Origin of the sequence: Streptomyces sp. CB01580 (genome assembly GCF_001905795.1) — a bacterium.
Taxonomy (GTDB): Bacteria; Actinomycetota; Actinomycetes; order Streptomycetales; family Streptomycetaceae; genus Streptomyces.
This window is the reverse complement of the sequence record NZ_LIXJ01000030.1, coordinates 1-105,969: the sequence shown is the minus strand read 5'-3', so window position 1 is coordinate 105,969 and position 105,969 is coordinate 1. Positions and strand designations below refer to the sequence as shown.

85 protein-coding genes and 12 pseudogenes are annotated in these 105,969 nt (G+C 69.9%); 55 read left to right on the top strand and 42 right to left on the bottom strand.

All coding sequences use genetic code 11. The annotated features are described in order from the left end of the window. Nucleotides 1-257 precede the first annotated feature (257 nt). The 10 genes and pseudogenes from AMK22_RS31000 to AMK22_RS30955 all read right to left on the bottom strand — a co-directional run. Nucleotides 258-584: pseudogene (locus AMK22_RS31000) on the bottom strand (helix-turn-helix domain-containing protein); the annotation flags it as partial. Nucleotides 585-662: 78 nt separating this feature from the next. After that, the gene (locus tag AMK22_RS30995; protein ID WP_073790459.1) at nucleotides 663-2,150 is read right to left on the bottom strand and encodes a phytoene desaturase family protein; all 1,488 of its coding nucleotides are present in this window, start codon (nucleotides 2,148-2,150) and stop codon (nucleotides 663-665) included. Then, nucleotides 2,147-3,937 carry an ABC transporter ATP-binding protein gene (locus AMK22_RS30990; RefSeq protein ID WP_073790457.1) on the bottom strand — a complete coding sequence of 597 codons (1,791 nt, stop codon included), beginning with the start codon at nucleotides 3,935-3,937 and terminating at the stop codon, nucleotides 2,147-2,149. Before AMK22_RS30990 ends, AMK22_RS30995 begins: the two co-directional genes overlap by 4 nt. Beyond that, nucleotides 3,934-4,719, bottom strand: coding sequence for a class I SAM-dependent DNA methyltransferase (locus AMK22_RS30985; protein ID WP_073790455.1), 786 nt, complete (start codon nucleotides 4,717-4,719; stop codon nucleotides 3,934-3,936). The genes AMK22_RS30990 and AMK22_RS30985 overlap by 4 nt, the downstream gene beginning before the upstream one ends. Before the next feature lie 53 nt (nucleotides 4,720-4,772). Continuing rightward, nucleotides 4,773-5,633, bottom strand: a complete 861-nt coding sequence (locus AMK22_RS30980) for a hypothetical protein (protein WP_242434215.1) — start codon at nucleotides 5,631-5,633, stop codon at nucleotides 4,773-4,775. Nucleotides 5,634-5,837: 204 nt separating this feature from the next. Continuing rightward, nucleotides 5,838-6,038 (bottom strand): linaridin-like RiPP, encoded by a 201-nt coding sequence (locus tag AMK22_RS30975; RefSeq protein WP_073790453.1) that lies wholly within the window; start codon nucleotides 6,036-6,038, stop codon nucleotides 5,838-5,840. A gap of 34 nt (nucleotides 6,039-6,072) precedes the next feature. Beyond that, nucleotides 6,073-6,273 carry a linaridin-like RiPP gene (locus tag AMK22_RS30970; protein ID WP_073790451.1) on the bottom strand — a complete coding sequence of 67 codons (201 nt, stop codon included), beginning with the start codon at nucleotides 6,271-6,273 and terminating at the stop codon, nucleotides 6,073-6,075. Nucleotides 6,274-6,431: 158 nt separating this feature from the next. After that, nucleotides 6,432-7,019 (bottom strand): hypothetical protein, encoded by a 588-nt coding sequence (locus tag AMK22_RS30965; RefSeq protein ID WP_073790449.1) that lies wholly within the window; start codon nucleotides 7,017-7,019, stop codon nucleotides 6,432-6,434. After that, nucleotides 7,016-7,861, bottom strand: coding sequence for an alpha/beta hydrolase (locus tag AMK22_RS30960; RefSeq protein ID WP_073790447.1), 846 nt, complete (start codon nucleotides 7,859-7,861; stop codon nucleotides 7,016-7,018). The genes AMK22_RS30965 and AMK22_RS30960 overlap by 4 nt, the downstream gene beginning before the upstream one ends. A gap of 587 nt (nucleotides 7,862-8,448) precedes the next feature. Then, entirely contained in the window at nucleotides 8,449-9,477 is a 1,029-nt protein-coding gene (locus AMK22_RS30955; protein WP_199883356.1) for a helix-turn-helix domain-containing protein, read from the bottom strand. Nucleotides 9,478-9,855: 378 nt separating this feature from the next. Between AMK22_RS30955 and AMK22_RS30950 the strand changes: the two genes are divergently transcribed. The 3 genes and pseudogenes from AMK22_RS30950 to AMK22_RS30935 form a co-directional block, all read left to right on the top strand. After that, the gene (locus tag AMK22_RS30950) at nucleotides 9,856-10,878 is read left to right on the top strand and encodes an ArsR/SmtB family transcription factor (RefSeq protein ID WP_073790445.1); all 1,023 of its coding nucleotides are present in this window, start codon (nucleotides 9,856-9,858) and stop codon (nucleotides 10,876-10,878) included. Nucleotides 10,879-11,366: 488 nt separating this feature from the next. Beyond that, nucleotides 11,367-11,651, top strand: coding sequence for a hypothetical protein (locus tag AMK22_RS30940; protein ID WP_199883355.1), 285 nt, complete (start codon nucleotides 11,367-11,369; stop codon nucleotides 11,649-11,651). Between the two features lie 212 nt (nucleotides 11,652-11,863). Then, a pseudogene (locus AMK22_RS30935) lies at nucleotides 11,864-12,466 on the top strand (TnsA-like heteromeric transposase endonuclease subunit); the annotation flags it as partial. A gap of 51 nt (nucleotides 12,467-12,517) precedes the next feature. Here AMK22_RS30935 and AMK22_RS30930 read toward each other — a convergent pair. Beyond that, nucleotides 12,518-12,823, bottom strand: a pseudogene (locus AMK22_RS30930) (DDE-type integrase/transposase/recombinase); the annotation flags it as partial. A 125-nt stretch (nucleotides 12,824-12,948) separates the two neighbouring features. Here AMK22_RS30930 and AMK22_RS30925 point away from each other — a divergent pair. The 5 genes from AMK22_RS30925 (at nucleotide 12,949) to AMK22_RS30895 (ending at nucleotide 20,084) form a co-directional block, all read left to right on the top strand. After that, nucleotides 12,949-14,895 (top strand): Mu transposase C-terminal domain-containing protein, encoded by a 1,947-nt coding sequence (locus AMK22_RS30925; RefSeq protein ID WP_443333330.1) that lies wholly within the window; start codon nucleotides 12,949-12,951, stop codon nucleotides 14,893-14,895. After that, nucleotides 14,889-15,389: a hypothetical protein gene (locus AMK22_RS41325; RefSeq protein WP_242434212.1), complete on the top strand. Its 501-nt coding sequence runs from the start codon at nucleotides 14,889-14,891 to the stop codon at nucleotides 15,387-15,389. The genes AMK22_RS30925 and AMK22_RS41325 overlap by 7 nt, the downstream gene beginning before the upstream one ends. Nucleotides 15,390-16,101: 712 nt before the next feature. After that, nucleotides 16,102-17,118 carry a hypothetical protein gene (locus AMK22_RS30910; RefSeq protein WP_143203613.1) on the top strand — a complete coding sequence of 339 codons (1,017 nt, stop codon included), beginning with the start codon at nucleotides 16,102-16,104 and terminating at the stop codon, nucleotides 17,116-17,118. Nucleotides 17,119-17,872: 754 nt separating this feature from the next. Then, nucleotides 17,873-18,763 (top strand): DUF6424 family protein, encoded by an 891-nt coding sequence (locus AMK22_RS30900; protein ID WP_073790489.1) that lies wholly within the window; start codon nucleotides 17,873-17,875, stop codon nucleotides 18,761-18,763. A gap of 187 nt (nucleotides 18,764-18,950) precedes the next feature. Then, nucleotides 18,951-20,084 carry a DUF2235 domain-containing protein gene (locus AMK22_RS30895; RefSeq protein WP_073790437.1) on the top strand — a complete coding sequence of 378 codons (1,134 nt, stop codon included), beginning with the start codon at nucleotides 18,951-18,953 and terminating at the stop codon, nucleotides 20,082-20,084. 12 nt (nucleotides 20,085-20,096) lie between these two features. Here the strand turns inward: AMK22_RS30895 and AMK22_RS41320 are convergent. From AMK22_RS41320 to AMK22_RS30875, 4 genes and pseudogenes are all read right to left on the bottom strand, one after another. Next, nucleotides 20,097-20,381, bottom strand: a pseudogene (locus AMK22_RS41320) (M23 family metallopeptidase); the annotation flags it as partial. Nucleotides 20,382-20,489: 108 nt separating this feature from the next. Further along, a pseudogene (locus tag AMK22_RS41315) lies at nucleotides 20,490-20,732 on the bottom strand (peptidoglycan-binding protein); the annotation flags it as partial. 38 nt (nucleotides 20,733-20,770) lie between these two features. Next, nucleotides 20,771-21,463 (bottom strand): transglycosylase SLT domain-containing protein, encoded by a 693-nt coding sequence (locus AMK22_RS40245; RefSeq protein WP_073790435.1) that lies wholly within the window; start codon nucleotides 21,461-21,463, stop codon nucleotides 20,771-20,773. Nucleotides 21,464-21,973: 510 nt separating this feature from the next. Then, the gene (locus AMK22_RS30875) at nucleotides 21,974-22,897 is read right to left on the bottom strand and encodes a hypothetical protein (RefSeq protein ID WP_143203612.1); all 924 of its coding nucleotides are present in this window, start codon (nucleotides 22,895-22,897) and stop codon (nucleotides 21,974-21,976) included. A gap of 287 nt (nucleotides 22,898-23,184) precedes the next feature. On the opposite strand from AMK22_RS30875, the gene AMK22_RS30870 reads away from it, so the two are divergent. Beyond that, nucleotides 23,185-24,261, top strand: coding sequence for a M4 family metallopeptidase (locus AMK22_RS30870; RefSeq protein WP_073790431.1), 1,077 nt, complete (start codon nucleotides 23,185-23,187; stop codon nucleotides 24,259-24,261). 576 nt (nucleotides 24,262-24,837) lie between these two features. Further along, a complete protein-coding gene (locus AMK22_RS30865) occupies nucleotides 24,838-26,139 on the top strand; it encodes a hypothetical protein (protein WP_079186490.1) in 1,302 nt (433 codons plus the stop codon). Between the two features lie 205 nt (nucleotides 26,140-26,344). On the opposite strand, the gene AMK22_RS30860 is transcribed toward AMK22_RS30865, so the two are convergent. The 9 genes from AMK22_RS30860 to AMK22_RS30815 form a co-directional block, all read right to left on the bottom strand. Beyond that, a complete protein-coding gene (locus AMK22_RS30860; RefSeq protein WP_073790430.1) occupies nucleotides 26,345-28,123 on the bottom strand; it encodes an asparagine synthase-related protein in 1,779 nt (592 codons plus the stop codon). A 1-nt stretch (nucleotide 28,124) separates the two neighbouring features. Then, nucleotides 28,125-28,748 (bottom strand): lasso peptide biosynthesis B2 protein, encoded by a 624-nt coding sequence (locus tag AMK22_RS38745; RefSeq protein ID WP_242434209.1) that lies wholly within the window; start codon nucleotides 28,746-28,748, stop codon nucleotides 28,125-28,127. A 999-nt stretch (nucleotides 28,749-29,747) separates the two neighbouring features. Further along, complete coding sequence (locus AMK22_RS30850) at nucleotides 29,748-30,887, bottom strand: hypothetical protein (protein ID WP_143203611.1); 1,140 nt, start codon at nucleotides 30,885-30,887, stop codon at nucleotides 29,748-29,750. 1,588 nt (nucleotides 30,888-32,475) lie between these two features. Then, on the bottom strand, nucleotides 32,476-32,895 hold the full coding sequence (locus AMK22_RS30840; RefSeq protein WP_073790426.1) for an SRPBCC family protein: 420 nt from the start codon (nucleotides 32,893-32,895) through the stop codon (nucleotides 32,476-32,478). 50 nt (nucleotides 32,896-32,945) lie between these two features. Beyond that, nucleotides 32,946-33,956 (bottom strand): aldo/keto reductase, encoded by a 1,011-nt coding sequence (locus AMK22_RS30835; RefSeq protein WP_073790424.1) that lies wholly within the window; start codon nucleotides 33,954-33,956, stop codon nucleotides 32,946-32,948. Nucleotides 33,957-34,377: 421 nt separating this feature from the next. Next, on the bottom strand, nucleotides 34,378-35,202 hold the full coding sequence (locus tag AMK22_RS30830; RefSeq protein WP_073790422.1) for an aldo/keto reductase: 825 nt from the start codon (nucleotides 35,200-35,202) through the stop codon (nucleotides 34,378-34,380). Nucleotides 35,203-35,216: 14 nt separating this feature from the next. Further along, complete coding sequence (locus AMK22_RS30825; protein WP_073790420.1) at nucleotides 35,217-35,564, bottom strand: nuclear transport factor 2 family protein; 348 nt, start codon at nucleotides 35,562-35,564, stop codon at nucleotides 35,217-35,219. Continuing rightward, nucleotides 35,561-35,983, bottom strand: coding sequence for a GlcG/HbpS family heme-binding protein (locus tag AMK22_RS30820; protein WP_073790418.1), 423 nt, complete (start codon nucleotides 35,981-35,983; stop codon nucleotides 35,561-35,563). Before AMK22_RS30820 ends, AMK22_RS30825 begins: the two co-directional genes overlap by 4 nt. Nucleotides 35,984-36,036: 53 nt before the next feature. Further along, nucleotides 36,037-37,239, bottom strand: a complete 1,203-nt coding sequence (locus AMK22_RS30815; RefSeq protein WP_073790416.1) for an MFS transporter — start codon at nucleotides 37,237-37,239, stop codon at nucleotides 36,037-36,039. A gap of 920 nt (nucleotides 37,240-38,159) precedes the next feature. Between AMK22_RS30815 and AMK22_RS30810 the strand changes: the two genes are divergently transcribed. The 12 genes and pseudogenes from AMK22_RS30810 to AMK22_RS30755 all read left to right on the top strand — a co-directional run bounded on the left by AMK22_RS30810 (nucleotide 38,160) and on the right by AMK22_RS30755 (nucleotide 50,130). After that, nucleotides 38,160-38,633, top strand: coding sequence for a MarR family winged helix-turn-helix transcriptional regulator (locus AMK22_RS30810; RefSeq protein ID WP_073790414.1), 474 nt, complete (start codon nucleotides 38,160-38,162; stop codon nucleotides 38,631-38,633). 171 nt (nucleotides 38,634-38,804) lie between these two features. Then, a pseudogene (locus AMK22_RS39690) lies at nucleotides 38,805-39,076 on the top strand (helix-turn-helix domain-containing protein); the annotation flags it as partial. Nucleotides 39,077-40,010: 934 nt separating this feature from the next. Continuing rightward, nucleotides 40,011-40,517: a SigE family RNA polymerase sigma factor gene (locus AMK22_RS30795; RefSeq protein ID WP_073790409.1), complete on the top strand. Its 507-nt coding sequence runs from the start codon at nucleotides 40,011-40,013 to the stop codon at nucleotides 40,515-40,517. Nucleotides 40,518-40,528: 11 nt separating this feature from the next. After that, on the top strand, nucleotides 40,529-41,038 hold the full coding sequence (locus AMK22_RS30790) for a hypothetical protein (RefSeq protein ID WP_073790407.1): 510 nt from the start codon (nucleotides 40,529-40,531) through the stop codon (nucleotides 41,036-41,038). An 84-nt stretch (nucleotides 41,039-41,122) separates the two neighbouring features. Then, nucleotides 41,123-42,334, top strand: coding sequence for a glycosyltransferase (locus AMK22_RS30785; protein ID WP_443333329.1), 1,212 nt, complete (start codon nucleotides 41,123-41,125; stop codon nucleotides 42,332-42,334). Further along, a complete protein-coding gene (locus AMK22_RS30780; protein ID WP_079186488.1) occupies nucleotides 42,331-43,611 on the top strand; it encodes a glycosyltransferase family 39 protein in 1,281 nt (426 codons plus the stop codon). The genes AMK22_RS30785 and AMK22_RS30780 overlap by 4 nt, the downstream gene beginning before the upstream one ends. 443 nt (nucleotides 43,612-44,054) lie before the next feature. After that, nucleotides 44,055-44,978: an aminoglycoside phosphotransferase family protein gene (locus AMK22_RS30775; RefSeq protein WP_242434208.1), complete on the top strand. Its 924-nt coding sequence runs from the start codon at nucleotides 44,055-44,057 to the stop codon at nucleotides 44,976-44,978. Between the two features lie 310 nt (nucleotides 44,979-45,288). After that, nucleotides 45,289-45,967: pseudogene (locus AMK22_RS30770) on the top strand (vWA domain-containing protein); the annotation flags it as partial. A gap of 702 nt (nucleotides 45,968-46,669) precedes the next feature. After that, nucleotides 46,670-47,557, top strand: a complete 888-nt coding sequence (locus AMK22_RS30765) for a septum formation family protein (RefSeq protein ID WP_073790403.1) — start codon at nucleotides 46,670-46,672, stop codon at nucleotides 47,555-47,557. Between the two features lie 328 nt (nucleotides 47,558-47,885). Next, on the top strand, nucleotides 47,886-48,050 hold the full coding sequence (locus AMK22_RS39685; protein WP_158072093.1) for a hypothetical protein: 165 nt from the start codon (nucleotides 47,886-47,888) through the stop codon (nucleotides 48,048-48,050). 36 nt (nucleotides 48,051-48,086) lie between these two features. Then, nucleotides 48,087-48,944, top strand: coding sequence for a maleylpyruvate isomerase family mycothiol-dependent enzyme (locus AMK22_RS30760; RefSeq protein ID WP_073790402.1), 858 nt, complete (start codon nucleotides 48,087-48,089; stop codon nucleotides 48,942-48,944). Between the two features lie 538 nt (nucleotides 48,945-49,482). Then, a complete protein-coding gene (locus tag AMK22_RS30755; RefSeq protein ID WP_073790400.1) occupies nucleotides 49,483-50,130 on the top strand; it encodes a TetR/AcrR family transcriptional regulator in 648 nt (215 codons plus the stop codon). A gap of 449 nt (nucleotides 50,131-50,579) precedes the next feature. On the opposite strand, the gene AMK22_RS30750 is transcribed toward AMK22_RS30755, so the two are convergent. Beyond that, nucleotides 50,580-51,863: a glycosyltransferase gene (locus tag AMK22_RS30750; protein ID WP_073790398.1), complete on the bottom strand. Its 1,284-nt coding sequence runs from the start codon at nucleotides 51,861-51,863 to the stop codon at nucleotides 50,580-50,582. 69 nt (nucleotides 51,864-51,932) lie between these two features. Between AMK22_RS30750 and AMK22_RS30745 the strand changes: the two genes are divergently transcribed. The 13 genes from AMK22_RS30745 (at nucleotide 51,933) to AMK22_RS30690 (ending at nucleotide 66,838) form a co-directional block, all read left to right on the top strand. Beyond that, complete coding sequence (locus tag AMK22_RS30745; RefSeq protein WP_073790396.1) at nucleotides 51,933-52,571, top strand: TetR/AcrR family transcriptional regulator; 639 nt, start codon at nucleotides 51,933-51,935, stop codon at nucleotides 52,569-52,571. A gap of 139 nt (nucleotides 52,572-52,710) precedes the next feature. Further along, nucleotides 52,711-53,217 carry a hypothetical protein gene (locus tag AMK22_RS30740; RefSeq protein ID WP_242434207.1) on the top strand — a complete coding sequence of 169 codons (507 nt, stop codon included), beginning with the start codon at nucleotides 52,711-52,713 and terminating at the stop codon, nucleotides 53,215-53,217. Between the two features lie 45 nt (nucleotides 53,218-53,262). After that, nucleotides 53,263-53,409 carry a hypothetical protein gene (locus AMK22_RS39680; protein ID WP_158072092.1) on the top strand — a complete coding sequence of 49 codons (147 nt, stop codon included), beginning with the start codon at nucleotides 53,263-53,265 and terminating at the stop codon, nucleotides 53,407-53,409. 24 nt (nucleotides 53,410-53,433) lie between these two features. Beyond that, nucleotides 53,434-53,877: a DUF6083 domain-containing protein gene (locus AMK22_RS30735; protein WP_073790392.1), complete on the top strand. Its 444-nt coding sequence runs from the start codon at nucleotides 53,434-53,436 to the stop codon at nucleotides 53,875-53,877. 253 nt (nucleotides 53,878-54,130) lie between these two features. Further along, entirely contained in the window at nucleotides 54,131-54,751 is a 621-nt protein-coding gene (locus AMK22_RS30730; RefSeq protein WP_073790390.1) for a hypothetical protein, read from the top strand. Nucleotides 54,752-54,967: 216 nt separating this feature from the next. Continuing rightward, complete coding sequence (locus AMK22_RS30725) at nucleotides 54,968-55,699, top strand: S1 family peptidase (protein ID WP_073790388.1); 732 nt, start codon at nucleotides 54,968-54,970, stop codon at nucleotides 55,697-55,699. A 450-nt stretch (nucleotides 55,700-56,149) separates the two neighbouring features. Continuing rightward, the gene (locus tag AMK22_RS30720) at nucleotides 56,150-56,755 is read left to right on the top strand and encodes an acyl-CoA-like ligand-binding transcription factor (protein ID WP_073790386.1); all 606 of its coding nucleotides are present in this window, start codon (nucleotides 56,150-56,152) and stop codon (nucleotides 56,753-56,755) included. Nucleotides 56,756-56,812: 57 nt separating this feature from the next. After that, the gene (locus AMK22_RS30715; RefSeq protein ID WP_073790384.1) at nucleotides 56,813-58,417 is read left to right on the top strand and encodes an MDR family MFS transporter; all 1,605 of its coding nucleotides are present in this window, start codon (nucleotides 56,813-56,815) and stop codon (nucleotides 58,415-58,417) included. 341 nt (nucleotides 58,418-58,758) lie between these two features. Beyond that, nucleotides 58,759-60,648 carry a glycerophosphodiester phosphodiesterase gene (locus AMK22_RS30710; protein WP_073790382.1) on the top strand — a complete coding sequence of 630 codons (1,890 nt, stop codon included), beginning with the start codon at nucleotides 58,759-58,761 and terminating at the stop codon, nucleotides 60,646-60,648. 576 nt (nucleotides 60,649-61,224) lie between these two features. Then, nucleotides 61,225-61,821 carry a 2Fe-2S iron-sulfur cluster-binding protein gene (locus tag AMK22_RS30705; RefSeq protein ID WP_073790380.1) on the top strand — a complete coding sequence of 199 codons (597 nt, stop codon included), beginning with the start codon at nucleotides 61,225-61,227 and terminating at the stop codon, nucleotides 61,819-61,821. After that, complete coding sequence (locus tag AMK22_RS30700; RefSeq protein WP_073790378.1) at nucleotides 61,818-62,810, top strand: FAD binding domain-containing protein; 993 nt, start codon at nucleotides 61,818-61,820, stop codon at nucleotides 62,808-62,810. Before AMK22_RS30705 ends, AMK22_RS30700 begins: the two co-directional genes overlap by 4 nt. Next, nucleotides 62,807-64,927: a xanthine dehydrogenase family protein molybdopterin-binding subunit gene (locus AMK22_RS30695; RefSeq protein WP_073790376.1), complete on the top strand. Its 2,121-nt coding sequence runs from the start codon at nucleotides 62,807-62,809 to the stop codon at nucleotides 64,925-64,927. The genes AMK22_RS30700 and AMK22_RS30695 overlap by 4 nt, the downstream gene beginning before the upstream one ends. Before the next feature lie 330 nt (nucleotides 64,928-65,257). Beyond that, nucleotides 65,258-66,838, top strand: a complete 1,581-nt coding sequence (locus tag AMK22_RS30690) for an alpha/beta hydrolase (protein WP_073790374.1) — start codon at nucleotides 65,258-65,260, stop codon at nucleotides 66,836-66,838. Nucleotides 66,839-67,017: 179 nt separating this feature from the next. On the opposite strand, the gene AMK22_RS30685 is transcribed toward AMK22_RS30690, so the two are convergent. The 3 genes from AMK22_RS30685 to AMK22_RS30675 all read right to left on the bottom strand — a co-directional run bounded on the left by AMK22_RS30685 (nucleotide 67,018) and on the right by AMK22_RS30675 (nucleotide 69,425). Beyond that, entirely contained in the window at nucleotides 67,018-67,635 is a 618-nt protein-coding gene (locus AMK22_RS30685; protein ID WP_073790372.1) for a hypothetical protein, read from the bottom strand. Between the two features lie 470 nt (nucleotides 67,636-68,105). Beyond that, nucleotides 68,106-68,579, bottom strand: coding sequence for a MarR family winged helix-turn-helix transcriptional regulator (locus AMK22_RS30680; protein WP_073790478.1), 474 nt, complete (start codon nucleotides 68,577-68,579; stop codon nucleotides 68,106-68,108). A 288-nt stretch (nucleotides 68,580-68,867) separates the two neighbouring features. Beyond that, nucleotides 68,868-69,425 carry a GH25 family lysozyme gene (locus AMK22_RS30675; RefSeq protein ID WP_073790365.1) on the bottom strand — a complete coding sequence of 186 codons (558 nt, stop codon included), beginning with the start codon at nucleotides 69,423-69,425 and terminating at the stop codon, nucleotides 68,868-68,870. 136 nt (nucleotides 69,426-69,561) lie between these two features. On the opposite strand from AMK22_RS30675, the gene AMK22_RS30670 reads away from it, so the two are divergent. After that, nucleotides 69,562-70,272: an NADPH-dependent F420 reductase gene (locus AMK22_RS30670; protein WP_073790363.1), complete on the top strand. Its 711-nt coding sequence runs from the start codon at nucleotides 69,562-69,564 to the stop codon at nucleotides 70,270-70,272. A gap of 163 nt (nucleotides 70,273-70,435) precedes the next feature. On the opposite strand, the gene AMK22_RS30665 is transcribed toward AMK22_RS30670, so the two are convergent. Both AMK22_RS30665 and AMK22_RS30660 read right to left on the bottom strand, forming a co-directional pair. Beyond that, a complete protein-coding gene (locus AMK22_RS30665) occupies nucleotides 70,436-71,815 on the bottom strand; it encodes a radical SAM protein (protein WP_073790362.1) in 1,380 nt (459 codons plus the stop codon). 154 nt (nucleotides 71,816-71,969) lie between these two features. Then, complete coding sequence (locus tag AMK22_RS30660) at nucleotides 71,970-72,806, bottom strand: pentapeptide repeat-containing protein (RefSeq protein ID WP_107430670.1); 837 nt, start codon at nucleotides 72,804-72,806, stop codon at nucleotides 71,970-71,972. Between the two features lie 800 nt (nucleotides 72,807-73,606). Here AMK22_RS30660 and AMK22_RS30650 point away from each other — a divergent pair. From AMK22_RS30650 to AMK22_RS30630, 5 genes and pseudogenes are all read left to right on the top strand, one after another. Beyond that, nucleotides 73,607-74,110, top strand: a complete 504-nt coding sequence (locus AMK22_RS30650) for a hypothetical protein (RefSeq protein ID WP_073790476.1) — start codon at nucleotides 73,607-73,609, stop codon at nucleotides 74,108-74,110. Between the two features lie 144 nt (nucleotides 74,111-74,254). Further along, nucleotides 74,255-74,779 carry an SMI1/KNR4 family protein gene (locus AMK22_RS30645; protein WP_079186486.1) on the top strand — a complete coding sequence of 175 codons (525 nt, stop codon included), beginning with the start codon at nucleotides 74,255-74,257 and terminating at the stop codon, nucleotides 74,777-74,779. A gap of 316 nt (nucleotides 74,780-75,095) precedes the next feature. Continuing rightward, the gene (locus AMK22_RS30640; protein WP_073790474.1) at nucleotides 75,096-75,323 is read left to right on the top strand and encodes a hypothetical protein; all 228 of its coding nucleotides are present in this window, start codon (nucleotides 75,096-75,098) and stop codon (nucleotides 75,321-75,323) included. Between the two features lie 472 nt (nucleotides 75,324-75,795). Further along, nucleotides 75,796-76,077 (top strand): annotated as a pseudogene (locus AMK22_RS30635) (L-rhamnose isomerase); the annotation flags it as partial. A gap of 193 nt (nucleotides 76,078-76,270) precedes the next feature. Further along, the gene (locus AMK22_RS30630) at nucleotides 76,271-77,734 is read left to right on the top strand and encodes an L-fucose/L-arabinose isomerase family protein (RefSeq protein WP_073790358.1); all 1,464 of its coding nucleotides are present in this window, start codon (nucleotides 76,271-76,273) and stop codon (nucleotides 77,732-77,734) included. A 165-nt stretch (nucleotides 77,735-77,899) separates the two neighbouring features. Here the strand turns inward: AMK22_RS30630 and AMK22_RS30625 are convergent, their stop codons facing one another. Beyond that, the gene (locus tag AMK22_RS30625; protein ID WP_073790357.1) at nucleotides 77,900-78,973 is read right to left on the bottom strand and encodes an enoyl-CoA hydratase/isomerase family protein; all 1,074 of its coding nucleotides are present in this window, start codon (nucleotides 78,971-78,973) and stop codon (nucleotides 77,900-77,902) included. A 330-nt stretch (nucleotides 78,974-79,303) separates the two neighbouring features. On the opposite strand from AMK22_RS30625, the gene AMK22_RS30620 reads away from it, so the two are divergent. Next, nucleotides 79,304-81,439, top strand: coding sequence for a SpoIIE family protein phosphatase (locus AMK22_RS30620; RefSeq protein ID WP_073790356.1), 2,136 nt, complete (start codon nucleotides 79,304-79,306; stop codon nucleotides 81,437-81,439). 207 nt (nucleotides 81,440-81,646) lie between these two features. Here AMK22_RS30620 and AMK22_RS30615 read toward each other — a convergent pair whose 3' ends face one another. The 4 genes from AMK22_RS30615 to AMK22_RS30600 form a co-directional block, all read right to left on the bottom strand. Continuing rightward, nucleotides 81,647-82,135, bottom strand: a complete 489-nt coding sequence (locus tag AMK22_RS30615) for a GNAT family N-acetyltransferase (protein WP_073790355.1) — start codon at nucleotides 82,133-82,135, stop codon at nucleotides 81,647-81,649. Between the two features lie 40 nt (nucleotides 82,136-82,175). After that, nucleotides 82,176-83,288 carry a DUF6397 family protein gene (locus AMK22_RS30610; RefSeq protein WP_143203610.1) on the bottom strand — a complete coding sequence of 371 codons (1,113 nt, stop codon included), beginning with the start codon at nucleotides 83,286-83,288 and terminating at the stop codon, nucleotides 82,176-82,178. Between the two features lie 131 nt (nucleotides 83,289-83,419). Then, nucleotides 83,420-83,833, bottom strand: coding sequence for a roadblock/LC7 domain-containing protein (locus AMK22_RS30605; protein WP_073790352.1), 414 nt, complete (start codon nucleotides 83,831-83,833; stop codon nucleotides 83,420-83,422). A 165-nt stretch (nucleotides 83,834-83,998) separates the two neighbouring features. Beyond that, on the bottom strand, nucleotides 83,999-85,489 hold the full coding sequence (locus AMK22_RS30600) for an LCP family protein (protein ID WP_199883354.1): 1,491 nt from the start codon (nucleotides 85,487-85,489) through the stop codon (nucleotides 83,999-84,001). A gap of 473 nt (nucleotides 85,490-85,962) precedes the next feature. Here AMK22_RS30600 and AMK22_RS30595 point away from each other — a divergent pair, with 473 nt between their 5' ends. Together AMK22_RS30595 and AMK22_RS30590 are read left to right on the top strand one after the other, a co-directional pair. After that, the gene (locus AMK22_RS30595; protein WP_073790472.1) at nucleotides 85,963-86,538 is read left to right on the top strand and encodes a TerD family protein; all 576 of its coding nucleotides are present in this window, start codon (nucleotides 85,963-85,965) and stop codon (nucleotides 86,536-86,538) included. A 223-nt stretch (nucleotides 86,539-86,761) separates the two neighbouring features. After that, nucleotides 86,762-87,361 carry a class I SAM-dependent methyltransferase gene (locus AMK22_RS30590; RefSeq protein WP_073790348.1) on the top strand — a complete coding sequence of 200 codons (600 nt, stop codon included), beginning with the start codon at nucleotides 86,762-86,764 and terminating at the stop codon, nucleotides 87,359-87,361. A 166-nt stretch (nucleotides 87,362-87,527) separates the two neighbouring features. Here AMK22_RS30590 and AMK22_RS30585 read toward each other — a convergent pair whose 3' ends face one another. Then, a complete protein-coding gene (locus AMK22_RS30585; protein WP_242434203.1) occupies nucleotides 87,528-88,433 on the bottom strand; it encodes an oxygenase MpaB family protein in 906 nt (301 codons plus the stop codon). A gap of 222 nt (nucleotides 88,434-88,655) precedes the next feature. On the opposite strand from AMK22_RS30585, the gene AMK22_RS30580 reads away from it, so the two are divergent. Beyond that, nucleotides 88,656-89,687 carry a hypothetical protein gene (locus AMK22_RS30580; RefSeq protein WP_073790345.1) on the top strand — a complete coding sequence of 344 codons (1,032 nt, stop codon included), beginning with the start codon at nucleotides 88,656-88,658 and terminating at the stop codon, nucleotides 89,685-89,687. A gap of 171 nt (nucleotides 89,688-89,858) precedes the next feature. Here the strand turns inward: AMK22_RS30580 and AMK22_RS30575 are convergent, their stop codons facing one another. Both AMK22_RS30575 and AMK22_RS30570 read right to left on the bottom strand, forming a co-directional pair. Beyond that, complete coding sequence (locus AMK22_RS30575) at nucleotides 89,859-90,041, bottom strand: hypothetical protein (RefSeq protein WP_073790471.1); 183 nt, start codon at nucleotides 90,039-90,041, stop codon at nucleotides 89,859-89,861. Nucleotides 90,042-90,124: 83 nt separating this feature from the next. Further along, a complete protein-coding gene (locus tag AMK22_RS30570; RefSeq protein ID WP_242434202.1) occupies nucleotides 90,125-91,294 on the bottom strand; it encodes a fatty acid desaturase family protein in 1,170 nt (389 codons plus the stop codon). 329 nt (nucleotides 91,295-91,623) lie between these two features. On the opposite strand from AMK22_RS30570, the gene AMK22_RS30565 reads away from it, so the two are divergent. Next, a complete protein-coding gene (locus AMK22_RS30565; RefSeq protein ID WP_073790344.1) occupies nucleotides 91,624-94,530 on the top strand; it encodes a DEAD/DEAH box helicase in 2,907 nt (968 codons plus the stop codon). Continuing rightward, nucleotides 94,527-95,942 carry an SWIM zinc finger family protein gene (locus AMK22_RS30560; RefSeq protein WP_079186484.1) on the top strand — a complete coding sequence of 472 codons (1,416 nt, stop codon included), beginning with the start codon at nucleotides 94,527-94,529 and terminating at the stop codon, nucleotides 95,940-95,942. Before AMK22_RS30565 ends, AMK22_RS30560 begins: the two co-directional genes overlap by 4 nt. A 79-nt stretch (nucleotides 95,943-96,021) precedes the next feature. Here the strand turns inward: AMK22_RS30560 and AMK22_RS30555 are convergent. Then, nucleotides 96,022-96,323 (bottom strand): annotated as a pseudogene (locus tag AMK22_RS30555) (transposase); the annotation flags it as partial. A 384-nt stretch (nucleotides 96,324-96,707) separates the two neighbouring features. Between AMK22_RS30555 and AMK22_RS30550 the strand changes: the two are divergent. The 4 genes from AMK22_RS30550 to exaC all read left to right on the top strand — a co-directional run bounded on the left by AMK22_RS30550 (nucleotide 96,708) and on the right by exaC (nucleotide 101,058). Then, nucleotides 96,708-97,184, top strand: coding sequence for a hypothetical protein (locus tag AMK22_RS30550; RefSeq protein ID WP_073790342.1), 477 nt, complete (start codon nucleotides 96,708-96,710; stop codon nucleotides 97,182-97,184). A gap of 52 nt (nucleotides 97,185-97,236) precedes the next feature. Then, a complete protein-coding gene (locus AMK22_RS30545; RefSeq protein WP_073790340.1) occupies nucleotides 97,237-97,830 on the top strand; it encodes an N-acetylmuramoyl-L-alanine amidase in 594 nt (197 codons plus the stop codon). Between the two features lie 126 nt (nucleotides 97,831-97,956). Further along, nucleotides 97,957-99,240: a GAF domain-containing protein gene (locus AMK22_RS30540; RefSeq protein WP_073790338.1), complete on the top strand. Its 1,284-nt coding sequence runs from the start codon at nucleotides 97,957-97,959 to the stop codon at nucleotides 99,238-99,240. Nucleotides 99,241-99,534: 294 nt separating this feature from the next. Further along, a complete protein-coding gene (gene exaC / locus AMK22_RS30535) occupies nucleotides 99,535-101,058 on the top strand; it encodes an acetaldehyde dehydrogenase ExaC (protein ID WP_073790336.1) in 1,524 nt (507 codons plus the stop codon). 405 nt (nucleotides 101,059-101,463) lie between these two features. Here exaC and AMK22_RS30525 read toward each other — a convergent pair whose 3' ends face one another. Next, entirely contained in the window at nucleotides 101,464-102,837 is a 1,374-nt protein-coding gene (locus AMK22_RS30525) for a site-specific integrase (RefSeq protein ID WP_199883353.1), read from the bottom strand. 18 nt (nucleotides 102,838-102,855) lie between these two features. Between AMK22_RS30525 and AMK22_RS39675 the strand changes: the two genes are divergently transcribed. Further along, nucleotides 102,856-102,993: a hypothetical protein gene (locus AMK22_RS39675; RefSeq protein ID WP_158072091.1), complete on the top strand. Its 138-nt coding sequence runs from the start codon at nucleotides 102,856-102,858 to the stop codon at nucleotides 102,991-102,993. A gap of 296 nt (nucleotides 102,994-103,289) precedes the next feature. On the opposite strand, the gene AMK22_RS30515 is transcribed toward AMK22_RS39675, so the two are convergent. Both AMK22_RS30515 and AMK22_RS39670 read right to left on the bottom strand, forming a co-directional pair. Next, on the bottom strand, nucleotides 103,290-104,666 hold the full coding sequence (locus tag AMK22_RS30515) for a M1 family metallopeptidase (protein ID WP_242434200.1): 1,377 nt from the start codon (nucleotides 104,664-104,666) through the stop codon (nucleotides 103,290-103,292). 89 nt (nucleotides 104,667-104,755) lie between these two features. After that, entirely contained in the window at nucleotides 104,756-104,932 is a 177-nt protein-coding gene (locus AMK22_RS39670; RefSeq protein ID WP_158072090.1) for a hypothetical protein, read from the bottom strand. 120 nt (nucleotides 104,933-105,052) lie between these two features. Between AMK22_RS39670 and AMK22_RS41300 the strand changes: the two are divergent. The 3 pseudogenes from AMK22_RS41300 to AMK22_RS42140 all read left to right on the top strand — a co-directional run. Then, nucleotides 105,053-105,237, top strand: a pseudogene (locus AMK22_RS41300) (alpha/beta hydrolase); the annotation flags it as partial. Between the two features lie 445 nt (nucleotides 105,238-105,682). Continuing rightward, a pseudogene (locus tag AMK22_RS42450) lies at nucleotides 105,683-105,766 on the top strand (DUF6332 family protein); the annotation flags it as partial. 2 nt (nucleotides 105,767-105,768) lie between these two features. Beyond that, nucleotides 105,769-105,969, top strand: a pseudogene (locus AMK22_RS42140) (CinA family protein); the annotation flags it as partial.

Sequence of the window (105,969 nt, the reverse complement as noted above, 5' to 3'; positions counted from 1 at the left end):
AAAGAGTCCGAGTTCACCGGGACCGGCGGAAGAGGACACGGGCGGAGGCCGAGGGCCGAGACCGGGAATCGGATGCGGGCGAGCCGGTGTGCCGGTACGGGCACCGATGCACGGGCGCCGACGCGCGGGCAGTGCCCGTACCGACCGCACGGGCGGCCGTACCGACCGCCCACAGCACGCCCGCCCCCGGCCTGGAATCCCAGCCCAACAACAAAACACCAGGCCACAACAACCCAACCACCGCAGAACCACCACCCCGTCACAACCCTGGCCGCGGTCCACACCTGGTCCTCCACCCAGCCATGCGCGGCAGGCCCCTCCTCGAGGTATACGGCCAGCTTCTCCAGACAGCGCGGGGACAGCCGGCACCGCGATCCGCTGGGACCACGGGAGGCCAGCGCCTGCACACCACCCTCCCGCCACAACCGGTGCCACTCGTAGGCCGACTTCAGACTCACCCGTAGCCGCCGTGCCACCTCCGGCGGCTTGATCTTCTGCCCGAACAGCTCGGCCGCCTGCATTCGAACCGTCTCCCGGCGCTGACGTCCCGCAGGAGTCAGCCCGCCCCCATCCGCATACCTCACACCCCAGTGGATACAGCCAACACCCCAGGCGGATCAGGGACTTCGAAAGAGATCACCCTAACGAGCCGAAGTCAGTAATTAGGAGTGTGGGCCCAGGTACGGGGGTGCGGTCACGCCGAACTCCCCGCGCAGGGCCGACCGTGCGGCGAGGTACCCGCACATGCCGTGCACGCTGGGGCCCGGGGGCGTCGACGCCGAGCACAGGTACACGCTGGGCAGCGGTGTGCGGTACGGATTCCAGGCGGGGACCGGGCGGAACACGGACTGGGCGAGCGTGACGGCTCCCGCACCGATGTCACCGCCGGGGTAGTTCGTGTTGTACGCCTCGTACTCGGCCGCCGCTATGCCGCGCGCGGCGACGACGGTGTCGGCGAAGCCCGGGGCGTACCGTTCGATGCGGTGGGTGATCATCGGTACCGGGTCTCTGGTGTCGCCGTTCGGTACGTGCGCGTAGGCCCACACCGGTCGGCGTCCGCCCACCGCGCGGCCGGGGTCCGTCACGGCCGGGTCGACCAAGAGCACGAACGGCTCTTCACTGGCCTCGCCCCGGACGGCCGCGTTCTCCGTCGCGCGTATCACGGCGTCGCCGCCGCCCATGTGTACGGTCCCGGCCCGCCCGACCTCTGGGTCGGCCCAGGGCACGGGCCCGTCGACCAGGAAGTCCGCCTTCGCCGCGCCCGGTCCGTAGCGGAAGCGCCGCAACGCCCGTCGGTAGCGCGGCGGCAGCCGGTCACCGGCCAGCGCGAGCAGACCGCGCGGTGTGATGTCCAGCATGACCACCCGAGCGTCCAGCTCCGCGAGGTCGGTGACCCGGTGGCCGGTGTGCACCGTGCCGCCGTGCGCCCGCAGGTCCTCCACCAGGGCCTCGGCGATACGGTCGCTGCCGCCTCGGGGCAGCGGCCAGCCGGTCGAGTGGGCCAGATGCCCGAGGAGCAGTGCGACGGCGGTGGCGGACGGGCTGGGCAGCCGGCCCATCGCATGCGCCGCCACCCCGGTGAGCAGCGCCCGAGCCGCCTCGGTGCGCAGTCCGTGGGCCCGGGGGAGCAGGCCGCCGAGCATGCGCGGACCGAGGAACAGTGGTGCGGCCGGGTCGTGCGGCAGGGACCGCTGGCCGGACAGCAGGAAGTCGGTCACGCCCGTGCTGTGCCGCACCAGCGGGGCCATCAGGCGCCACCAACGGCGCCCGTCCGGGCCAAGCCGGTCGCAGGTCTCGCGGAGGTCGCGGTACGCGAACGCGGCTTCGCCGTCGTCGAGCGGGTGCGCGTAGGAGATCGGCGGCTGGAGCAGCGTGACACCGCGCGCCGCGAGGTCGAACTCCCGGAAGAAGGCCGACGCGGCGGCCGTGGGGTGCACGGCCGCGCAGACGTCGTGCCGGACCTCGGAGTCGAACAGCGCCGCACCGCGCAGACCCCCGCCGACGGTCGTGGCCTGTTCGTGGACGTGCACGGTCAGCCCGGCGCGCGCCATGGTGACGGCGGCGGCCAGACCGTTCGGGCCGCTGCCGACGACGGCGACGTCCACGCCGCGCACCCTGTTCGCCACGCCCGCTGCGTTCGCGTGTGTCATACCGGCACCTCCTGGGCCACGTCTTCGGCGGTGCTCCGCCGGCAGGCGAACTGCTGGGCGGCCAGCCGCTGGTAGACCTCGTCGGACGCCATCAGCTCCCGGTGGGTGCCGACCGCTCGCACGCGACCCTCCGCCAGCACGATGATGCGGTCGGCCCGCACGATGGTGGAAAGCCGGTGTGCAATGGCCAGCACCGCGCATTCCCGGGCGGCCTCCGTCATCGCGTCGCGCAGCGCGGCCTCGGTGTCGCTGTCCAGATGCGCGGTGACCTCGTCCAACAGCATCACCTCCGGCCGTTGCAGCAGTGTGCGGGCGATGGCGAGCCGCTGCCGCTGGCCGCCGGACAGGCCCGCGCCGCGCTCGCCGAGCTGCGTGTCGAGCCCGTCGGGCAGTGCGGTGACGAAGTCGGCCAGACCGGCGAGACGCAGTGTGCGGGCGACGTCGGCGGCGTCGGCTCCGGGGTTCGCGTACGTCATGTTCTCCCGGATCGTGCCGCGCAGCAGAGGCGTGTCCTGCTCCACATAGCCGACCCGCGAGCGGAGTTCGGCGAGCGGGAGAGCAGCGGTGTCGTGGCCCGCGACACGGATCGTGCCGGAGTCCGGCCGGTAGAAGCGCTCGATGAGCTGGAACACCGTCGTCTTGCCCGCGCCGGAGACACCGACGATCGCGGTCAGGCCGCGGCGCGGCACGGCGAAGGAGACGTCCCGCAGTACCGGGGTGTCGTCGCGGTAGGAGAAGTCGATGTGCTCGAAGCGGATCGCGTCCGCCTCGTTCTTCTTGTCGCCCTCCTTCCTGTTCCTCTCCTCCCTGCCCTCCTCCGGGAGTACTGGTTCTTCCGATTCCTCCGGCTCCGATTCCTGCGGGATCGCCGCCAGCTCCGTCACTCGTTGGATTGCGGCGCGGCCCTGCTGGACCTGGCCGATCGAGAGGAAGAGCATCACCAGCGGCGTCACCAGGTAGAAGAGGTACATCACGAACGACGTGAGATCGGCGGCCTGCAGTGAGCCGGTGGCGACCCGGGCCATGCCCCAGGAGATGACGACGGCCAGCGTCAGCTGGGTTCCGACGTTCATCGCCGGGGTGAGCAACGAACCCGCTCCCGCCACCCGGATTCCGCTGCGCCGTGCCCGGTCGGCCAGGCGCTCCAGTTCCTCGGTCTCCCGCTCCTCGGCGCGCGAGGCCTTGACCGTGGTGAGGGCACCGAGCACGCGCTGGAGACCCGAACCGAACGCACCGATGTCCGTCCGGTTCCGCAGGGCGGCGATACGCATCTGGCGGGCGAGCAGCAACGCCCCGCCGCTGGCCGCGCCGAGGCAGCCGACGGCGGTGAGTAGCAACTGCCAGTCGAGCCGGGCCATCAGCACGATGCCGCCGGTCACCATGAGGACGGAGCCGACCGTCTGAGCCATCGCCTGGGCGATGACCAGGCAGGCGATGGAGGTGTCTGACACGGTGCGGGCGAAGACGTCACCGTGTTCCAGGTGCGCGAAGTGCGGGATCCGGCTGCGGAGCAGGCGGCTGCCGAGGGTGCGCCGGGCATCGAAGACGATGTTCTCGCCGGCCCGGCCGATCGCATAGGAGTGTCCGGCGCTCAGCGCCGCGTCAGCGAGGAAGAACAGCACGATGAGCGTGACCGGCCAGGCGATGGCCTTGTCCAGGGCCACGGCTTCGATCAGCCGGCCGAGCATCCAGGGCTGGGCAAGCTTGGCCACCGTACCGGCCAGGCCCATGCCCAGGCCGGCGGCCAGCAGGGCCCAGTGGCGGCGGACCGTCTCCCGGAGGTTCATGCTGGCTCGACGGTCGGCTTGGTGTAGGACGCGATGAACACACCAGCCGTGGGAACGTAGTCGTTGCGCCGCCAGTCGCTGTGGTGGCCCTCGGGCCGCAGTCCGGCGTTCCGGGCGTAGCCGTCCACCTCGTCGGGCGTGAGCAGGCGCGCGGTCTCCGTGCCGATGCGGTGGGTGCCGTCCGGCTCGAACAGGATCGTGGACACCTGCCAGATCCGGTTCTCCCCGAGGAGCGTGGCGTGCATCTGAAGCCCGGCGTCCGGCTCCGGGAAGGGCACGAACACCGTGGTGCGGGTCAGGCCCTGGTGCAGGGCCTCGACGCCGCGACGGTTGTGCGTCTCGACCAGCAACCTGCCGCCAGGGCGCAGGAGTTCGGCCGCACGGGTGATGGCGTCCTGCTGTCCGCAGGGGTCCAGGATCAGCGAGAGCGTGGAGCAGACGCAGTAGACGAGGCCGTACCGGCGGCTGTCGCGGTAGGTCCGGATGTCGCCGAGTTCGGTGGTCACCGAGCCGTCGCCGGACTTCTTCTCCAGCACCGCCAGCATCTCCTGAGAGGAGTCCACACCGGTGACCGGACCAACACGGTGCGAGAGCGGCAGCGCGATGCGCCCTGTCCCGACGCCGAACTCCAGCGTGCCCCAGGCCGGGTCCGGGTGGCACGCGGCCAAGGCGTCGACGGTGAGCCGCGTGGCGGCGTCGCCCGGGAACATGCGGTCGTACCAGCCTTCGAACTGCTTGCCGTAGCCGATGTCGGCGACCGTGTTGGTCGTGTTGATCGTCATGAGGTCTCCGTGTACTTGGTTCTTGGATCCTGGTCCTCGTGAAGAGCCGTGGCTCATACGGCGAGGGCGGGGGCCAGCTCGCGACGGCGCTGGGACAACACGTAATGGATCGCCGGATGCGTGGCGCCGAACGCGAGGACGAACCGGTTAAGTCCCATGAACTCGCCGATACCGAGGTGGAACGCCGTCATCGTGGCGAGGTAGGCGCGCGCGGCGGGCTTGGGCAGCACGTAGATGAGCGGGAAGCCGCACTCGATGGCGATCGTGCCCCAGGACAGCGCCGTGGAGACCGCCGGGTAGCGGGTGATGAGCCGGTGGGCGCGCGGGTCCCCGTAGTTCTTCGTCCGCATCACCCCGGCGACGGCCGCGCCCCTGAGCCAGACCGGGGAGACGGCCTTCACCAGCCCGGAGGCGACGTAGGAGAGCGAGGTCTCCAGTGCCAGCGTCCGCATCGCCAGGTCGTCGGCCTGTTTGCGGTCGCGGATCAGTCCGGTGGACGCCATCGTGATGTTGATGACCTGCTGCAACTGGTCGGCGCCGTCCCGGCCGAACGGAATATAGGCAGCCTGCGCGCTTTGCAGGACGGCCAGCGTCGCGCCGCCCGCGATGCGCAGCGGCCGGTTTTCGGGCCACAGGAAGGTGGCCGCGGAGACGGCGGCCTGCGCGCCGTAGACCGTGTAGGGCAACGCCCTTGAGGCCAGCGCGCGATACACCCTGGGATGCCGCTTCGCGAGCCCTGGACGGAAGGCCTCGACCTGGCTGCCCAGCAGATCGCCGCTCGCGAACCGCTTGTGCTGGCTGAGCGTTTCAAGCGCCGCGACGAACGTTCCCGCGGAGGCAATGCGGCGCACCGTGGCCGGCGGGTGGGCCGCGGCGAGGGACGAGGCCACTCGGGTGGCCAGGCGACGGAACACGGGGTCTCCTTCTGACAGGCGATTCGGCGGGCGTTTCCGGTAGTGACTTTCGGCGAGAACGGGGTGCCGGGGACAGGACGGTGCCTGCCCCCGGCCGGGGTGGTGCTGGGCGGGTCGACGACGCGGCGCGGTTTCGCCGGAGGCCGGACTCCCCGCTGCCCTTGGTCGGCACCACATCGCGGAGATGACAGTGCGGGAGACCGCTCAGCCGGCCGCGACCACGATCAGGGCGGTCAGGGCCGTGCGGGTGTATAGGCCGTCCAGGCAGGTGTTCACCGTCAGGAAGGCGGTGGACATCGTCGGGTCGGCAGGAGCATCCGGGCACATGATGGAGTCGGTCTCCGAGAGCAGGCCCGGGGTAACGCCGGTCAAGGTCTCGTTGGCGAACTCGGCTATGAGGGACATCTCGCCTCTTTCGTCTTGATCCTCGTGCCGGACGTCAGTAGTTGACGCGGTCGACGTAGTTGGCGATGTTGTTCGCGATCCACCCCGTCGTGAGGAGGACGGTCTCCACGATGAGGGGGGTGGCCATCACCGGGTCGGCCGGGGTGTCCAGACGGGTGGCGACGTCGGTCGCCGAGAGCATTCCCGGGGCGACGTCGGTGAGGGTTTCGTTGGCGAACTCGGATACGAGGGACATCTTTTCCCTTTCGTTTGCGTGCGAATTCTCTGTCGTTCCCTCAGCTGGTGCGTGATTCCCGTTTCGGCTGAGGGGCCCGCTCTCACGCGCGAGCACGGCGACAAGTCACGAGTGCGGAGGTGCAAGGACGTAAGAGCGGAACTCCCGGCCGAAGCGGTCTATCGGGCAGCAGTGGCAGCGGACGATGACGCCGGCGGCCGGCCCAGCGGGATGTGTTCGGAGGCGAACACGGGTTCCACCTCTTGCCGTTCACCGCGCTCGGGGTGGGCCCGCAGCAGCATGAACTGCGTGTGGTCGGTACCCGGCTCGTGCGGGACACGGGTGGTCAGATAGCGCTGAAGGATCCGGTAGCCAGGACTCCTGGCGATACGGCCCAGGTCCGCGGACGATTCGTTGGCCGCCCTGATGATGACCTGAAGCGCGTCGAAGAGGACCTTGGGGGCGCGGTTGCCCGCGTTCCAGGCCAGGGCGTACCAGGGCCGGTCCGGGGTCAGCTCGATTTCCCTCCAGGGGGCCGCCTTGCCGTCGGTGATGTCCCGGTAGAGCAGATGTGAGTTCGACATACCGGGATTGGGCCCAAAGAACCGCCAGTTGGGGGCCATGAGCAGCCGCAGCGGACCCTGTACCAGCAGATGGTCGAACCTGTGGTCGGGAAGCTGGCCGGCAGCGGTGCTGACCAGCCACGCTGCAAGCCCGGTGGACACCGTCGCGTATACGGCCTGCTCTCCGGTCGTGCCATGCTTCATGCCACCCTCCCGGGGATCACCAGCTCGGCGAGGGTCTTGGCGTGCGTCTGCTCCGCGACCACTCCCATGTGGTCGGCATCGTCGAGGACGTGGTGCCAGGAGGAGTCCGACAGCTCCAGCATCGTCTCCTGCGACCTGCGGTGCTTCTCGGCGCTGCGGGTGCCCTTGAGCGCCGTCACCACATGCAACGGGAGACCGAGCCTCCCGACGGGCGGGTAGGTGCGTGCCGTCATGTACTCGCGGTACGCGGTGGCCCACACACGCGGCCGGGCGTGGTAAGCGGTGAGGCTCTCCTTGATCTCCTCGCTGTAGAGCGTGCCGGCCGGTGTCATCGGCCGCAGGATGTTGAGCCCGGTCGCCGCCCACAGGCATTCCATCAGCAGCCTTTGACGCGTCCACCAGTCGGGAAGCAGGCCGAAACTGGCCTGGAGGTCGCTGATGATCGTGGGATCCACCATGACCACGTGGGACAACGCCCCGCTTTCCCGCGACGCCGCACTCCCCCGTGACGCGGCGTACGCGGCGGCCAGATAGCCGCCGATCGAGTGTCCGACCAGGACCAGCGGCAGGTCGTCGAGGTAGCGCTCGCGCAGTTCGTCGACGATGCGGAACTGGTCCTCCAGAGTGGCCCCGCGCAGCGGACTGCTGAGCCCGTGACCGGGCCGGTTGTAGCCCACGCAGGCGGCGTTGCCGGGCAGGAACCCGCGTACCCAGGACCACTGTTCGTGCGGCAGGCCGAGGCCGTTGAAGAGGAGCACGCCGAATTCGGCGTCCGGTGGCCGTCGGTGATCGACTTCGACGACTCCCCCGTCGGGGCGCTCGAACAAGGTGTAGGCGGCCATACGTCGGCGGGTGCCGCGGTGCCGTGTCCGCACCCCCCGGACGATGTTGCCCGTGAGTAATCCAGCGACACCGATGGCGAATTGAAGTTCGACCCCCAGGGCCTTCCTCATCTCGATGACCTGCCTCTCTGGTCTCTGGTCGGTCTGGTCGGTCCGGTTTCCGGCTCGGTGAGCGGCGACAGCCCACTGAGGTGCGCCCACCCCGCATGGGCAGCGCACCTTTGGCGGCAGCGAGCCTGCTGATTGCTGCCGGGCCGGTGCAACGGCCACCGGCTGTCCCGGACGGCGACCGGCTTGTCCGGGCTGGTCGGAGACAGTCCGGATCTTGTCCGGAGGCGGCTCGGACGGGCTCGGGACGCTGGCGGACAGGACAGCCCGCTTCGTGAATGCGCGAGGCTAGTCAGCACGCATCGCGCTCAAAGATTCGGACACCGAGGGCTTTATGTTGCGAATCCCCTTCACCTCGGCCGGCATCGGCATCTCGTACACCAGCTGTTGTGCGTCCACGGAAATCTCCCTCGAGTTGATTCGCGATGCGATGGACTTGCTGCCCGAATGGGCACGGGTACGAGCTTGCCGACAGGAGCTCAGTAAGTCTTTGACTGCTCTTGCACTGTTATTGATGGTTCTCGCACATCGGCATCGAGCCGGGTCAGGTGCCGATACTCCTTGGGCGGCATCCCGTAGGCGGCGCGGAAGACGCGGCTGAAGTGGGCGCTGTCGGCGAAGCCCCAGCGAGCGGCGATGGCGTGCACCGGGCGACCGGCAAGGGCGGGGTCGGCCAAGTCGCGGCGGCAGCTCTCCAGGCGTCGCTCCCGGATCCACGCCGCTACGGTCAGCCCCTCCTCCTGGAAGAGCTTGTACAGATACCGCGTGGAAATCTGGTGCGCGTCCGCGACAGTCTGAGATGAAAGGCGGGCATCACCGAGATGTCGCTCGATGAAGCTCTGGATACGCAGCATCAGCGAATGTCGCTGCGACTCGGACGGTATGGATGCCTGGTCCTTCAGTTCATGGGCGAGCAGGGCGGTCAGCAGATCGAGGAAGATACTGCCCAGCCGGGCGGTGTCGGCCGGGTGGTAGTGATCGACGTCCCGGACCAGGCGAGCGAGAAAGCCTGCCAGCAGTGCGCCAATCCCTTCACGGTGGGACAGCGGTCTGCCGATGAGCCGGCCCACACTTTCAGCTGCCAGAGGCAGCAAGGCCTTGGGGAACTGGACCTGAATGAGCTGGGCGCAGCCCTGGGGCGGGGTCACCACTGCACTGAACGGCCGGGAACTGTCATACAGGACCAGCTCCCCCGCCCCGAGTGTGGTGTCTCGGCCGGCGTGGATGAGTCTGTAACTCCCACGTAAAGGGAGAGCCAACTGGTACAGGTCAGGGTCGGATCTGCGGATCAGTTGTGGAGTTCGCAGCACCTGGAGCGACCGGAAGGTCATGACGGCCAGGTGCGGGGCACCCAGTTCCAGTGCGTGCAGTGTCGCCTCGAAGCCGTCCGTGCAGTTGCTGGTGGTATCGGTGGGCGTGAACGTCTTGGTGGTCAGCTCCCGCGACCGGTCGAACCGCCCCTGCGCGGGTATGTCCTGACTGCGAAATGTGCCCCGTAACAGGACCATTCACCTCTTTCGCTCGGTATTTGGCAGATCACGTGGTCGGTCTGCCACGCTGCACCGGAGCCAGGAAAGCCCGGCCGGCATGAAGAGCCAGCGGCACGAGAGCCGTTCCTGACAGGCTCGTGACTGTCCACCCTGATTGGTGTGCCGTTCGGCGCACTGTCTGCTGCTGGTGTGCCGAGTGGTCTGGTGCGGCGTGGCGATGACACGGGCCCCTCGCCAGGCCGGCAAGACGATCCTCAAGTCCGCCCTGTCGGTCGGCCATTCCTTTCGGGCTCGGCCGAAGTGCCTGACGCGAAAGGATCTAGGCATGCCGTGCTCGGGGCGGTTGAGTCGGTCCTCGAAGGGTTGGCGAGCCGGGGAGAACGGGGGAGGCTGTCAGTGTTTCGTGTTCACTTCGGCCAGGAGGATCTGGCCCGGACCAGGGTGATGGACGCCTGGGGGCCGCTGGGCGAGACGTTCCTCAGCCTGACCACCTTGCAGCAGCCCGCCGGGCCAGCGGTGTTCGGCGGATGGCGTCAGCGGGTACGGCAGTCACGGGCACCCATCGCGCACCCGGCCGCGGCACTGTTCCAGGGCGGCTTCGTGGACCTGTTCACCGTGACCGGCCCGGCCACCACCTGGGAGGAAGGCCTGGAGGCATTGCGTGCCGCCGGTCCCAATCTGCTGGGGCAGGAGCTTGCAGGGGCGAGAGTACTGCGCGAGCACCACACCGGGCGCAGCGACCGGTGGCCGGGCCTGGCGTGGGGGAATCCCGCGCATGACCGTGCCGACCGGCGGGCGCTGGTGGACTTCCTCGACACGTACCACCAGGTGGCGGTGGCCCCGTACTGGTCGCGTATCCGAACTCGTTTGCAACAGGAGCAGGCCAGCCGTGCACGTGTCTATGCCGAGCAGGGAGTGGAGGCGGTGCTGGCGGGGCTGCCGCCGGGGTTCCGCTGGCGCTCTCCGGTCCTGGAGATCGGGCGCGGTAAGACGGTTGACGATCTTCACCTCGGCGGGCGGGGCCTGGTGCTGGTGCCATCGGTGTTCTACCAGAACAGGCCGACCGTCTTCTTCAGCCCCGTCGACGACCAGGCGCCGGCGGTGCTGTTCGTGCCCGTCCTACGCACCGCCGGCGATGCCGCCGGGGTACTGACCACCGCACAGGAGGACACGCTCAAAGCATTGGAGGCGCTGCTCGGCCGCACCCGCGCCCGAACACTGGACGTAGTCGGACAACGCCCGTGCACCACCAGTCAACTCGCCCAGCGCCTGGACATCTCCCTGGCCAGCGCCAGCGAACACGCCACCGTGCTACGCCGCGCGGGGCTGATCACCACCACCCGCCATGGCAGCGCCGTCCACCACACCCTCACTCCCCTTGGGACCGGCCTCCTCAACGGCACACCCGAGGTCCCGTGAGCGGCAGGCCCGGACGCCACAGAAACGGCCGCAGACACTCAACCGTGTGACGGCCGTAATACCGGGCGGATGACCGGAAAACCGTCATGTCCGGTTCGGCGGGAGGCCGCGCGGAACAGGACCTGCCACGGCAGACACCTCACCGCGCGGCCGACCCAACCGTATGGCTCCACCAGTTCAAGCGACTCCGGATCCGCTACGGGATACGGGCCGACCTCCACCCGGGACTGCTCCAACTCGCCTGCAGCATCATCTGCTTGAGACGACTCCGAAAATCATTCTGAAACAATCAGCAAAGCGCGTCACAACGGAGGTCCGACGAACACGCCACCGACTGATCCGGGATCATCACCACCGAGTCCGGGACACCACCACCAAGATCAACCAGCCGACACACCCTCTGACCAGCACAAACAAGACCACGCGTCACTGGCGAGGGAAACCGAACACTCAGAAACCCCTTCCCCGCACCTCACAGGCGGGCCGTGGTGCCCGCCGAACAGCGCTTCGTGATCAGCAATCTCCTTGGCGAGGCCGAGGAGCAGCTGCAGCAGTTGCGCGGTGCGCAGGTCGGCACTACCGCCGAGGTGGCCCGGTCCATGCTGGAAGGCTTGAGCCGTGGCACGGATCTGCTCGACCAGGTGCTGGGGCGGGTCATGGTGGCCGCGGTGAACGCCGGGGTGAGGGTGGGCGAGGTGGCCCGGTGGGCGCGGCTGTCCGAGGAGGAGGCGGTAGAAGTCCTCGGGACGTACCGGGGTGCGGGCGGCGAGTAGAGCCGGGGGCGGTCCGGTCGCTGCTTTTAGCGCATGGGGCGGCGGCCTGTGATCAGAACCCGTGAAACGTGTCCGGTGTGGTGGGGGCACCGGTGAGGTGGGATGGATGAGCGGCATGAGCGTGAGGGGCGGCCCTGAAAGGGGCGGTCGGGCAGCGAGACATTGCGGTCGGGGCGGGGTTCGAAGCCGTCTTCCTCGATCCGGTGGGGCGGATGGTGCAGCAGCGGTGGGCGGACGCGGCTGTCACGGTGGCTTTCGAGGAGCTGGATCCGGTGTCGGCGTTCCCGGTCGTGCCGGGCCGCCGGTGGGGGCCGGGCCTGTGGTGGTCGGCCACTACCGGGCGACACGTGGCCTCGGGATCGCACGCGATGCGGGTGCAGTTGATGGTCCTCGACCGTGATCCGCGGGTGGTCGGCATGGCGGGCCGGCCGGTACGGGTGCTGTGGCGGGACGGGCGGGGGCGGGTGCGCTCATGGGTACCGCAGCTCTTCGCGCGCTATGCGGACGGAACGGGCCTGCTGGCCGACTGTCCCAGCCACCCGGAAGCCGGCGGTGAACGGGCGTTGGAGGCCGCGGAGAGGGTCGCGGAGGCGTGTGCGCAGGTAGGGCTCGTCTACCAGCGTCTTGAGCCACTGGAGAAGACGCTGGTGGCGAACCTGAAGTGGCTGGCCGGCTACCGGCACCCTCGCAACCAGGGCCGTCCGGGACTTACGGCCGCCGTGCTGGAGGCGTTCGCGCGGCCACGGCCGCTGATCGAGGGCGTCGAGGCGGTCGGCGACGCGATCGAGGTCCTGCCCGTCGCCTTTCATGGCTGGTGGCACGGGCAGTTGACCGTGGCGCTGGACGTGCCACTGCACGAACGGGTCCTGGTCCGCTCCTCCATGGTCCCTGCGGGTACGGGCGGCGCGCTGATCAACGGGCCGCCGCCATCCAAGGTCGCGACGGTCGGCCCGGTTGTTGAGGCCCTTGTGGGGGCGGTGTTCGACGGAGGGCATGACCTCGCGGTGGGCCGCCCCGTAGGAACGGAGCTTGTCGGTGACCACCACCCGCGGCACCGAGCAGGTCGTCTTCAGCAGGCGGCGGAAGAAGCGCCGGGCCGCGGCCTTGTCCCGCCGATTCTGGAGAAGGATGTCGAGCACGTTGCCGTCGGCGTCGACGGCCCGCCACAGGTACAGCCAGACGGCTGCGGCGCCGACCGAGGGGACGTTCGGGCGGAGGGCGTGCTGCCGCCCGGACGGCGGGCTGCTGGGGCGTCCACGTCCGAAGCGGCCGGGGCGCGGAGCAGCCGGTTCAGGCGGTGCCGCAGTGGGGGCTGTTCGAAACGGCGCCGGCCGCGGCGCGGGAGATGGCGCTGGCCTGGCTGCGGCACATCAGGGAAGTGGAATGCGGCCTTCCCGGTGGGGTCGGCAGTGGCGGGGCGGTGCGGCCGGAGTACGACCCGGATCGGTTCACGCTGGCTCAGCGGGAGCAGGCCAAAGCGCAGGAGCTGACCGCGCTGAGGTTCGGGCGGGTGTCGCGGGCGACGGTGCAGCGCATGCGGCTCGCCTACCGTAAACAGGGGCTATGGGGGTTGGTCGACCACCGCACCACCCGCGGCCCGAAGGGCCGTGGCGGTTGGCAGGACGAGCGGGTCGTCACCGCGATCAAGGACGTGCTGCGCGGGCAGCGGGGGCGTTCCAAAGGCACCGTCAAGGCGCTGATGCCGCTGGTCGCGCGACTTCTCAAGGACCGGTATGGAGACGCGGTGCCCATGCCCGCGCAGGCCACTTTTTACCGGCTCGTCCATCAGCTCGCCCACCCGGCCGACCACCCTGCGCGGCCGGTCCGAAATCCGCCGATCACGGAAGACGGGCGCGCTATGACCCCGACTGTGGCCCTGCGGCCCGGGGAGCAGGTCCGGATCGACACGACCCGTCTGGATGTCCTCGCGCTGTTCGACGACGGGACGCTGGGGCGGCCCGAGCTCACGATCGCCGTCGATGTGGCCACGCGGGCGATCCTGGCGGCGGTGCTGTGTCCGGGCGGGACGCAGGCCGTGGACGCGGCGCTGCTGCTCGCGGAGATGGCTGTACCGCACCCGGCGAGGCCCGCGTGGCCTGAGGCCCTGCGCTTCACCCACGCCAGGCTGTTTGCGGGCGATCGGCTGCGGTCGCTGGACGAGCGGCTTCAAGGGGCGGCCGCCCGGCCGGTCGTGATGCCGGAGACGATCGTTGTGGACCGCGGGAAAGTGTTCCTGTCGCAGGTGTTCACCGCCGCCTGTGAGACGCTCGGGATCAGCGTGCAGGCGGCTCCGCCGTTCGCCCCGACCGCCAAGAGCATCGTGGAGCGCATCTTCGGGTCGATCAACTCCCTGTTCTGCCAGCATCTGCCCGGCTACACCGGTTCCGACGTCACCCGCCGCGGCAGAGATGTCGAACGCGAGGCGTGCTATACCGTCGCCCAGCTGCAGGACCTTCTCGGCGAATGGCTCGTGCACTGGCACCACCGCCCGCACGAAGGACTGCGCCACCCCGTACTTCCCCGGGCGGCGCTGACGCCGAACCAGGTGTGGGCGGCGCTGGTCTCGGTCGCCGGGTACGTGCCAATCCCTTTGAGCGGCAGTGATTATCTGGAGTTGCTGCCGGTGCGGTGGCAGGCCATCACCGAGCGCGGCATCCGTGTCCATCACCGCACCTACGACTGTGATCTGCTGGGCCCCTACCGGGGCCAGGAGTCCGAAGTAGCGGCCCGCGGCGGGAAATGGGAAGTCCGCATCAACCCGCACGATGTCCGCCAGATCTGGGTACGGCTCCCTGACGGACAACTCGCCGAGATCCCGTGGATTCACCGCGACCACGCCCACCACCCGTTCAACGACCGCACCTGGCAGTACGTCCGCACCACCGTCACCCACCACCTGGACCCCGACCGGTACGAGGCCGGCCTCGCCGACGCCCTCGACCAGCTCCTGCGCCGGGCCCGTACCGGGCATGCCACCCCCGCCGAACAGCACCTGATCACCCGCACCGCCCCTGTGCGGATGCCCCTGCCCGCGCAGCGGGCCCCAGACGGCCTGCAGCACCCGGACCAGGGTGCCGATGAGACGGTTCCCGGAACAGACGACGACAGCCTCGACGATCTCGACGACACGCCGTATGAGCCGTCGCTCCCGGGCCAGGACACCGGTGAGGACGACGGCTCGCCGGACGTGCCGTATACCGGGTACGGGCTGTACGACGCCCGTGCGGAGGCCCTGAAATGGTGAACACCAAGGCGTCCACGGCCCGGGGCAGTCGCCCTGTCGGTACCCGTGACGAACACATGGGCAGCGGGGCCGGGCAGGGGGCTGCGGGGGTTGTCCTCGAAGCGGGCAGCGCCGGCAGGCCGGTGACTACGTGGCAGGGCTGGCAGCACTTCGCCACCACACCACCGCCCGTGCCTCCCGGGCCCGGTGCCCCGCCACGCAGCACGGAAGAACGCCTGGCCTACCACTCCGCGTTCGTCACCCTCCGCACCCCGGTCATCGACACCCTCGCCACCAGCGTCCGTACCCTGATGATCCTGGGCCGCCACCAGACCGTGACTGCTCGTCCTTCTCTGATCGTCACCGGCCCGGCGGCGGCCGGGAAGACCACCGCGCTCCTCCACGTCGGACGCACCTGCCACCTCGACAGCGTCCAGCTCGACCACCTCGCCGAAACCCATCACCGCCCCACCCCGGCACCAACCCGTCCCCGTTCCCGTACACGACGGCCCTGACCCCTTCCATCACGCTGACCAGGCAGAACAGTCCTGACCAGTGAAAATACGGTCGGTGCCATTAGACGCAGGGGCTTATCCGCGACCTCCCGCGCCCTGTCTCAACGAAACTGCAACAACCCCAGGCCAGACCCCCATCCCACACCCTCAAAACCACCCCGAAACCGTTCTCAACCAATCATCAACACCCCAGCTCACAAACCACCCACCACCGCAACCAACCACCCCCAGCGTTATCGATCAACCGGCTGCCAGAGGACCGACGCGATCGCCAAGTCGACAATGGAGCCGGCCAACGCGGTCGCGCCGGCTTCCAGCAGTCGTTCGCCATAGCGGATCGACAGGTGCTGCGAACCGCGATCGCTGTGATGAATCAGACCCGAGCCACCGGCACCGTCGCACCACGCTGCCCGCAGAGCGCAGTCTGGCCGTGGTCGACCCATGGACGCTGGCGGAGACCGGTGAGCGAATCCGGCTGTAGGCGGCCGCTCATGGTGTCTGCCTGGCTCCTGGTGGGGGTCGGCTAACGGCTCTATGTGACCGACCCTTCCACCGACCAGGTGTCCGTCGTGGAGCCGTGCCCCGCCGCCGGGTTCAGCTCGGACGTCTCAAAAGGCGCAGCCGGGCGCTCGTTGCCGGGGATCCAGCGTTGTGCCACTCTGACGGCCCCATTTCAGTGGCCTCATTCCGTCTCAAAGCTTCCAATGGTGCTATGGCAAAGGGAGAACCTGACTCCGATAATGACGTGGCTGGAGAAGGAAAGTCATCCTGGGCGCAGCGCATCACCGCGCACGTAGCCCATCTCCAGGCACTGCTTAACAGGAGGGAAAGGGTATCTGATCTCTCGTCCGGCGACCGGAAGATCGCAGAGAAGATAAAAACCCATCTGGCGGTGGCGCGAAATGCGGCCGGAGGTTGGAGCAGTCCCGTTTCAATGGTGACCGGCTCTCGCATCGACCGGGCATACTCCAATGTGCACAAGGCTGAAGTGAAGCTTCTCAAGCTGGTGCCTGAGGATGAAGGCGAGCTGAAATGGGCTGGGACCGTTGTCCTCGCTCAGGCCAGGCAGCACCTCGGGCCGAACGATCCCAGGCTGGTGGCGTTGGAAGACCGTTTGAAGAACAACGGTCAGGAAATGGGGCCGGATCTGAAAGAGCTGGCCGTCGTCACCCTGCTTGCCGCACACGAAGCGGAGGAAGTGGAGAGAGCCCAGGCCCGGAGCTTCCGTAATGTCTTGCTGGCTGCTGTCATAGCCACCAGCATCGTAGCCGCGCTGTTCATCGTCTGGAATTTCAAGGGTAACTCGACGATTTCTGCTTTCCTTTGCTTCAGTCCCCCCGCCGGGCAGGTTTGCCCAACGGGTAGGGACGCAAGCAGAATCGATGCCTTGCTTGTGGAGGGGTTTGGTGCCGGCGCGGCAGCCTTGGCGAGCTCACTCGCGATCAGAAAGATTCAAGGCACGAACACTCCGTATTCGATACCCGCCATGCTCATCCTCCTGAGGCTCCCCGTCGGGGCGCTGTCGGCCCTGTTCGGGATAGTGCTTATCAATGGTCGAGTCGTTCCTGGTCTCTCGAATTTGGATTCCACCGCCCAGATTGCCGCCTGGGCGGTAATTTTTGGAATCGCGCAGGAATCTGTTACGCGAATGGTTGACACTCAAGGAAACAAGGTCTTGGGAAAAATGCGCGGCCCGGAACGGGGTTTCGAGAGTGACGAGAATTCGTAGTGGCGACATCTTTTGGTCTGTGTTCACGTCAAGAAGACTACGATCAGGTGTAATCGAAGATCGCCGGTGGTGCATCCCATGGCGCCGGCCGGCGTGCGCCGATGCCCGTCGCGGCGCCCCGTGCCGCTCCGCGCCTTCTCGCCCCGGGGGGCATGGCCGACTGGTGTACGGGCGCCGATCAGGCAGGCCGGCGGAGCGGTCGTCCTGTCTGTCGACCGGCTTCCCGAGGTACTCGATTGGTCTTCCCGGTTGAGCTCGGGCACTGCTCGTGGCGGCTGCGTGCGCGCCCTGGTTTGTCCTCGGATGCCGTCCGTTTTCCGGACGTGATCGGTTGGTCCGGGCTGGGTGGGCGCCGCACCATGCCGTCGGGGCGTGCTGCGCGGGTGGCTGCGTCCGGTTCGACGGCATCCGTGCTGTCGGATCTGTTAGGGGGCGGGGAGAAGCGGGGCCGGCGTGCTCAACCAGTTCGCCTGGCCCCGGCCCTTCGCGCCGTCCGTGGCGCAGCCGGCGTGTTTGGGTCACGTGCAACGCCGCTGGCGGGCGTGGTCGACGATGCCTCCGCGCGCGGTGCTCCAGGAAGTGATCGACACGGTCGGCAGCGGCAGGCCTCTTGATCTGTTCTGCTTGGACCGACGACCTTCTGTTCGTCGGCTGCTCGGGTTGGCGTACCTCCGAGCCCGGGCGGACGATGAAGACAGGGGCACTCGGCACCGTGGGCCGGACACGGACCGCGGTCGGCACGTGGAGGTCGGACATGGCCCGATCCGGTTCCCTTGCATCGTCCCCGATTGCCGACTCGCTCAAGCCCGGCGGGATCGAGTCGGAGAACCATCCCTGGAAGATTCGGCTGGTCGAGCACCCCGAGCGCTTCGAGTCGTCGTTCTTCCGCGCCGCGAAGAAGACGGTGCACAAGATTCTCGACGAGATGAGTGACACGGATCTGCCGTACGGGTCCCGGCCCGCCGGCTCCGAGCACTGGGAGATGCATCACGGAGGCAGCCTCTGGGTCAGGGGAGCGGGTGGCTGGCGGATGTACCGGGCGCGGGTGGGCATCGAGTGGAGCATGCAGTTCTGCGCTGAGCCGGTGAAGGTCGACCGGCTCAGGCAGGAGGCGGCCGAACTCATCGATGCTTTCCCGCTGACATTGCCGGCGCTCGCCGGGCTGGGATACGAGGAGGCCGACGCACTGCTGCGCGCCCCGATCAAGGACGCGGACGGTGTGGAGGCGTGGACCGACTCGTTGTTCAACGCGTGCGTGCCCATGAGTCACGGCAACCACCAGGGGATTCTGCCCAAGGTGCCTGGTGAGCACCACTATCCCTGGCCCGTCAAGGGGGCGGACTTCGTCCGGTACGACGACTTCCAGCTGTGGGTGACGCTGCCCGACGGTACCCATGGCGCCGTTTGTCCGGTGGACCGGCGGGGTTCCGGGGACGGACACGTCCGCCTGGTGCATGTCCCTGAGGGCAGCAGGGCGGCGGAGGCGGTGGCGGAGGCGCAGGAGCAGGGGCTGATGGCGGTGCTGCCGCCGAACAGTTCCGCCGCGCTCCAGGCGTTCGCCGGGCAGATCGGCCGTGGGCGACGCACCGCGGCGGGCCATTTGGCTGCGGGCCGGGCGCGTGGGAACGGCCGAGGATCCCGCTGAGGGCTGTCTTGTGCTCGCTGACGGGCGCTCGACGAGATCCTGTGGCACTTCGCCGCGTTGTCGGAGCGCCCATATACGTCCAGTATGCGGGCACCTCTCCGTCTTGCGATGCACTACATCTGACGCCGCGCGCTGATACGCCACGGATGACGGGGCAGCCCTTGGGTCCGTGGGACGAGGAGTCGATATGCCACGCAGGATCGTCATCTGCCTCGACGGGACGGGCGATCAGGTCGGTGCCGGCCATCCCACCAACGTGGTGCGGCTGTTCGAAATGCTGGAGGCGGACGACCCGTCGCGCCAGCTCCTGTATTACGACCCCGGTGTCGGCACCATGTCGTCGGCCGCCGCCCGCGGTCCGGTCGACCGCTGGCTGTCTCGTGTGTGCGGTCTCGCTTTCGGTACGGGGCTGAGGACCAACCTGGCAGAGGCGTACACGTGCTTGATGCGGAACTGGGAGCCCGGCGATCTTGTGTATGTCTTCGGATTCAGCCGCGGCGCTTATACCGCCCGTGCGCTGGTCGGGATGCTCAACAAGCCCGGACTCATGCGTGCTGGCTCGGAGAATCTCGTCCCTTACGCGGTGGCCAAGTATGCCTTCAACCAGGACATCGACAAGAGCGAGCGGGAGGTGGCCCGGTTCTCGCACGCCTTCTGTCGGCGCACCGACCGCGAGCCGCTGTGGGCGGCGGTCAAACGCAACGATCCGCGGCAGGTCTCCCATTACGCGCTGCCGGTCGCCTATCTCGGTGTCTGGGACACGGTGAAGGCGGCGGGTATCCTCCGCCTGGGCAATCTGCAGTGGCCCTACACCCATCAACTCCCCAATGCCGCTCGTATCCGGCACGCTGTTTCCCTCGACGAGAAGCGTCGCCCCTTCCGCGAGTTCCTGGTCAAAAGCCGGCCGGAGCCGCTGCACGACACGGCGCAGGAGGTGTGGTTCGCCGGTGTCCACTCCGATGTCGGCGGCACTTTCGCCCATGAGAAGGGCGATGCCCTGCTCTCGACGATCACGCTCAAGTGGATCACTGATGAAGTGTGCCAGGATCTGGTCTTCCGCCCCGGCGCATATGCCGAGGCATGTGCGGTGACCGAGGAGTTCGCCGACGCGGCCATCCATCACAATGGCCCGTTCTGGATCCTGGTCGGTCGGCGCTCGCGCCGCGTGCCCGAGCAGGCCGTGCTGCACGCAAGCGTCCGGCTCCGCCTGGAGCGAGACCCCAAGTACCGTAAGCGCCGTACGGACCTGCCCGATCCGGCCGAGCCACGGCGCTGGGTGGACCCGGATTGGACCAAGCCCGCCCGGCAGCAGGACGGCTGAGGACGCCGGACGTCACCAACTGGGAGTCACGTCGGACCCGAAACGACCACCGGCCGGGCGTTTTTCGAAGTGCAGGTGGGGTCCGGTGGTGTTGCCGGTCGAGCCGACTTCAGCGACCCGTTGCCCGGCCCGGACGGAACCACGGGTGACGTCCCGATGGGAGAGGTGGCAGTACCAGTAGTCGAATGCGCCTGATCTCAGCACCAGGTAGTTGCCGAAGCTGCCGTCCTGTCCGACGCGAACAAAACCGCTGCGGACGGCGACGCAGGACGTTCCCTCCGGGGCGGCGTAGTCCGCGCCCGTGTGGTAGCCCAGACTCCAGTGGGGTCCCCGCTTGTGGTAGGCGGTTGTCACTGTGTGTCCTGGTACGGGAGAGGAGACGTGCCCTCCCGTACCACTCGTCGCCGGGACGTGGAGCCGGTCCCAGGACTCCTGGCCGGGTATGCCGTCGGCGTCATCCCCCAAGAGGTGGATCTTGCGCTGCCAGGCGGCGTAGGACTGGCGGTCGGTGTCGGTCCACTCGGGGCCTGGGCCCGTCGTGTACTTCCCGCACCCTTCCGCGACGAGGCGTTTCCCCATGGCAGTGATGATCGGACTGCGTCGGCCTATGTGGAAGAAGGCAGCTCCGGGGAAAGGCTCTTGCGCAGGCATGGCTCTCTCTCCTCCTCAACAGAGCTCAATAGGGCTCAATAGGGGTGGGGCGGGAGGTGCGGATTTGCCTGCTGGACCCGTGAGATGTCTCCGTATCTCCGCCAGATATAGTTGATGGCAGCTGCGACGTTGGCAACCGGGTCATAGATCCGGTTCGTCGTACCTGCCTGGTGATTTTCGGCGAAGGTGCCAGGAATCACTTGCGCATACCCGCGGGAGCAGTTGAGTCTTGCTCCGTCCACCTGCCGCGGCCCTGTGGCGTTCATGTCTTTCTGATTCACCGCGTTGGCGTCGAAGCCCGACTCCCGCTGTATGAGGGTGAGCAGATTCGCGTCATTACCGACCCCGGTGACCCATTCCGTCGGGGCGTCTGTTCGCTCGCACGCCTCCAACGCAAACATGCGGGCGGTGCCTCTGTCCTTACTGATTCCGGAATTCTTTGTGCACAGGACGGAACTCTTGGCGATAGACCCGGCATGCCGGCAATCCACGCTGAACCCAGCTGTGGCACCGAGTTTCCTCAGGGAGGTGCAGCCGGGAAATCCGTCCGCATCCGAGCCATGGAGGCCGATCGACCGCTGCCATGCGGCATAGGCGGATTTCGTCTGCGGGCCGAACAGGCCTGTGGCTTCTGAAGGTATATTGAAACCGGCTTCGATCAGTGCGCTCTGCAAGGCCTTTACGTCGTTGTTGGTCTTGCCGAACCGCACGTTCGAAAGTGAGACCATGGTGCTCCTCCTCGGCTTGGAGGCCGGTCCCGGTCATGCTTCGCGCAGCCCCGGTCATGCAGCCGGTCAGGCTTCGCACAGCGCCGGTCGTGCAGCCGGTCTGGCTTCGCACAGCGTCCACGTACGGGGGCTCTGCGCGAGATTTTCCTTCTCCGCGATGCTGTTGCGCTCCGATTCCAGCGTGCGCCGACTGGGCCTGTCCCGCAAACGGGTCAACGCACCGAGTGCGCCGCGGGGCCCTGGTGGAGACTGCCGTCAGATGTTGGGGACGCGCAGTCTGTCCCGGCTCGCGTTGCCAGGGATGCTGTTGGCGGCGCAGCCGGAGCGGCCCGGCTTCTTCTGCCGGGCGGTGCAGGACCTTGCGTCACCCGCCCACACACACGGCGATGCTGCAACCGGTACTGGTCGCAGCCCTCGGCCACGAGCCGACGGTGCGTCGCGGCGGTGATCGGCGGTCTCTGTCCGGCTCGGAAGAGGGACGGACCGGGACGCGGCTCGGACTCCGGGCGGTCAGCGGGTCCTGCGCCCGGGTTCGCCCATCTGTTCCTGCACGAACGCGGGCCAGGATCCGGGGTCGACGTGGTTGTTCTCCGGGACATGGGCGTGCGCGTACCAGCCGCCCCGGGAACTCCAGACGTGCGGTGAGCGGTCCGAGACGAAGGCGGTCGGACGGCCCATGGGCCAGGTGTCCGGCACCCCCCAGGAGCGCACCCATGCGTTGAGTTCGCTCCATCCCTTGCAGGGGGTGTCGGTCAGTCGGGTGCACACTCGGCCGTCGGCACGGCAGTGCGGGAAGAAGAGGGCTTCGATCTGGAGAACGACTTCGCCGGCGCGGTTGGTGCGCGTACCACCGGGCGCATCTTGGAGCGCTTTGCTGCGGGAGGTGGCCGGGAAGAACTGGGCGAACGTGCCGGTGAAGGGATCCCACAGGATATGCGGCGCCATTCCCTTTCCGCCGTGGGTGAAGAAGTTTTGGAGGCGGGCGAAGGGCACGAGATCCTGTGGGGCTGCCGTGGTGGCGTTCCTGTCCGCGGTGATGTGTGCGATTGCCTTCGGTGGAAACCCCGGGTCACACGGCGCGTGATCGCCGAGGTCCGCCTTGATGGCCTGCGGCATCCATATCTCGGGCATGTCAGCAGAATGCCCGATCCGGCCTGGTCGCGCGACCGGAGAATGTCTCACGCGGTGGAGCCTTCTCCGGAATCCCAACATCGAGCTGTGCCAACGCGCCCCGGCATTGGCCTCGGTGTCGGCTCCGAGGTCAATGCCGCCCTCTCGGTGAGACCTGGCTGCAGCGACGGGCTGCGGCCCAAGCTGCTGAATGTTGAGTTGCGGGCCTCTGATGACAGGCGGAAACTGATGCCATAGCACGTGCGCGTATGGATCGCCCGTTGAAATCGGAAGCGTCTTCTCCTCCAGGGGAGAGAACTCCATGCCCGGCATAGTAATTTGGCCGACTTCGACATGAAGACGTCCTTGCGCCGCGGCGCGAGGCGGACGTGCGTTCTCTTCAGGCAGTGGATCACGTCGTTCCCCTTGACTGTATTCGTGTCCAGCACCACGGTGGCAGCGCCTTGTCCGTTGCCGGCGTCGACGGCTCGTAGCGGCGTCCGACGCCGGCAGCACAGTTTTCACCGGACCTTCTCGAGGTGCGTACACAGGCGCGAGCGTCAGGCGGATGAAGTGCGCTGCCGCCATCCGCACCGATCGGAGCACATCCCATGACCGACGACATCCGAGGCTCCTCGCTCAGGTCCGTGGCCACGACGCCGTGTGCGATCGTGCCACCGCATCTGCTCAACCGGCTGGCCCGCACCGAGGACCCGGCCGTGCACGATCCTGCCCGCCGCACCCTTGCGCTCGACGCGGCACAACGCGTCCAACGCAGGCTGACGACCGAGATCAACCCGACCGCCGCCCCGCCGGCGCACGGCCCCGACCACTCCGAGCGCACCATCTGCGATGTCGAGCACCGGCAGGAGTTGCCCGGCAGACGCATACGCGCAGAGGGCGAGGCCGACGTACCGGACGCCTCGGTCAATCACGCCTACGACGGTCTTGGAGCCACCTTCGACTTCTATCTGCAGACCCTGTCCCGCTTCTCCATCGACGGGGCCGGCCTCCCACTGGATGCCAGCGTTCACTACCGCCGGGACTACGACAATGCCTTCTGGGACGGCGAGCAGATGGTCTTCGGCGACGGGGACGGGCACATCTTCGGCGACTTCACCCAGTCCCCCGACGTCATCGGCCACGAGCTCACCCACGGCGTCACCCAGTACACCGCCAACCTGGCATACGTGGGCCAGTCCGGAGCCCTGAACGAGCATGTGTCCGACGTATTCGGGTCCCTGGTCGAGCAGTACGCCAAGGACGAATCGGCCGAGGAAGCAAACTGGCTGATCGGAGAGGAACTGCTGCGCCCCGGAGTACAGGGCGTCGCGCTGCGCTCGATGAAGGCGCCCGGCACCGCGTACAACGACGACGAGCTCGGCAAGGATCCACAGCCCGCCCACATGAACGGCTATGTGCACACCTTCGCCGACAACGGCGGCGTGCACATCAACTCGGGCATCCCCAACCACGCTTTCTACCTCGCCGCGACTCAGCTCGGCGGCCACGCTTGGGATCGCGCCGGCCGTATCTGGTACGACGTGCTCACCGGTGGCACGCTCGCCAGCGACGCCGACTTCACGTCCTTCGCACGACTGACGGCGGGCGCCGCCGATGCCTACGGGCCACAGGCGCACGATGCGGTACTCCAGGCGTGGGATGCGGTCGGCGTACCCGCGGGCTGAGTCAGCCGGTGTGCCAGGAGAACTGAGCGCCTGCACGGATCGGCACAAGGCTTTGGCACCTGCGGCTGGGCACTCGTTCCCGCCGACGAGGACCGGCGCGAGTTCCTCGTTCGCCGCAGCATCGACGACGGCGAACCTCCTGTCCGAGGCCGAAGGGGACTCGTGCGTGTAGGCCGTCCGGCGGCATCCGGATGGTGATCCGAATGATCACCAGGGACGATGGTGCTCGAGTCCCCGCAGCGCACCAGGTCTCCTGGTCCGCTGCGGGCACCGGACGCTGCGCGACGCCGCCGCCTCGAGTCCCGGCGCAGCACCAGGTCTCCTGGCCCGCTGCGGGGACCGGAGGCTGCGCGACGCCGCCGCGCGATACATGCGGCAGGAAGCCCGGCAGTCGCTCGCCGGACGGCGCTGCGCCCGTGCAGTGCCGCAGTGACGGTCGAAGGAGAACCCCGTGGGTCCAGTGGGCGTAGGCCGGTGCCTGCCGGCGAGACTCTTCGCGGTCGGCTTGGGTGTGGGTTCCGGTCGCGGTCACCGTCAGCGCCTGGTGGACGGTCTGCGGCGTCCGGAGATGATCACGTGAAAACTCCCCCCGGGGCCGGCGCCGGCTCGCACCTGCGGGCGCCACTGATCACAACGGGCACCAGGCGGTCACCGGCTGCCGTGGTATTGGTCCTGCTGGTCCTGCTCCCGACGGCGCTGCTGCTGGGTTGGTGGGGCATCGAAGACCTCAGCGGGGCCCTGACCTACTCGGGGCGCATCACCGGTGCCATCCTCATTCTCATCTCGGCCCTCTCGTTGCTGGGCGCTGCCGCGGTCGTGGACCACTGGTGCCGGAGCAGCTTCCCCTATTCCGGGATGGTCGCGCTGATCGCCACGGTCGCGGCTTTGTTGGCCAACGCCATGATCCTGCTCGAGACATTCAGGGACGGCGATTCCACGCTTTACCGGGTGCTGTACAGCCTGCTCACGGCTGGTTCCGCGTGGGCTGTCTTCACGGTGTGGCGGACATCGGTCGTAATCCCTGCTCCGAAGCGGGTTGCCGCGGCGCTGGTCGTCTCCTCGGGTCTCGCGATGGCCAATTTCGGCTACGAGCACCTCTACCAGCCGTCCCAGCACGGTGCCAGGCCCCTCGTCAGTATCGCCGTGGGAAAGCCTGTGCTGAGTAAGGACCGTACAGAATTCGCCGTACCGGTCGATATCAGGATCGAGAACCACAGCGATGTGGGCTTTTTCGTTCTCGGTACCGAATTCCATGCCATGGGTGAGCGGGTGTCGCTCAGTCAGACCGACCGGCTCCGCGAGCAGTGGCGTGCAGACGCCAAGACGTTCCGTGATTTCCAGATACAGCACCCGCTCTCCCGAAGGGAGGTCTACCAGCCCGGACAGCTGGTGTTGGCGCAGCCATGGGTGCCTGCCGGAAACTGGATCGAGGCGAACGACGCGTTCGTCACCCAGACGGTTGTGCAACTGCCCATGGATACGCCGTATGACCAGTTGGCGCTCTATGCTTCTGCGCATTTGGCGCGCAAGGACCGGCTCAGTCTGGAGCAGATCCAGGTGACGGGGTATTCCTGGGGTGGCGGCAAGGTGCCCCAGTGGGTCAAGGAGAACAAGAACCTCGACTCCGTCGTCTCCCGCGGCCGGGTGTACGAGAACAATGCCATTGACCAGCATACGATGGACCCCCGCTACGTCACTGTCTATTGGCAGTTCGGCACGCATGGTGCGGGCCTGACGGAATCCATCACGCGAAACGGTGAGGAAGACCGCATCCTGTCCGGGGCAGAAATCCGCAAGATGTTGAACCGGTACGGCCTGGTCACCGCCGAAACGGGTCCCATCGAACGGACGCTCTGGGACATCAAGAACCAGCGATGACCGGCATGATTGCACGGCGCGCGGGAGTGCTCGTCCAACCGCTAAGGGCTGTCCCGTAATCCCTGGTGGCTCAGTGCGCGGCGTCAGGTGCGGTGCATCGCAAGGCGGAGGGACGTTCGCATACTGGACGTATTCTGATATTCCGACAACGCGGCGAGGTGCCGTAGGTGTCGTCGCGCGCCCGCCGGGGATTACGGGACAGCCCTTAGTGCTGGCCCAATCGCTCCAGCCACACCACGAGAGCGAGAGAACTGTTCACGCGGTCCCAGGAATAGGAGTCCCCTATGCCGAACCGCGCCTCCCTCACTGCCCGGCACAGCATCTCGACATCGAACATCTCCGCGACCAGCGGATGCCTCGCGGAGCGGCAGAGGTCGATGAGCTCGTCGCCGTGTGTCCGCAGGCCGCGGGCGTAGAGCTGGTTGAAGGGGACCTTGACGACCCGGCCGCCGATCCGGGGCGGGAGCAGATCCGCCATCGCCTCGCGCAGCACCGCCTTCGGACGGCCCGGATCGAACGCGGCCTCGGCAGGGAGGCGGCGCATCACCGCGATGACCTCCGGGTCGAGGAAGGGGTGCGAGAGGAAGAACCCGTCCTGCCGTGCGCGGTGCCAGGACAGCGGGTCGGGAGCGGCAATGTAATTCGCGGCCTCGTAGAGGGACTGCTCGGGCTCACGCCCGAACACGAAACGGCTCTCGGCGATGCCGGCCTCGCAAAAGCCGTGAGCCCACGCGAACCCGGAACGCAGCCATCGGGGGCGGACGAAGCTGCCGAGGCCACCGAGCACCGTTCCGCGGCGACGGACAAACGCTGTCACCCGTTCCGCGGCCAGCGGAAAAGCCGGCCGCACCACGTAGGCGAAGACGACGTCCCACAAGCCCCGCTCGCTGCCCACGGCCCAGTCACGTGCCTGCCTCGTCATCAGCCGGAGCTGTCCCGTGCGGGCCAGCCTGTGCAGGTGAAGCGGGTTGGCGTCCGCAATCGGCTCGGCCCCACAGCCGGTCAGGAGGGTATCGCAGCCCAGATCCGCCGCAGCGGCATGAAGCCTGCTCCAGAACGGGGCGCGGAAGGCGTGCGCATGAGGCTCGTCCGGGTCTCCCGCGTGGTGCTGGAAGTCGTCGAAGTCGGCCACGTCGTCGACATCGACGATCACCGGGCGGGCTGCGGGCGCGTACCGGCGGATCTCTGCCATCGCCTCGTCCATATAAGGCTGTTCGGCGGCGAGTTCTCCCCTTGCGAAGCGCCCGGCGAGCAGGACGAGGTCCCGGGGACGGCCCTGTCCCGCGGCCTGCAGACGTGCCGCCAGCAGCGCGACGCTGGTGGAGTCGGTGCCGCCGGAAACATGGCATGCCGTCGCCCTGCCCAAACGGCGCCCGACAGCGTGCTCCAATGCGAGACGCAGGTCCTTCGCGGCCCCGCCGAGGCCGGGTCCGTCCGCTGTCCGTACCGACGGACCGTGGACCTGACGGACATGTCGCAGCACCCGGCCACGCATCTGCCCCGTGACCGAGAGTTCCACCACCTCGCCGCCGAGTATTCGGTGCACCCCGGCGAAGGGGGTGAGTTCCGAGTGGGGTTGCGCCATGTTCCCGGTCAGGTACCGGCAGAAGTAGCGCCGTTCCAGCTCTGCTCCCCCGCCCAGCCGGCGCGCCGAGGTACTCACCGCGGTGACACGGCCACCGGATTCCCTGAAGAACAAGGGAATGCGTGCATGCCCGTCCCGCATCAGCAGGATGCGGTCGCGGCACACCAGGACGGCCGCATAGTCGCCGGCCGGCAGACACGGTGCCGCTTGCGGCCGGCCCCAGTCCTCAAGGATGCCTCGCGCCCCCGCCACACGCTCACCAACGGAGCCGGCCCAGCCGACGACCACCGCAGTCCCGGCCCGTGAAGAAACCGTCGTCACGAGCCCCTGCCGCGCCATGTCCCCCGCTGTCCAGAGGTTCGGGACACCCCCGACCCACTCGAGGCGGAGTGCCTCCACCTCACTGCCCTCCGCCGCCGACCGAGAGAACCGGCACGAACCTGTGCCCGCGCGGATCGGCATCAGGAATGCACAGGCCTGCCGAAGACGTCCAGGCGTGCAGAGCGAACGGGTGCTCGCGTACACCGACATGAAGTACGGCCTTCAAACCACGCCGCCGCAGCAGGACGAAAGCCGTCACGGCCTCGGCCTTGCAGTCGTCGTTGACCAACCAGCTCCTGCGACCGTGTGACTGCACTGCCCGTTTCAGCCGTTCGACGTCCTCCGTGACCGCAGGGTCCGCACGGGCGTATTCCGGGGCCGCCAACGACAGGAGCCGAAGCGCGCGCCCGAACCCCATGGCCCGAATCAGCAGGTACGCACCACGCAGCCAGAGCCCGACCGCGATGTCCGACTGCTGCCTCCCACGGGACGTCGCACACCCGGCACGGATGAGACCGGTAACGATTTCAGCGCGCTCCTCAGAAACACCATCGGCGAACTTCCCGACGTCCGCCGACGGCACTCCAAGAAAACGTGTACGCCGCCAGTCCGCGATCAGCGCTCCGTCGGACATCCTGGTGACACGGCAATACGGTGACAGGATCCGCGTCATCGCCACCAGGGCATCGGTATCCTCTGCCACCGCACATCCTCCAAGGTCGGCCTGACGCCGTTCCCGCAGCAGACTCGGCCTGACGCGGGGACGATGTCAGGACTGGTACCCATGACCGTCATAAAAACCACCGCTGAAACCCCGGATCAGACGGCCGTTACCAAGGAGAACAAGCCCACACGGCACACGCCGGCGCAGCAATCGGAGAAACATCGCCTACCTCCAGAAACAGGCAGTACCGATCAACTCCAAGCTACCCTCCCCCGATTACCCCGCAACCCGAGAAGACACCCGCACCACGAGGTCGCCACCATCGGCCGCCTGCGTGCGCTCACCGCGTCCGGCGACTTCGCCTACTTCACCGACATCGCCCACTTCATGGCCCGCCTGCCCCTGCCCACCCGTCCCCCCTGGCTTGACGGCCCGGANTCTGCCACCGCACATCCTCCAAGGTCGGCCTGACGCCGTTCCCGCAGCAGACTCGGCCTGACGCGGGGACGATGTCAGGACTGGTACCCATGACCGTCATAAAAACCACCGCTGAAACCCCGGATCAGACGGCCGTTACCAAGGAGAACAAGCCCACACGGCACACGCCGGCGCAGCAATCGGAGAAACATCGCCTACCTCCAGAAACAGGCAGTACCGATCAACTCCAAGCTACCCTCCCCCGATTACCCCGCAACCCGAGAAGACACCCGCACCACGAGGTCGCCACCATCGGCCGCCTGCGTGCGCTCACCGCGTCCGGCGACTTCGCCTACTTCACCGACATCGCCCACTTCATGGCCCGCCTGCCCCTGCCCACCCGTCCCCCCTGGCTTGACGGCCCGGATACCGTCTGCGCCCGCCGGCAGCAGCTCGTCCAGGACCGGCGCGTCCTGTTGGAAGCTGCTGAGTAGGGCGTCGCAAGGAACTCGGCTGCTGCCCTCGCGGTTTGGTTCTCGGCGGCGGCTTCGGTCGTCGCGGCCTGACGGCGGCGCGGATGCGGGCCGTCTCGATCGGGGCAGTCGGTCCAACGAGAAGGCATCAGCGGATTTCCGGGTCCGGAACCGGAGGCGGGGAGTTGACGAGGCGTAGCTCGTGGTGGACGACGTCGATGATGTCGCGGGCGGTGAGCCAGCCGAGGGCGATGGCGATGGGGGTGGGCCCCATGATGAAGAGGCGTGTCTCGATGTTGCCGGAACTGCAGGTTTCCGCCCAGGAAGCTCTGGCGGTGCGCCAGACCTCGTGGATGTATTTGGTGACCGCTTCGAAGGTGCTCTGATCCGGCGGCAGGCGGTCGATCCTGGCCTCGATGGTGAAGTGAGTGCCGCAGGGGGTGCCGGGCGCCTCAGGGTCATCCGAGTCGAAGACGTAACCGGTGTGGCGGCTGGTCGTGGGCCAGCGGACGGATCCGGTCCGGGCGAATGCGCGGGCTGTGCTGGTCATTCCTTCTGCCGGGCTGAGACGCACGATCAGAGCGAGGTGGTGCTGGTGCTCGACAGGACACGCCTGAAAGGGGGGAGGGTTGGAGGGGTCGGGGACAGGATGGAGAACGGTTTCGGCATGTGCTCGCTCGTCCGCAGCGAGCGGTGCGCGGAGCTGTGGGGAGAGAACGACGCCAGGGACGGCGACACTGCCGTTCAGATACATGATCGTGAGGTCGTGGTGCTCGTAGGAGAGCCGGCGGCCGAGCAGGAATCCGTCGCGGAGGGGCACGAGGGGGTAGAGGGACACAGCACTCGAGGGGTCGTGCCCGGGAGCGAGGTTGGGGCCTCGTTGCTCGATCACACGGGCATCGATGAAGGTGGCGGTGAGGTCGAGGAGCTCCGGGAGCGGCAGAGTGCGGCCGGCGGGCCGCAACTGACGGCGGTCCAGGAGGAGGGTGCTGTCGTGTTGTGCGCGAGAGCAGTTCTTCATCAACTCCAGACGGCTCTCCTGTAGGTGGGGAAACAACTGGACGACGACACCCGCGCCTCGTTTCTGGAGCATGGTCCATCCCAGAAGGACCCCGAGGATGGCCGCGACGAAGGCGGCCAGGAAGGTCCAGACCGAGTCCTTGAGTTTCTCGATCATGTTCGGGACGACGCCCAGGGCCACGGCGGAACTGGTGGCGATGAGGAGTGTTCCCGTTCCCTCACGGCTGAGGAGATACCGGCCCAGCCTTCGGAGTGGGTGGGTACGCACAGGAGGACCTCGCTTCAGTGTGTTGTCGCGCGGACGAAGGTGGCAGGGCTGGGGCCGAGCACCTGAGCGGTTCGCACCGCAGGGCGTGGGCCGCGGACGTGAGCGGCCCGACCTGCTTGCTCTCGGGTCCCCAGGGCAATTTGAGGCGCGTCCACTCCGTCACCCGTGACAGCCTGCCACCCTGCCCCACGCCGCCCATAGACGTCCAGGAAGCTGAACGCCGTGGCGGTGATGCCTGCCGGGATACGCCTCGATGCCCTGGTCCATGCCTCTTTGGTCGGACACGACCGGCTGCGGATCACTCTGTCCGGCCGCTCTTTCATCGGTGTGCTGATCGCAATGAAAGGCATCCGGCCCAAGACTGCGGAGTACGGGAAGGACGACGGCACCCTGGGTTCTGTCCGGCGCCGCGTACGAGAGGTTGGCGCACGACCACCACCAGCCGCAACGGCACCGAGCCCCTGACCGTGATCTGCGACGACGGCACCGCTGATGTTCCCCATCGCCGGTAGCCTGACCGTGTCGACCGTCAGCACCCCCGTGACTCCCCTGGGGTAGGCGCGCCTCACGCGGCAGGTCCGGCTGCGCCGGATCGTCAGAACCTGGAAGACCTGGCGAACGAAGTTCAGCGGAACGCGGGCGTGGCACAGGTCCGGCATCGATTTGACGAGCACCACCTGCGGCGCCTTCCACTCGGCTGCTCCCCTCACGCGGTTCTCCCCGCGGCGCCGCCCGCGGGACCGGGACCGCCGTCCCGGCCTCCCTCGCCGCACGCTCCGCACGGGCCCGGCGCAGCGCGGCTGCCTCGATTCCCGCGGCCTGGCGGCGGCGCTGTGCGCGGGCCTTTGGGAGCGGACGCCCCCGGCCGCCGACTTGATGGCGGCTGAGACGACCCGGTTCTGCTCCGGCCGGACCTTCGTCTCACGGCGGCTGACGCTGCGTTGGTGGTCCAAGGAACGACGCCCCGTTTCCTGCGGGGAAATGCAGGTGCAAGGCCTGCCCGGCGCTCACTCACGAAGCCCTTCCCTGCACCGGGGGAAGGGCTTCGTCATGTTCCCCGCGCGCCCTGGAAGACCTCGACAGGGTCCTCGCCCGCGAAGCCCCTACGACAGCGATCACGAGACACCGTGAGCGGTCAGGGAGTGTCACCGGAGTGGTAAAAAGACGGCAGCTCGCACCCGGGCCCGGCGGTCGAGGTCTACGGGGCCCCGGGTCGTACAGTGACCGGCCCTCCGGGGAACTGTCCGAGTTCGGTGGGCAGGGCTGCGCCGTCGACTTCGTCGGTCCGCCCAGTCCGTGATGTCCAGCAGCAGTCCGTCCAGCGGCCCGCCGACCAGTTCAGCGTAGGTCCGGTGCGGGAGCGGGCCGGGGTTGGGGGCGTCGTGGTCGCGGGTGTACGGCGGGGTGCGGGGGCGTGCACGCGCATTCGCGCAGGGCGGACGGTCGAGGTCCTGGTGCGTGAGACGGCGCGAGGGCCTGGAGCAGCGCGACGGCCGTCATCCTGGCGACGGGGTGCCCGGCTGCCCGGCGCATCGTGATGGTCAACGACGGTGTGACCACGGCGACGCGTTGCGGCCGGCCCGGCGTCTCAGTTGGACAGTGTGTTGTGGAGTGCGTCGAGACCGTCGCGGTAGATGCCGGTGAAGAGGTCGACGACTTCGTCGTCGGTGGCGTTGTCGGGGTTGAAGCGGCCGGACCACTGGACCTCGGCGATGTCGTCGCGGCCGGGAACGGTGTGGACCCGGATGGTGGAGACGTAGCCGTTGACGGGGAAGGGGGCCTGGAGGATGGCGTAGCTGTAGTGGCGCTCGGCGTCGTTGAAGTCCACGAGGCGCTCGATGATGACCTCGCCGTTCGGGTTCTTCAGCCGACGGACCCGACCGCCTTCGAGCGGGGTGCTCTCGGGGATGTAGGGGAGCCAGTCGGGCAGGGCGTCGAAGCCGCCGATGAGGCTCCAGACCTTGTCCGGGGAGGCGGGCACGATGCGGCTGACGGAGGTGGAAGCCATGATCTTTCTCCTGGATCCTGGTGCTGTGGTGGGGTTTTCGGGGTGTGTGGTCAGGCGCCGTTGGGCAGCGGGGCGGCCGGGCTGACCAGGCCGGCGGTGCGCAGCTCGTGCCAGAACGCGGCCGGGACGGTCTCATTCAGGGCGGCGATGTCCTCCGCGATGCGGCTGGGGCGGGTGGCGCCGGGGACGACGGCGGTGGCCACCGGGTGGGCGAGGGAGAACTGGAGGGCGGCGGCCTTGATGCTGATGCCGTGCTTCTCGGTGAGTGTCTTGAGCTTGCCGACGCGTTCGGTGATGTGCGGCGGGGCCTGCTGGTACTCGAAGTGGGTTCCTCCGGCGAGGATGCCGGAGCTGTAGGGTCCGCCGACGACCATGTTGACGTTCTGTTCCTGGGCCATGGGTAGGAGGCGCTGCAGGGCGTGTGTGTGGTCGAGGAGGGTGTAGCGGCCGGCGAGGAGGAATCCGTCGGGGCGGGGTTCGTCGAGGGCAAGGGTCAGCTCGATGGGCTCGGTGCGGTTGGCGCCCAGGCCCCAGGCCTTGATGACGCCCTCGTCGCGCAGTCGGGACAGCACGCGGAAGGCTCCGGTGCGGGCCTCTTCGAACTTCTGCAGCCACAGGTCGCCGTGGAAGTCCTGGGCGATGTCGTGGACCCAGACGATGTCGAGCCGGTCGACACCGAGGCGCCCGAGGCTTCCCTCGATGGAGCGTTCGGTGGCCTCGGCGGTCCACTCGTGGAGCATCTTGTTGGGGTTGCCGTGTTCGAACAGGCCACCCTTTTCGCCGAGTTCGCGGGCTCCCTCCTCCGGCTCGTCGAGGATGACACGGCCGACCTTGGTCGACAGGACGTAGGAGTCGCGGGGCTTGGCCGAGAGCACCTCGCCGAGCCGCTCCTCCGCCAGGCCGGCCCCGTAGAAGGGGGCGGTGTCGTAGTAGCGGATGCCCTGGTCCCAGGCGGCCTCGACCGTGGCACGGGCCTCCTCGCCGGGGATCGCGCGGAACATGTTGCCGAGAGGAGCCGTGCCGAAGCCGAGCCGGCCGGGAAGAATTTCATCGAGGGACATGATGATGCCTTTTCGATCGATGCCTCGGCCCTGGGAACGCGTGGGCGTGCCCGATATGAGCGGAGGCGGGTGGGGGGTGCGAGCGACCGGACCGACTGGGAGCCGGGGCACGGAGGTGCGGTACGGAACCCGTGGGGGACGGCCCGGACGCCATCGATCAGATGCATGTGCGCCTTACATGCATACACAATAGTTGCTCACGCGGGCTAATGCAAGCCCTGCGCGGAGCGAGTGACCGCCCGCCTTCCACGGCCGACGGGGCGTCGTGCGGCTACAGCACGGCTGTGCGCGCCTCGGCGCCCACAGGGTGAGCCGTGAATTCGGTGAGGCTCGGGCGCCGAAGGGACGTCCGCCCTCCCGGGCGGCCCGAGGGCCGTTCCGGGCAACATCTCGGCCGCCCGGAACGGCGGGGCGGCGGAGATCAGTTGAACTGGTCCGGGTGGGGGCCGGTGCGCAGGTCGCGGTCGGTGGCGGCGATCGCGGCCATGTCCTCGTCGGTGAGCTCGAAGTCGAACACCTCGAGGTTCTGGCGGATCCGGGCCGGGGTGACCGACTTGGGGATGACGATGTTTCCGAGCTGGAGGTGCCAGCGCAGCACCACCTGGGCGGGCGACTTGCCGGTACGGCCGGCGACGGCGGTGACGGGGGGGTCGTTCAGGACCGCGCCCTGGGCGAGCGGGCTCCAGGCCTCGGTGGCGATGCCGTGCTGGGCGTGGAAAGCGCGCAGCTCGGTCTGCTGCAGGCCAGGGTGCAGCTCGATCTGGTTGACCGCCGGGACGAGCGTGCTGTTCTCCAGCAGGCGGGTGAGGTGGGCGGGCTGGAAGTTGGAGACGCCGGCGGCCCGGATCCGGCCGTCCCCGGCGAGGTGCTCGATGGCACGCCAGGAGTCCAGGTAGAGGTCGCGGGCAGGGGTGGGCCAGTGGATCAGGTAGAGGTCGAGGTGGTCCAGGCCGAGCTTGGCGAGGCTGGCGTCGAAGGCACGCAGGGTGGCGTCGTAGCCCTGGTCGGCGTTCCACAGCTTCGTGGTGACGAACAGCTCCTCGCGGGCGATCCCGGAGTTGGCGAGGGCGCGGCCGACACCGCTCTCGTTGCCGTAGATCGCGGCGGTGTCGATACTGCGGTAGCCGGCCTCCAGGGCCTGGGCGACGGCGGCGGTGGTCTGGTCGTCGGGGACCTGGAAGACTCCGAAGCCGAGCTGAGGGATCTCGACGCCGTTGTTCAGCTTCACGGTGGGGACTGTGGTCATGGTTCCTGCCTCTTTCAGTCGGTGCGGTCGGTGAGGGTGTAGCGGACGGTCTGGGCGCTGATCAGGCCGTCCCGGAAGACGAAGGTGTCGACGCCGTCGGCGACCTGGTGGGCGCGGGTGGACGCGCTCCACCGGAGGAACAGCACCTCGCCCGCGAACTGCGGGGTGAGCTGCCAGTCGGCGTCCGGAAGATCGGCCAGCAGGCGGCCGATGACCTGCCTGACCCCGGGCCGCCCCTGGAACGCCCCGGCGGGGGTGATCAGGACGGCGTCCTCGGTGTAGTTTCCGGCGATCAGGTCGAGGTTTCCAGTGCCGAGCCGCTTCCCGTGGTCGGCGAAGACCTCCTGCGGGGTGCGAGTCACCGGGTGAGTTCCTCGACGGCCGTGATGGCGAAGGAGTGGTCCTGCTCGGGGGCGCCGCCGCCGACGCCGATGGCGCCGATGAGGCGGCCGTCGCGGTGGACAGGGACGCCCCCGGCGATGAACAGCAGCGGCTTGTCGAGCGCGGTGGGCAACGAGTGGAACGGCCCGTCGGGCTTGACGAGGTCGACCAGGTCGGCGGTCGGCGCGTCGAGCTGCAGGGCGGTGTACGCCTTGCGGGTGCTGGTCTCACCGGAGATCAGGACCGCCCGGTCGTCCCGGCGGAAGGCCAGCAGATGCCCGCCCGCGTCCAGGACGGTGACGCTGGCCGGGACCCCGGCCTCCTCGGCGGCGGCCCGGGCAGCCGCGATCAAAGTCTCGGCGTCGGCGGTGGTGAGCGGGGGGACGGCGGTGGTGCTCATGACGGTGCTTCTCCTGAGTGAGGGGGGAGGTGAAGGAGAGAGGAAACGGGGGGTCACTGGTGGACGGGGACGGAGGCGGCTGCAGGGACACCGGCCGCGGTCTCCCGCGCGGGGGCACGGCGTTCCAGGGCTGCCGACCAGAAGGCGAGGGCAAGAGCGGCGGCAGCGAGGATGGCGCCGACCCAGTTCGGGGCGGTGTATCCGAGGCCGGAGGCGATGACCATGCCGCCGAGCCAGGCCGCGAGCGCGTTACCGAGGTTGAACGCCCCGATGTTCACGGCCGAGGCCAGGGTGGGGGCGCCGTGCGCCTGGTCGAGGACCCGCTTCTGCAACGGCGGTACGGTGGCGAAGCCGAGCGCACCCACCAGCAGGATGGTGACGGCGGCAGCGATCTTGTTGTGCGCTGTCAGGGTGAACAGGGCCAGCACGACGGCCAAGCCGCCGAGGGTGCCGTAGAGCATCGGCATCAGCTTGCGGTCGGCGAACCTGCCGCCCAGCAGGTTGCCGAGGAACATGCCGACGCCGAACAGCACCAGCAGCCAGGTGACCGCACCGTCCGAGTAGCCCGTCACACGAGTCATCATCGGTGCGATGTAGGTGATCGCGGCGAAGACACCCCCGAAACCCAGGACGGTCATCGCCATGGCGAGCAGCACCTGCGGGTTGCGGAACGCCGTCAGCTCCCGGCGCAGGTGGGTATCCTCGGGCCGGGACATGTTGGGCACCAGCCTGGCGATGCCCAACAGGCCGACCACACCGAGCGCGGCGACGATCCCGAAGGTGATCCGCCAGCCCACGGCCTGGCCGATGAAGGTGCCGGCCGGTACGCCGACGATGTTGGCGACGGTGAGCCCGGTGAACATGGCGGCGATGGCGCCGGCCTTCTTCTCCGGGGCGACCAGGTCGGCGGCGACCACCGAGCCGATGCCGAAGAACGCGCCATGGGCCAGGGAGGTCACGATACGGCCGGTGAGCATCAGCGGGAAGCTCGGCGCGAACGCGGAGAGCAGGTTGCCTGCCACGAACAGGCCCATCAGCAGCATGAGCATCCTCTTGCGGCTGACCCTGGTGCCGAGCACGGTCATCAGCGGGGCGCCGATGACGACACCGAGCGCGTAGCCGGTGACCAGCAGGCCCGCGGTGGGGATGGAAACGCCGTAGTCTCCGGCGATCTCGGGCAGCAGGCCCATGATCACGAACTCGGTGGTCCCTATCCCGAAGGCCCCGATGGCCAGAGCGAGGAGCGCTAGAGGCATGAGGCAACCCTCCATACAATTGCAAATGCATCTTACGAGCCTCGACAATAATTGCATGCGCTCTATAAATGCAAGTGCTGGCATCCGGCGCAAACCAATTCATGGCGGCCTCGGCTCCCACGCGCCGGGGCTTCGGCAGCAAGCAGTCCCCCGGCATCCCTCCCGAGGGCCGGCAGCGCGACCTCGAGCCACTTCCGGCGCTCTCGGCCCCGACCCGCGGCACATCCACGAGCCCGGACGCCGCGGACATCGCTCCGAGAACACGGGGCGGGAGCCGGTCGGGGAAGACACCCGGCCGGCGGCCTGCGGGGACGTGAGGCACGGCTCCGGTCAGCGCCATGGCGGCACCACTCGACATCACATCGCCGGAGCGATCCGGCCGGCCTGCGCCGCCACGGAAGCGGGTCGTTCCGCGCTGGCGTTGGATCCTCGGATCCACCGACCGCCTCGGCAGGGCACCGGACGCGTTCAGCTCCGTCGGGCACCCGGCAGCCCGGGGCGACCTGCCGATCGCAGGCCGCGTCGGGTCCCCGGACGAGGACGCGCCCGAGCGGGCACCGACAGCCGGGGCGGTGAGCCACTCCGTTCGTCCGCTCACCGACCGGCTCCTGGAACTGGATGAGGTCGATGCGGAGGTTGTTGTCCAAGTTGATCGTGGCGTAGCGCAGTCTCGCGGGGGGCAACCCCTGCGACGCCGAACGGCACGCTGTGCCTGGTCCCGGCCGCGACGGGCTCCCGCCCGGTCAGGGCCCGGTCGAACGCGACGCCGATTCTCCGGACCGCAACGGATCGCGCATCTCGCCCACGCCCCGGCTCCGCAGCGACAGAAACAATTGTATGGGCCTCATACAGGCTCTAGCCGGTATTTATGGGTCAGGACTACCCTGGACTCCGTCACCTCGAAAGGAGACCCGGACTCCATGACCGCCACGGACCCCGCACTGACGGCCCTCGCCAACGGATGGGCCGCCCTCTACCTCCTGTACGGCCGGATCGAGGCACACATCGAACGCGCCCTGCAGTCCGAGCACGGTCTGAGCGTGCGGGAGTACTCGCTGCTCGACGTGCTCAGCCGCCAGCACGACGGCGAGGGCGGCCACCTGCAGATGAAGCAGGTCGCCGACGCGGTCGTCCTCAGCCAGAGCGCCACCACGCGCCTGGTCACCCGCCTGGAGGACCGCGGCCTGCTCTCGCGCTACCTGTGTCCCACCGACCGCCGCGGCATCTACACCAACGTCACCCGGGAGGGGCTGAACCTCCTCGACGAAGCCCGGCCGACCAACGACGCCGCCCTCCGCGAGGCGCTCGACGCAGCCGCCAAGAATCCCGAACTCGCCCCCCTCGTCACGGCAGTCGAGGCGGTGAACTCCCCGCTACCGCTCCTGCAGCCTTGAGCTGTGGGAACTCGCCGAACACGCCGCCGCATCCTGGGAGGCTTGGCGAGCGAGTACGAACCGAGCCAGGAAGTCGATGCAAGCGGCCGGACTGAGGGTTCCCTCCGACGACCCGTACTCCTCGCGCGCGGAGGTGATGGCCGCCGTGGACGCATCTGTTCGAAGCCTTGCTGGGAGGACCAGCGCTGGACGCTGGCGCGCGTCAAGACGGTGATCGGCCTGCGTTTCCACCTCACGTACACAATCCAGGGCCTGCGCAAGCTCCTGGTCCGTAGCGGCTGGTCCTGCCAGGTCCCGGCCCGGCGCGCGATGGAGCGGGACGACGAGGCGGCGGCCGGGTGGGGCAAGGAGGTGTGGCCGTGCGCGGAAGGCTCGCGGCGGCCCGTGGAGCCTGGCTCGTCTTCGAGGACCAAGCCGGATTCTCCATGACGCCGCCGCAGGCGGAGGGCTTCGGTCTGGCGGTCGGCAGCCTCGCGGATGAGGGGTGCGAGGACGGCTTCGCGGGTGCCGCCGCTGGTGCGGTGGGCGGCCAGGGCGGCGAGGCAGCCGGGGTGCCGGGGCTACTCGGGCTGCACGGCTCGGGCTGGTGTTCGCCCCGCAGCCGGGGTAGCGGACTGCGGGGCGGGGGCGTCGACAGTCCCGGGGGCGAGGATTGTCAGCTCCCAGAGCCGGCGTGCTGTTCGCCGTCGGTGGCCGGGACGGCGAGATGTATGTCAACGGCCGGGCACTCACCCAGCAGTGGGCCGACAGCCTACGGACCGAGGTGCCGGACCCGGCCTCGAATGTCACCCGGCTTCAGGCCATGCGCACGAAATGGCTGGACTCACCGCCTGAGGACCGCACGCTGGCGCTGGCCGGCAGCTGCATAGACCCGAACTGCCACACTCCGCATCGAGCCCACCCGACGCGAACGCAGCGCCCAGGACCCGTACGCCGACCTGGCGATGCACCGCACCGGACGCCGCGAGCTTCCCGGCAGACCTTTCCGGCCACAGCACTGGTGCCGCTCCGGGCGACGTTTACCCCGTCCCGCCGCCCGGCACTCCCCCAGCTCTCGGCTGCGTTCAAGCAGGGGAGACCCCGTCCGAGAGCTTCCGGCCGCCTTGCGGTCGCACGCACCGGACGACGCTCCTTACGGGCAATCCTTGCCGGTCACGGCACTGGCGGGGCTTGGCTGCATCAGCCCGATCGCCTTCGAGCAGCGATCAATTACGCAAGCCACTGCCGCATAGCGAACGGCGTCCACGCTTCAGGGGAAGCCCCCCGGGTGTCGTCGACATGCTCTGTGATCCAGATCATGGTCCGCAGGTGCATCGTGGGCCGCGTGCCAGTGCCTTCTACAGAGTGTAGGCAACCGGCGAGAACAGGACAGTGCGGATGGAGCAGAGTCGAGCCCGTGCGTTCGACGAGTTCGTGGCTGCCCGATGGTCGGTGCTGGTCCACCTGGCCCGTCTGCTCGTCGGAGGCGATCGGCATCGGGCCGAGGACTTGTTGCAGGAGTCCTTGGTCAAGCTCTGGTTCGTCTGGCCCAGGGTCGCGGACGACGCACCGGAGCCGTACGTCCGCAAGGTGATGATGCGTGCGGCGGCACGCTCGGGACAGCGGCGTTGGTGGGGCGAACGCCCCGTCGAGCAGCTGCCCGAGACGGCCGTTGTCGGCGATGTGTCCGCGGACGTGGTGGAGCGTTCCCGGCTGGAGGCCGCGCTGGCCCAGTTGTCGCCGAAGCAGAGGGTGGCGGTGGTGCTGCGCTACTACCAGGACCTGCCCGAGGGGCAGGTGGCGGAGGTGCTTGGGTGTCCGGTGGGCACCGCTCGGTCCCATGCCGCACGTGGGGTGGCCCGGCTGAGGCAGCTCCTGGGCAATGTGAACGAGCCGGTGCGGTGAAGGAGAGCCCCATGGATCACTTCGAGCGGCATCTGGCGCAGATGATGCGCGACACCGAGGCGGCGCCCGCACCGTTCGAGCCGAAGCACCGGGAACGTCTCTGGGCAGGGGTGCGTGTCCGCCATCGGAGGCGGGCCGCGCGGAGGGCAGTCGGCTCCGTCCTGGCCGTCGTCGGACTCAGCGTCGGGCTGGCCCTGCTGCCCGGCCATGCAACCCGGGTCGAGCCCAGCCACCCCGGCCCACAACCCGCGACGAGCCCGCCGCTCTCCGCACCGCCCGCGATCCCCGACGCGTCCCCGAGCACACCCTCCCCCTCGGACACCTCCACCGCCCCCGCACCCCCGGACGGGACCGCCACAATCGCGCCGCCAGCCACGACCGGGAGTGCGGCCACGGCCCCCGAGACCCCGCCGGGGAGCACGGAGGACGCGTCGCCGCCCTCGACCTGGGCCCCGCCTTCGGGTACGGCAACCGCGCGGAACCAGCCGTCGACCACCTCGTCCTCGCTCGTCACTCCGTAACGCCGTAACGCCGTAACGCCGTAACACACCGTTGCCCCGAGTGTCTTCGGCCTGCCCCGCACAAAGTCACAAAAAGGATAAAACGTGAGAAACCAAGGTTCACTTGCCCTGAAGGGCCTGAGCCGACTGCCGCACCGCGCACCGGTGGCGACACACCACCCGGAGCCCGTCCTGGACGTAGTCATCCCCGTGTTCAATGAGGAGAGAGATCTGGAGCCGAGCGTGCGGCGGCTCCACGCACACCTGTGCGAGAACCTCCCCTATCCGTTCCGCATCACCATCGCCGACAACGCCAGCACGGACAGCACCCCGCGGATCGCCGCTCGGCTGGCGGACGAACTGCCCGAAGCGCAGTGGCTTCGACTGGCCGAGAAGGGGCGCGGCCGGGCGCTGCGTACCGCCTGGTCGCTCTCGCCGGCCCCCGTACTCGCGTACATGGACGTGGACCTTTCCACGGAACTGACGGCGTTGCTGCCGCTCGTGGCCCCGCTGCTCTCCGGTCACTCCGACATCGCCATCGGCACCCGCCTGGCTCCCGGTTCCCGGGTGGTGCGCGGCCCCAAGCGAGAGATCACCTCTCGTTGCTACAACGCCCTCCTGCGCTCCGTCCTCGCCGTGGGCTTCTCCGACGCGCAGTGCGGATTCAAGGCGGTGCGGCGTGATGTGGCAGAGCGACTGCTGCCCCTCATACAGGACTCGGAGTGGTTCTTCGACACTGAACTGCTGGTAATCGCCGAGCGTGCCGGGCTACGCATCCATGAGGTGCCGGTCGACTGGGTGGACGATCCCGACACCCGGGTCGACATCCTCGCCACCGCACTGGCCGACCTGCGCGGCATCGCCAGGATCGGCGGGGCACTGGTGCGGGGCACGCTGCCGCCGGGCGGGTCGCTCCGCGACGGTGGCGCCGACGCGCCGGGCAGGCTCGCCACCCAACTCGTGTGCTTCGCCGCCGTAGGAGCCGTCAGCACCCTCGTATACCTGCTGCTCTACGCGGTGCTGCGCCCGGCGGCCGGATCCCAGGCCGCCAACGCACTCGCGCTGCTGGTCTGCGCCGTCGCCAACACTGCCGTGAACAGGCGGCTCACCTTCGGCCTCCGTGGCCGCGGCGGTGTGCTGCGCCACCAGAGCAGGGGCCTGGTCGTCCTCCTGATCGGCCTGGCGATCACCGGCGGATCGCTCGCCGCCCTGCACCACGCGGTGCCCTCGGCCGGGCAGGCCACCGAACTCGCCGTACTCCTCGCCGCGACGCTGCTGCGGTTCCTGTTCTTCCGGGCATGGGTGTTCCGCGCATGAACAAGACCGCCGCCCGTACGACCGGGACCGGCACCCCGAGCTGGAACGCGAGGCTGTCTCAGCAGCCCGCCACCACGGGCCCCGACCACCGGCGCCGGCTGCGCCGTACAGTCGAGCACTACGGCCCCGTACTGGCCGTCTACGGCACGCTCAAGTTCATCGGCTTCGCCGCCTTCATGTGGCTGCTGCACTCCGCCGGGGACTACCGCACGAGGAACCCGCGCTTCGGCGGCGGCGCCAACCCGTGGGACGTCCTGGCCAGCTGGGACGGCTGGTGGTACCAGCAGATCGCCATGCACGGGTATGACCCTCGGCTAGTCCCGATCCCCGGCGCCACCGGCCCGATCACCCTCGAAGGGAACTCGGCGGCGTTCTTCCCGCTCTACCCGGCGCTGATGCGGCTGGTCTCCGAGCTCACCGGCCTCGGCCTGTACGGCGCCGGCCTGCTGGTCTCCGTCGTCGCCTCCTTGGCCGCCGCCCTGGGCATCTACGCCATCACCGAACGACTCGGCGGCCGACGGGCCGGGCTGGCCGCGGCCGGACTCTGGGCCGTCTGGCCCGGCTCCGGCGTGGAGTGGGCGGTCTACTCCGACTCACTCTACGTGGCCCTGGCCGTCTGGGCCTGCCATGCCGTCCTGAGCCGCCGCTGGCTCACCGCCGGTCTCCTCACCTGCGTGGCAGGGCTCAACCGGCCCACCGCCGTGGCACTGATCGCCGCCGTCGCCGTCGCGGCCCTGCTCGCGCTCCACCGTCGCCGGGACGGCATCCTGCGTCCGGTGGTCGCGGTGGCCGTCGCCCCGCTCGGCCTCCTCGCCTATCTCGGCTGGGTGGGTCACCGAATGGGGGACTACAGCGGCTACTTCAGACTTCAGTCCGGTGCCTGGGCCCACGAGTGGGACTACGGCCGACACACCCTCGACGTCCTCACATCCGTCCCGGTGGGCCACGCCGACTATCTCTCCGCCTGGCCCTTCGCGGACCTGATCGGCGTCGGTGTCGTCCTGCTCGCGATCGCACTGCTTTCGCTGCTGATCCGGCTGCGTCCCCCGGTCGTCCTGATGGTCTACACCGTCCTCACCCTTGTCCTCGTCCTCGGCAGTCAGCAGATATTCGGCAACGTCTCCCGCTATCTGCTCCCCCTCTTCCCGCTCCTTCTTCCGCTCGCCCTCGCCCTGCGCCGCCTCGGCCCGACCCACCAGCTCATGCTCCTCGGCATCGCGGCCCTGGCCTCCGGCTCGTACGCGGGCTACGGCCTCTTCGAACTCGGCGTCCCGTAACCAATGGCCCCAGAAATGGATGTCCAATGACCGGCCCTGCCCAGGCGTCGCGCTGGGCCCGGGCGCGGCCGCAGCGTGGCGGCCTCGGTCGCCATGGCCTGGCGGCGCAGAGCCGGCATCCGGCCCACCCACACCCCGGCCGTACCGCCGACGCCGTCGGCACTCGGATCGTGGAACCCGTCGGGATGGCCGGGGCTGTGCCTGCGGCGCTGGCCGGGGTGGGGCCGTGCCAGGATGGGCGCTGTGGTGTTCTTCCTCGCCGGGGTCCCTTAGGCTGCTCGTCCCCGGCCTCAGCCGCTCCGGTGCGGCCGGGGCCCGTCCGCCGAGGGCAACCGCTTCGCCCTGCAGGCCGGAGCGGTCCGGGAGCCGCTGACCGACCGTGACCAGTACGCGATCCGCGACCAGTGATCGACCGTGACCGACACCTCCGCAGGGAGCCCACCGTGAGCGCCGGCCAGGAAAATTCCGTGCCCACCATCGAGCGGGCGGTGCCCGACCTCGACCTCGCGCGCCGACTCGTGCGCGAGCAGTTCCCCCAGTGGGCCGAGTTACCGCTTCGCCCGGTCGAGCCGCAGGGCTGGGACAACCGCACGTTCCGCCTTGGCTCCGGCCTCACGGTCCGAATCCCCAGCGCGCGGGGCTACGACGCCCAGGTCGAGAAGGAGCACCGGTGGCTGCCGGTACTCGCCGAGGTACTGCCTCTGCCGATCCCGAAGCCGGTCGCCAAGGGCGCGCCGGGGCCGCTGTTCGACGGTCCGTGGTCGGTGTACGCCTGGCACCCCGGACAGACGCTCAACCGCGCCGGTGCCGGAGAAGTCGATGTGGCCGCTGTCGCGGTGGGCCTGGGCGAGTTCCTGACGGCCCTGCGCGCCGCGCCGACACAGAACGCTCCGCGGCCGGGGACGCACAACTGCTCGCGTGGCGCCGAATTCACGGTGTACGCCGACGAGGCCATCCTGGCTCTCGCCGGGCTCGCGTCCGAGATGCGGGAGGTGGGCGAGCGGTGCGTCCGCCGCGCCACGGAGTCTTCGTGGACCGAGGCACCGGTGTGGCTGCACGGCGACATCGCGCCCGGAAACCTGTTGCTGAGCGAGGGACGGCTATCGGCGGTCATCGACTTCGGCTGCTCCGCCGTCGGGGACCCCGCCTGCGACCTGGTGGCCGCGTGGACGGTATTCGACCGCGAGACGCGCCCGCTGTTCGTCCGCGCGACCGGTCTGGACCAGAACACCTGGCACCGCGCTCAGGGTTGGGCGGCTTGGAAGGCGGCGATCACCCTCGCCGGGGTCGACAGCACGCCGGAGGTGCAGTCGCTGGCGAAGCAGACCCTCGCCGAGCTGGCCGAGGACTTCGCGCAGCAAGCCTGAAGCGGGGGCGGGGATCAGGCCACCTGCACCAGGCTCCCCGCCGCCTCCAGCGAGCGGACGGCGCCGGCCTGACCCTCTACCGCGTCATCCGCGAACTGCAGCCGCTCCTCGCGACATGGGCCGGAGCCTGCCCCACCTGTCGCCGCGACATACCAAACACCACACCAACCTGACCAAGCCCTACCAGGTCCGGGATGTGCTGCCGCCGCCATTCAGCCTGCGGTTCTTCGACTCCGGACGCCAGCGGGAGCACGTCCCTGACACCTGGTGGCCACCGCGGGCCGGGCGCTGCTGCTCGACATCCGCCCACCCCCGCGACTGGGTCGACCTCGACGACTTCTACCGGCGCGGGCTGGTCCAGGGCCTCGACCTGCACGTCGGCGGCGAACGCGGACTGCTGCCCGCCGGCCTCGTCCAGGAGATCCGGGCGCTTGCCCACCCGCCGGTGCCCTGGGACGCCCGGCTGGCCCGCTGGTTCGACGAGTTCGTGCCCCGGCCGGAGCCCGTGCGCACCTACGCGAGGCCCGCCCGCCGGCAGGCGTCCACCCCCGACATTCCACGTGCCGGGCGGTACTTTCCCCCCGAGCAGGTCACCCGCTGCACCTTCGGCGTCGTCCTGGACACCTCCGGCTCGATGAGCACACGCCTGCTCGGCAAGGCGCTCGGCGCCGTCGCCTCGTACGCCGACGCCCGTGACGTCCCGGCCGCGCGGGTGGTCTTCTGCGACGCCGCCGCGTACGACGCGGGATACCTGCCGCCGGCGGAAATCGCTGGCCGGGTCCGTGTGCACGGTCGTGGCGGCACCGTCCTCCAGCCGGGCATCGACCTACTCCAGCGTGCGGACGACTTCCCGTCGACGGCGCCCGTACTCGTCATCACGGACGGCTATTGCGACGTGCTCCCGCGTCCGTACCGAACACGCGTACCTCGTCCCGGAGGGTGCCTCGCTCCCCTTCACGCCCCGGGGTCCGGTGTTCCGTCTGCGCTGAGGGCTGTCAGGCGCGTCGGTGGGGTGGCGCCGTCGGTAGGCCGGTACCACCTCTGGGCCCTCGACGGCCGGACCGGGGCCCGGTGCGGCAGCAGGCCCGCCGCACCGGGCGCCGGTTCACGGTGCCGGGGCGACCCAGCCCAGCAGCAAGGAAGCGGGAAATCGCCCGACGGCGGGAGGAACGCTCACGCATATCCGCAGAATTGGAGCGACGCCAGGGCCTTCCGCCCGCGACACGACAGGTCGAGAATGCGGTACGGCAACGCCTGCACGACCGTCTGCGGCGCTCTTCGTCGCCACACATGCCACCGCTGCCCGAAGCGTCCCGGATACAAGGGCCTCAGGCCGCCGGTCAAGAACGACTTCGCCCCAGGCCCGGATGACGAGTCGGCTGAATCGTCGTCGCCGAGCGCCCGGTCGGCCAGGGATCTGGCCGACAAGAGGTATGACCGGTTCGTGGCCAATCCGTACCTCGCGGCACGCCCCCTCGCGCACGTCCCTCCGCGCTCAACAGCGCCGGGCTCCACAGAAGCGCCACAGGGCCCTCGCGACTCCCACCTGCGAGCAGCCGGGAACAACCCTCGCGGCACATCGCGGGTCAGAGACGCCGCGATGGAGTGAGGGCCTGCGCGCAACCGGGCCACAGGGATGGCATACGATACGCGCGACCTTCATAAAGATCACTTAAGAGGATGTACACGTCATGGGAATCAGTGTTCCGTATCGTTCCCTTCGCAGCATATCTGCCGTTACCGCCCTGCTCGCGATCGGCGCGGTGGGATGCTCGGACGTCTCCGACGCCGTCGACAGCGCCAAGGACAGCGCGAAGAAGGTGACTCGTCAGCGCTCGGTGTTCTCGCTGGACGTCGGCGACTGCTACAACCCGAACGGCAAGGTCGAGGGGACGGCGTACGCCGTCGAGATCGTGCCCTGCAACGAGGCGCACGAGGGCCAGGTCGTCGGCGAGTTCGCGATCGACAAGGGCAAGGAGTACCCCGGCGACGACGGGGTCTCGACGATCGCGGACACCCGCTGCCCGGTCGAGGCGCAGAAGTACGCCCCGGACACCTGGGCGCTCCCCGCGGGCGTCGCCCTCTTCTACTACACCCCGACGAAGGAGAGCTGGGCGACGGGTGACCGCGCGGTGAGCTGCACCTACACCGCAGAAAAGGGCACGTTCAGCGGCTCGCTGAACACCGCGAAGTCCCTCAAGCCCGAGCAGACCACGTACCTCAAGGGTTCGAACGCGGTCTACGAGGCCCTGTGGGCGAACCAGTCCGAGAAGGACGCCGTCGAGGACGACCTGGCTGGCTACAAGGCACAGGCCAAGGCTGTCGCAGCCGCCCTCGACGCACATGTCAAGGGCCTGGACGGCATCGAGGGCACCGAGGTCGGCAAGCTCCGCGCGACGCTGACGAAGGCGGCCGGGAACTGGAAGAAGGCCGCGAACGCCGCCGACGCCGACGCGTTCTACATCGCCTACGACCCGGCGTTCGCCGACATCGACCCGAACAAGTCGGTCGCCGCCCGCAAGGAACTGGGCCTGGCCACCACCGTCCCGGCCGACGAGGCCGAGGTCTGGGCGGGCTGACGCTCCGCCGCAGCAGCGGGGCCGTGTCCGTCAGCTTGAGTCGGCCCCGCAGAGCGGTGTTGTTGGCACGCGGGGTAGCGGTTGGTTCCACGCGACCTGCTCGATCGCCGCTACCGGATCGCCTCCCGTGAAACGACCCGCGGATCGTGATCGCCGCAGGGCTCGTGATCGTTGGCGCCGTTGCGGCCCTCCTGATTCGGGGCGAACGGTTTTGCCACGTCATAGCGAGGTGACCGGCGTCTGTTCGGGGTGCCGGGCGGTCGTCCGGGGCCGGGTCGGCGGGGTCTCGGTGCTCTGGTGGGGCAGGTCTTCGTCTAGGGTGTCGAGGATGCCGCTTGTCGAAGTGACCTATGCGCCCACGGTGCCCGAGCCCCGGCTACGCGAACTCGGCTCGATGCTGCCGCACCTGGTGTCCCTGGCTGTGGAGTGCCCCGAGGAGCCGTACGACAACGAGCCGTCAGCCCCTACGACACCACGAGTTCAACCTCAGTAGCTGGCGAATCAGTCATCCGGTTGGCAGGGTTGCGTCATGAACGCCCAGCTCCATGACGTGTCGGCCTCTTCCTGGCTTGGTGCCCCGATCGATGCCCGCTCCTTGTTCGCGCCGGAGCATGCCGCGCTGATGACGACCCTGCGCGGCCTGGCGCCCGCCGACTGGGGCAGGGAGGCGGTACCGGGCTGGAACGTCCGGGACCTTGCCGCCCACCTTCTGGGCGACTTCTACGGGCGCCTCGCCCGGGACCGGGACGGCCACCGGGACGGGCCCTCTTTCGTGCCGGGCGAGACGCTGGAGGCGTTCATCCACCGCATCAACCAGGAATGGGTCGACGCCTGTCGCCGGGTGAGCCCGGCCGTGCTCACCGACACCCTCGATCTGGTCGGTGGGCAGGTCGCGCGGTTCTTCGAGACCACCACCCCCAACGCGCCGTCGCTCGGGGTGTCCTGGGCCGGGATCGACCCGGCGCCGATGTGGCTGGACACCGCCCGCGACCTCACCGAGTTCTGGACCCACCGCCAGCAGATCCGCCACGCCACCGGCCAGGACACCGACCCCGGCCCACGGCTGCTGTCCGTCGTCATGGATACCTTCATGCGGGCCCTGCCACACACCCTGCGCGAGGTCACCGCGCCCGCCGGCACCCAGATCCAGGTGCGGATCGACGGCCCAGCGGGCGGCAGCTGGACAGCGACCGCCACCGGGACGCGTTGGTCGCTGGCCGAGCCGGGGAATGGACATCCCGCCGCCGTCGTCGGACTGGACACGGAGACCGCCTGGCGCCTGTGCACCCGCGGCATCCAGCCGAACACCGCCCTGGTCCACGCCAGGATCGACGGCAATCGACAACTCGCCGAAGCAGCCTGTCAGATCGTCTCCATCATCTACTGACTCAGGCCATTACACAGTGACATCGGTGTCCAGTTGCTTCCCCGGTAACTGGCCGCCGGTGGGCAATGCGAACTGGCCGCCAACACAGAGGTCAGCTGGCCTTCGCGGGCTTCTCAGCTCGTGCCCGGGTGCTGGCCAGGCCACCGAGCAGGAAGTGAGGGATCCCCAGGAGCCCCCTCACCGACGCTGTCTGCCATACCTACAACCGTGTGGGCGTGTGTCTGGTCATGATCGACGAAATTCACCGCTTCAATCGCCGCACCACCACTGGTGCGGAGACCGCCGACCTCCTCAAAGACCTGACCGAACGCATCAGGGCGACGTTCGTGTACGCGGGCGTCGACGTCACCCCGACCGCCTTGTTCAGCGGTGCGTGTGGTGCGCAACTCGCCGCACGCGCGAGCCAGTTAGAAGCTACAACTAAAATGACTGCCTCAGGCAGGAGTATCAAGTGTCACCGAATCCCCCTCGCTACCCGCTCTCGCTGTCGCGATAGGGTGTAACACCCAGGAGTGCGTCCAGGCAGGGAGCGTGACGGATGACCGACGGAGCCAGGGTGACCCCCCGCGAGAGGTACCGGAACCAGGTACGTACGGAGATCAAGGAGCGGGCATGGGAGCAGATCGCCGATGCCGGGGCATCCGCGCTCTCCCTGAACGCGATCGCCAAGCAGCTGGGCATGAGCGGGCCCGCGCTCTACCGATACTTCGCCGGTCGCGACGAACTGATCACCGAACTCGTCCGGGACGCTTACCGCAGCCTGGCCGACGCCTTCCGGTCCGCGGCGGAGACGGGCTCCGACCTCGCCGGGCTCGCGCATGTACTACGCGGCTGGGCCCTCGACGACCCTCAGCGGTACTTCCTCGTCTACGGCACACCCGTGCCCGGTTATCACGCACCCGATGACATCACCACGATCGCGTCGGAGATCATGGCGGTCCTCCTCGACGCCTGCGCCGCACTGCCGGCGGACGCCGCCGTGACGCCCCTCGACACACACCTGGAAAGCCACCGGCAGTGGGCGGGCGAGCACCCCGCCCCGCCCTCGGCCCTCCGCCGGGCCCTCGCGTTCTGGACCCGGCTGCACGGCGTCCTCTCCCTGGAACTCGCCGGGCATTTCGCCGGAATGGGCTTCGACCCTGCCGTACCCTTCACGGCGGAGCTCGACAAACTGCTCGCCGACTGAGCCGAGGAACGGCCGCCCGCTCCGGGCACGGAGCAGCATCGACGGTCCCTTGCACCGTGCCGGACGCCCCGGCCACCATGTCCGGCCGGACAGGCATCTCGGGCAGCCGGGCGACGACATCGTCGTCACCGCAACACCTGCCGCACGCCGACAGGCCACCAACCTGCGAACACCGCCCACACCACGAACGCGCCGAGCGGCCTCGAAAAGGGGCCCGCCCAGGCCCGATGCCCGCCACCGACGTCCTTCGAGAGCTTCCCGGGCCGGGACCGGGCCGGGACCGGGCCGGGAAGAGCCCACGTCCGGACCACCCGACCGTCACCCGACACGTGAAGTGGTACGGCTTCCCCACCACTCTGCGGGCAGCCGAGCCGCCGCAAGCCCGTCGAGCTCATCCGCCCCGAGGTTCCGCCACGCGCCGCTCGAAGTGCACGCCCCCGTACGCCGTGTCAGGGCGTGCGGCTCGTGTCGATCAGGGCGACCAACGCGTCGATACCGCCCGCCGCTGCGATCTGTTCCGCCAGGACCCCGGCCCGGTCTCGGTAGCCCTGGTCTCCCAGCACGCGGCGGGCGGCCTCACCCAGTGCCTTCGCCGACGGGTGGTTGGTACGCATCCCCACGCCCACACCGGACCAGGAAACCCGGGCGGCAACCTCGGCCTTGTCCTCGGTGGCCCCGGCGACCACGAGCGGGACCCCGTGGCGCAGCGCGAAGTGCACGCCGCCGTACCCGCCGTTGGTGACCATCAGGGCGACACGGGGCATCAGCGCGTCGTACGGCACGAACGCGGCCGCTCTCACGTTGTCGGGCAGCGCGGTCGCCCATGTCTGTGTTCCGCGGCCTCCGGTGGCAACAACAACGGTCACGTCCTCGTCCGCCAGCGCCGTCACCGCCGGATTGATCAGCTCGTCGAAGTCGGTGTTGGCCGCTGTGCCCTGGGTGACCAGTACGATCGGGAGGTCGTGATCGAGCTCGCTCCACCAGTCGGGCAGCGGATGGTCGTCGGCGGAGCTCCGGCCCAGCGGCCCGATGAAGTGCACCGGTGCGGTCGCGCCGGGGCGCGGGTACTCGAACCCCGGGACGGTCAGCTGCACCAGATCGTCCGCCAGCGCGGGCCAGTCGAGGAACAGGCCCGGCAGCGGGCGGCCGGTGATCCGTCGGCACAGGCCCGACAGGTCCCGCTGCTGCGCCGGGAAGACCACCCGCCGCACGAGCGCGGTCAGCGCCCGGTTCCGTACTCGGCCCAGTGGTCCGCCCATGGGCGGCAGGCCGAGTCCGAAGGGGGCGGCATCGGGGCCTGTCAGCGGCAGCGGAACAATGCCCGCCAGCATCAGCCGCGGGCGCCGGTCGCGAGGCAGCAGGGCCAGTGGGGCGGCGCCGAGGAACAGCGGTTCGGCCAGCACGACGTCGATGCCGTGGGCGTCGATCAGTGCGGTGACGGTCTCGTACTGCGGCTCGGCCGCACGGAAGAACATGTGGTCCAGGTCGAAGCGCATCGCGGCGAGGCCGCGTTTCCCGGCCCGCTCCGGATGGGAATCGGCCCAGGTGTCGTCGAAGTCCACCGCTTCCGGCAAGGGCGCGAATTCGGCTCCGGTGGCCCGGACCCGTTCGGCGAAGCGGCGGCCCGTCACCATCACCACGCGCTGTCCGGCCGCGACCAGACCACGAGCGACCGCGAGCAAGGGAGTGACGTGACCTTCGGCGGGTGACGAGCAGATCAGTGTTCCGGGCATGCGCGACTTCCCCCTGCGCTAACATTGGTTAACGTCTAAGAGTATTGACTACCCTTCAAGGAAGTTCAAATGAGTGGGGCGGAACGCCGCAGCTACAGATCGACGCTGCGCGCCGGACAGGCCGAGGCGACGAAACGACGAGTCCTCACGGCAGCCGCGGACCGCTTCGCAGAGCGCGGATACGGGCGGACGACGCTGGCCGAGATCGCCGCCGACGCAGGCGTCTCGGTCGAGACCGTCAAGGGCTACGGGCCCAAGCGCGCCCTCCTGCTGGCAGCGTTCGAGCAGACCTTCGCCGGATCCGAGGGTTCGGCGCCGCTGCTGGAGCGCGAGCAGTTCATGGCGATCGAGCATCTGGAGGGCGAGACCTACCTCACCGCCGGCATCGAACTCATCGCCACAGCGAACGCCCGCTCGGCCGGCCTCTGGCGCGCCTTCGTCAGCGCCGCGGACACGGAGGCCGACGTCCGGGCCACGCTTGATCAACTGCTCGACCACCGCCGCGCCGACATCGGGGAAGCCGTCGGCCGGTTGCGGCGCCGCGGCCTCGTGAACGTGTCCGCGGACGAGGAGACCGCCGCTGTCCTGTCCTTCGTCCTCTCCCCGGAAGGGTACGAACAACTTGTCCTCGAAGCCGGATTGACTGAGCGTCAATACCGCGACCACCTGGCCCGACTCGTCGCGACGGTACTGCGCCCCGGCCCCTGAGCCGTCTTGAACGGGAGCACGGGGGCGGTTGCGCTCCCGTGGGCGTGGCATGAGGATGAACAGCCGGTCCACGGACACGTCTTCGTGACATCCGCGAGGTAGGGGGATCAAGGTGCGGCGCACTGAGGTGGCCAGACGGTTGGGCGGTTTCGTCCGCGAACACCGCACGGACGGTGGCAGGCGGCTGCGACAGGCGGGCATTCTGCTGGGCGTCGGCGCCGTCGGGCTGGCCTTCGGGGTACCCGTCGCGGTCGCTTCGATCGGCACCACCGACGGCGCGCCCCAGCTGGCGGGGCTGTTGCTCGGAGTCGGGCTGATGGGGGCCGGGCTGGGGATCTGGCGGATGATGCAGGCGTTTCGTACCCGGGAGCAGTGTTTCGACATCCATGAACGCGGGTTGACCCATCGGGTGGCGGGCACCGCCAGCGTGATCCCCTGGGAGGACATCACACAGGTGGGTGCTCACGGCGACGACAGCCGGCCTCTGGCCGAAGCCCGCGGAATGGGCTTCACCTGTGACATCACGCTTCACAGCGGCCGCAGGATTCGTGTCGACACGTTCACCGAGGACGCCCGCGAGCTGGCGCTGGTGGTCCACCGAGCGGTACACCTGGGGCAATTCCCTCAGGGCCGGGGACGTCGGTAGACCGAGCGGCTCGGCGGCCGACCGCCCGGGCCCGGTCCGCCCGGCGTGCAAGACGTCGCGTTCACCCCGTCGCCGCTCGCCACCCGGATCGTCTCCGGTGTCGGCTTCACCGGCGGGGCCTGCTCGTCGTCACCGGACTCCGTGCGGGGGCCGTTCGAGAAGGTCGGCCGAATTGCGCCCTACCGGACCTGACGGCCCTTCCGGACCCTGAACCGTATGGGGGACACCGATTCCTTCCCGGCAGGCCCGGACCGCCCCGACGACGACTTCCAAGCCCTTCGCGAAGGCGCCACCGCCCCGCCGCCTCCGGAACCGCCCGACTGCCCGGACTGCGGCCTTCGACAAGACCGGTACCCCACCCTCTACGAAGGGCACTGGGTACTCCTCGAACCCGGCATCGCCGTGCCCTCTCATCATCTCCCACCCCGCCGGCGATGGGTGATCGGCGTGGACGGCACCGCGATCAACACCTGGGACGCCGAACCCACCCCCGGCGCCTTCTGCCATGTCCCACACCACCTCGTCTGTCCCTGTCCCAACGTCGGCGCCGCATGGCCCTGGCCCTGGGGGGCCGCGATGCGCGAGGAGAACGACCGTCGCTCGCAACGGCTGTTCGAGCTTCCGACCCCGGGGCTCCGCCCGGTACGGGACGAGATGTGAGCGGGCCTCGGACCCCCACCGGTCCGAGGGCCGTCGACGATGCACCCCGGCGGCGCGACGAAACCACCGGATCGGGGTTCTGGACAGGCGGGTTCCGGTACGGGGCCGGTCCTGACACCCTTGATCGCGCTCGGTCTCGTGTCACTCGTGCGAGCGGCAGAGCACTGGTTGGGTCAAACGGTCGCGGTCGCCGGTCGGACCGTTCTCCCCCGTCGGTCGACCGGCCGGTGACTCAGGGGCCGGGAGGTGGGGCATGGGGCCGGACACCTCGTCGTACGGCCGGGCATGCGACCGGGTGTACGAGCCCTCGCCCGGCGGGCCCTGCCTCCTTCCCCTGCCCGGCACCGTCGACGCGCTGCGTGCGGCCGGGACCCGTCACGGTTCGATCCCGTCCGGTCCGCCGATGCGTCTGGAGCCGGGACGGCTTGCGGACCACGACTCGGCCGCGTATCCGATCGCCTGTGGTCGGCACCTGCTGGACCACACCGTGCGACAGCGCGCGAGCCGCCCGGCCACCACGGTTCGTACCCGAACCTCCGTCCTGGGCCTGGCAGGGGACGCGAGCCGGGTCGGCGGAGCGCTCGTCGAGAACCGGACGGGTCGCGCGTCCGATCGGCCCGATCCGCACGTGCCGAGGCACGCTCAATCGCCGCCGCTTCCACGAGGGCTGCACCCCGCGGAGTTCGTCGCGACCGGTGACGCGGTGACCGCGCTGGACCCGGTGTACGGGCACGGCACGGCGGTCGCCGCCCAGTGCGCCTCCGCACCCGCCGTGGCCCTGGCCCCGCGCGTCCCCGCCCGGGGTCGACCGGCGGCCGCCGTAGCGGCGATCGGCCGTTTCCCGCAAGTGGTCGAACCCACCAGCCCGTCCTGACCTTCCTCCCGCCACGGTCGCCTCCCGCCCGCACCGGCCAGGAATCGACCACCGGCCCACGAGGCCCCCGGCCGTGTGCCCGGCGCCGGGCACACGGCCGGGGCATAGCACCGCGGCATGGTCAGGCGTGAGGTACCCGGCGCCGCGGTTCTCCGGGAGCCTGGGGCCGGTCAACCCCCACAGACACACCTCGCGTGTCCCATGAAACGAGGAAGCATGCGCATATCCAGGCTGGTCCCCGCCGTCTCGGCCGCCGCGGTCTCCGTCCTCGCCCTGCTCTCCCCCACCGCCTCGGCGGCCGAGTCGGTCCCGGCCCAGGCGGCGCCGGTGACCAAGGCCGTACAACCGATCATCGGTGGCGGATACGCCCAGAACGCCCCCTGGGCCGCCCGGCTGTACTCCAACGGTCAGGAGACGTGTTCGGCCACGATCATCGCGCCGACGTGGATTCTCACGGCCAAGCACTGTGTCGCCGGTGGCGGGCTGTCCTTCCGCATCGGCAGCCTCGACCAGTACAGCGGCGGCACCGTGGCGAACGGCATCCAGACCTACACCCACAGCGCCGACCTGGCGCTGGTGCGCCTGGACCGTTCCGTCCAGGGGACGTACTCCCAGCTCGGACAGGCCGGGACGGTACGGGTCGGGCAGAACGTACAGGTGTGGGGCTGGGGTGCCACCTCGCAGTGCGGCTCGGAGGCCAACTGCCAGTCCCGTTACCTGAAGGTGGCCAACGTGACCGTGACCAGTGGCTGCACCGATGCCTACGGCGGCTCGGCGATCTGTGCCCGGCGCGGCGACGGCATCACCGCCGGCGGCGACTCCGGCGGCCCGATGACCCTGGGTGGTGTCCAGGTCGGCGTCGCCTCCACCAGCGACCGCCAGACCACGACGGCGTACACCAACGTCACCGCGTACCGCTCCTGGATCCAGTCGATCGCCGGCGTCTGATCACACGAGCAGGCATGTCCGGCCGCCGTCGGGACCGGCCCCGGGACCGGTCGCGAACTGCGTGAGGAATCTCTGACGGTCCGTGGCACCCGCGCTGCATGCGTGGGCGCCACGGACCGTGGCCGTTCGTCACGTCGGCCGTGCTCCGGGAGCGCGGGAAGGCGGAGAGCGTCCCGCCGACGCCCGCGCGACGACGAGGCTCTCGCATGCCCGTACGCTGTACGTGCCCGGCCCATCCCGTGATCATGAATCCCGCGGACCGGGAACGGATGGCGCCGATCCTCGGGGCGCCCCAGGGGTCCGCAGGCGCTCGCCGTCGTGGTCCCGTGTTCCGGCGACGTTGCCGGGCCCGAGCCGGGTATTCCCCTTTCGCGGCCGACTCCGGCCCTCGTGATTATGCATGGCGACATCATTTTGCATACAGCGCAAAATTGCATAGCATGCACATTCATGAGTACCGCCGACCAACCCCTCGGGCTGCGCGAACGCAAGAAGCGCGCGACACGTGATGCCCTGGCGGGTGCGGCGCTGCGCATGGCCGCGGACCGCGGAATCGAGAACGTGACCGTGGAAGCGGTCACCGAAGCGGTGGGCGTCTCCGTCCGCACCTTCTTCAACTACTTCCCGTGTCTTGAAGACGCCATCACACGGTCCTGCCAGGACAACGCCGAGCGGATGCGCCGGGCCGTCCTCGACGCGCCCGAGGAACTCTCGGCACTCGGCGCCCTGCGTGAAGCCATCGCGCAGGAGCTGGCCCATATCGAGGAGGACCACGAGCGCTGGGAGCTCCAGACGGCCGTGCTCAAGAGGAATCCGTCATTGCTGCCCGGCTTTCTGGCCACCCAGGGCGCGGACGAACGCGCGCTGATCGCGGTGGTGGCGGAGCGCCTCGGCCAGGATCCCGACTCCGACCTCCACCCCAGGCTTCTCGTGCACGTGACGATCGCCGCCGTACGCGCCGCCGTCGAGCTGTGGGTGGCCTCCGGGCGCACCCACACGTTCGAGAGCACCTACCGCGAGGCGTTCGCTTCGCTGGCCGCCGGTCTGAGCGACTGAAACACATCCGGGTCCCCCGCCGGGGCCCTTTCACCAGAAAATGAGGAACGTCAGCCGATGACCGCTGCTGTCACACCCGACGCCGGGGCCGCCGATGCGCCCGTTGAGGCCGCGCCGGCCATGACTCGTCGTCACATACTTCAGGCCATGTCGGGCCTGATGGCCGGCATGTTCGTGGCCATCCTGGCCTCCACGGTGGTCTCCAACGCCCTCCCCAGGATCATCGCCGATCTGAACGGCAGCCAGTCCTCGTACACCTGGGTGGTCACCGCCGAGCTCCTGGCGATGACGGCGACCGTCCCGATCTGGGGCAAGCTGTCCGACCTCTACGACAAGAAGCTGCTCATCCAGCTCTCCCTGTCGATGTTCGTCGTCGGCTCGCTCGTCGCCGGCTTCTCGCACAGTGTCGGCCTGCTCATCGTGAGCCGCGTGGTGCAGGGCATCGGAGCGGGCGGTCTCACCGCGCTCGCCCAGGTCGTGATGGCGGCGATCATTCCGCCGCGTGAACTCGGCCGCTACTCCGGGGTGTTCGGCGCCGTCTTCGCCGTCGGCACGGTCGCGGGACCGCTGATCGGCGGTGTGCTCGTCGACACGTCGTGGCTGGGGTGGCGCTGGTGCTTCTTCATCGGTGTGCCGTTCGCGTTGCTGGCGATCGTGCTTCTCCAGCTGACCCTGAAACTGCCGACGGTCCGCCGGGAGGTGAAGATCGACTATGTCGGTGCCCTCCTCATCATGAGCGGGGTCAGCGCCCTGCTGCTGTGGGTGACCCTCGCCGGCAACCGGTTCGACTGGCTGTCCTGGCAGACCGCCGCCCTGGTCGTCACCGGTGTGGTTCTGCTGGTCGCCGCGGTCGTGGTCGAGTCCAGGGTCCCGGAACCGATCATCCCGCTGGACATCTTCCGCAATCGCACGGTGACACTGACGACGGTGGCGAGCCTGCTGGTCGGTGTGGCCATGTTCGGCGGCACGGTGTTCCTCTCCCAGTACTTCCAGATCTCGCTCGGCAAGACACCGACCGTGGCGGGGCTGATGAGCCTGCCGATGATCCTCGGTCTGATGATCTCCACGACCGTCGCCGGGCAGATCATCTCCGCCCGGGGCAAGTGGAAGGGCTTCCTGATCGCGGGCGGCATCATCATGACCGCGGGCATGGGCCTGCTGGCCACGATCGGTGCGGACTCCTCGTTCGGGCTGCTCAGCGTCTACATGGTGGTGCTCGGCGTCGGCGTCGGCATGCTGATGCAGAACCTGGTGCTGGCGGCACAGAACGACGTACCCGCGTCGGAGCTCGGCTCGGCGACCTCGGTCCTGTCGTTCTTCCGCAGCCTCGGTGGGGCGATCGGCACGAGCGCGCTGGGCGCCGTGCTCGGCCACCGGGTGACGAGCGAGCTGGAGAAGAGCTTCGGCGGGGCGGCCGGCGGGGGCTCGACGCACGGCATCCCCGACCTCAGCACCCTGCCCGCCCCGGCCCGGCAGGTGGTGGAGCACGCGTACGGAGTAGCGACCGCCGAGGTGTTCCTGGTCGGAGCCCCCTTCGCGTTCCTCGCCCTGATCGCCGTGCTGTTCATCAAGGAGAAGCCGCTCAAGACGACGAGCGGCATGGAACGGCTCGCGGAGGAGAACGCCGCGGCGGCGAAGGCATCGACCACGCCGACGCACTGAACGGATCGCATCGCACCGGGTTCCTCGGGAAGCGCCGTCGGACCCGGGCTCCATCCGCGGGCGGGCAATCCTGCGGCCTGCGCGTGGGAGTGCGACGCGCACGGCGGCGGAGGGCGGCACGCCGGTCCGGGCCGGCTTCGAACACCGGCCCGCGACGGCGTGCCGCCCGCTGCTTCTTGGGCGAAGACCGACGAGGGCAGGCACGACCGCATTTTCCCATTCACCGGAATTCCGTCATTTGCCGACGGGCGTCCGGTGCGGCTTCAGCGTCCGCGCACCGTCCAGCCCGCGTTCCCCTGCCGGTCGGAGGCTGTTGATCTTGCGACCGTACGTTTCCAGCCATGTCTCGTCGATCAATTCGCGTTGCTTCCGCGCTGCTGACCGCAGCCGTACTCGTCCCCTTGTTCACGGCCCCGCCCGCCGGTGCCGGAACCAAGTCGTCCGGCTCCGCTCCGGCAGATGGCCGGGTCGTCGTCTCCGAAGACTTCTCCGGCAATTCCCTGCCTGCGGGATTCCGGCCCGCCGAGGGCACCTGGGAGGTCAAGAACGGCCGGTTGTACGGCACGTCGGCCGACAGCAACCAGCAGAGCCGGATCACCTTCGGCGAACACCTCAACGACTTCCGCATCGAGGTGACCGCCCGGTTCGAGTCGGTGAAGGACTCCGCCCGTTGGACGGCGATGGGGCTGGACGTCCCCGCCAACGGCTCCGTCCCGTGGTCGATCGCCACCATGCGCAGCGGCACCACCGCCTCCAACGGCCTGGAGTTCGCGCAGCGCACCCCGACCGGTACGTGGAACGTCACCGACACCGCCGCCGCGGCCTCGGCGGCCGGGACCGGCCGCGACGTACGCATCGCCGTGGAGGTCCACGGCACCAAGGCCCGCTGGTTCTTCGACGGCCGCGAGGCCATGCGCACCACCCGTGTCGCCCGCTCCGCCGAGGGCGTCGAGGCGCTCGTCGTCAACGGCTCCACGGTCTCGTTCGACGACCTGAAGGTCACCGAACTCCCCTCCGAGAGCTGGATCCGACCCGCCGGCTCGCCGATGACCGTGATCGCCCACCGCGGCGCCTCCTCGGCCGCCCCGGAGAACACTCTGGTGTCCGACGAGGTCGCCCGGCGCGGCGGAGCCGAGTACATCGAGAACGACGTGCAGCCGAGCAAGGACGGTGTCCCGTACGTTCTGCACGACAGCACGGTCGACCGCACCACCGACGGCAAGGGCGCCGTCCGCAATCTGACCTCGGCCCAACTGGACGCGCTGGACGCCGGTTCCTGGTTCGGTCCTTCCTACACGGGCACCCGTATCCCCACCCTGGCCGCGCAGCTCGACGACCTGCGGAGCCGTGGCGGCAACCTGCTGCTGGAGATCAAGGGAGCCCACACCCGCGACGAGGTCGCCACGATCGTCAAGACCATCCGGGACCACGGCATGACCGACCGGGTGTTCGTGCAGAGCTTCGAGGTGGACGCGCTGAAGTACACCCGCGAGCTGGCGCCCGAGCTGCCGCTCGGCCTGCTGCGCGGTTCTCTGGACGCCGACCCGGTGGCCCTCTCCAAGGAGCTCGGCCTCGCCTCCTACAACCCGTCGGACGACGCGCTGTCCAAGCGGCCCGGCGTCGTGGCCGACCTGCACCGCGCGGGCGTCGCGGTAATGGTCTGGACGGTGGACAGCCCGGCCCGCTGGCAGGCTCTGGAGGCCGGTGGGGTGGACGGCATCATCACCAACCGCCCGGCCGAGCTGGCCGGTTGGAACGCGGCCCAGCAGCAGGATCGTCCCACGCCGCCGGCCGCACCGACCGTGACCATCACCTCCCCCGTCGCCTCGGCGTCGTTGGACCGCTCGCAGACCCCGGTCGCCGCGGTCCAGGCCACCGGCGCCGACAAGGTCACCCTCACCCTGGACGGTGACGCCGTCACGCCCGGCAAGCCGCTCGACCTCACCGCGCTGGCCGCCGGAAAGCACACCCTGCGTGCCGAGGTCACCGGCCCCGGCGGCACTGCGCACGCGACTTCGACCTTCACCGTCCGTGCCACCCCGACCGGTCTGGCTCACCTGGTCCTGACCTCGGGCGCCGATGCCAACCGGGTCGCCACGATGACCACCATGCTGGGGCACCGCCACTACTCCCAGCTCGCCAACTGGGCCGCTCACCAGTCCGGGAACGGCCTGGACGCCGCTCGCGCCGCGCTGATCGTCGCCGAGGCCCGAGCCCTGGCCGCCGGATAGCACGCAACACCGGCGTCCTGCCGGCCGGGTGTTCCGGATCGACCGGTCCCGGACATCCGGCCGCGGGATCGGCCGCATGCCGGAGGAGCAGTGGGGGCGCGGCAACGCCGCGCCCCCACGCGGGTTTGGCGACTGTGCGGAGACGAACGGCCGGGCACGGCGGCAGCGCTCGGCCGACACCGACGGGAGTGCGAGGGCCCGGTTGCCCGGGCCGTTTCCGCTCGGCTCACGCCACGTCCGGGATGCGCGCGATTCCTCCGCCCGTCCGGACGCGGAGTCACACGCCCTGCGTCCCGCCCTCGGCCTCCTTCGGCATCGCGGGCGGGGCCTCCTTGCTGAGCGGAGAACCGTCCACTAGGTTCAACGGCTGCCGGACAGCTGTCCGGTCGAATTCACCATGCCGTCGGATCCGGCCGGTGCGGCAGAGCGGTCGATCCCGGCCACCGGCTCTCCCGTACCCGCGTCGCCCCACTCCCCCGGACGAGTCCGGCCTCCGGAAGAGGTCCGCTCCTCCGCAGGCGCCCGGCCGGACCGTCTCGATCCGGCACGCGTCCGCAATGCGAAAGAAGGCTGAGCATGGCCCCATCGACATCCAGCGTCATCACCCTGAGCGTCAACGGCGAGCAGCACACGTTACCCGTCGACCATCGCACCACACTGCTCGACGCCCTGCGTGAGCGCCTCGACCTGACCGGCACGAAGAAGGGGTGCGACCAGGGCCAGTGCGGCGCCTGTACGGTGCTGCTCGACGGACGCCGCGTCGTTTCCTGTCTCCAGCTGGCGGTCGCCGCCGAGGGGGCCGCGGTCACCACCATCGAAGGCGTCGCCGACGGGGACCGGTTGCATCCGGTGCAGCAGGCATTCATCGACCTGGACGGCTATCAGTGCGGCTACTGCACGCCCGGGCAGATCTGTTCGGCTCTCGCGGTGCTCGAGGAGCACGCGGCGGGCTGGCCGAGCTCCGTGACCGCAGATGTCCGGCCCGAAGAGGGAGTGCCCGCGCTCACCTCCGAGGAGATCCGTGAGCGGATGAGCGGCAATCTGTGCCGGTGCGGCGCGTACGTGTCGATCGTGGCCGCCGTGGCACGGGCCGCGGAAGCCGGAGCCGGGGCGGAGGCCGGAGAAGCGTCCGCGGCCGACGCGGAGGCCGGGGCCAAAGGGGCCGTGGCGTGAGGGAGTTCGGTTACGAGCGTGCGCTCGACGTCCCGGGTGCGGTCGCCCTCCGCGGCACCGGTCCCGAGGCCCGGTTCCTCGGCGGCGGTACCAATCTCGTCGACCTGATGAAGGCCGGTGTGGAGCGGCCCGCACTGCTCGTCGACATACGCCGGCTCCCCCTCGACCGGGTCGAGCCGACGACCGACGGCGGACTGCGCATCGGGGCGACGGTCACCAACAGTGATCTGGCGGCCCATCCGGACGTGCGGCGCCGCTACCCCGCGCTCGCGCAGGCGGTCCTGGCCGGCGCCTCGGGCCAGTTGCGCAACATGGCCACGGTGGGCGGGAATCTGCTCCAGCGGACCCGTTGCGGCTACTTCACCGACGTCAGCGGTCCCTGCAACAAGCGCTCGCCCGGCAGTGGTTGCCCGGCGATCGCGGGTGAGCACCGCAATGCCGCGATCCTCGGCGCGTCCGAGCACTGCGTGGCCGTCCATCCTTCCGACATGGCGGTCGCGCTGGCCGCCCTCGACGCCGTCGTCGTGTACGAAACGGCCGACGGACCGGGCGAGTTGCCGATCACCGGGCTGTATCCGCCGATGGGCGACGCCCCGCACGTCGAGACCGCCCTGCCACCCGGCGCGTTGGTCACCGGCGTCACACTGCCACCGCTTCCTTCCGCGGTCGGCTCGCGGTACCGGAAGGTGCGCGAGCGGGCCTCGTACGCGTTCGCGATCGGCTCCGTCGCCGCCGCGCTCGACGTCCGGGACGGTGTCGTGCGCGATGTGCGTCTCGCGTTCGGGGCGGTCGCGTCCCGGCCGTGGCGGGCCCGGGCGGCAGAGCGGGCGCTGGTCGGCGGTCCGGCCGGTGCGGAGGCGTTCGGCGCCGCGGCGGACGCCGAGCTGGCGGCGGCCGGGCCGCTGCCTGGGAACGCGTACAAGGTGGCGCTGGTGCGTGACCTGGCCGTCACCGTTCTGACCGAACTCGCCGAGGAGGCCGCCCGATGACCACGACGACCGAGGCAGCCGCGCCGACGAGGGCCGTCGGCTCCGCGCACGCCCGTGTGGAGGGCCGGGCCAAGGTCACCGGGGCGGCCCGCTATGCCGGGGAGATCTCTTTCGCCGATCTGGCGCACGGCTGGCTGGTGCTGTCGTCCGTGGCCCGCGGCCGTGTCCGCCGGGTCGAGGACGCCCCCGTCCTGGAGATGCCGGGCGTGCTCGCCGTGCTGCACCACGGGAACGCGCCGCGCGTCGACACCGACTACGTGGGCATGCTGGGGCGGCCGAACCCGGTCCTCGGACTCTTCCAGCACGACCGGGTGCCCTTCGCGGGCTGGCCGGTGGCGCTGGTCGTGGCGGAGACGTCCGAGCAGGCCCGGGAGGCCGCCGAGGCTCTGGTGGTCCGGTACGACGAGGAACCGCACGACGTGGCGTTCGACGCCGGGCGCGCCGACGCCTACACGCCGCGGAACAACCCGATGATGCCGGCCGAGACCGAGAAGGGGGACGTGGAGGCCCTGCTGGGTGATTCCGCCGTCGTCGTGGACGAGGAGTACACCACTCCGGAGGAGCACCACCATCCGATGGAGCCGCACGCGGCGACGGCCCACTGGGACGGCGGACGGCTCGATGTCGTCGACTCCAACCAGGGCAGCACGTGGGTGGCGGGCGAACTCGCCAAGCTCTTCTCGCTCGACCCGGCTCGCGTGCGCGTACGGTCCGAGCACGTCGGCGGTGCCTTCGGCTCGAAGGGCGTCGGCCCGCACCAGGTGGCCGCCGTCATGGCCACGACCATGCTGAACCGTCCGGTCCGCGTCGTACTGACCCGCCGTCAGATGTTCTCCCTCGTCGGCTACCGCAGCCCCACGGCACAGCGCGTCAGACTCGGTGCCGACGCGGACGGGCGGCTGCGCGCGTTCGACCACCAGGCACTGAATCTGTCCTCGACGGTGCACGAGTTCATCGAGTCGAGCGCCGTGCTGGGACGCGTGATGTACGACGCCGACGCGCATCACACGCTTCACCGGCTCGTACGGCTCGACGTGCCCACCCCGTCCTGGATGCGCGCGCCCGGCGAGGCACCGGGCTCCTTCGCCCTCGAATCCGCCCTCGACGAACTGGCGGAGAAGTGCGGCATCGACCCGATCGCACTCCGCGTGCGCAACGAGCCGGTGACGGGGCCGGTGTCGGGGCTGCCCTTCAGCAGCCGCAACCTGCTCGCCTGCTTCGAGGAGGGGGCCCGAAGGTTCGGCTGGGCGGACCGCGACCCTCGTCCGGGCGTGCGCCGCGAAGGGCGCTGGCGGCTCGGGACCGGAACGGCGGCGGCCACCTACCCGTCCGGAGTCGGCCCGTCCACTGCGGCCGTGACCGCGGAGACCGACGGGACGTTCACCGTGCGGATCAACGCGGCGGACATCGGTACCGGGGCGCGGACCGCGATGGTCCTCGTGGCCGCCGAGGTGCTGAAGGCGGCTCCGGACCGTATCCGTGTGCGCATCGGGGACAGCGACCTCGGCCCGGCGATGATCGCCGGTGGTTCGATGGGGACGCGTTCCTGGGCCTGGGCGGTGACGCTCGCGGCGGAAGAACTGGTGAAGCGGCTGGCCCTCGGCGGCGGAATCCCGCCCGAGGGAATCACCACCCGCTCGGACACCGCCGAGGCCGTCGGCTCGCTGACGAAGAAGGAACGGCACTCCTTCGGGGCGCAGTTCGCCGAGGTCGCCGTGGACGTCACCACGGGTGAGGTGCGGGTGCGGCGGCTGCTCGGCATCTTCGCGGCGGGCACCATCGTCAATCCGCTCACCGCCCGCAGCCAGTTCATCGGCGGGATGACCTGGGGCCTGTCCATGGCTCTCCACGAGGAGGCGGTCAGGGACCGGGCGTCCGGCGTCCATGTCGGCGCCGACCTCGCCGGGTACCACTTCGCCACGCACGCGGACGTGCCGCTCATCGAGGCGGACTGGGTCGACGATCCCGTGCCGGACGATCCCGTCGGCATGAAGGGCATCGGCGAGATCGGTGTCGTGGGCGTCGCGGCCGCGATCGCCAACGCCGTGTGGCACGCGACCGGTGTACGCCACCGGCACCTGCCGATCCGCCCGGACCGGATCCTCATCGCGTCCTGAGGACGGCCTGGGGGCGGGGGACGCGGTCGGGCACCGGGTGACCGGAGCCGGGCCGGCATGCCCGGCGTGGCCGGGGGCGGCACGAGCCCTTCCCGGCCACGCCGGCCGATCCGCCGCAGGTCGTAAGGCCGCTGACGTAGGTGCGGGGTACTGCCGCACGACGACGACACGGCGTCGGGAGCGGTGAAAGGCTGGCTCGTGTGACGACGGCGGGCGGACGGCCGGCGCCGACGGACGAGCACCATGTCTCTCGCGGCCGGCCGCCGCCGCGCCCCGTCCGATTCCGCCTCCCGCTGACGGGACGGGCATGCCTGTCCCGAAGGAGATCGTGTGACCATCTTCAGAGCAGCCGCGCGCCGTGTCTCGGCCGTGGGCCTCGCCCTCACCGCCTGTCTCACCGCACTGCCCACCGCGACGGCGGCCGCCTCGGACCGCGACGACGGCGTGGCGCGATCCGGGGCCGGACTGGGCCGCTACTACCATCAACGCCTCGACTGGCGCAGCTGTGTCCTGGGCCCGGACGACGCGCCGGGGAGCGCTCTGGAGAAGGCGGGCGCGCGCTGCGCGGACGTGACTGTTCCGCTCGACTACTCCGATCCCGGCGGCCGTACCCTCACCGTCGCGATATCCCGGCTCCGGGCCACCGACACCCGGCACCGGGTCGGGCCGCTGATCATCAACCCCGGCGGCCCGGGCGGTTCCGGCCTCGATCTCCCTCCGCTCATCCGCGCGGCGATGAAGGACACAGGCCCGCGCTACGACATCATCGGCATGGATCCGCGCTTCGTCGGCCGCAGCACTCCCCTGGACTGCGGCTGGCCCGTCGGCCTCTCCCTCTTCTCCTCCGGTGTCGGCAGGGCCGGGTTCGACCGCCAGGTCGTCCTGCAGAAGAGCCTGGCCGACCGGTGCCGGGCCACCAACGCGTCCGTGCTGCCGCACGTCACCACCCGCAACACCGCCCGCGACATGGACGTCGTCCGGGGCGCGCTGGGTGAGCGGAAGATCTCCTACCTGGGCTACTCGTACGGCACCTACCTGGGCACCGTCTACAGCCAGATGTTCCCTGGCCGCTACGACCGGATGGTGCTCGACGGGGCGCTGGACCCCCGTCGCTACAACCCTCGTCTCATGAAGGGCCTGGAGCGCGAGAACGACCGCGCGCTCGCGGACTGGGCCGCCTGGGCGGCTCGGCGCGACAGCGCCTACGGACTCGGTCGCACGCGTGACGAGGTGCTCACCACGGTCGAACACGTCATCGACGCGGCCGCCCGGCGGCCGCTGACGATCGGTACCGCCCCCGAGGTGTTCCGACTCGACGACACCCAGGTGCCCTTCGTGGTCTTCATCGGGATCGCCGACGACACCGATGAGGCGCGGGCCGTCCTCGGCGAGCAGGTGTCCGTCCTGGCCGAGGCCGCGAAGGGACACCCGACCCGGCTCTCCCCCCAGTTCGCGGCGATGCTCCGGTCGACGCTCGGCGGTGAGGGCTCCCAGACCGGCAGTGCGCAGTCCGCGATCCTCTGCGGGGACGCGAGCGCCCCGCACGACCCCGAGTCGTACTGGCGGGACATCGAACGCAGCCGTGCCGCACACCCGGTCATCGGCCCCATCGCCAACAACATCGGGCCGTGCGCCTTCTGGGACCGGCCCCGCGAGAAGCCCACCCAGGTGCGTCACGACGCATCGGCCCTGATCGTCGCCGCCACCGGTGACCCGCGCACTCCGTACACCGGAAGCGTCGCGCTGCGCGGCCTGCTGCCCAGCTCCAGGCTGGTCACTCTCCAAGGTGCCAACCGGCACACGCTGTACGGCACGTACGGCAATGCCTGCGTGGACGACCAGGTCAACCGTTACCTGGCCACCGGCAGGCTGCCCGCAGCGGACCTGACCTGCGTCAAGCAGGGCGGATAGCGCCCTGCGGTTCGCTTCGTCGAGGGGGTGAGCCGGCATCACACCGTAGGCGCGGTGGCGGGCACCGAGGTCTCCGCTGCGGCCGGTGCCGCGCCTCCGGCCCTCGTGGACGCCGTGAACACACGGGACCCCGGCCCGATTCCGGCGGGCCGGGGTTGTGTGTGGGGTGAGCGGTCGGGTCAGTAGTCTTCGCCGAAGCCGCCCTCGTCACCGCCGAAGCCGCCCTCGTCACCGCCGAAGCCGCCCTTTTCGCCACCGTGGTGGCCGTGGTGGTGGATCACGCGGAAGCTGGCGACGACTCCGTTCTTGACGTGGACGCCGCCCTTGACGTGGCCCGGACGGACGCCGTCGCTGGAGCTCCACGGTCCGACAGTGGCGATGGGGGCGCCGTTGTCGCAGGTGACACCGCGGAAGACCTCGACGGTCTTGTGGCTCTCGTTGCGGATGTTGAGGGTCCTGGATCCGAGCCCACTGATCACGGTCACGCAGCCGCCGCGCTCGTCGGCGAAGACGCGCTCGTTGATGAGGATGCGGCCCTTGTGGTGGTGGTGCCGGTGGTGGCGCTTCTTCTCGTGGCCGCCGCCGTGGCCGCCGCCGTAGTTCTTGCCCTCGTTGCCCTTGCCCTCGTTGCCCTGGCCGGCGTCGCCGCCGTTGAGGGCCATGGGGGCGGCCTGCTGGACGATGGGGGCCGCCTGGGCCGGCTCGGAGGTGGCTGCGGAGGCGTAGGTGATACCAGTGGCAGCCAGGGCCGCCGCGGCCGCGACAGCACCGGTAACAACGGTGGAACGGGTAACCATGTCACTTCTCCTGTCTCAGGGAGGCCGGCTGAGCAGTCGACCCGTGATTGAACGTACTGACGGTCCCCATACCTGTCATATCGGACACGTTGCCGTGCGCGGCCGGAACGCCTATCGGGGTACACGACCTACGCCAAATGCTATTTCCGGATAATCCGACAAACGCTCAACTCCCCTGAAAACAGGAGCCCTTGATATTTCGTTGGTCCGTCCGGGCGACTTCCTGAAACCCGCTCACCCCCGCGACAGCGTGTCTTTCGTTGACACGCCCCGAACAGCGAACATTCCCGCCCCGCACCCATACCCGCGTCCCGCCCGACGCCCCTGTTCCGCCCGACGCCCGGCGCACCCGGGACCGGCCGCCGTACCACCGCACCGCTCCCCGACCGCGGGCGACCGATCGCGCGTCGCGTGTGAGGCGCGCGAGGAAACCGGGACGCTGCCGCTCCGGCCGGGGCAGCACCGGGACCTCAGCCGCTGGACATCGAGGGTCCCGGCCCCTGCCCCTCCTCATGGGCATGGGCGTGGACACGGCGCAGCAGCGCCGCCAACTGCGCCTGTTCGGCAGTACTCAGGGGGGCGAGCAGTTCTCGCTGAACGCCCAGCGCCTCCGCCTGAAGATCCACGAGCACCGCGCGGCCCGCCGGACTGGACGTCACCGTCACCCGGCGGCGGTCGTCGGTGTCGCGGGCCCGCTCCACGAGTCCTGCCACCGCGAGATCGTCCACGATCTTCACCATGTCGCTCCGGTCGATCCCGAGCCGCGACGCCAGTTCCCGCTGCACATGGGGACCGAAATCGACCAGCGCGGACAGCACGGCCATGTGCCACAGCTTCATGTCCCGCTCCGCCAGCCTCGCCGCCAGCCTGCTCCGCGCGGTCTTGCCGGTCCTGGACAGCAGGTAGGTCGTGAATCCCAGAAGGCTGGGCGGGATCTCGCTCATCAGCCTCATCCTAGGTCTCCCGTACCTGATGACCGGCGGGTTCCGGCGCGGGTCGGCCCTCGATCACCAGCGGTCCGGTGAAGCCCCGGACGACGACGGCCACGGGCGGACTCCCCCGACGGCACCGGACGGGGGACCGACCGGCCACGACCCGCGCCAATGGCGAAAACTCCGGAAAGGTCCATGAGGACCGTCCGGTCCGCACTCGTCGCCGCCCGTGCCGATCGGCGCCGTGCCCGACCGTCCGGACCGTCGCGACCCGGTCCGTCCGTCGGCCTCGCGGCGCCGCTACGACTGCCCGCGTGCCCAGTCACGCAGGGCGGCTCGTGACGAGAACGCCGCCACGTCCTTGTCGAGGGGCTGGTCGGTGTACTGGTGAATGCGCCAGGAAGCCTTGATCCGGGGCTTTCCGGCGGTCACGTGGTCGGCTATCCACAGGCCGTCCCCCGCGTAGGACGTCGTGTCGTGGTGCGGCCAGAAGGTGCGGTTGCAGTACAGCAGCACCTTGTGATGCGGCCGCAGGCGCTTGATCTCACAGATGAAGCGATCCTTCTCGGCGTTGCTCGGCCGGGTGCCCTCGCCGTTCTCCTCCCAGTCCACGGCGAGCAGATCGCCCGCCTTCTCCGGCGCCTTACTCAGGAAGTACTCCACCTGCGCCGTGATGTTCCCCGGCCGGAGAAAGTGGTGGAAGGCGACCACGCACTCCGCGTCCCTGGCCCGTTTGACCTGCGAGGACAGCCGGGGATTGACGTAGGAACGGCCTTCGGTGGCCTTGATGAGGACGAAGTCCTGTCCGTCCGGGTCGAAGGACGACTGGTGGGCGCTGACATCGACACCATGCAGCATGGCATCGCCCCCGGATCTGCTCGTGGTTCCGGTTTTCCTTGTCTACGTGCCCCGGCCGCTCGGGCCCATCCGCTCGGTGAACAGGCGAACCGTTTTTCCCATCGGTGGAATAGGGCTGCCCGGCGGGAAGTTGGGGATGCGACGAGAGCACCTCACACACCGCAGGCACCATGGGAAGGTCGGATCCATGAAGATCGGCATCATCGGGGCGGGCAACATCGGCGGTAATCTCACCCGGCGCCTCACCGCCCTGGGGCATGACGTCTCCGTCGCCAACTCCCGGGGCCCGCAGACGCTCACGGAACTCGCCCGGGAGACCGGGGCGACCCCCGTCACCGCGGCGCGGGCCGCCCGAGGAGCCGAGGTCGTGGTGGTCACCATTCCCCTCAAGGCGGTCCCGCTGCTGCCCTCGGGCCTGCTCGACGAAGCCGCGGAGGGGGTAGCGGTCATCGACACCGGCAACTACTACCCGCAGCAGCGGGACGGCCGGATCGCCGCCATCGAGGAGGGGCTGCCGGAGAGCCGGTGGACGGAGCGGCAGATCGGCCACCCCGTGATCAAGGCGTTCAACGGGACCTACGCGCAGGACATCCTCGACAACGGCCGCCCTCAGGGCAGCTCCGGCCGTCAGGCGCTGCCGGTGGCCGGTGACGACGCCGCGGCCAAGCGGGTCGTAAGGGATCTCATCGACGAACTCGGCTTCGACACCGTCGACACGGGCGGCCTCGACGAGTCCTGGCGGCAGCAGCCCGGCTCGCCGGTCTACGGTCATCGCGGTGATGTCGAGGCGGTCACGAAGGCGCTCGCCGAGGCGTCCCCGGAACGTACGGCGGAGTGGCGCGCCTGAGGGTCCACGGCCTCCGCGCCCGGTTCGTCGGGCCCGGCTCGCGTCGGCCGGGTCCCGCCGGGCGCCGCGCACCGGAACGCTGTGCCGCGGCGGTCCGGTGCGCGTGCCGGTCGCCCCGCGCGTCGGCGGTCCGGGGCGGCCGGGCGGTCGAGGGGCGGTCCGGCTACTCCTGGGCGTCGTCGGGCCGGGCCGGAAGGCTGTCCATGAACGAGCTGACGGAGAAGACCGCGCGGCCGGCCCCGGGCGGACCGTAACCGGGAGGCGAGCTGAGGCCGAACTCCTCCATGGTCGCCCGGTAGGCGTCGAGCAGGCGGATGTGGTACTCCAGCGGCGCCCCGTCGGGGTTGGTCTTCCCGAGCGGGGTGGTGGGCTCCGGGCACCAGGTGGTGAAGCGCGGCGTGATGCCGTGCGACATGAAGAACCGCAGCCCCTCGGTGGTCGACTCGATGGCTTCCTTCACCGTGGTGAAGCCGAAGGGCGCGGCCATCTCCACGCCCGCGACGAAGTTGGGGATGACGTTGCGGGCGCCGAACACGTCGGCCGAGTCCAGGATGCGGCGATGCCACTCGTCGCGTCCCACATAGCGCTCCTTGCCCGGGCAGTAGAGCTCGAAGAGGCGGCGGTCCCACACCTCGTAGTTCGGGTGGTAGATCTGGATGCCGTAGTCGCGGAAGCGCTGGACGTCCGCCTTGGGCAGGGCCTGTGCGACGACCTTGCCGATCCACCGGCCGGGGAAGCGCTCCTCGATCGCCTTGGCGTACTGACCGTAGAAGTCGGCCTCGTCGCGGCCGCCGATGTGGGAGGTGATGGCGCCGCCGGTGAGGGTATAGGCGGTGGACGACTTCGCGGTGTCGTACTTGTCGATGATGGCCAGGGCCTCCAGGACCTCCTCGACCGGCTTCACGCCGGTGTAGGCACGTCCCGCCGCCTTGTGCTGGCGCCAGTTGTGGTTGATGTCGCAGTACTGGCACTCCTCCTTCGCCCCGAAGTACTGGCAGACCCGGAAGACCGTCAGGTAGACGAGGTAGCCCCACTGGATGGTGGGTGCGACCTCCATCACGGACTTGCCGTTCTCCAGGGTGTGCCGGTAGTACTCCGGCATCGGGGGCAGGCCGACGTCGGAAATGCGCCGACCGTCCAGGTACAGCCCGAGCACCCCGTCGTCGTCGGCGGCGACACGGTACGGAGAGGCCGGATTGACCCGCACGGAGACGACGGTCCGCCGCAGTTCATAGGGGCCTCCGGTGAGCACGATCTCCTCCGGGGGGCGGCGCAGTGCGGCCGCGCCGAGCTCGGGGAGCGTTCCGTGGTCGAACGAGAAGATGAAGTACGACTTCGGCTTGACGTCGCCGTCCTCGTTGTCACTGAGCGCGGACTCGTCGAACGCCACGCCGCCGCGCAGCAGGTCCTCCTTGATGACGGCTTCCCGGGGGACGTGCGGGAACTGTTCCATGAGCCGCTCGACCAGACGGGTGCGGCTGCCATCGGTGTGGCCGCTGTCCGTACGGCTGTGCTCGGTGTTGGGGTCGGTACTGCTGGCCATGTGCGGGACTCCTCGGTCCGGTCGAAGGCACTCCGGATACGTCACACTGTGCAACGATCCACGGGCGCCGGCGGTGCCCGGCCGCAGGGGGTGTTCTGCCCGGTTGCGGCGCGGCTGGTGTCCGGGCCGTCGGTGGTGCGGTCCGGGTCGGGGTTCAGTCGCCCCAGTGCGTGGGGCGGCCGAGGGAGGTCGGTAGCTTCGTCGCCGCATCGCCCCTGGCCGCGTTGAGCTGGGCCTGGGTGAGGAAGAGACTCGCGGTGAGGTCGGCGGCGGACAGGTCGGCGTCCCGGAGGTCGGCGCCTATCAGGTCGGCCAGTCGCAGGTCGGCGCCCCTGAGGTCCGCAGCGATGAGGTAGGCGCCGCGCAGGTCGGCTCCTCTCAGATCGGCGCCCGTGAGCCGGGCACCGATGAGGTCGGCGCCGCGGCGGTCACGCTTCTTCCCGCGGGGTGCGGTGGCCCGGACGGCCCGGCTCGCACGGGACAGGAGTGCGGCGACCGACTCGCGGTGCGCGGCCACGTCCAGTTCCGCGAGCCTGTCGGCCGGCAGACGTGTGAGGCGTTCCGTCTCCTCCAGGCAGCGCCGAATCTCTCCGTGGAGGGTCCGGGCCGGTCCGAGGGACAACGCCTCCGTGAGGTACCAGAGGAGTTCGTGGAGCTGTCGCATGACCGGGAACACCTGGAACATCCGCCGGGCGGTGTCCGGCGACCCGCGCCAGTCCCGCCCTTCGAAGGTCTCGCCTGACACCTTCTGCCCGGCCCCGAAGCAGTCGTAGACGGTGCAGCCGGGAAAGCCGCGTGTGCGCAGTTCGGTGTGGATGCCGCAGCGGAAGTCCTGCTGGAGGTTGCTGCAGGGCTTCCCGGCTTCCTTGTCGATCGCGAAGTCCGAGGACCGGGTGAGGGTCAGCGCGACGCAGCAGAGTCCGAAGCAGTTCGCGCAGTCGGCTCGCAGTGTGGCGTGGTCGGAGCCGGGGCCTGGGACATGGGCGGGCACGGTCGGTAAGTCCTCCGGGTACGTGACTGTCGGACCGTCAACCCTATCGGTGGGCGTCACTCGTATGCGCCGCCCCCGTGATCGCTGCCGGGCGCACCGGCCGCCGTGGCGTCCGTTTCACCCTGTTTCCTCGGTGAAAAGCGCCTCCCTTCACGCCTCTCAGCACGAAGCCGACCGTCCCGCCCCGCTCGGTCCGCCGCCGCAGCCCGCTCCTTCGCGGACTCCCCGCGGCCTTCCTCCTACCGCTGCTCAGCCTGGCCAGGCCCGCGCCGACGGCCCGGAAACGACATCGGCCCCGCCATCCTGAGGCACCGCACCGCACCACACCGGAACGGCATACGCCCCGTACGCCGACGAAACGGCGCTCTGCTTCCAGTACGGCGAGCGCCGGTGGCACACCGAGGAGACCGTCGTCCGGCTGGTCCGGCGCCCGGGCGGTCGCGTGCTCACCGTCGTCGGTCCGTCCGCCCCTGCCGGCAGAAACGGCTGCCACAGCCGGACACCGGTCCGTACGATCCGGCCTACGACGGGACGGACACCACCGCGGACGACTTCTTCCTCCGGGTCGACGAGCAGGTGTCCGACGCGCGTCGCCCGGCCGTCCTGCGCGAGCGCTGTCTGCGGGGTCTCGATCCCGTGCGACCTCGCGCGCAGGCTCCCGATCCGGCCGGCGGACACCCCCGCCCGGCCCGTGCGCAGGCGCCCGACCTCTCCATGAACTCGGTGGCGCGCCGTGTCCGAGCGGCTGTCAGTGCCGCGCAGCACACTGACAGCAGTACCGCACGGTGAAGGGGACGCTGATGGGCATCGGGGACGACACCGGCTTCGAACCGGCCACGGGGGACGGAGGGGTGGCGGTTCCGGACGAACGACGCGCGGCATCCGTGCGCACGGCATTCGAGGGGATGCTGCAGATCCGTCGGCTGACGAACGCCGGGCTTTCGAGCCCGGAGGGCGTACCCGCGCGGTGGGAGACGCACCGGCCGGTACGGGCCGTGGCCCTGGCCCTGGAGGCGTCGGGCCTGACAGCCTCCGCGGTCGACGATTCCGGCGCGCGGACGGCGACCGGCTACCGCGTAACGGCGGGCGAGGCGCCGGACGGCGCGAGAGTGGAGTGGGTCGGTCCGCCGGGCGGCGGGGCCACGCACGCCGAGGAGAAGGAACTGGGCCGGTGCGCGGCCGTGCTGCGGGAGCTGGGCTGGACGGTGCTGCCGTACCGGGGACCGCGCCGCCGCAGGTTCCTGGAGGTCGAACCACCGCCGGGCATCCGGAGCCGGGACCACGGCCCGGAGTCGCTCCGGTAGCGGCGCCTTCCGCCCGACCGGCGCCTCCACCGTGCGATCCGGTTCCCGACGCCACCTGACGGGCGCTCCGCCGTCGCGTCGTACGGAGGCGTCGAAGCTCCTCCCACTCGTCGAGCAGGTGTGCCCCGGTCATAGGATGCGCTCGTGACCCGGTTCGATGAGGTGAAGGCGACGTTCTGGGGCGAGGGTCTGTACGGGGTGCAGCCACCGTTGACGGACGCTGCCGTTCTGGATGCCGAGCTCCGGCTCGGTGTGCGGCTGCCGGCTTCGTTGCTGGAGCTTCTACGGATCCGGAACGGTGGAGCGGTCGCGGCGCTGTGGAACGCCTTCCCGACCGACGTGCCGACCTCGTGGAGCGAGAGCCGTGTCCCGGTCGACGATCTGATGGGCATCGGCCGACACGACGGCTGCCTCTCGCTGCTGGACTCGACCTACCTGATCGAGGAGTGGGGTCTTCCCTCGCCTCTGGTGCTGCTCTCGGGCGACGGCCACTGGTGGATCGCGCTGGACTACCGGACGTGCGGCGCACAAGGCGAGCCGTCCGTGACCTGGTTCGACGCGGAGGTTCCCGCGGAGCTCCCGCTGGCCGAGGACTTCCGGACGTTCATCGAGTGTCTGACCGCTGCTCACTCCCTCGACGCCGTCGACGGCGGCCGATCCTCGTCATGAGCGTGCTCTGAGCGCACTTGCCGCGTTCGAGCGCCCGCGGTTCCGAACTGCCGACGGACCTCGCGGGCCACGAACCTCGTGAGGCTGTCGCGCAGAGAGCACTGCCGGATGCCGACTGGTCCCCGCCACGCTCGATGCGGTGGCGGTCGGCGCGACCGGAGGAAGCGGGCGTCGAAGCCAGCGCACACATGCGCGAAAAGCCGCTTCGAGCCGGAGCCGGTCGCGTCGGTCCCGCACGTAATTCCGACTGCGTCCACGCTGTCAGACCCATGGGGAATGCTGGTGGGTCCGACACCTCTGAGCGGGAGATGCTGTGATGCGCACCGACGAACTCGCCGCGGCCCAGGCGTATGTCCGACTTCTGGAGGCCACCCGGGCGGCGTTGACGGATCCTGAGGACGGCCCCTTGTACGTGCCGTTGCTTGCCTCCCCGATGGCGGAGGCCGATGGCGCGCTGGAGCGGGCGGGGCTGAGCGGGAACGAGTCGCGGTTCTTCGACCTCGTGTCAACGCTCCGGCCGAGCATGTCGGGTGGAGGTCACTGAGCCGACCGGGCGGAGCGGCGCTGCCCCTCGCTCCGGGCCGCGGCCCACCTCCGGCCCCGTTACCCACCGGGCAGCCACACAGTCCGGGGCGGGGCGGGCGCGGCTGTCACCCTGTCGGCGGTCTTCAACTCTTCGCGCCGATGCGCCACCATGCCGGTACGGGCCGGGCGACGATCCGGCGGCTGCCGCTGCACCGTGTGCGCGTCCGCCGGCAGCCCCGCACGACCACGTCATCCCTCCGACGTACTGCCATCCCTTCGAGCCACTCCGTCACACCGGGGGTTCCGACTCCATCTTCGTCGAATTGATCCAGCGTCACCCTCACCCGCAGACATCTGCTTACCCGGGCGAATCTACAACTCCAGAGCTTGCCTCCCCCACGCAGAGAACGCGGTTTCGCGTGAAGTGGAATGAAACGATTCAACGCGCCTGATCACGGCGAGCGGTCACCGTTCGCCGGACGACTCCACCTGTGAGGTGTCCATGCTCCGGGACCCGCTTCAAGGTGTTCGCGCAGCCGGGGGTGCCGCGGGACCCGTTCGAGAAGCTGGAGGACGCGGCGCAGGTACACGCCTTCACGGGCGTAGCGCCGAAGGTGTCTTTGCACATCCCGTGGGACAGGGTCGACGACTACGCGGCACTGAACCGGCACGCCGCGGATATCGGCGTGCGGATCGGGACGATCAACTCCAACGTCTTCCAGGACGACGACTTCAGGCTGGGGTCGGTCACGCATCCCGACCCGATGGTCCGCGGTCCGGTGCGAGTCGCGCCGAGCCGGGCCGAGTCGGACCTGGTCCGGACCGGGCCGGACCAACCCGAGCTGGACCGGGGCGCGGGGGCCGACGGACCGGCGGCCTCCTGCGTCTGCCTGGTTCCGGGAGGCCGGTGAACGCCGCCGCCGAGTGCGGAATCGCTCGACGAACGACGAGAAGGGAAGGAAGCACATGACCGATGTCTCTCCCCCCGCGCTCCACCGCGGGCTGCCCCGCGTCACACGCCGTCCTACCCGGGTCGGCCTGGTCTCCGGTGGACTCGGCGCGTACTGGCCCCAGTTCCCCGGTCTCCTCGACCGGCTGCGGGAATCGGCTCGATTCGTGACCGAACGGTTCCAGGAGATGGGCTGCGACGTCGTCGACGTCGGCTTCGTCTCGGACCCGCAGGAGGCGGCCGGGGCGGCGGAGCGCCTGCGCCGGGCGGACTGCGATGTCGTCGTGACGTATCTGACGACGTATCTCACCGCCTCGATGGTGCTGCCGATCGCCCAGCGCGCCCATGCCCCGGTGCTGGTGATCGACCTCCAGCCGACCGAGGCCATGGACCACCCGAACACCGGAACGGGCCAGTGGCTGGCGTACTGCGGGCAGTGCCCGCTGCCGGAGATCGCCAATGTGTTCCGGCGCAGCGGTGTCGCCTTCCGCTCGGTCTCCGGCCATCTGCACGACGGCAACGCCTGGAAACGGATCCGGCGCTGGATCACCGCGGCGCGGGTGCGCGGTGTGCTGCGGCACGGCCGGCACGGGCTGATGGGCCATCTCTATCCCGGGATGCTCGATGTCTCCACGGACATGACACTGGTCTCGGCCCGGTTCGGCGGGCACGTCGAGGTCCTGGAGTTCGACGATCTGCGGGTCCGGGTCGCGGCCGTGACCGACGAGGAGACCGCCGGACGGGTCGCGCTCGCCCGCGAGGCCTTCGCTCTCGACGCGTCCGTGAACGAGGACGACCTCGCCTGGGCCTCCCGGGTGTCGGTCGGGCTGGACCGGCTCGTCGAGGACTTCGGGCTCGACAGCCTGGCGTACTACCACCGCGGTCTGGAGGGCGAGATCCACGAGAGGCTCGGCGCGGGCATGATCCTCGGCGCCTCGTTCCTGACCGCGCGGGGCATCCCGATGGCCGGGGAGTACGAGTTGCGCACCGGTCTGGCCATGCTGATCGCCGACACCATCGGCGCCGGTGGCTCGTTCACCGAACTCCAGGCCCTCGACTTCCGGGACCGGGCGGTCGAGATGGGCCACGACGGCCCCGCCCACCTCGCGATCAGCGCGAGGCATCCGCTACTGCGCGGGCTGGGGGTCTACCACGGCAAGCGGGGGTGGGGAGTCAGTGTCGAGTTCGACGTCGGACACGGCCCGGTGACCACGTTCGGCATCGGTCAGGAAGCGGACGGGACCTTCACGTTCGTCGTCTCCGAGGGCGAGGTCGTGCCGGGTCCCCTGCTGGAGATCGGCAACACGACGTCGCGGGTCGACTTCGGCTTCGACCCGGGCGAGTGGACCGACGCGTGGGCGGCGACCGGCGTCGGTCATCACTGGGCCCTGTGCACCGGCCACCGCACCAAGGACCTCGGGGCGGTGGCCGATCTGCTCGGCGTCCCCTCCCGCGCGGTCACCGGCCCCGGACCCCTTTGAACGGTTCCCTCCGCCGGGGGTCCTTCTCTCTCCCCGGCCTTCCGGTTGTCCTGAGCGCACCTGTTCCGCGTGTTCCGGTTCTTCTCGTCGGGGCCTTCCGGTCCCCCGGTCCGCCCTGCTCCGCCTTTCCTCGTCCGTCCCTGGTTCGTCCTTCGGCGTGCCGCCTCAGGCGGTCGTCCCGGTGACGGTGGCCAGGCCGAGTTCACGTTCGCCCAGCGGGGCGAAGAACCGCGCCACGTCGTCGTCCGTGACCTCGGTCAGCTCCGCAGGACTCCACCGCGGGCGGCGGTCCTTGTCGATGATCTGGGCCCGCACGCCCTCCACGAGGTCGGGCCGGGCGAAGGCGGTGCACGACGTGCGGTACTCCTGGTCGAGCACCGCCTCCAGGCCGCCGAGCCGACGGGCGCTGCGCAGTGCGGAGAGGGTCACCTTGAGCGCGGTGGGCGACTTGGCGAGGATCGCCGCGGCGGCCTGCTTGGCGGCGGGCACGCCGCTGTTGTCGAGCCGGTCGAGGATCTCCTCGACCGTGTCCGCCCGGTAGCAGGTGTCGATCCACTCACGGTGCGCCCCCAGTTCGCCCTCCGGCGCGGAGGCGGCGTGTGCCCGCACCGTTGCGTCGATCTCGTCGGGTGTGCGGCAGTCGGCGAGTGCCGTGGTGAGGGTGGTGAGGCGCCGAGCCGGTACGAAATGGTCGGCGAGCCCGCACAGCAGGGCATCACCCGCTCCCACCGCGTCCGCCGTGAGTGCCAGGTGCGTGCCGAGCTCGCCGGGGGTGGACGCGAGCAGGTACGTTCCGCCCACGTCGGGGACGAAGCCGATGCCGGTCTCGGGCATGGCGACGCGCGAGCGTTCGGTGACGATCCGGACGCCGCCGTGAGCCGAGATCCCCACGCCGCCGCCCATCACGATCCCGTCCATGATCGCCACATAGGGCTTCGGGTACCGGGCGATGCGGGCGTTGAGCCGGTATTCGTCACGCCAGAACGCGAGTGACGCGGTGCCGCCCGCTCGGGCATCGTCGTGGATGGACCGGATGTCCCCGCCCGCGCACAGGCCCCGCTCTCCCGCACCGGTGATCAACACGGCGGTCACCGCGTCGTCGCGCTCCGCTTCGGCGAGCGCTTCGTCGATGCGCAGCACCATGGCGTGATTCAGCGCGTTGAGCGCCCGCGGCCGGTTCAGCGTGATGTGCCGGACACGCCCCTCGGTGTGCGTCAGGACAGGATCGTCATGGTTCATGAATGCGCTCCGGTCAGCCCTTGTGCCGCATCGTCCGTCGCATGCGGACGATCTTCCACCGCTCATTGTCGGGGGCGGGTTCCTCACTCGGAAGGCGGGGGTGCCGGGCGTCACCGGGTCCGGGGCCGCCCGGGCCGGGAGGCCCGCCCGGTCCAGGAGGCCTCCGGGGCGCGGGCGTCCCGGCAACCGTCGTCCGGCAGCCTCGCCCCGTCGCCGTCTGCGCGTCGCGGTCGGTCCGCTGTGGCGGCCTTCCGTCACCGGCTCGACAATTGAGTGACCCCGTACGGGCAAGCCGCCCGTGAGCCCCGCCGGACGACCTCCGGAGCAGGTATGACCGATCACGACCGGCAATCGAGCACCCCCGCCGCGCCCCGCCGGCCGATCGAGCAGTCGCACGGTCGCGGTTCCGTGACGGCGGAGGGTCTCGTGATGAAGCGGACGGGCAGTTTCGACTGGGATCTGGACACCGGCACGCTCGACATCGACGAAGCGGGTCTGCTGGTCCTGGGGCTGGACCCGTTGTCGTTCGATTCCCGGCCCGAGTCGGCGGTGGAGCGGCTCGACGCCGCCGAGCGGGCCCGGCTCGACGAGGCGGTCAATGACGCGATCGTCGGGGGGCGCAGTTCGTACAGCGTCCATCTCCGAGTCCCCCTGGACGGTGGCAAGGACCAGCGGACGCACGTCCAGGCACGTGTTCTGCGCGGCGACGACGGCCGGGCCCACCGGGTCGTCGGGGTGGTGCGCGATTCGACGGCGGAAATCGACCACTCGGAGTTCCTGCTGGACCTGGAGAAGCGGACGCAGCGCCAGACCAGGATCGTTGAACGCACGACGAGTGCGCTGTCGCGTGCGGTGACCGTGGACGACGTGACCGCCTCGCTGACAGGTCCGAGCGGCCTGGCGCGGATCGGCGCGGACGGTCTCGCGCTCGGCATGGTGGAGAAGTCGGCGCTGAACGTCATCGCGCTCAGCGGTGACGCGTTGGAGGCGGTCACGGAACTCGGTTCCGGTGAGGAACTGGACCGGAGTCTTCCGCTGGCCGACACGGTGGTCAGTGGCCGTCCCCGGTTTCTGAACTCCGTTTCCGCGCTGGTCGGCCGGTATCCGGCGGTGGCCCCGTACGCCGAGCACCTGAGGTTCCGGGCGGCCGCGTATCTGCCGCTCGTCGCGCAGGCGCGTACCGTGGGGTCGCTGGCGCTCTTCTACCGCGAGCCCACGGCCTTCGATGCGGACGAGCGCAGTCTGTGCCTGGGGCTGGCCGCCATCGTGGCGCAGTCGCTGCAACGGGCGAAGCTCTTCGACGAGGAGCGCGAGTTCGCCACCGGTCTCCAGTCGGCCATGCTTCCCCGGCGCATACAGGAGATCCAGGGCGGCGAGATCGCCGTGCGGTACCACGCCGCCTGGAGCGGGCGGCAGATCGGTGGCGACTGGTACGACGTGATCGCGCTGCCCAAGGACCGTTTCGGGATCGTGGTGGGTGACGTCCAGGGCCATGACACCCATGCGGCCGCCATCATGGGGCAGCTCCGCATCGCGCTCCGGGCATACGCCGCCGAGGGACATGCTCCGTCGACGGTGCTGGCCCGCGCCTCGCGTTTCCTCTCCGAACTCGACACGGAACGGTTCTCGACCTGCACGTACGCCCAGGTCGACCTGGGCTCGGGGGCCGTGCGCGTGGTGCGCGCGGGGCATTTCGGGCCATTGATCCGGCAGGTGGACGGCCGGGTCGGCAGTCCGCAGGTGCGCGGTGGTCTGCCGCTGGGCATCTCGACCGACTTCGGGGACGAGGAGTATCCGGAGACCCGTCTCGATCTGGTTCCGGGCGAGACGCTCGTCCTGTACACCGATGGGCTGGTGGAGGAGCCGGGGGCCGATGTCGAGGTGGGCGTGCAGGCTCTGATCCATGAGGTGAGCACGGGGCCCGCGGGGGCCCAGGCACTGGCGGATCATCTGTCGGACCGACTCTGGGAGCGCTGGGGGTCGGGGGACGATGTCGCCCTGTTGGTACTGCGGCGCAGTCCGGACCCGGGATCGCCGCGGGCCCCGCGACTGCACCAGTACGTCCACCAGGCGGACCCGGAGGGGCTTTCCGACGCCCGCACCATGGTGCGTCAGGCCCTGAACGACTGGGACATGGCCGAGCTGGCCGACGACGCCGAGCTGATGACCGGCGAACTGCTGGTGAACGTGCTGCTGCACACCGAAGGCGGTGCCGTGCTCACCCTGGAGGTGCTGCCGGAGCCCGTGCGTCGGATCCGGCTGTCCGTGCAGGACCGTTCCAGTGTGTGGCCGCGGCGTCGCAGCCCGGGTGAGACCGCGACATCGGGGCGGGGGCTGCTGCTCATGGACGCCGTCGCCGCCCGTTGGGGCGTCGAACCACGCGGCGAGGGCAAGGCCGTCTGGTGCGAGATCGGGCCCTCGAAACCATCCGGCCCCTCTCCGGCGAAGTCCTCGGCCCGGACGTGACGTGACGGGTGCACAGCAGCGGGTGGTCCGTCTCTCATGGGACGCGGCGCCCCGGCCGATCGTCCCAGCACGGCGGTGTGGGCCCGTGGACAGCACCGGGACCACGGGGGCGTCAGGGCCGCACGGTGCGGCCCCCGCCCGAACCACACCCTCCCGCCGCCGGCAGTGGGCGGAACCGCCACACCGACTCCTGCGACAACCGGGGCTTCAGAGGCGGCGGTACATGACGTGCAGCCCGACGAACCCTTGTGCGGGATGCCTGAACCCCTCGGGCAGGGTGCCGAGGATCTCGAAACCGAGCGAGCGATAGAGCCGGACGGCATGGGTGTTCGTCTCGACCACCGCGTTGAACTGCATGGCCCGGAAGCCCGATGAACGGGCCCAGTCCAGTGTGTGGACGCACAGCGCCCGGCCGACTCCCTGTCCGGAGTATCGGGGGTCGACCATGTAACTGGCACTGGCGATGTGCGAGCCGTTGCCCATGTGATTGTTGTTCATCTTGGCCGTGCCGAGGATCGTCCCGTCGTCGCCGACCGCGACGACCGTGCGATTCGGCCGGGTGAGAAGCCACCACGAGCGGGCGTCGTCCTCGCCGAGGTCGAGCGGGTAGGTGTAGGTCTCGCCCGCGGCCACGATGTCGTGGAAGAACGGCCAGATGGCGGGCCAGTCCTCGGCAGTGGCATCTCTGATCAGCATGGAGACAGGATGTCGTTGCCGGGCCCCGGGCACGAGTCGATTACCTGTGGGGGCGCCGCGATGTGAGCCCGCGCAGCCTCAGCCGGGCGAGCACCGCGCGCACGCTCGTGGCCCTTGCCGTCGTGCCGGATACCCGCTCGGGCACGTGCCTCCGCTCCCGTTCCCGTTTCCGTTTCCGTTTCGAGGTGCCGAGCGAGTCGGTCGCGGAAGCAGCCAGGGGTGCGGGCGTGAGCGGGAAGGCAGGAGCGCGGGCGGGCCCGGCCCCGGTGTTGGTGTTGGTGTTGGTGTCACTCTCGGTCTCCAGAGCGGGTCGGATGGCCTGAACTGACTGGTCCGTGGTGGCCGTCCTTCGCCCCGGCCCCTGCTCGTCCGCGTCGGCGAGACGGTGTCCGGGGCCATGGCCTCGACAGTCGGCATCCGTCCGTGGAACCGGCCGGATCCTTCTGGCGCGGTCCACCTCCGCGATCAGGTCGGCCTGCCGTCGCAACGCCTCCTCCGGTTCCTCAGCCCGCATCAGACGCGCCATCGTGTCCTGTGCGTGAGGCGGCACCGTCGGCGCGAGGACCGGTTCGGGCCGGATCCCGGCAAGGTGGGCCCGCTCGGACGGTTCGTCGATCAGCTCCGCCACTCGCAGAGGATCCAGCGTGCCGGCCAGCACGGCCGCACGGGCCCAGGGATCGTCGGTCAGTGCCATCAGCCGCTCGACGCGCCGCACACGCCAATTGCGTGCCCGCTGGTCCGCGCCGCCCTCAAGCCGATCGCGCACCCAGGCCGGGCTCCGTCCCGTGAGGAGCAGGGGCTCGCGCGCCGCGAACCCGGCGAGTTCCTCGGCCAGATAGAGCCAGACCACCGCTCGATAGCGGTTCAGGTAGAACGTGATCGGCGTGAAGCACCCCGCGCGGGCCAATTTGGCGAAACGGCCCGCGCTGACCCCGATCAGGCGGGCCCCCTCCGCCGTACCGACTGCGCGCACCCTTTCCCTCAGCACGTCAGGGAACCCGTCCCGCGCCCGCAGCCGTTCGATCTCCTCACGGTGGACCCGCGGACTGCCCTCACCCCGCTGCGTCGACACACGCACCAGGCCCAGATGCACGGCGATGATGAACTCGCCGCGCTTCAAGTGGAGTTCGCGAGCCGCCGTGCTCACAGCCATCGTGTTCGCGGTCTCCACACCCACAACCCCGGCAACCGTCATGACATCCCCCCTCCGGTTGATTACTCTCTGTGATCAGAGTACTCCGGAGGCGGCACACCCGCGCGGCCTGTGGAAAACTCCCGTGCGGATCAGGCCCGGTCCTCCTCCTCGTCCCCGTCCTGGCGCGCGGCGACGCCGAGGTGTTCACCGACCCTGTTGACGAGCAGGGTCATCTCGTAGGCGACCTGGCCCACGTCGGCGTCGGCCGCACTCAGCACGCACAGGCAGCTTCCCTCGCCGGCGGCCGTCACGAACAACAGCGCCTCGTCGAACTCCACCATGGTCTGCCGGGCCCTCCCCGCACGGAAGTGGCGCCCCGAACCACGGGCGAGGCTGTGGAGCCCCGACGAGACCGCGGCGAGATGTTCCGCGTCCTCACGCGCGAGCCCCGTGCTCGCCCCGGTCACGAGTCCGTCGTTCGACAGCACCAGCGCATGCCGTATGTGCCCGACCCTGTTCGTGAGATCGTCAAGGAGCCAGTCGAGTTCCTTGTCCAGCGCCATGTGCCCTTTCCTCCCCGCTCATGCGTTCCCCGTGCCCCGCGTTTCGCGTAAGCCTTGCGCACTGGTCACGAACGGGCAAGCACTACTCGGTCACGTGGCCGGGTCCCAGCGCCTCGACTCCGTGACGGCTGGTAAAAGAGGCACTGTCCACCGGGCCCGCACCACTCACCCCTGCGGGACGTCGGCGCACGGGTCGTCGTCCGCCGAGCGGGCCTCGTCGGCGACAGCGGGCGGCACCGCGGAAGGAGCCGTTCCCCCGGTCGTGGCCGACGAGTCCTCGGTGTAGGAGCTGCCGAGGACGACGCGGATTCCGGCCGAGTCGGACGCATCCGTCCTGGCTCCGGGCAGGAGCCGAGCGGCCTTCTCGGCGTCGTTCCGCAGGCCCGGTCCGTATTCGACGACCGTCGAGACGTGGTCCTGACGGCTCGCCGTGGCCGCGGTGGTGACGGTGAACCCCCGGGAGCGCAGGAGGTCGGCGGCCCGGGCCGCGAGCCCGGTGACCGTGGTGCCGTTGTAGACGGCGAGACTGATGCCCTTCCCCAGGAGCGGGTCGGCGGCAGCGGACGGGGCGCTGTCGCCGTCGGTCCGGTCGCGCTCGGCGGACCGTCTGCCGCTGGCGTCCTTGCCGTCGACCGTGCGGTCAGCCTTCAACGCGGCCCAGAGGGCGTCGGCGTCGGACTCGACGATCGCGACGCGAGCACCCTCGTAGCGCCACGGGACGGTCACGAACTTGGTGTTGTGCAGGTCGACGTTCTTCATCGACATGGCGAAGGCGAGCAGCCGGTCGGCCGATCCGAGCCCGGGGTCGACGGTCAGCGCATCGGTGGCCGCGTCGGCGAGGGGCAGAAGCGTGGTCGGGTTCATGCCGCGCGACTTGACCTCCTTGATGAGCGAGGCGACGAAAGCCTGCTGACGCTTGATGCGCCCGAGGTCCGAGCCGTCACCGATGCCGTGCCGCAGCCGGACGTAGTCGAGTGCCCGCTGCCCGGAGACGGTCTGCGGACCCTTCGCGAAGATCCGCGCCCCCCGGGTGGGCAGTTTCGGGCTGAGGTCGCGCTGATGGATGTCGTGGGGCAGGCAGACGGGCACGCCTCCGACCGCCGAGGTGAGCGCGGAGAAGCCGGCGAAGTCGACGACGACGGTGTGGTCGACACGCAGGCCGGTGAGGCGTTCGACGGTGTTCTGGGTACAGGCGGGGTTGCCCTCGGCGGTCTCTCCCACCGAGAACGCCGCGTTGAACATGGCGCCGTGCTTCGGGGCGGTCCACGCGCCTCCCGGAAGTCTGCACGCCGGGATCTCGACCAGGGAGTCACGGGGGATCGACACGGCGACGGCGTGCTTGCGGTCGCCGTACACATGGAGGAGGAAGGCGGTGTCGGAGCGCCCCACCGCGCCCGTGCCACCGCCCAGTTCGCTGTTGCCTCCCGCACGCGAATCCGATCCGATGACCAGGACGTTCTGGCCCATCGACGAACCGGGCGGCCGGTCCCCGGAGAGCCCGTCCGCGCTGAAGGTGTCGATGCCGCCGTTCAGTTTCAGGTACACCCACCCGACGCCCGAGACGAGCAGCACGAGAAAGGACAGTCCGGTCACGGCCGTCCGCCTCAGGCGTCCGACCCGCGACCGGCCCGTCGCCGCCTTGCCATGTGTTGTCATCGGCCACCCCGTTCGTCCGGTTCCAGGAGGAACACCTGCCTTCCGTCGAGGAAGACGCGCGCCACCATCCTGTGGTTTTACAGTTGCGCAATGTAGCGAGTGCCGTTGTTCGAATGGATCACCGGACCTGCCCACAATCAGCCAGAAGCACTTCCCGGGAACTACGAGCGCAAACACCGGCCGAAACGCGGCACTGAAACGCAGTTCTCTCATGCCACACAACTGCCCGCCTCGCCCGCACCGTTGGACCGTGGTGCTCGTGGCGTCCTTCCTGACGGTCCCCGCTGCCGGGAAGGACGCCACGCCCGGCCATGCGCGGAGGCGGACGGAACGACGGACCCCGCTCCCCAGACATCACTTCAGGAATTGCGCAATTATGGGAACCATGAGGTCGTCCTCGGCGTTCACCCTGGTGACGACAGACGACGCGCTGATCACTGATCGCTGAAGCGCTGTACCACTGGAGGATGTTCATGGGTGTGAGCCTGGCCAAGGGCGGCAATGTCTCCTTGTCGAAGGAGGCACCCGGCCTGACCGCGGTGACGGTCGGTCTGGGCTGGGACGTGCGCACGACCACGGGCGCCGACCATGACCTGGACGCGAGTGCGCTGCTGTGCTCGCAGACCGGGAAGGTCCTCTCCGACCTGCACTTCGTCTTCTACAACAACCTGACGAGCCCCGACGGTTCGGTCCAGCACACCGGTGACAACCTGACCGGGGAGGGCGAGGGCGACGACGAGTCCATCAATGTGGACCTGTCCGCCGTGCCCGCCGATGTCGCCAAGATCGTCTTCCCGGTCTCCATCCATGAGGCCCAGAGCCGCGGCCAGAGCTTCGGCCAGGTCCGCAACGCCTTCATTCGCGTGGTGAACCGGTCGAACGGCGTCGAGCTCGCGCGCTACGACCTCAGTGAGGACGCCTCGACCGAGACCGCCATGGTCTTCGGCGAGCTCTACCGGCACGGCGCGGAGTGGAAGTTCCGAGCGGTCGGCCAGGGCTACGCTTCGGGGCTCGCCGGAATCGCGTCCGACTACGGAGTCAACGTCTGATTCCGCAGGCCGTTCGCGCCCGCTGAACCCGCACCCGGCCACTCTCCCCGACCCTCCGCGGGTTCGGGGAGAGTGGTCGGCCTCGCCAGGTGCCGCTCCTGGCGAGGCCACGACGCCGGTACCGGCCGTGGGCCGCGGGGCCACGTGCCGTGGGCCGCGTCGCGGAGGGGCGTCGGCGTGGTGCCGTGTTCCGCTCCCGCGGCGATTGCGCGATCATTTTGACATGTCCGGTGACCACGCACATGTCCAGGAGTTCTTCACGGCCCGCGCGGCGGGCTGGGACGCCCGTTTCCCCGATGACGGGCCCGCCTACGCCGCGGCCGTCGAGGCTATCGGTCTGCGCTCCGGTGACGCGGTCCTCGACGCGGGCTGCGGCACGGGGCGGGCACTGCCCGCTCTGCGGACGGCCGTGGGACCGGACGGCACGGTCCTGGGCGTGGATCTGACACCGGCGATGCTGGAGTCGGCGGTACGGGCGGGCCGTGACCGCAGCGGGCTGCTGCTCCTCGCCGATGTCGCCCGTCTGCCGTTGCGGTCGGGGGCGCTCGACGCAGTGTTCGCCGCCGGTCTCATCTCCCATCTGGCGCACCCCGGACCGGATCTGGCCGAGCTGGCCCGGGTGGTGCGGCCGGGCGGGCGGCTGGCATTGTTCCATCCCGTCGGACGCGCCGCTCTGGCGGCCCGCCACGGCCGCCCGCTCACGGAGGACGACCTGCGGGCCGAGGCCAACCTCCGTCCGATGCTGGCGCGTTCCGGTTGGCGACTCGACGCCTACACCGACGTGGACGACCGGTTTCTCGCGCTCGCCACGCATACGGCCTGACGCCCGCGCTGTACGAGCGCCTTGACGCCCGCGCTGCACGAGCGTCTTGACGCCCGCGCCGTACGAAGGCGCCGATACGTACCGCGCAGGCTTCAGGTGCGCGCCGGGGACGCGCCGACGGGCGAGGGAACGCACGCCGACCGGGGGCGCCGTCCCCCTCTCCGGTTCAGTCCTGCCCGGGTGCTTCGGCGCGCCGACCGTGCGGAACCGGACAGCCGCGAACGCCCGGAGTGGGGAACGTCCCCAGCCGGGCGACTTCGTAGCCGTTCGGGTACCCCTTGATCTCGGGGTTCTGTCGCGCGTAGTGCGGGTCGGTGCGCGGCGGCAGCAGCCGGACGGCCCGCGCCCTCAGACGGAGCGCGCCATGGGTGAGCCCACGGGCCACCAGCCCGGGGCGTTCGTACCTGAACGCTCGGAGCAGCGAGTCGTCCAGGAGCGCGAGGGCCGCCTTCCGCGCGACCGGCGCGAGGGGGCGCGGGTACCAGGAGCCCATCAGGTCCAGCGTGGCGTCGGAGACGCGGCGTCCGCCCTCGTCCCAGCCGAAGTGCTCGGCCTCGTAGGCGTCCAGGGTGCGCTCGAAGTCCTCGTACGTCTCCGGCAGGTCCTTGATGCCCATGTGGGCACCGAGTGTCCGGTAGTAGACGGCGCACGCCCGCAGTTCGTGGGACGACAGCCGGCGCCAGCCGAAGTCGTCGAGCCACCGCTTCGGCGTGACGACGAACGTGCACAGCACGTAGCGCATGTCGTCATTGCTGATGTCGTAGCTTCGGTGCATCTGGTTGATCCGGCGGATGGCCGTCCGACCCGCTTCGTCGGCGAAACCGTGTTCCACGACCGTGTCGAGGAGAAGTGCGGTGTCGTCGTAGCGCTTCTGCGACCGCTCGGTCAGCTCGGCGGTCTCGGCGAGGAGCCGGCCGATACTGGGGACGGCATAGGTGCGGTACAGCGCGAGTTCGAGTGCGCGGGCGATGTCCCACGGAAACTCGTAGGTCGCCGTGATGCGATAGATCCGCAGGAAGTCCCGTTCAGGATCGAGACTCTGAATCTCCTTCAGACGGTCGCACCGCTTCACCCGGCTACCCCCTCGCGTCGGTCGGAAGTCCAACTCTACGTCGACGGAAGGCGGGCACCGCACTCGAAGGAACATCTGTCGGCCGGGTCCGGATCCGGGACCGCGGCGGACGAGCCAGGGAGCGGTGGGCCGGTCCAGGCACCACTTGTCAGGACCTCGACGAGCGAGTTACCGACTGGTTAGGGTGCGCCGACGACAACCGTGACGGACGAGGAGAGAGCCGTGGCAGGGACAGGCGATGCGGTCACCGACGACGACGCGCTGTATGTGCTGACCGCGGCGCTGCTCACGCCCGCGCAGTTCCCGACCGTGCTCGGTGACGACTACCCCGCCGCCTGTGCGGAGCTCGCCCTCGAACCGTATGCCGAGGGGTACGGCCTGGTCCTCGGCCAGGACGCCGGGGGCGCGCGCTGGACCGTGGTCGTGGACGACGTGTCGCTGGTCGCCGTGGCGATCGCCGCCTGGGACTGCGGCATGGAGTACGACCTGTCACCGGACGACCGCTCGATGGTCTGTGCGTTGCCGGGCTGGCCGCTCGGGGTCGCAGTCGCCGCCCCGGGGCTGGCCGCCCCGCACGATCCGCCGCCGGCCCCGGACACCGGGGGCCGCGGCCCGGTCCCCCTCGCGCCTCCCGCCTCGGGCACATGGGGACCGGCCCAGCGGCGCATGGGGGCGGACGAGATCGCGCACCAATGGACGTCCTGGCGGGAGCAGTTGGACGACACAACTGCCTCGGTCTCCTCCGACGTCACGAACGACGGCGCGGGGTTCGGGTCCGGGAGCGGAGCCACGACCGGCACCGGGGCCGGGCCTGGGGACGAGACGGGTGCCGCCCCCGGGACGGGCACCGGGGTTCGAGCAAGGGAGGAGAGCCGGGAAAGGGCCACGCACGGGGTCCGGGACGGAGAGAAGGCGGGAGGCGAGCACGGCGCCGGAGCCGAGGGACCAGATGCCACGGCCCCCACCGCTCCCCCGCCCGTCGTATCGCACGCCGGACTGCGGCGGGCGCTGACGGAGGCGCACGCCTACCTGGACGCCCCACCTCCGCCGGGCCGGATACGGTCCTCCTTCGCCGCCGGCGATAGCCGGATGCTGCGCATCGACGGTCCCGGCTGGTCCATGGTCGCCAGGACGGACGACATGGCATTCGTCCTGCTGGACGACGAACCGGGAGAGGTGTTTCCGGTCGGACGAGGCGCGCAGCTGCCCGGTCTGCTGGAGGCTCTGGACGCGATCGCGGTACGGCCGGTCTGAGCGGCGTACCACCGGCCGCCGTCCCGGCCTCCGGAGCCTCCGGGATCGCGGACACCGCAACGGGCTGTCGGCAGCGCGTACTCGCGGCGGGCGGTCACAGTCGACCGGGCCGCGCGACGCGGCCCCTCCCTGTCTCCGGACCTCCACCGTCGCCTTGCCCATCAGCTCCCGTCAGCGGCCTATTTCCCTGCGGGTGATCCTGCGGAGCCTGCGTCGCTGGCCGGGATCCAGCATCAGATAGCCGACCGTCGGCACGCCGACCAGGACGAGCAACGACAGCCAGAACCCGATGAAGGGCATCAGGACGACCGCCGCGACGACTCCCCCGATGGCGATCTTCGCACTGTTCGACATCGTCACACGCCTCCTTCACGGCCGCAGCCGTTCCTGTTGTGGGAACGCCCGCGGGGTCCCATCGGTTCCAGCCTGCCCGAGAGTCATCTCAACGGCTCGCCGACCTCGTGCATGTGCCGGAGCGCCTGCCGGTACGACTCGACGAGCCCGGTCTCCGTGTACGGCATGCCGAGCGCCGCGCAGTGGGCGCGCACCAGGGGCTGCGCCAGCCGCAGGTGGGGGCGCGGCATGCTCGGGAAGAGGTGGTGCTCGATCTGGTAGTTGAGTCCGCCGAGGAACCAGTCGGTGAGGGCGCCGCCACGCACGTTGCGCGAGGTGAGGACCTGGCGCTGGAGGTGCCCCCAGCGGTCGCCTTCGGGGTCGGGCATCTCCATGCCCTTGTGGTTGGGCGCGAACGCCATGCCCAGATGGAGCCCGAAGAGGGCATGGTGCAGGAGGGCGAAGGCGACTGCCTTCCCGGGCGACATGACCGTGAGCAGCAGTGCCGTGTAGAGACCGAGGTGGGCGACCAGGAGCAGGGCCGAGAGGGCGCGTTCCCTGGCGGGCTGACGGCTGAGGTACTGGAATCCGGAGATCTTGAGGGCGATGCCTTCGAGGAGCAGCATGGGGAAGAACAGCCGGGCCTGGTGGCGGGTGAGCCAACGGGCGAAGCCCTCGCGCAGGGCCGCCTGTTTCCGGGTCCAGACCAGGGCCCCGACGGCGACGTCCGGGTCCTTGTCGACGTGATTGGGGTGGGCGTGGTGGCGCACGTGTTTGTCGTTCCACCACGCCTCGTTCATCCCCAGCAGCAGGTTGCCGTGCACGAGGCCGACGGCCCGGCTCGTCCGGCGGCGGGCGGATATCTGGGCATGCCCGGCGTCGTGCCCGATGAACGCGGTGCGGGACCAGAAGACTGCCAGCGGCAGTGCGAGCAGCAGGGTCCACCAGCTGTCGCCGATGAGGAACATGCCGGTGACCACTGCACCCAGGGCGAGCAGGTTGACGGCGATGCCGAGCGCGTACCAGCCGGTGCGGTGTTCCAGAAGCCCCTGTCCCTTGACCGCTTGGAGCAGCGGCGCGAAGTCGCTCCCCCGGTTCGGGGCCGTACCAAGCCCCGGCGCGGATTCCCGGCTCGCGGTGGGCTTCCGGCCCGGAGCGGTTCCCGGGCCCGGGGCGCTTCCCTGGCTCGGCGCCGTTTCGCGGCCTCGCGTCTCCGGGGCGTCTCCCGTACCGTCTCGAACACCTTCCGCGGCGGTGGACATGGCCTGGGACATGGGGTCTCCGGTCTCTGGAAGGCTGCGTTGACCTGTAGAAACGTACGGTCGCCGGAACCCTGGCGGCCATGACGTCACCACCCCTGGTCCACTGGGGCCAGCCCCCGCCCTCCGAGTGGGGCCGGCTGCACCCGGGACGCCGCGGGGCAGGTGGGCGGCGGAGTGAGAAGGCCGACAGGGCGACCGGAGTACCGCATCACCCGGAAGGTGGAACCACGCCGCCCGACAGTGATGCAGATCACCGCACCGCCAGGCATGAACCACTCGAGCGCGGAGTACTCTCGACCCCCCAGCACGCTAGTCAAATTTGAGGAATTCGGGCCATCGCTGTGCACAGGTTCCCTGCCGCAACGCTTTCCGAGGTCTCCGCACTCTCCGGCTGTTCCGTGGTCTTCCTCCCCGGGGACCCGTTCCGTGCCGGCCGTATCATCTTCTGGCATCCGGACGGCAGCGCTCCGCCCGACGGTCCCGGCTCCGTCGAGGAGCTGGCCGTCGTCGGGGCCGACGCGCAGGTGTACGTCGTACCCGCGCTGATGCTCCCCGTCCGGGATGCGCTGCCCGTGCTGACGCGCGCGCGTCTCGCGCCGCATGCCTCCGGCGCCGCCGCGTTCTGGGGCGCCGCCGCGCTTCTCGCGCTGCAACTCGCCGCCCGCGGCCTGCTGCTGCCCGGACTCACCGCCACCGATCACGACGCCTGGCGGGCCGGTCCCCTGTCCGCGGACGACCAGGAGCGCGTCCGTACGCTCGCCGCCTCGATGCCGCCGCCCGCCCACGCCGTTCCGCTCGACGCGTCCGCGCACCCGGTGCTGCTGCCGGAACCCGAACGGCTGCTCCGCGCGTTCCTCGACGCGGTGGCCGACGGCCTGCCGCGTACGCCGGCCGCGGCCCTCGCCACGACGAGCCCCGCGTTCGCCGTCGACGAGGCGCGGCGTCTGCCGGGCGGGCGCGCCTGGGCCGCCGATGTCGCGGCCGGGCACGATGCGGGCGTCCGGCTCTCGCTGCGGATGGAGGTGTCGGGGCTGACGGACGCGGGAGCGGACGACGAGCCTCTGGCCGGAACGGCCGACGGCGCCTCCTTCCGGGCCATCCTCCAGATCCACGGTGTCGGCGATCCGGCGCTGGTCGCCGATGCCGCCGACGTCTGGACGGGCGCGGGGACGGGCCCAGCTGCGGCGTTCGGCCCGCGCGCCCGCATGGACGCACTGCTGTCTCTGCGGCGGGCCGCCCGGGCCTGGCCCGCGCTGACACCGCTGCTGTCGGCCGCCGTGCCCGACTTCGTCGAACCGGCCGACGAGGAGCTCGCGGAACTCCTCGGTCCGGCCGGACGGGCCCTCGCCGCGGCCGGGGTCCAGGTGCACTGGCCGCGCGAACTGGCCCGCACGCTCACCGCACGTGCGGTGATCGGCCCGCCCAACGACGACGCCCAGGAGCCCGAGGGACCGGCCCGTACCGGCGCGGAGGCTCCGTCGTTCCTGTCGACGGACGCGCTGCTGTCGTTCGACTGGTGGTTCGCGCTGGGCGACCAGAAGCTCAGCCGCACCGAACTGGACCGGCTCGCCGAGGCCGGCAGGCCGCTGGTGCGACTGCGCGACCAGTGGGTACTGATCGATCCCGAGGAGGTGCGACGCGCCCGGGAGACCCGGGACCGCAAGGTCGCGCCGATCGACGCGCTGGGCGCCGTACTGACCGGTTCCGCCGAGTTCGACGGCCGCCGGGTCGCCGTGCACGCCACCGGCCAACTGGAACAGCTGCGTCGCAGGCTGGCGGATCCGGAGTCCGACGCGGCACGGGACGAACGGTGGACGATCGGTCAGCCGACGGCGCTCGACGCCGTGTTGCGCGACTACCAGTTGCGTGGTCTGAACTGGCTGCACACCATGACCTCGCTCGGCCTCGGCGGCTGCCTCGCGGACGACATGGGCCTCGGCAAGACCATCACCCTGATCGCGCTGCACCTGCACCGGCTCGCCGCCGGTCCGGACACCGGACCGACCCTCGTGGTGTGCCCGACCTCGCTCATGGGGAACTGGCAGCGGGAGATCGAGAAGTTCGCGCCGGGCACTCCGGTCCGCCGCTTCCACGGCGGGGCGCGCGACCTCACGGGTCCGGCGGCCGGTGAGTTCGTCCTGACCACCTACGGCACCATGCGGCTCGACGCGGCGAGGCTCGCCGAGGTCGAGTGGGGTCTGGTGGTCGCCGACGAGGCACAGCACGTCAAGAACCCGTACTCGGCGACCGCCAAGCAGCTGCGGACGATCGGCGCGCGGGCGCGGATCGCGCTCACCGGCACCCCGGTGGAGAACAACCTGTCGGAGCTGTGGGCGATCCTCGACTGGACCACGCCCGGCCTGCTGGGCCGCCTCGGCACCTTCCGCACGCGCTACGCGCGGACCGCGGAGGGCGGCGATCCGGCGGCTGCCGAACGGCTCGCCGCACTGGTGCGGCCGTTCCTGTTGCGGCGGCGCAAGTCGGATCCCGGCATCGCCCCGGAACTGCCGCCGAAGACCGAGACGGACCGGACGGTGTCGCTCACCGCGGAACAGACCGGACTCTACGAGGCGGTGGTCCGCGAGACCCTGACCGCGCTCTCGACCGCCGACGGTTTCGCGCGGCGCGGGCTGGTGGTGAAGCTCCTGACGGCCCTGAAGCAGATCTGCAATCACCCTGCGCAGTACCTCAAGGAGAACGCGCCGCGGATCGAGGGCCGCTCGGGGAAGGTGGAGCTGCTGGACGAGTTGCTCGACACGATCCTGGCGGAGGGCGCGAGCGTGCTCGTGTTCACGCAGTACGTGGCCATGGCCCGGCTGCTCGAACGGCACCTGGCGGCCCGGGGCGTACCCACACAGTTCCTGCACGGCGGCACACCGGTCATGGAACGGGAGGCGATGGTGGGGAGATTCCAGGCGGGCGAGTACGCGGTCTTCCTGCTGTCGCTGAAGGCGGCGGGTACCGGGCTCAACCTGACCCGCGCCGGGCATGTCGTGCACTTCGACCGATGGTGGAACCCCGCGGTGGAGGCGCAGGCCACCGACCGCGCGTACCGGATCGGCCAGACCCAGCCGGTGCAGGTGCACCGGCTGATCGCCGAAGGCACCGTCGAGGACCGGATCGCCGACATGCTGACCAGGAAGCAGGGGCTGGCCGACGCGGTGCTCGGCTCCGGCGAGGCGGCGTTCACCGAACTGACGGACGCGGAACTGGCCGAACTGGTGGAACTACGAGAGGGCTCCCGATGAACCACGGTCACGGCGGATACGACGGCAAGGCGGGACACGGCGCCGACGCGGCATCGGCGCAGGAACGTACCTTCACCGCGCTGCCGCCCGCGCGCGGACGCGGATTCGCCGACTCCTGGTGGGGACGGGCATGGCTGAAGGCCCTGGAGGACACCGCGCTGGACGGCTCCCAGCTCAAGAAGGGGCGCGGGGTCGCGCGCGAGGGCCTGGTCGGCGCGGTGTCGGTACGGCCGGGCCGGATCACCGCGGTCGTCCGCGACCGGAACGGGTCGGCGTACCGCAGCGACGTGCTGTTCCAGGAGCTGGACGAGGCGGACTGGGAGCGCTTCCTGGACGTGGCCGCCGCCCGCGCCGGGCATGTCGCGGCGCTCCTCGATCGCGAGATGCCGCCCCATCTGGTCGAGGACGCGGCGGCGGCAGGGGTGGAACTGCTCCCGGGCATCGGCGACCTGGAACCCGAATGCAGCTGCGAGGCGTGGGACCACTGCCCGCACACCGCCGCGCTGTGCTACCAGGTGGCTCGGTTGCTCGACCAGGATCCCTTCGTGCTGCTGCTCATGCGGGGGCGTGGCGAACGTCGGCTCCTGGACGAGCTCCAACTGCGCATCGTGGCCAGCGCCTCGGAGCGGGGGGCGTCCGGCCGGGGTGCCCCGACCGACGGATCCGGTGGCGTGGGCGCCGCGTCGGCGGAGGCGGCGGACGGAGGGGTGCGGGCGGACGAGGCGTTCGCCGCACGGGACATCCTGCCCCCGCTGCCCGCTCCCCCGCCCCTGCCGGGCGAGCCGGGTCCGGTCCCGTCGCTGGGGACGGAGACCGAACCGGAGCCCGGCATCGACACGGCGGTCCTGGAGCTTCTGGCGGCCGACGGTGCGGCGCGTGCCCACTGGATGCTGGCGGACGCCCTCTCCCCCGACCATGCGCACCGGCCGCCGCCCGTCGCGCTGACGCCGCGTCAGGACGCCGTGCGGCTGCTCGCGGGCGCCCGGCCCGAACCCTGGATCGCGAAGCGGCTGGCCGCCGGATCGGGACGGAGCCCGGCCGCCCTCGACGCGGCGGTGCGCGCCTGGCGGTACGGCGGGGCGGCCGGTCTCGCCGTGCTCGACGAGGAGTGGACGCCGGCCCCGGAGACCCTGACCAGGGCTCAGGCCCGGCTCACCGCCGCATGGGAGGGGGACGAGCGCCCCAGGCTGCGGGCCGTCGGCAACCGCTGGACGGCCGCGGAGGACGGTGTGCAGCTCCGCTACGGCCGGGACGGCCGCTGGTGGCCGTACCTCGACGAGGACGGTCACTGGGTACCGGCAGGCCCCGGGGACGAGGACCCGGCGGCGGCGCTGGGCGGTGCAGAGCCTTCCGCTCCTCCGTCAGCCGCCGCGCGCCGCCCCGGTGTTCAACTCGATGTCACCGCGCCCTGAGAGGGAGACGCGTGGAGAGGGAGAGCGGAACCCGACGCGCCTCCGAGCTGTCCGTGCCTCAGGAGTCTCGATGACGAAGTCAAGCCGCCTGCGCGACCGGCAGCTCGGGGGTGAAGACCCGGTCGTCGCGCAGGAGGGCCCACAGGACACTGGCTCGTCGGCGGGCGAGGGCAATGACTGCATGGACGTGCTTGCCGCCCTCGGCGCGCTTCTTCGGGTGGAAGTCCCGGTCGGCCCGTCGCGGACGATGCTGGTCCGCGCGGACATGTAGAAGACGCGTCGCAAGCGGCGGCTGTACCGCTCGGGCCGGTGGAGGTTGCCGGTTCGGCGGCCGGAGTCGCGGGGAACGGGGACCAGTCCGGCAGCGGGCGCGAGGTGGCCGGCCACCGGCCGGATACGGCGGGTCAGGGTGGCCCGGTCCCGCAGCCGGTGGCGTCCCGGGCCCGGACCCACGCACGAGTCGGCGCGCTCGCCGGCCCTCCGTACGCCCTCCCCGCGTCCGGACAGGGCGCCCGCCCGGTCCGCCGTTGCATGCCGCCCGCCCCGCACCCGAATTCGGCACCCGGTGTCTTCCGCCGCCCGCGCGTCGCCCGTACGGTAGGGCGCGCGGGCCGCTGGGCCGTACATCGGACAACGCCTTCCGGACATCGGACGAAGGGGGCCACGGGTGTCGGGGGATCCGGGAAGCGGCACCGCTCGCCGGGAAGACGAAGGACCCGCGGCGCACGAGGCAGGGCACTGTGCTCGGCGCTCATCATCGGCCTGGTGCACCTGCGGGCGTTCGCGCGGCTCCACCCGCGCCGCCGCTCCCCCGTCATCGGTGTACCGAGGCCGGGCGACGGCCCTGCCCGTCAGGGCGAGGGCAAGACCCGCGGCATGGCCGTGGAGTGCGCGATGAGCACGGTGGCCGTGGTCGAGTTGCTGAACGGCGCTTCGACGCCGTGGCCGCGCACCGAGTCCGACAGTCATCCGATGCCGACGGCTTCCGCGCGCCCTCTCGAAGGCGCGCGCCGCATATCGCAGTTGGTGCTGGTGCGGTGGCCGGGCCGCGACTACGGTCTGTCCGAGCTCGACGCCCATCAACCAGTCGGTCAGGCGGCGGAGGCGCCGTCGGCGAACGTGTACGACACCAACCCCACGAGCGTCGCGAAGACCCTCAAGGAGTGGCTGCCCGCGGGTGATCCGCACCGCGGGATCCCCCGCCCTGCGCAGGAGACCGTGGCGCTCCTCCCCCGGCCCTGACGCCTCTTGTCCTGTTCCTCCGTCTCGATTCCCCCCACGTACAGGAGTTCTCATGCACCGCAGAAGGATCCTCCAGGGCGCTGCGGCGACCGCGGCAGCCGCACTGCTGCCCGCATCCGCCCGCGCCGCGGCCGCCACGACGGCGGGCGACACGGATTACCCGGTCGCCCACTGGGCGCCCGCGTCCACGTCCAACTACACGGCTTCGAACCGCCCTTCGGCCTATCCGGTCCAGTACGTGATCATCCACGTCGCGCAGGAGACGTTCTCGAACACGGTCGGGATCTTCCAGAACCCTGCCAAGCAGGTCTCCGCGCACTACGTGGTGCGTTCGGGGGACGGCTACGTCGCCCAGTGCGTCCGGGAGCGGAACATCGCCTGGCACGCGGGGAACTGGGACTACAACACGCGCAGTATCGGCATCGAGCACGAGGGCTGGGTGGATCAGCCGTCGTACTTCACCAACGCCATGTACGAGAAGTCGGCGCTGCTGACCGCCTCGATCTGCGACCGTCACGGCATCCCCAAGGACCGGGCGCACATCCTCGGCCACGCCCAGGTCCCTGGCTCCGACCACACAGACCCCGGCCCGAACTGGGACTGGGTGCGCTACATCCGTCTGGTCAACCTGCAATCGGCCGGCTGAGGCGTCCCCCGCCCCGGCGTCCTGCCGAGCGGCGGCGCCCGTCCGGTCGCCGCGCGCCACAGTTGTGGCGGCCGTCCGCTGCGGCCACGATGGGGGGTGCACGACGCGCCTGGACGGGAGGGTGAGTTGACGGACCCCTGGGTGGCCCTGGCAACCGGTACGGACCCGGGGCGGTGGCTCGGCCGGCTGCGGCACGCGCACGAGGTGTTCACCACGGCCGGGCGGCTGGAGCACCCGGTGCGGCCGGTGGTCGCCGAGTCGTGGCGCCGTTCAGCCCGGGCCCGGGTCAGCCCCGACGGCACGGCCCCGGTCGAACTGGGCACGGACGACCTGGGGCCGTACCGGGACGGGCATCCCCTGGCCCCCGTCATGCCGGTGATCCGCGAGTTGATGTGCACGTACGCGACGGACGGGGAGCACCTGCTCGCGGTGTGCGACGCGCACGGCAGACTGCTGTGGGTCGAGGGACATCCGAAGGCCCGACGCGCCGCGAGCCGGATGAACTTCGTGGAGGGCGCCCGCTGGGCGGAGTGCGTTGCCGGGACGAACGCGCCGGGCACGGCCCTCGCCGTCGGCCGGCCGGTGCAGGTCTTCGCCGCCGAGCACTTCCGCCGGACGGTCCAGCAGTGGACGTGCGCGGCGGCGCCGCTGCACGACCCGCGCACGGGGCGGGTGCTGGGCGCGGTGGACATCACCGGAGGGGACCGGCTCGCGCATCCGCACAGTCTGGCGTTCGTGCAGGCGGTGGCGCGGGCCGCCGAGTCGCAGCTGGCTCTGCTCGCGCCCGCGCCCGGCGACGGGACCGTACAGCTCACCGCGCTCGGCCGGGACGAGGCGCTCTTCGTCGCGGGCGGCCGCAGGGTGCGACTCAGCAGACGGCACAGCGAGATCCTGGTGACCCTGGCCCGGCATCCCGAGGGCCTCGGCGGCGACGAACTCCTCGTCGAACTGTACGAGGACGAGTCTGTGACCCCCGTGACGCTGCGGGCCGAACTCTCCCGGCTGCGGCGGCTCCTGGGGCCAGACCTCCTGCTCTCCCGCCCCTACCGGCTCTCGGCCGTCGTAGACGCCGACTTCGACACGGTGGCGCGCAGACTGGCGTCGGGCTCGGTGGCATCGGCGCTGGGCGTCTACGCGGGCCCTCTGCTGCCCGGCTCGCAGTCGCCGTCCGTCGTCCGCTTGCGCCACCGGCTCGACGAGCAGTTGCGGGCGGCACTGATCGCGCGCGGTGACCCGGGGCTGCTGGCCGACTGGGCGCACAGCCCCTGGGGCGAGGACGATCTTCCGGTCTGGCGGGCGCTCGCGGCGGCCGCGCCCGGGGACCGGCGCCCGGCACTGCTCGCCCGGGTTCGGGCGCTGGAGACGGAACAGGGGGCGGCAGGGCCGGGCCCAGTCCTCGAACTGCCGTAGCGGGCGGAAGATCGACGACAACCCCAAGGACTTTCCCGTAATTCCTGGCGGGCGCACGACGACAGCTGCGGCACCTCGCCGCGTTGTCGAAACGCCCGCATACATCCAGCACGCGGGCGCCCCTCCGCCCCGCGACGCACCGCATCGGACGCCGCGCGCCGACCCACCAGGGATTGCGGGACAGCCCTCAGGTGCCCGCCACGCGTGTGCAACGGGGTTGCAACGTAGCGCGGTCTACCCTCGCGCCGAGAGCCGTCCAACGGCGGGCGGCACCGGATCCGGGAGACCACAGAGATGACCCGTTACGCCGCGCCGGGCACCGAGGGCGCCATCGTCTCGTACGAGTCCCGCTACGACCACTGGATCGGCGGTGCGTACGTCCCGCCCGTGCGGGGTCAGTACTTCGAGAATCCCAGTCCGGTGAACGGCAAGCCGTTCACCGAGGTCGCCCGGGGCACCGCCGAGGACGTCGAACGCGCCCTGGACGCGGCACACGCCGCGGCGCCCGCGTGGGGCGCCACCTCTGCGGCCGACCGTGCCTCGATCCTCAACCGGATCGCCGACCGGATGGAGGCACATCTGGAGGAGCTGGCGGTTGCCGAGAGCTGGGACAACGGCAAGCCGGTGCGCGAGACCCTGGCCGCCGACATCCCTCTGGCCATCGACCACTTCCGCTACTTCGCCGGTGTGCTGCGCGCTCAGGAAGGGACCCTCAGCCAGATCGACGACGACACCGTCGCGTACCACTTCCACGAGCCGCTGGGAGTGGTGGCCCAGATCATCCCGTGGAACTTCCCCATCCTGATGGCGACGTGGAAGCTGGCCCCCGCGCTCGCGGCGGGCAACGCGGTGGTCCTGAAGCCGGCCGAGCAGACCCCGGCCTCCATCCACGTGTGGCTGAACCTGGTCGCCGATCTCCTGCCGCCGGGCGTGGTGAACATCGTCAATGGCTTCGGCGCCGAGGCCGGCAAGCCCCTCGCGTCCAGCCCGCGCGTCGCGAAGATCGCGTTCACCGGCGAGACGACGACGGGGCGGCTGATCATGCAGTACGCCTCCGAGAACATCAAGCCGGTCACACTGGAGCTGGGCGGCAAGTCCCCGAACATCTTCTTCGACGACGTGTGGAACGAGGACGACGACTTCCGCGACAAGGCCCTGGAGGGCTTCACCATGTTCGCCCTCAACCAGGGCGAGGTGTGCACCTGTCCGTCGCGCGCGCTGATCCAGCGCGGGCTCTACGACGAGTTCCTGCAGGCGGGCATCGCCCGCACCGAGAAGATCGTGGCGGGGAACCCGCTGGACACGGACACCATGATCGGCGCGCAGGCGTCCAACGACCAGTTGCAGAAGATCCTCTCCTACCTGGACATCGGCCGGCAGGAGGGCGCGAAGATCCTCACCGGCGGTCAGCGGATCGAGCACGACGGGGAGCTGGCGGGCGGCTACTACGTCCAGCCGACGGTCTTCGAGGGCGACAACCGCATGCGGGTCTTCCAGGAGGAGATCTTCGGCCCGGTCGTGGCGGTGACGTCCTTCTCGGACTTCGACGACGCGATCAGGACGGCGAACGACACGCTGTACGGCCTCGGCGCGGGCGTGTGGACCCGCGACGTCAACACCGCGTACCGCGCGGGCCGCGCCATCCAGGCAGGCAGGGTCTGGACGAACTGCTACCACGCGTACCCGGCCCATGCCGCATTCGGCGGCTACAAGCAGTCGGGCATCGGCCGGGAGAACCACAGGATGATGCTGGAGCACTACCAGCAGACGAAGAATCTGCTGGTGAGCTACTCGCCGAAGAAGATCGGGTTCTTCTAGGAGCACGAAAGAGGGCGCCTGACCTGGGCTTTTGCCCGGCAGGCGCCCCTCGCTTACCTTACCGAGGGAGGGGTTGCGTTTGCACCGAAACTCCCAGTTCATCCCACCGGTATCCCGTTCCTGACCAGCTCTTCCGGACCAGTCACGGACCAAAACCCCGGCTCACTCCCCAGGCGACTCGCCCCGGCTGACGCGGTCCCACTCCTCCATGGACTGCTCGATGAGGCGGTTGGCCTGCTCCCGGACGCCATCTAGTGCCGCTCCCGGCAACGTTTGCCCCGTCGCACCGCCCGGCACGCACGCTCGCGGCGTTGGCCGAAAGCCCACGTAGCCCGCTACGAGGGCTTTCGGCCGCCTTGCGATCGCACGCACCGGACGCCGCTCCTTCCGGGCAAACCTTGCCGGTCACGGCACTAGGAACTTGGCGTAGTGACGGAACAGGACCTCGATGCTCTGGCCCGCGCGGCGAGCGCGTTCAGCCGGGTCAACCCCGGAGTACAACCAGAAGGAGATGCCTGCGTGCCGGAGATCGTAGGGCCGCTTGGCCAGCCCGGAAGCGATCTCCATGCGTGTCAGCACGTACTCCCGCGCCCGCGCCCAGGTCGCACCATAGGCTGATGTGTCCACGTAGTTGCCGGCCTGGTTCCAAAACAGCCGACCGTCCGGTGCCACGCCGAAGCGGTCGATGTGTGCACGAAGGACACGCACGAACTGTGGCGGGATGGGCACAGGCCGGGTGGTGGTCTCGGCCCGACGCTTCAGTGAGTGCACCTCATGCACGGCGCCGTCATCCGTCCAGCCCTCCCCTGCGGTGACGACACCGCCCGACAGGTTGAGCACGCCCCAACCAGTCTTGGGCAAATGGCACTGCTCAAGCCGGAGGTGAATGACCTCTGCCGGCCGCATCGCCGCGTAGTACATGCAGCCGAAGAACGCCTCCAGATGAGGGCCACACCCAGGTTGCTGAGCAACCGCCGCGAGAAGCCGGGAAACCTGGGCCGGGTTGGGAACGGCAGCCGGGTCAACCTCCTCATTGACCGCTGGAGCGTTCCACCGAAGTCCCTTGAGGGGGTTCTCGGCGAAATATCCTTTCTCCACCGCCGTGTTGAGTGCTTCGTTGAACGCAGCCTTCTTACGCCGTGCAGTCTTGGCCGCAGCCTTCTTCCCGTCCAGCTTGCGACACAGGGCGTCCAGTGCCCGTCGCAGCACATCAGCTTCCGCGAGAGCACCGACAGGAAGGGAGTTCCGTTTCATCCATTCCAGGGCTCTCCGCCACTCCTCCTTCGGCTCCTCAACCCATGCGTTCTTGTTGAACGCCCACGAGTACAAGGCGCGCCGCAGTACCCGCGGCTCCGAGTAGGCTGCTCCGGCGGCCACCAGAGCAGGCGTGATGGTGGCGAATGCATCAGCCAGGGTGCGACGGGTGTTGCCCGGCGTGCGGTCCCATCGCTGATCAAGGTATTCGTGGGCGAGGTCGTGCCACGTGATCCGCTGCTTGACAGCTCGCAGTTCGGATGCCGGTCCCGCTGTGGAAGCAGTACGCGGCCGTCCTGCGGTGATCTTGCCGGCGTCAAGGAGGCTGCCGAGCAGGCTCGCGGTGAGCACCTTCTGCGCCGAGCCGGTCTCGAACGCGGTGTCCGGGGTGACCGGGGTCGAGCCGTCGGTGGTGCCCAGCGCGGCCCTGGTGACGGTGCCGTGGTCGACGACCGCGACCGAGACGCCCACCGAGCCGCCCGCGACCTGGCCGTCCGGCAGCAGGCTGGCGACCCGCTCGGCCAACGCCGCGTCACCACTGCGGTGGGCGGCGACCGGCCCGCGCAGCGCGCCGCCGACCGCACGCCCGGCCGCCGGGACGCGGTCGACAAGCTGTACCTGGCCAAGGGCACGGACGCCGCGGCCGACCTCTACTTCAACTTTCCGATGGACGGACGGTGAGCTGACTCTCTGCAAGGACATCAACCAAAATGGTTTCCCCTGCGAGATCCAGGTCAAGAAGCCCAACCGGCTCTGGACGCACGCCACCATCCTGGGCGCCGGCGACTACACGGACAACCGCCACCCGGACGACTTCCTGGTGCGGTGGTCCGACGGTGAGGTGTCCATGTACCCGGATGCGGACGAGACAGGCCTGAACCGCGAGATCACGCTGGTGTACCCGCCTGCGTAGGGCCTCCTGCGGGCTGGAGAAGCTTCCCCCCGGGGAGAGCCCTTCTCTCGTCGGATTGCCCTCCTCACATCCAGGAGGGCTTCTTCTTGTCGAAGAGCCAGGTGTTGAAGAGCGCGGTCAAGTCCTTCCCGGACTTGCTCTCGCACAGGGCTATGAACTGCCGGGTGTCAGCATTGCCGTGCCGGTGCTGCCGGGTCCAGGTACGAAGGATGCCGAAGAAGGTCTCGTCGCCGACGGCCCTGCGCACCTTGTGTACGACCATGGCACCGCGTCCGTAGACGGGCGGGTCGGAGACGTGCCCTCCGCTGGGCGGATCCGCCGGCGGGAACGCCCAGATGCCCTCGCTCTCGGCGTCCGTGCCGTCGTAGAAGTCCTCGAAGATCTCGGTGGTGCTCCTGTTGCCCCGCTCCTCCTCCCAAAGCCACTCCGCGTAGGTGGCCAGACCTTCGCTGAGCCACATGTCCTTCCACTTGCGTGGGGTGACGGAGTTGCCGAACCACTGGTGTGCCAGTTCGTGCACGAGCAGAGCCTCTTCGGGCGCCTCGCCGAAGTAGGACTTGGTCTGGGTCTCCAGGGCGTAGTCGAGCCCGGGCAGGTGGTCGACGATGGCGCCGGTTGAGGAGAAGGGGTAGGGACCGAAGCGTTTGCCGGCCCAGTCGACGATCTCGGGCACCAGGTCTGCGACATCGGCGGAGTCTTCGGCCTCGGCGGGGTCGATGGCGACGTAGACGGGCACGTCGTCGTCCGTCCAGCCCTTATGGATCTCGAAGTATCCGACCGAGACGTGTGCGAGGTAGCTGGCCATGGGCTCCTCAGTGCGCCAGTGCCGGGTCACCGTTTTGCCCTTGTCCTCCTCCGTGATCAGCGCACCGTTGCTGATCACGTCGTAGGGGTCGCCGTCCTCGTCCTTGGGCACGGTGACCGTGATGTCGTACGTGGCCTTGTCCGACGGGTGGTGGTTGCCCGGGAACCAGGTCATGGAGCCGGACGGCTGACCCAGGGCTGTCGAGCCGTCGTCGGTCTCTATCCAGCCTTCCAGTCCTCCGTCGTCGTCCTTGAGTGTGCGTGGTGTGCCGTCGTAGGTGACGACTGTCTTGAAGACTTCGCGGTTCCTCGCCGTCTTCGCCGGTGTCACGAGCAGCTCGTCGCCCGAGCGAGCGACTTGGGCCTTGGCTCCCTGCACCGTGGTGGTGCGTACTCGCAGCCCTGACAGGTCGAGGTTGAAGCGGCTCAGGTCCTGGGTGGCCCGCGCTGTGATGATCGCCGTGCCCTTCAGGTGGTTGGTCTCGGGCACGTAATCCAGCGTCAGCCCGTAGTGCAGCACGTCATAGCCACCATTGCCGAGCCCTGGGAACAGCCGATCCCCCACTCCGGCCGTGCCGGGCTTTCCGACCGCGACGGCACCGTTTCCCGGTGCGGAGCCGGTGCAGGATGTCGTCACGGCCAGGAGGAGTGCTGTGGCCGGGGCCCAGCCGGACAGACAGCCCGGGAGCGCCGACCGAGGCCGGCTGCCCTTAGCCATATGCGGTTTCATCTCGTGTCTCCCATCGATCGCAGGGCGCGAGACGTCAGAAAGTCGGCATCGTCCATTGGTTGCTTCAAAATTGGTAAAAGTTCTTTACACTCCTTGCGGCTGACGAGGTTGGCCTGGGTCTCGTCGGTGCCGGCGGCCACATCCACAGCCTGCTCGTCGAACTCCAGCCCCACTGACACTTCCGTGGCAGAACCACTGACGATGTCGTGGCAGACGACACATATGCGACGCCGTCCCGGTCATGTGTAGGCAACTTCCGGAGAGTTCCGGTCTCGTGCAGGTACGGCCACGACGCACTCGCCGCAGAACCGGGAAGCATCAAGGGATCACGCTCGCCGACAACGCCACCCGAGTGATCGAAGTCCTCGAACGGGCCAAGAGGAACGGGCCGACCATCCTCGTCGCCCACAGCAGGGGCGGCGTCACGGCCTCCGCCGTCGCCAACGCCCGGCCCGAGGTGTCGGCGGTGCTGGTGTGGTCTCGAAGGGAGTCACCTGCGCTGGCTCGTCCACCCGAAGCCCGCCGCCGAGCTGCTCGCAAACCTCACAGCGCGCTGACACTCCACCAGGCGCTTCACGGTGCGGCAGTAGGTGCGCGGGCCGGATCGCGTGAGCAGGCTCAGGCCAGCGCACCGGCCCGCCCGGGTCCAGTGGGATCCCTCAGGCTCACCCCACCAGGAACGCCAGACAATCAGTGGACTTTCGCGATGCACCCCCCAGAGGCGGCTGCCTACGGTTGAGCGGGACAGGAGGAGCCCGTTCGTCCCACTCAACCGTAAGCACCGCAGGTCAGAGCCCCGCCATGCCCACAGTTATCTGGGACAGGACAATAACAAGCCATCTCAATTGGTGACCGAGCCGCCCGTGAGAGTCAGCAGTCAGGCGCAGGTGTGGTGGACTTGACCGCGATGTGAAACTTGCCGTGTGGACCTGGGACGTGAGTCGCGCTGGGAAAAGGACGCAATGACGGTGGAGATCGTTTTCTCCCTGGTGACTTCCGCCGTGCTAGTGCCGCATCAGGCTTCCGGGGGTCCGTGACGGCCTACGCGACGCCCCTGAAGCGGGAACTGCTCGGTGTGGACGGTGCCCTCCTGGCGGAGCGCGGCGCGGTCGACGCGGACGTGGCGCGGCAGATGGCGACAGGTGTGCGGCGCGTTCTCGGTGCAGACTGGGGAGTGGCGACCACCGGCGTCGCGTGCCCCGACCCGCAG

Coding starts and splice junctions, on each gene's coding strand:
- AMK22_RS30995 (WP_073790459.1), bottom strand. CDS start 2,150: ATGACACACGCGAACGCAGCGGGCGTGGCGAACAGGGTGCGCGGCGTG.
- AMK22_RS30990 (WP_073790457.1), bottom strand. CDS start 3,937: ATGAACCTCCGGGAGACGGTCCGCCGCCACTGGGCCCTGCTGGCCGCC.
- AMK22_RS30985 (WP_073790455.1), bottom strand. CDS start 4,719: ATGACGATCAACACGACCAACACGGTCGCCGACATCGGCTACGGCAAG.
- AMK22_RS30975 (WP_073790453.1), bottom strand. CDS start 6,038: ATGTCCCTCATAGCCGAGTTCGCCAACGAGACCTTGACCGGCGTTACC.
- AMK22_RS30970 (WP_073790451.1), bottom strand. CDS start 6,273: ATGTCCCTCGTATCCGAGTTCGCCAACGAAACCCTCACCGACGTCGCC.
- AMK22_RS30965 (WP_073790449.1), bottom strand. CDS start 7,019: ATGAAGCATGGCACGACCGGAGAGCAGGCCGTATACGCGACGGTGTCC.
- AMK22_RS30960 (WP_073790447.1), bottom strand. CDS start 7,861: ATGGCCGCCTACACCTTGTTCGAGCGCCCCGACGGGGGAGTCGTCGAA.
- AMK22_RS30955 (WP_199883356.1), bottom strand. CDS start 9,477: ATGGTCCTGTTACGGGGCACATTTCGCAGTCAGGACATACCCGCGCAG.
- AMK22_RS41325 (WP_242434212.1), top strand. CDS start 14,889: ATGGTGAACACCAAGGCGTCCACGGCCCGGGGCAGTCGCCCTGTCGGT.
- AMK22_RS30910 (WP_143203613.1), top strand. CDS start 16,102: ATGGCAAAGGGAGAACCTGACTCCGATAATGACGTGGCTGGAGAAGGA.
- AMK22_RS30900 (WP_073790489.1), top strand. CDS start 17,873: ATGGCCCGATCCGGTTCCCTTGCATCGTCCCCGATTGCCGACTCGCTC.
- AMK22_RS30895 (WP_073790437.1), top strand. CDS start 18,951: ATGCCACGCAGGATCGTCATCTGCCTCGACGGGACGGGCGATCAGGTC.
- AMK22_RS40245 (WP_073790435.1), bottom strand. CDS start 21,463: ATGGTCTCACTTTCGAACGTGCGGTTCGGCAAGACCAACAACGACGTA.
- AMK22_RS30875 (WP_143203612.1), bottom strand. CDS start 22,897: ATGGAGTTCTCTCCCCTGGAGGAGAAGACGCTTCCGATTTCAACGGGC.
- AMK22_RS30870 (WP_073790431.1), top strand. CDS start 23,185: ATGACCGACGACATCCGAGGCTCCTCGCTCAGGTCCGTGGCCACGACG.
- AMK22_RS30840 (WP_073790426.1), bottom strand. CDS start 32,895: ATGGCTTCCACCTCCGTCAGCCGCATCGTGCCCGCCTCCCCGGACAAG.
- AMK22_RS30835 (WP_073790424.1), bottom strand. CDS start 33,956: ATGTCCCTCGATGAAATTCTTCCCGGCCGGCTCGGCTTCGGCACGGCT.
- AMK22_RS30830 (WP_073790422.1), bottom strand. CDS start 35,202: ATGACCACAGTCCCCACCGTGAAGCTGAACAACGGCGTCGAGATCCCT.
- AMK22_RS30820 (WP_073790418.1), bottom strand. CDS start 35,983: ATGAGCACCACCGCCGTCCCCCCGCTCACCACCGCCGACGCCGAGACT.
- AMK22_RS30815 (WP_073790416.1), bottom strand. CDS start 37,239: ATGCCTCTAGCGCTCCTCGCTCTGGCCATCGGGGCCTTCGGGATAGGG.
- AMK22_RS30810 (WP_073790414.1), top strand. CDS start 38,160: ATGACCGCCACGGACCCCGCACTGACGGCCCTCGCCAACGGATGGGCC.
- AMK22_RS30795 (WP_073790409.1), top strand. CDS start 40,011: ATGGAGCAGAGTCGAGCCCGTGCGTTCGACGAGTTCGTGGCTGCCCGA.
- AMK22_RS30790 (WP_073790407.1), top strand. CDS start 40,529: ATGGATCACTTCGAGCGGCATCTGGCGCAGATGATGCGCGACACCGAG.
- AMK22_RS30780 (WP_079186488.1), top strand. CDS start 42,331: ATGAACAAGACCGCCGCCCGTACGACCGGGACCGGCACCCCGAGCTGG.
- AMK22_RS30765 (WP_073790403.1), top strand. CDS start 46,670: ATGGGAATCAGTGTTCCGTATCGTTCCCTTCGCAGCATATCTGCCGTT.
- AMK22_RS39685 (WP_158072093.1), top strand. CDS start 47,886: ATGCCGCTTGTCGAAGTGACCTATGCGCCCACGGTGCCCGAGCCCCGG.
- AMK22_RS30760 (WP_073790402.1), top strand. CDS start 48,087: ATGAACGCCCAGCTCCATGACGTGTCGGCCTCTTCCTGGCTTGGTGCC.
- AMK22_RS30755 (WP_073790400.1), top strand. CDS start 49,483: ATGACCGACGGAGCCAGGGTGACCCCCCGCGAGAGGTACCGGAACCAG.
- AMK22_RS30750 (WP_073790398.1), bottom strand. CDS start 51,863: ATGCCCGGAACACTGATCTGCTCGTCACCCGCCGAAGGTCACGTCACT.
- AMK22_RS30745 (WP_073790396.1), top strand. CDS start 51,933: ATGAGTGGGGCGGAACGCCGCAGCTACAGATCGACGCTGCGCGCCGGA.
- AMK22_RS30735 (WP_073790392.1), top strand. CDS start 53,434: ATGGGGGACACCGATTCCTTCCCGGCAGGCCCGGACCGCCCCGACGAC.
- AMK22_RS30730 (WP_073790390.1), top strand. CDS start 54,131: ATGGGGCCGGACACCTCGTCGTACGGCCGGGCATGCGACCGGGTGTAC.
- AMK22_RS30725 (WP_073790388.1), top strand. CDS start 54,968: ATGCGCATATCCAGGCTGGTCCCCGCCGTCTCGGCCGCCGCGGTCTCC.
- AMK22_RS30720 (WP_073790386.1), top strand. CDS start 56,150: ATGAGTACCGCCGACCAACCCCTCGGGCTGCGCGAACGCAAGAAGCGC.
- AMK22_RS30715 (WP_073790384.1), top strand. CDS start 56,813: ATGACCGCTGCTGTCACACCCGACGCCGGGGCCGCCGATGCGCCCGTT.
- AMK22_RS30710 (WP_073790382.1), top strand. CDS start 58,759: ATGTCTCGTCGATCAATTCGCGTTGCTTCCGCGCTGCTGACCGCAGCC.
- AMK22_RS30705 (WP_073790380.1), top strand. CDS start 61,225: ATGGCCCCATCGACATCCAGCGTCATCACCCTGAGCGTCAACGGCGAG.
- AMK22_RS30695 (WP_073790376.1), top strand. CDS start 62,807: ATGACCACGACGACCGAGGCAGCCGCGCCGACGAGGGCCGTCGGCTCC.
- AMK22_RS30685 (WP_073790372.1), bottom strand. CDS start 67,635: ATGGTTACCCGTTCCACCGTTGTTACCGGTGCTGTCGCGGCCGCGGCG.
- AMK22_RS30680 (WP_073790478.1), bottom strand. CDS start 68,579: ATGAGCGAGATCCCGCCCAGCCTTCTGGGATTCACGACCTACCTGCTG.
- AMK22_RS30675 (WP_073790365.1), bottom strand. CDS start 69,425: ATGCTGCATGGTGTCGATGTCAGCGCCCACCAGTCGTCCTTCGACCCG.
- AMK22_RS30670 (WP_073790363.1), top strand. CDS start 69,562: ATGCGACGAGAGCACCTCACACACCGCAGGCACCATGGGAAGGTCGGA.
- AMK22_RS30665 (WP_073790362.1), bottom strand. CDS start 71,815: ATGGCCAGCAGTACCGACCCCAACACCGAGCACAGCCGTACGGACAGC.
- AMK22_RS30650 (WP_073790476.1), top strand. CDS start 73,607: ATGGGCATCGGGGACGACACCGGCTTCGAACCGGCCACGGGGGACGGA.
- AMK22_RS30640 (WP_073790474.1), top strand. CDS start 75,096: ATGCGCACCGACGAACTCGCCGCGGCCCAGGCGTATGTCCGACTTCTG.
- AMK22_RS30630 (WP_073790358.1), top strand. CDS start 76,271: ATGACCGATGTCTCTCCCCCCGCGCTCCACCGCGGGCTGCCCCGCGTC.
- AMK22_RS30625 (WP_073790357.1), bottom strand. CDS start 78,973: ATGAACCATGACGATCCTGTCCTGACGCACACCGAGGGGCGTGTCCGG.
- AMK22_RS30620 (WP_073790356.1), top strand. CDS start 79,304: ATGACCGATCACGACCGGCAATCGAGCACCCCCGCCGCGCCCCGCCGG.
- AMK22_RS30615 (WP_073790355.1), bottom strand. CDS start 82,135: ATGCTGATCAGAGATGCCACTGCCGAGGACTGGCCCGCCATCTGGCCG.
- AMK22_RS30610 (WP_143203610.1), bottom strand. CDS start 83,288: ATGGCTGTGAGCACGGCGGCTCGCGAACTCCACTTGAAGCGCGGCGAG.
- AMK22_RS30605 (WP_073790352.1), bottom strand. CDS start 83,833: ATGGCGCTGGACAAGGAACTCGACTGGCTCCTTGACGATCTCACGAAC.
- AMK22_RS30600 (WP_199883354.1), bottom strand. CDS start 85,489: ATGACAACACATGGCAAGGCGGCGACGGGCCGGTCGCGGGTCGGACGC.
- AMK22_RS30595 (WP_073790472.1), top strand. CDS start 85,963: ATGGGTGTGAGCCTGGCCAAGGGCGGCAATGTCTCCTTGTCGAAGGAG.
- AMK22_RS30590 (WP_073790348.1), top strand. CDS start 86,762: ATGTCCGGTGACCACGCACATGTCCAGGAGTTCTTCACGGCCCGCGCG.
- AMK22_RS30575 (WP_073790471.1), bottom strand. CDS start 90,041: ATGTCGAACAGTGCGAAGATCGCCATCGGGGGAGTCGTCGCGGCGGTC.
- AMK22_RS30570 (WP_242434202.1), bottom strand. CDS start 91,294: ATGTCCCAGGCCATGTCCACCGCCGCGGAAGGTGTTCGAGACGGTACG.
- AMK22_RS30560 (WP_079186484.1), top strand. CDS start 94,527: ATGAACCACGGTCACGGCGGATACGACGGCAAGGCGGGACACGGCGCC.
- AMK22_RS30545 (WP_073790340.1), top strand. CDS start 97,237: ATGCACCGCAGAAGGATCCTCCAGGGCGCTGCGGCGACCGCGGCAGCC.
- exaC (WP_073790336.1), top strand. CDS start 99,535: ATGACCCGTTACGCCGCGCCGGGCACCGAGGGCGCCATCGTCTCGTAC.